This window comes from Klebsiella sp. GN_Kp190, from assembly GCF_040061795.1.
GTDB classification, from domain to species: domain Bacteria; phylum Pseudomonadota; class Gammaproteobacteria; order Enterobacterales; family Enterobacteriaceae; genus Klebsiella; species Klebsiella michiganensis.
Map to the genome: position 1 here is coordinate 1 of NZ_JBEAFN010000012.1, position 115,343 is coordinate 115,343.

The 115,343-nt window shown below is 56.1% G+C and carries 97 protein-coding genes, 1 tRNA gene and 1 pseudogene (1 of these 99 running past the window's edge); 48 read left to right on the top strand and 51 right to left on the bottom strand.

Features of this window, described 5'->3' with window-relative positions:
- Positions 1 to 545: 545 nt before the first annotated feature.
- From ABLU67_RS09475 to ABLU67_RS09485, 3 genes are all read right to left on the bottom strand, one after another.
- Entirely contained in the window at positions 546 to 3,638 is a 3,093-nt protein-coding gene (locus ABLU67_RS09475) for an efflux RND transporter permease subunit (RefSeq protein ID WP_088168785.1), read from the bottom strand.
- Between the two features lie 10 nt (positions 3,639 to 3,648).
- A complete protein-coding gene (locus tag ABLU67_RS09480; protein ID WP_224394519.1) occupies positions 3,649 to 4,731 on the bottom strand; it encodes an efflux RND transporter periplasmic adaptor subunit in 1,083 nt (360 codons plus the stop codon).
- Between the two features lie 70 nt (positions 4,732 to 4,801).
- The gene (locus ABLU67_RS09485) at positions 4,802 to 7,525 is read right to left on the bottom strand and encodes a cation-transporting P-type ATPase (protein ID WP_348852276.1); all 2,724 of its coding nucleotides are present in this window, start codon (positions 7,523 to 7,525) and stop codon (positions 4,802 to 4,804) included.
- Positions 7,526 to 8,018: 493 nt separating this feature from the next.
- Between ABLU67_RS09485 and ABLU67_RS09490 the strand changes: the two genes are divergently transcribed.
- On the top strand, positions 8,019 to 8,267 hold the full coding sequence (locus ABLU67_RS09490) for a DUF1158 domain-containing protein (RefSeq protein WP_025107071.1): 249 nt from the start codon (positions 8,019 to 8,021) through the stop codon (positions 8,265 to 8,267).
- Positions 8,268 to 8,625: 358 nt separating this feature from the next.
- On the opposite strand, the gene ABLU67_RS09495 is transcribed toward ABLU67_RS09490, so the two are convergent.
- The 7 genes from ABLU67_RS09495 to ABLU67_RS09525 form a co-directional block, all read right to left on the bottom strand.
- The gene (locus tag ABLU67_RS09495; protein WP_025107072.1) at positions 8,626 to 9,624 is read right to left on the bottom strand and encodes a LacI family DNA-binding transcriptional regulator; all 999 of its coding nucleotides are present in this window, start codon (positions 9,622 to 9,624) and stop codon (positions 8,626 to 8,628) included.
- A gap of 291 nt (positions 9,625 to 9,915) precedes the next feature.
- Positions 9,916 to 11,310: a glycoside-pentoside-hexuronide (GPH):cation symporter gene (locus ABLU67_RS09500; protein WP_032748591.1), complete on the bottom strand. Its 1,395-nt coding sequence runs from the start codon at positions 11,308 to 11,310 to the stop codon at positions 9,916 to 9,918.
- Positions 11,311 to 11,328: 18 nt separating this feature from the next.
- Positions 11,329 to 13,029, bottom strand: a complete 1,701-nt coding sequence (locus ABLU67_RS09505; RefSeq protein ID WP_049079263.1) for a glycoside hydrolase family 32 protein — start codon at positions 13,027 to 13,029, stop codon at positions 11,329 to 11,331.
- 59 nt (positions 13,030 to 13,088) lie between these two features.
- Positions 13,089 to 14,438, bottom strand: a complete 1,350-nt coding sequence (locus ABLU67_RS09510; protein ID WP_032694572.1) for a glycoside hydrolase family 172 protein — start codon at positions 14,436 to 14,438, stop codon at positions 13,089 to 13,091.
- Positions 14,439 to 14,798: 360 nt separating this feature from the next.
- Positions 14,799 to 16,091 (bottom strand): NosD domain-containing protein, encoded by a 1,293-nt coding sequence (locus ABLU67_RS09515; RefSeq protein ID WP_049082069.1) that lies wholly within the window; start codon positions 16,089 to 16,091, stop codon positions 14,799 to 14,801.
- A gap of 417 nt (positions 16,092 to 16,508) precedes the next feature.
- A complete protein-coding gene (locus ABLU67_RS09520; protein ID WP_004848570.1) occupies positions 16,509 to 16,850 on the bottom strand; it encodes a RamA family antibiotic efflux transcriptional regulator in 342 nt (113 codons plus the stop codon).
- A gap of 32 nt (positions 16,851 to 16,882) precedes the next feature.
- On the bottom strand, positions 16,883 to 17,983 hold the full coding sequence (locus ABLU67_RS09525; RefSeq protein ID WP_221841585.1) for an MBL fold metallo-hydrolase: 1,101 nt from the start codon (positions 17,981 to 17,983) through the stop codon (positions 16,883 to 16,885).
- Between the two features lie 190 nt (positions 17,984 to 18,173).
- Here ABLU67_RS09525 and ABLU67_RS09530 point away from each other — a divergent pair, with 190 nt between their 5' ends.
- From ABLU67_RS09530 to nfsB, 3 genes are all read left to right on the top strand, one after another.
- Positions 18,174 to 18,755, top strand: coding sequence for a TetR/AcrR family transcriptional regulator (locus tag ABLU67_RS09530; RefSeq protein ID WP_004848568.1), 582 nt, complete (start codon positions 18,174 to 18,176; stop codon positions 18,753 to 18,755).
- Positions 18,755 to 19,123 carry an MmcQ/YjbR family DNA-binding protein gene (locus ABLU67_RS09535; protein WP_014228308.1) on the top strand — a complete coding sequence of 123 codons (369 nt, stop codon included), beginning with the start codon at positions 18,755 to 18,757 and terminating at the stop codon, positions 19,121 to 19,123. Before ABLU67_RS09530 ends, ABLU67_RS09535 begins: the two co-directional genes overlap by 1 nt.
- A gap of 118 nt (positions 19,124 to 19,241) precedes the next feature.
- The gene (gene nfsB, locus ABLU67_RS09540) at positions 19,242 to 19,895 is read left to right on the top strand and encodes an oxygen-insensitive NAD(P)H nitroreductase (protein ID WP_316548872.1); all 654 of its coding nucleotides are present in this window, start codon (positions 19,242 to 19,244) and stop codon (positions 19,893 to 19,895) included.
- 260 nt (positions 19,896 to 20,155) lie between these two features.
- On the opposite strand, the gene ABLU67_RS09545 is transcribed toward nfsB, so the two are convergent.
- Positions 20,156 to 21,022 carry a helix-turn-helix transcriptional regulator gene (locus tag ABLU67_RS09545; protein WP_064378271.1) on the bottom strand — a complete coding sequence of 289 codons (867 nt, stop codon included), beginning with the start codon at positions 21,020 to 21,022 and terminating at the stop codon, positions 20,156 to 20,158.
- A gap of 109 nt (positions 21,023 to 21,131) precedes the next feature.
- Here ABLU67_RS09545 and ABLU67_RS09550 point away from each other — a divergent pair, with 109 nt between their 5' ends.
- Together ABLU67_RS09550 and ABLU67_RS09555 are read left to right on the top strand one after the other, a co-directional pair.
- Complete coding sequence (locus ABLU67_RS09550) at positions 21,132 to 22,559, top strand: MFS transporter (protein ID WP_200913795.1); 1,428 nt, start codon at positions 21,132 to 21,134, stop codon at positions 22,557 to 22,559.
- Between the two features lie 77 nt (positions 22,560 to 22,636).
- Positions 22,637 to 23,881, top strand: coding sequence for a mechanosensitive ion channel family protein (locus tag ABLU67_RS09555; protein ID WP_014837733.1), 1,245 nt, complete (start codon positions 22,637 to 22,639; stop codon positions 23,879 to 23,881).
- Positions 23,882 to 23,886: 5 nt separating this feature from the next.
- Here ABLU67_RS09555 and ABLU67_RS09560 read toward each other — a convergent pair whose 3' ends face one another.
- On the bottom strand, positions 23,887 to 24,867 hold the full coding sequence (locus tag ABLU67_RS09560; RefSeq protein ID WP_014228283.1) for a LacI family DNA-binding transcriptional regulator: 981 nt from the start codon (positions 24,865 to 24,867) through the stop codon (positions 23,887 to 23,889).
- 211 nt (positions 24,868 to 25,078) lie between these two features.
- Here ABLU67_RS09560 and ABLU67_RS09565 point away from each other — a divergent pair, with 211 nt between their 5' ends.
- The 7 genes from ABLU67_RS09565 to ABLU67_RS09595 all read left to right on the top strand — a co-directional run bounded on the left by ABLU67_RS09565 (position 25,079) and on the right by ABLU67_RS09595 (position 33,011).
- Entirely contained in the window at positions 25,079 to 25,477 is a 399-nt protein-coding gene (locus ABLU67_RS09565) for an NUDIX domain-containing protein (RefSeq protein WP_025107080.1), read from the top strand.
- Positions 25,478 to 26,152: 675 nt separating this feature from the next.
- Positions 26,153 to 26,770: a LuxR C-terminal-related transcriptional regulator gene (locus ABLU67_RS09570; RefSeq protein WP_025107081.1), complete on the top strand. Its 618-nt coding sequence runs from the start codon at positions 26,153 to 26,155 to the stop codon at positions 26,768 to 26,770.
- Between the two features lie 70 nt (positions 26,771 to 26,840).
- The gene (locus ABLU67_RS09575; protein WP_004111140.1) at positions 26,841 to 27,419 is read left to right on the top strand and encodes a common pilus major fimbrillin subunit EcpA; all 579 of its coding nucleotides are present in this window, start codon (positions 26,841 to 26,843) and stop codon (positions 27,417 to 27,419) included.
- A gap of 64 nt (positions 27,420 to 27,483) precedes the next feature.
- On the top strand, positions 27,484 to 28,161 hold the full coding sequence (locus ABLU67_RS09580) for a hypothetical protein (RefSeq protein ID WP_025107082.1): 678 nt from the start codon (positions 27,484 to 27,486) through the stop codon (positions 28,159 to 28,161).
- Positions 28,162 to 28,169: 8 nt separating this feature from the next.
- The gene (locus ABLU67_RS09585; RefSeq protein WP_025107083.1) at positions 28,170 to 30,707 is read left to right on the top strand and encodes a TcfC E-set like domain-containing protein; all 2,538 of its coding nucleotides are present in this window, start codon (positions 28,170 to 28,172) and stop codon (positions 30,705 to 30,707) included.
- A complete protein-coding gene (locus ABLU67_RS09590) occupies positions 30,697 to 32,331 on the top strand; it encodes a hypothetical protein (RefSeq protein WP_025107084.1) in 1,635 nt (544 codons plus the stop codon). The genes ABLU67_RS09585 and ABLU67_RS09590 overlap by 11 nt, the downstream gene beginning before the upstream one ends.
- Positions 32,328 to 33,011: a fimbria/pilus periplasmic chaperone gene (locus ABLU67_RS09595; protein ID WP_025107085.1), complete on the top strand. Its 684-nt coding sequence runs from the start codon at positions 32,328 to 32,330 to the stop codon at positions 33,009 to 33,011. The genes ABLU67_RS09590 and ABLU67_RS09595 overlap by 4 nt, the downstream gene beginning before the upstream one ends.
- On the opposite strand, the gene ABLU67_RS09600 is transcribed toward ABLU67_RS09595, so the two are convergent.
- A complete protein-coding gene (locus ABLU67_RS09600; protein ID WP_025107086.1) occupies positions 33,012 to 33,653 on the bottom strand; it encodes a LuxR C-terminal-related transcriptional regulator in 642 nt (213 codons plus the stop codon).
- 600 nt (positions 33,654 to 34,253) lie between these two features.
- Between ABLU67_RS09600 and ABLU67_RS09605 the strand changes: the two genes are divergently transcribed.
- Complete coding sequence (locus ABLU67_RS09605; RefSeq protein ID WP_014228272.1) at positions 34,254 to 34,670, top strand: Exc2 family lipoprotein; 417 nt, start codon at positions 34,254 to 34,256, stop codon at positions 34,668 to 34,670.
- 37 nt (positions 34,671 to 34,707) lie between these two features.
- On the opposite strand, the gene ABLU67_RS09610 is transcribed toward ABLU67_RS09605, so the two are convergent.
- The 10 genes from ABLU67_RS09610 to ABLU67_RS09655 all read right to left on the bottom strand — a co-directional run bounded on the left by ABLU67_RS09610 (position 34,708) and on the right by ABLU67_RS09655 (position 47,037).
- Positions 34,708 to 35,859: a Gfo/Idh/MocA family oxidoreductase gene (locus ABLU67_RS09610; RefSeq protein ID WP_025107087.1), complete on the bottom strand. Its 1,152-nt coding sequence runs from the start codon at positions 35,857 to 35,859 to the stop codon at positions 34,708 to 34,710.
- On the bottom strand, positions 35,859 to 36,884 hold the full coding sequence (locus tag ABLU67_RS09615; protein WP_064378339.1) for a sugar phosphate isomerase/epimerase: 1,026 nt from the start codon (positions 36,882 to 36,884) through the stop codon (positions 35,859 to 35,861). The genes ABLU67_RS09610 and ABLU67_RS09615 overlap by 1 nt, the downstream gene beginning before the upstream one ends.
- A 16-nt stretch (positions 36,885 to 36,900) precedes the next feature.
- Complete coding sequence (locus ABLU67_RS09620) at positions 36,901 to 38,142, bottom strand: MFS transporter (RefSeq protein ID WP_025107089.1); 1,242 nt, start codon at positions 38,140 to 38,142, stop codon at positions 36,901 to 36,903.
- Positions 38,143 to 38,292: 150 nt separating this feature from the next.
- Positions 38,293 to 39,669 (bottom strand): phenylalanine transporter, encoded by a 1,377-nt coding sequence (gene pheP, locus ABLU67_RS09625; RefSeq protein ID WP_048261542.1) that lies wholly within the window; start codon positions 39,667 to 39,669, stop codon positions 38,293 to 38,295.
- 105 nt (positions 39,670 to 39,774) lie between these two features.
- On the bottom strand, positions 39,775 to 42,012 hold the full coding sequence (locus ABLU67_RS09630) for a TonB-dependent siderophore receptor (RefSeq protein ID WP_163556892.1): 2,238 nt from the start codon (positions 42,010 to 42,012) through the stop codon (positions 39,775 to 39,777).
- 342 nt (positions 42,013 to 42,354) lie between these two features.
- Positions 42,355 to 43,308 (bottom strand): aldo/keto reductase, encoded by a 954-nt coding sequence (locus tag ABLU67_RS09635; protein ID WP_014228266.1) that lies wholly within the window; start codon positions 43,306 to 43,308, stop codon positions 42,355 to 42,357.
- 131 nt (positions 43,309 to 43,439) lie between these two features.
- On the bottom strand, positions 43,440 to 44,216 hold the full coding sequence (locus ABLU67_RS09640; RefSeq protein ID WP_064378340.1) for an ABC transporter substrate-binding protein: 777 nt from the start codon (positions 44,214 to 44,216) through the stop codon (positions 43,440 to 43,442).
- Between the two features lie 19 nt (positions 44,217 to 44,235).
- On the bottom strand, positions 44,236 to 45,414 hold the full coding sequence (locus ABLU67_RS09645) for a M20 aminoacylase family protein (RefSeq protein WP_064378341.1): 1,179 nt from the start codon (positions 45,412 to 45,414) through the stop codon (positions 44,236 to 44,238).
- 439 nt (positions 45,415 to 45,853) lie between these two features.
- Entirely contained in the window at positions 45,854 to 46,336 is a 483-nt protein-coding gene (locus tag ABLU67_RS09650) for an RcnB family protein (protein ID WP_025107092.1), read from the bottom strand.
- 308 nt (positions 46,337 to 46,644) lie between these two features.
- Positions 46,645 to 47,037, bottom strand: a complete 393-nt coding sequence (locus ABLU67_RS09655) for a hypothetical protein (RefSeq protein WP_004130158.1) — start codon at positions 47,035 to 47,037, stop codon at positions 46,645 to 46,647.
- 274 nt (positions 47,038 to 47,311) lie between these two features.
- On the opposite strand from ABLU67_RS09655, the gene ABLU67_RS09660 reads away from it, so the two are divergent.
- The 8 genes from ABLU67_RS09660 (at position 47,312) to ABLU67_RS09695 (ending at position 57,144) form a co-directional block, all read left to right on the top strand.
- Positions 47,312 to 48,430, top strand: a complete 1,119-nt coding sequence (locus ABLU67_RS09660; RefSeq protein ID WP_009654147.1) for an ABC transporter substrate-binding protein — start codon at positions 47,312 to 47,314, stop codon at positions 48,428 to 48,430.
- 6 nt (positions 48,431 to 48,436) lie between these two features.
- Entirely contained in the window at positions 48,437 to 49,519 is a 1,083-nt protein-coding gene (locus tag ABLU67_RS09665; protein ID WP_032748538.1) for an iron ABC transporter permease, read from the top strand.
- Positions 49,516 to 50,307 (top strand): ABC transporter ATP-binding protein, encoded by a 792-nt coding sequence (locus ABLU67_RS09670; RefSeq protein ID WP_025107094.1) that lies wholly within the window; start codon positions 49,516 to 49,518, stop codon positions 50,305 to 50,307. Before ABLU67_RS09665 ends, ABLU67_RS09670 begins: the two co-directional genes overlap by 4 nt.
- 288 nt (positions 50,308 to 50,595) lie before the next feature.
- The gene (locus ABLU67_RS09675; protein WP_064378342.1) at positions 50,596 to 51,519 is read left to right on the top strand and encodes an aminoimidazole riboside kinase; all 924 of its coding nucleotides are present in this window, start codon (positions 50,596 to 50,598) and stop codon (positions 51,517 to 51,519) included.
- Between the two features lie 164 nt (positions 51,520 to 51,683).
- Positions 51,684 to 53,201, top strand: coding sequence for a carbohydrate porin (locus ABLU67_RS09680; RefSeq protein ID WP_004848527.1), 1,518 nt, complete (start codon positions 51,684 to 51,686; stop codon positions 53,199 to 53,201).
- A 137-nt stretch (positions 53,202 to 53,338) separates the two neighbouring features.
- Positions 53,339 to 54,709 carry a sucrose-specific PTS transporter subunit IIBC gene (locus ABLU67_RS09685; protein WP_014837718.1) on the top strand — a complete coding sequence of 457 codons (1,371 nt, stop codon included), beginning with the start codon at positions 53,339 to 53,341 and terminating at the stop codon, positions 54,707 to 54,709.
- On the top strand, positions 54,709 to 56,109 hold the full coding sequence (locus tag ABLU67_RS09690; RefSeq protein ID WP_064378344.1) for a sucrose-6-phosphate hydrolase: 1,401 nt from the start codon (positions 54,709 to 54,711) through the stop codon (positions 56,107 to 56,109). Before ABLU67_RS09685 ends, ABLU67_RS09690 begins: the two co-directional genes overlap by 1 nt.
- Positions 56,110 to 56,139: 30 nt before the next feature.
- On the top strand, positions 56,140 to 57,144 hold the full coding sequence (locus ABLU67_RS09695; protein WP_049079246.1) for a LacI family DNA-binding transcriptional regulator: 1,005 nt from the start codon (positions 56,140 to 56,142) through the stop codon (positions 57,142 to 57,144).
- A gap of 107 nt (positions 57,145 to 57,251) precedes the next feature.
- Here the strand turns inward: ABLU67_RS09695 and ABLU67_RS09700 are convergent, their stop codons facing one another.
- The 6 genes from ABLU67_RS09700 to ABLU67_RS09725 all read right to left on the bottom strand — a co-directional run bounded on the left by ABLU67_RS09700 (position 57,252) and on the right by ABLU67_RS09725 (position 63,301).
- A complete protein-coding gene (locus ABLU67_RS09700) occupies positions 57,252 to 57,548 on the bottom strand; it encodes a hypothetical protein (protein WP_032748533.1) in 297 nt (98 codons plus the stop codon).
- Complete coding sequence (locus ABLU67_RS09705) at positions 57,535 to 57,873, bottom strand: helix-turn-helix transcriptional regulator (RefSeq protein WP_032694593.1); 339 nt, start codon at positions 57,871 to 57,873, stop codon at positions 57,535 to 57,537. The genes ABLU67_RS09700 and ABLU67_RS09705 overlap by 14 nt, the downstream gene beginning before the upstream one ends.
- A gap of 149 nt (positions 57,874 to 58,022) precedes the next feature.
- Positions 58,023 to 58,862, bottom strand: a complete 840-nt coding sequence (locus ABLU67_RS09710; protein WP_014228254.1) for a PRD domain-containing protein — start codon at positions 58,860 to 58,862, stop codon at positions 58,023 to 58,025.
- Entirely contained in the window at positions 58,859 to 60,283 is a 1,425-nt protein-coding gene (locus ABLU67_RS09715) for a glycoside hydrolase family 1 protein (protein ID WP_348852277.1), read from the bottom strand. Before ABLU67_RS09715 ends, ABLU67_RS09710 begins: the two co-directional genes overlap by 4 nt.
- Positions 60,280 to 62,160: a beta-glucoside-specific PTS transporter subunit IIABC gene (locus ABLU67_RS09720; RefSeq protein WP_049101522.1), complete on the bottom strand. Its 1,881-nt coding sequence runs from the start codon at positions 62,158 to 62,160 to the stop codon at positions 60,280 to 60,282. The genes ABLU67_RS09715 and ABLU67_RS09720 overlap by 4 nt, the downstream gene beginning before the upstream one ends.
- Before the next feature lie 211 nt (positions 62,161 to 62,371).
- A complete protein-coding gene (locus ABLU67_RS09725) occupies positions 62,372 to 63,301 on the bottom strand; it encodes a LysR substrate-binding domain-containing protein (RefSeq protein WP_025107100.1) in 930 nt (309 codons plus the stop codon).
- Positions 63,302 to 63,472: 171 nt separating this feature from the next.
- On the opposite strand from ABLU67_RS09725, the gene ABLU67_RS09730 reads away from it, so the two are divergent.
- Genes ABLU67_RS09730 through ABLU67_RS09760 form a run of 7 tightly spaced genes read left to right on the top strand, consistent with a single transcriptional unit; the run spans position 63,473 to position 69,939 of the window.
- Positions 63,473 to 64,423 carry a branched-chain amino acid ABC transporter permease gene (locus ABLU67_RS09730; RefSeq protein WP_134899212.1) on the top strand — a complete coding sequence of 317 codons (951 nt, stop codon included), beginning with the start codon at positions 63,473 to 63,475 and terminating at the stop codon, positions 64,421 to 64,423.
- Between the two features lie 10 nt (positions 64,424 to 64,433).
- Entirely contained in the window at positions 64,434 to 65,540 is a 1,107-nt protein-coding gene (locus ABLU67_RS09735; protein WP_046876915.1) for an ABC transporter ATP-binding protein, read from the top strand.
- Positions 65,537 to 66,304, top strand: a complete 768-nt coding sequence (locus ABLU67_RS09740; protein WP_064374588.1) for an ABC transporter ATP-binding protein — start codon at positions 65,537 to 65,539, stop codon at positions 66,302 to 66,304. The genes ABLU67_RS09735 and ABLU67_RS09740 overlap by 4 nt, the downstream gene beginning before the upstream one ends.
- Positions 66,297 to 67,016 (top strand): ABC transporter ATP-binding protein, encoded by a 720-nt coding sequence (locus ABLU67_RS09745; RefSeq protein ID WP_046876916.1) that lies wholly within the window; start codon positions 66,297 to 66,299, stop codon positions 67,014 to 67,016. Before ABLU67_RS09740 ends, ABLU67_RS09745 begins: the two co-directional genes overlap by 8 nt.
- 27 nt (positions 67,017 to 67,043) lie before the next feature.
- A complete protein-coding gene (locus ABLU67_RS09750; RefSeq protein WP_201993223.1) occupies positions 67,044 to 68,201 on the top strand; it encodes a branched-chain amino acid ABC transporter substrate-binding protein in 1,158 nt (385 codons plus the stop codon).
- A gap of 17 nt (positions 68,202 to 68,218) precedes the next feature.
- A complete protein-coding gene (locus ABLU67_RS09755) occupies positions 68,219 to 68,701 on the top strand; it encodes an L-2-amino-thiazoline-4-carboxylic acid hydrolase (protein WP_025107105.1) in 483 nt (160 codons plus the stop codon).
- Positions 68,698 to 69,939, top strand: a complete 1,242-nt coding sequence (locus ABLU67_RS09760) for a Zn-dependent hydrolase (protein ID WP_064378348.1) — start codon at positions 68,698 to 68,700, stop codon at positions 69,937 to 69,939. Before ABLU67_RS09755 ends, ABLU67_RS09760 begins: the two co-directional genes overlap by 4 nt.
- 45 nt (positions 69,940 to 69,984) lie before the next feature.
- Here ABLU67_RS09760 and ABLU67_RS09765 read toward each other — a convergent pair whose 3' ends face one another.
- From ABLU67_RS09765 to ABLU67_RS09780, 4 genes are all read right to left on the bottom strand, one after another.
- Entirely contained in the window at positions 69,985 to 71,007 is a 1,023-nt protein-coding gene (locus tag ABLU67_RS09765; protein ID WP_170873311.1) for an ABC transporter permease, read from the bottom strand.
- Positions 71,008 to 71,026: 19 nt separating this feature from the next.
- Entirely contained in the window at positions 71,027 to 72,511 is a 1,485-nt protein-coding gene (locus ABLU67_RS09770; RefSeq protein WP_004848509.1) for a sugar ABC transporter ATP-binding protein, read from the bottom strand.
- 24 nt (positions 72,512 to 72,535) lie between these two features.
- Complete coding sequence (locus ABLU67_RS09775) at positions 72,536 to 73,459, bottom strand: sugar ABC transporter substrate-binding protein (RefSeq protein WP_004848507.1); 924 nt, start codon at positions 73,457 to 73,459, stop codon at positions 72,536 to 72,538.
- A 449-nt stretch (positions 73,460 to 73,908) separates the two neighbouring features.
- A complete protein-coding gene (locus tag ABLU67_RS09780; RefSeq protein ID WP_046876920.1) occupies positions 73,909 to 74,928 on the bottom strand; it encodes a LacI family DNA-binding transcriptional regulator in 1,020 nt (339 codons plus the stop codon).
- A gap of 99 nt (positions 74,929 to 75,027) precedes the next feature.
- On the opposite strand from ABLU67_RS09780, the gene ABLU67_RS09785 reads away from it, so the two are divergent.
- Positions 75,028 to 76,035 carry a Gfo/Idh/MocA family oxidoreductase gene (locus ABLU67_RS09785; RefSeq protein ID WP_064381297.1) on the top strand — a complete coding sequence of 336 codons (1,008 nt, stop codon included), beginning with the start codon at positions 75,028 to 75,030 and terminating at the stop codon, positions 76,033 to 76,035.
- Positions 76,036 to 76,078: 43 nt separating this feature from the next.
- Here ABLU67_RS09785 and ABLU67_RS09790 read toward each other — a convergent pair whose 3' ends face one another.
- Complete coding sequence (locus ABLU67_RS09790) at positions 76,079 to 77,110, bottom strand: Gfo/Idh/MocA family oxidoreductase (protein ID WP_042944496.1); 1,032 nt, start codon at positions 77,108 to 77,110, stop codon at positions 76,079 to 76,081.
- 162 nt (positions 77,111 to 77,272) lie between these two features.
- Here ABLU67_RS09790 and ABLU67_RS09795 point away from each other — a divergent pair, with 162 nt between their 5' ends.
- A complete protein-coding gene (locus tag ABLU67_RS09795) occupies positions 77,273 to 78,148 on the top strand; it encodes an extended-spectrum class A beta-lactamase OXY-1-1 (protein ID WP_014228247.1) in 876 nt (291 codons plus the stop codon).
- A 153-nt stretch (positions 78,149 to 78,301) separates the two neighbouring features.
- Here ABLU67_RS09795 and ABLU67_RS09800 read toward each other — a convergent pair whose 3' ends face one another.
- From ABLU67_RS09800 to cadC, 6 genes are all read right to left on the bottom strand, one after another.
- Positions 78,302 to 78,715 (bottom strand): hypothetical protein, encoded by a 414-nt coding sequence (locus tag ABLU67_RS09800; protein ID WP_014228246.1) that lies wholly within the window; start codon positions 78,713 to 78,715, stop codon positions 78,302 to 78,304.
- A 152-nt stretch (positions 78,716 to 78,867) separates the two neighbouring features.
- A complete protein-coding gene (lysS, locus tag ABLU67_RS09805; protein ID WP_004848495.1) occupies positions 78,868 to 80,385 on the bottom strand; it encodes a lysine--tRNA ligase in 1,518 nt (505 codons plus the stop codon).
- A gap of 341 nt (positions 80,386 to 80,726) precedes the next feature.
- Positions 80,727 to 82,202 (bottom strand): dipeptide permease DtpD, encoded by a 1,476-nt coding sequence (gene dtpD / locus ABLU67_RS09810; RefSeq protein ID WP_348852278.1) that lies wholly within the window; start codon positions 82,200 to 82,202, stop codon positions 80,727 to 80,729.
- 59 nt (positions 82,203 to 82,261) lie between these two features.
- Positions 82,262 to 84,409, bottom strand: a complete 2,148-nt coding sequence (cadA, locus tag ABLU67_RS09815) for a lysine decarboxylase CadA (protein WP_004848492.1) — start codon at positions 84,407 to 84,409, stop codon at positions 82,262 to 82,264.
- Positions 84,410 to 84,490: 81 nt separating this feature from the next.
- A complete protein-coding gene (cadB, locus tag ABLU67_RS09820; protein ID WP_348852279.1) occupies positions 84,491 to 85,828 on the bottom strand; it encodes a cadaverine/lysine antiporter in 1,338 nt (445 codons plus the stop codon).
- A gap of 364 nt (positions 85,829 to 86,192) precedes the next feature.
- Positions 86,193 to 87,725: a lysine decarboxylation/transport transcriptional activator CadC gene (gene cadC, locus ABLU67_RS09825; RefSeq protein WP_064358039.1), complete on the bottom strand. Its 1,533-nt coding sequence runs from the start codon at positions 87,723 to 87,725 to the stop codon at positions 86,193 to 86,195.
- 352 nt (positions 87,726 to 88,077) lie between these two features.
- Between cadC and ABLU67_RS09830 the strand changes: the two genes are divergently transcribed.
- Positions 88,078 to 88,944 (top strand): GNAT family N-acetyltransferase, encoded by an 867-nt coding sequence (locus tag ABLU67_RS09830; protein ID WP_025107114.1) that lies wholly within the window; start codon positions 88,078 to 88,080, stop codon positions 88,942 to 88,944.
- A gap of 37 nt (positions 88,945 to 88,981) precedes the next feature.
- Here ABLU67_RS09830 and ABLU67_RS09835 read toward each other — a convergent pair whose 3' ends face one another.
- Positions 88,982 to 89,857, bottom strand: coding sequence for a LysR substrate-binding domain-containing protein (locus ABLU67_RS09835; RefSeq protein WP_025107115.1), 876 nt, complete (start codon positions 89,855 to 89,857; stop codon positions 88,982 to 88,984).
- A gap of 137 nt (positions 89,858 to 89,994) precedes the next feature.
- On the opposite strand from ABLU67_RS09835, the gene ABLU67_RS09840 reads away from it, so the two are divergent.
- The 3 genes from ABLU67_RS09840 (at position 89,995) to ABLU67_RS09850 (ending at position 93,537) form a co-directional block, all read left to right on the top strand.
- A complete protein-coding gene (locus ABLU67_RS09840; protein ID WP_102803083.1) occupies positions 89,995 to 90,537 on the top strand; it encodes a sugar ABC transporter in 543 nt (180 codons plus the stop codon).
- 9 nt (positions 90,538 to 90,546) lie between these two features.
- On the top strand, positions 90,547 to 91,374 hold the full coding sequence (locus ABLU67_RS09845; RefSeq protein ID WP_348852280.1) for an MBL fold metallo-hydrolase: 828 nt from the start codon (positions 90,547 to 90,549) through the stop codon (positions 91,372 to 91,374).
- Between the two features lie 186 nt (positions 91,375 to 91,560).
- Positions 91,561 to 93,537: a glycoside hydrolase family 28 protein gene (locus ABLU67_RS09850; RefSeq protein WP_348852281.1), complete on the top strand. Its 1,977-nt coding sequence runs from the start codon at positions 91,561 to 91,563 to the stop codon at positions 93,535 to 93,537.
- A gap of 161 nt (positions 93,538 to 93,698) precedes the next feature.
- Here ABLU67_RS09850 and ABLU67_RS09855 read toward each other — a convergent pair whose 3' ends face one another.
- From ABLU67_RS09855 to ABLU67_RS09865, 3 genes are read right to left on the bottom strand one after another with little or no spacing between them, the layout of a single operon-like run.
- Positions 93,699 to 94,412: an MgtC/SapB family protein gene (locus ABLU67_RS09855; protein WP_025107119.1), complete on the bottom strand. Its 714-nt coding sequence runs from the start codon at positions 94,410 to 94,412 to the stop codon at positions 93,699 to 93,701.
- Between the two features lie 31 nt (positions 94,413 to 94,443).
- Positions 94,444 to 95,679 (bottom strand): MFS transporter, encoded by a 1,236-nt coding sequence (locus tag ABLU67_RS09860; protein WP_064378357.1) that lies wholly within the window; start codon positions 95,677 to 95,679, stop codon positions 94,444 to 94,446.
- Between the two features lie 12 nt (positions 95,680 to 95,691).
- Entirely contained in the window at positions 95,692 to 96,516 is an 825-nt protein-coding gene (locus ABLU67_RS09865) for an MBL fold metallo-hydrolase (protein ID WP_032748501.1), read from the bottom strand.
- 333 nt (positions 96,517 to 96,849) lie between these two features.
- Between ABLU67_RS09865 and ABLU67_RS09870 the strand changes: the two genes are divergently transcribed.
- The gene (locus tag ABLU67_RS09870) at positions 96,850 to 99,024 is read left to right on the top strand and encodes an extracellular solute-binding protein (RefSeq protein ID WP_064378358.1); all 2,175 of its coding nucleotides are present in this window, start codon (positions 96,850 to 96,852) and stop codon (positions 99,022 to 99,024) included.
- Between the two features lie 115 nt (positions 99,025 to 99,139).
- On the opposite strand, the gene ABLU67_RS09875 is transcribed toward ABLU67_RS09870, so the two are convergent.
- The 3 genes from ABLU67_RS09875 to ABLU67_RS09885 form a co-directional block, all read right to left on the bottom strand.
- Positions 99,140 to 99,436 (bottom strand): hypothetical protein, encoded by a 297-nt coding sequence (locus ABLU67_RS09875; RefSeq protein WP_071846135.1) that lies wholly within the window; start codon positions 99,434 to 99,436, stop codon positions 99,140 to 99,142.
- Positions 99,437 to 99,646: 210 nt separating this feature from the next.
- Positions 99,647 to 100,129, bottom strand: coding sequence for a DNA-binding protein (locus ABLU67_RS09880; protein WP_224266308.1), 483 nt, complete (start codon positions 100,127 to 100,129; stop codon positions 99,647 to 99,649).
- A gap of 428 nt (positions 100,130 to 100,557) precedes the next feature.
- A tRNA-Arg gene (locus ABLU67_RS09885) sits at positions 100,558 to 100,634 on the bottom strand.
- 340 nt (positions 100,635 to 100,974) lie between these two features.
- Between ABLU67_RS09885 and folD the strand changes: the two genes are divergently transcribed.
- Positions 100,975 to 101,841: a bifunctional methylenetetrahydrofolate dehydrogenase/methenyltetrahydrofolate cyclohydrolase FolD gene (folD, locus tag ABLU67_RS09890; RefSeq protein ID WP_004099791.1), complete on the top strand. Its 867-nt coding sequence runs from the start codon at positions 100,975 to 100,977 to the stop codon at positions 101,839 to 101,841.
- A gap of 1 nt (position 101,842) precedes the next feature.
- Positions 101,843 to 102,055: a ribosome-associated protein YbcJ gene (gene ybcJ, locus ABLU67_RS09895; protein ID WP_025107125.1), complete on the top strand. Its 213-nt coding sequence runs from the start codon at positions 101,843 to 101,845 to the stop codon at positions 102,053 to 102,055.
- 294 nt (positions 102,056 to 102,349) lie between these two features.
- Here ybcJ and cysS read toward each other — a convergent pair whose 3' ends face one another.
- Positions 102,350 to 103,735, bottom strand: a complete 1,386-nt coding sequence (gene cysS / locus ABLU67_RS09900) for a cysteine--tRNA ligase (RefSeq protein WP_004848430.1) — start codon at positions 103,733 to 103,735, stop codon at positions 102,350 to 102,352.
- A 173-nt stretch (positions 103,736 to 103,908) separates the two neighbouring features.
- On the opposite strand from cysS, the gene ppiB reads away from it, so the two are divergent.
- From ppiB to mnmH, 6 genes and pseudogenes are all read left to right on the top strand, one after another.
- Entirely contained in the window at positions 103,909 to 104,403 is a 495-nt protein-coding gene (gene ppiB, locus ABLU67_RS09905; protein ID WP_004099775.1) for a peptidylprolyl isomerase B, read from the top strand.
- A gap of 3 nt (positions 104,404 to 104,406) precedes the next feature.
- On the top strand, positions 104,407 to 105,129 hold the full coding sequence (gene lpxH, locus ABLU67_RS09910) for a UDP-2,3-diacylglucosamine diphosphatase (RefSeq protein ID WP_025107126.1): 723 nt from the start codon (positions 104,407 to 104,409) through the stop codon (positions 105,127 to 105,129).
- 38 nt (positions 105,130 to 105,167) lie between these two features.
- Positions 105,168 to 105,257: pseudogene (locus ABLU67_RS09915) on the top strand (hypothetical protein); the annotation flags it as partial.
- A 153-nt stretch (positions 105,258 to 105,410) separates the two neighbouring features.
- On the top strand, positions 105,411 to 105,920 hold the full coding sequence (purE, locus tag ABLU67_RS09920) for a 5-(carboxyamino)imidazole ribonucleotide mutase (RefSeq protein ID WP_004130058.1): 510 nt from the start codon (positions 105,411 to 105,413) through the stop codon (positions 105,918 to 105,920).
- Positions 105,917 to 106,984 carry a 5-(carboxyamino)imidazole ribonucleotide synthase gene (gene purK / locus ABLU67_RS09925; RefSeq protein ID WP_014228235.1) on the top strand — a complete coding sequence of 356 codons (1,068 nt, stop codon included), beginning with the start codon at positions 105,917 to 105,919 and terminating at the stop codon, positions 106,982 to 106,984. The genes purE and purK overlap by 4 nt, the downstream gene beginning before the upstream one ends.
- Positions 106,985 to 107,189: 205 nt before the next feature.
- Positions 107,190 to 108,269 (top strand): tRNA 2-selenouridine(34) synthase MnmH, encoded by a 1,080-nt coding sequence (gene mnmH, locus ABLU67_RS09930; RefSeq protein ID WP_154919359.1) that lies wholly within the window; start codon positions 107,190 to 107,192, stop codon positions 108,267 to 108,269.
- A gap of 117 nt (positions 108,270 to 108,386) precedes the next feature.
- Here the strand turns inward: mnmH and ABLU67_RS09935 are convergent, their stop codons facing one another.
- Complete coding sequence (locus ABLU67_RS09935) at positions 108,387 to 109,532, bottom strand: porin (RefSeq protein ID WP_004130005.1); 1,146 nt, start codon at positions 109,530 to 109,532, stop codon at positions 108,387 to 108,389.
- A gap of 209 nt (positions 109,533 to 109,741) precedes the next feature.
- Here ABLU67_RS09935 and ABLU67_RS09940 point away from each other — a divergent pair, with 209 nt between their 5' ends.
- The gene (locus ABLU67_RS09940) at positions 109,742 to 110,050 is read left to right on the top strand and encodes a monooxygenase (protein WP_014228233.1); all 309 of its coding nucleotides are present in this window, start codon (positions 109,742 to 109,744) and stop codon (positions 110,048 to 110,050) included.
- 123 nt (positions 110,051 to 110,173) lie between these two features.
- On the opposite strand, the gene ybbP is transcribed toward ABLU67_RS09940, so the two are convergent.
- Both ybbP and ybbA read right to left on the bottom strand, forming a co-directional pair.
- A complete protein-coding gene (gene ybbP / locus ABLU67_RS09945; RefSeq protein WP_201993812.1) occupies positions 110,174 to 112,591 on the bottom strand; it encodes a putative ABC transporter permease subunit YbbP in 2,418 nt (805 codons plus the stop codon).
- Positions 112,588 to 113,274: a putative ABC transporter ATP-binding protein YbbA gene (ybbA, locus tag ABLU67_RS09950; RefSeq protein WP_004099723.1), complete on the bottom strand. Its 687-nt coding sequence runs from the start codon at positions 113,272 to 113,274 to the stop codon at positions 112,588 to 112,590. Before ybbA ends, ybbP begins: the two co-directional genes overlap by 4 nt.
- Between ybbA and tesA the strand changes: the two genes are divergently transcribed.
- The 3 genes from tesA to ABLU67_RS09965 all read left to right on the top strand — a co-directional run.
- Positions 113,245 to 113,868: a multifunctional acyl-CoA thioesterase I/protease I/lysophospholipase L1 gene (gene tesA, locus ABLU67_RS09955; RefSeq protein ID WP_014228230.1), complete on the top strand. Its 624-nt coding sequence runs from the start codon at positions 113,245 to 113,247 to the stop codon at positions 113,866 to 113,868. The two genes, ybbA and tesA, sit on opposite strands and share 30 nt — an antisense overlap.
- Positions 113,858 to 114,667 carry an SDR family oxidoreductase gene (locus tag ABLU67_RS09960; RefSeq protein WP_165795137.1) on the top strand — a complete coding sequence of 270 codons (810 nt, stop codon included), beginning with the start codon at positions 113,858 to 113,860 and terminating at the stop codon, positions 114,665 to 114,667. Before tesA ends, ABLU67_RS09960 begins: the two co-directional genes overlap by 11 nt.
- 61 nt (positions 114,668 to 114,728) lie before the next feature.
- On the top strand, positions 114,729 to 115,343 hold the 5' portion of the coding sequence (locus ABLU67_RS09965) for a co-chaperone YbbN (RefSeq protein ID WP_014228228.1). The gene runs 240 nt beyond the window's last position; the window shows 615 of its 855 coding nt (coding positions 1-615); it begins with the start codon at positions 114,729 to 114,731; its stop codon lies beyond the right edge, outside the window.

Below are 115,343 nucleotides of genomic sequence, written 5' to 3' on the forward strand. Positions count from 1 at the left end.
CGGGTAAAGGGGGAGAAAACCGTCTCCCCCTTTACAATCCCCGCGGTCCCGCAAATAAATCGGTGCTGCGCACTGCGCTCACCTCCCGGTCCTCAGCCCGAGGTCGGCTCAACTCGACCTTACTCGTCCCATCCCTGGGACTCGCCCCTACGGGGCCAGCGCAAGCGCTGTTCAAAATTGCTCCAGGCAATTTTGTCGTGTCTCGATTCGCCTCTGTCCGCCATCCCTGGCGGCCAGCCCTTGTCTTCGGTCCTCCGGTTCGCCGATTTCAGCGGGGGCCAGGGCATCGCTGCATAACACGTTGTTTCAGAGACATATCCGTAGCTGCATGAAACTCTCCCGGAGGCGGCGCTTACGCGCCTGTCCTGGCTACGGATTACCGGCAATCTGCGGCCCGGTAGCCCGGCTAAGCGCAGCGCAAGCCGGGAAGAAGCCACAGCAATACCACGTCGCGGCATATTCCCCGGGTTGCGGCGTAAACGCCTTACCCGGGCTACGGGTTATCGGCAATATGCAGTATTGTAGCCCGGACAGGTCCGGGCCACCTACATCCGGCGGTGGGCCCACTCGCGCAGCCGCTGGAACAGCACGTACAGCGAAGGAATAAATAAAATGCCGATTACCGTCGCCACCAGCATGCCGCTGAACACCGTGGTACCGATAATCCGCCGGCTCTGCGCCCCGGCGCCGGTGGCGAGCATCATCGGCACAATCCCGATGATAAAAGAGACCGCCGTCATCATTACCGCGCGGAAGCGGCGGGTCGCCCCTTCGCGGGCGGCATCGACGATCGACATCCCCTCTTCGCGCTTCGCCCGGGCAAACTCGACGATCAAAATCGCGTTTTTCGCCGCCAGCGCGATCAGCAGCACCAGGCCTATCTGCACGTACACATCGTTGGCGTAACCGGCCCACCAGAGCCACAGCAGCGACCCGCCGATGGCGAACAGCACCGACAGCATCACGCTCGCCGGCAGCGTCCAGCTCTCATACTGGGCGACGAGGAACAGCCACGCCATCGCTACCGCCGCCAGCACAATCCACACCGCCTGGTTACCGGTCTGCTGCTCCTGCCAGGAGATGCCGCTCCAGGCGTAATCATAACCGTGCGGCAGGTTCGCTTGTAAAATCTGCTCCATCACCGCCATTGCCGTCCGGCTGCTGACGCCTTCGGCCGCCGACCCGCTCACCGATACCGACGGGAACTGGTTATACTGCTGAATAAACGGCGCGCCCACCGTCGGCGTAATCGTCACCAGATTACTCAGGCGAACCCGCTCGCCGCTGTCGCTGCGCACGTACAGCTCGCTTATCTGCTCTGCCCGCTCGCGCCACTGCATCTCGTTTTGCATCACCACGTGGTAGACACGATTGTTGATGCTGAAATCGCCGGCGCGGGTGCCGCCAAACGCGGTTTGCAGGCTGCTGAAAATCCTCGCCACCGGTACGTTCAGCCGGGCCGCCTGGTCGCGATCGACGGTGAGCGTCAGCTGCGGCACGTTGCTGCTCCAGGTGGTAAATACCCGGCTCAGCTGCGGGTACTGGTTAGCCGTCCGCAGCACCTGATGCGTCACCTGCTCCAGCTCCGCCGGCGATTGTCCGGCCTGGGCCAGAATGCGTAAATTAAACCCGGAGGCGTTGCCCAGCCCCGGCAGCGTCGGCGGCGCAAAAGTCATGATCGTCGCCTCCGGTAGCCCCATCAGCTGGCCCTGCACCTTTTCCATCACCGCCTCCAGCGGCGGCCGCTGGTGCCAGTCCTTCAGCATCACCGAGATAAATCCGCCGTTTGAAGCGCTGGTACCGTTGAGAATATTAAAACCGGAGACCTGAATCACATCCTCAACCGCCGGATTCAACAACAGCAGCTCGCGCGCCTGGGCCATCACCGCTTCGGTACGCTCCAGCGAGGCGGCTTCAGGCAGCTGCACGCTGGCAAAGAAGTAGCCCTGATCTTCCTGCGGCAGAAAACCCTTTGGCATGGTGGTAAAGCTAAACACCACCACCCCGGCCGCCGCCATCGTCGCCGCCAGCGCCAGCCAGGGGCGACGATTCATCCTCCCGACCAGACGCCCGTAGCCATCGCGCACCGTATCCAGACCGCGGTTAAAACCGCGCCAGATAGCGGCTGGCTGCTGCGGCCGCGGACGCAGCAGCAGCGCGCACAGCGCGGGCGTCAGGGTCAGCGCCACCACGCTCGACAGCGTCACCGCCGTCGATAAGGTCACCGCAAACTGGCGATACAGCTCGCCGACGATCCCCGGCAGCATCGCTACCGGCACAAACACCGCCAGCAGCACCAGAGTTGTGGCGATCACCGGCCCGGCGATTTGCCGCAGCGCCTCGGCGGTCGCGGCGCCGCGATCCAGCCCCTCCGCCATTTTCGTTTCCACGCTCTCCACCACCACGATGGCGTCATCCACCACCATGGTCAGGGCGAGAATAATCGCGAACAGGCTCAGGGTATTGGCGCTGTAGCCCAGCGCATAAAGCACGGCAAAGGTGCCGATAAGCGACACCGGGATCGCCAGCGCGACAATCAGCGTTGCCCGCCAGCTCTGGAGGAACAGCGAAACCACCACCACCACCGCCATAAGGGTCAGCGCCAGCGACACGCCGATCTCTTTGATCGTCGCCGCCACAAAGCGGGTGGTATCAAACTTCACTTCCCAGGTGAGATCCGCCGGGAAACGCGCGTGCAGCCGGGTCAGCTCAGCGCGCACCGCGGTGGCGACCTGCAGGGCGTTGGCGGTGGGCGTCGGATAGATACCGAGATAGGCGGAATCTTTGCCGTTGAGCTGCGCGCCGGAGCTGTAGCTGCGCGCGCCCAGCTCAATGGTCGCCACGTCAGACAGGCGTACCAGCTGGCCGCGTTCGCCGCTGCGAACCACAATTTGCCCGAAGCCGGCGGCGTCGCTGAGTCGCCCGATACCGTTGATGGTCAGCGTCTGCTGCTGGCCGTTAAATACCGGCGGCGTCCCCACCTGCCCCGCCGCGCCCTGTACGTTCTGCTCGCGCAGCGCCTGGGCAATATCGTCGGTTGTGATATTCAGCGCGTTCATGCGGTCGGGGCGCAGCCAGATGCGCATGCTGTAGTCGCGCGCGCCGAACATCTGCACTTCCCCGACGCCGGGTAGACGCGCCAGCGCCTCGCGCACCTGAGTGCTGGCGTAGTTGCTGACAAACAGCGGCGATAGCGTGCCGAGCGGCGAATAGAGACTCACGCCCATCAGCAGGTTCGTCGCCCGCTTACGCACCTGCACGCCGTTCTGCTGCACGTCGGCAGGCAGCTGCGCCACCGCCTGCGACACGCGGTTCTGCACGTCGATCGCGGCTAAATCGGCATCGGTCCCGGCGGCAAAAGTCAGGCTCAGGCTGTAGGTCCCCTCATCGGAACTGGTGGACTCCATATAGAGCATATGATCGACGCCGTTGAGCTGGGTCTCCAGCGGCGCGGCAATGGCTTCCGCCACGTCCGCCGCGCTGGCGCCCGGCCAGCTGGCGCTAACGTTGATGACCGGCGGCGTAATCTGCGGATACTGCTCGACCGGGATCAGCTTCAGCGAGACCGCGCCGACAAAGGTCATCAGCAGCGCAATCACCATCGCAAAGCGCGGGCGACGGATAAAAAATGTGAGCATCGCCTCTCCCTTATTCACTCAGCAGCTGAACGGCCGCGCCGTCACGCAGGCGCTGAGCGCCTTCCGTCACTACGCGCTCCCCCGCTTTCAGACCATCGGCCACCACGAAGCTCTGGCCATGCTGACCGGCGGGCGCTAAACGGCGCATCGTCACGGTGTTATCCGCCGTCAGTACCCAGCAGTAAAAGCCCAGCGCATCCTGCTGTAGCGCAGAGGCCGGGATCATCGGGCTCTCCTTAAGCTGCTGCGGCCGGAAGAAAACCGTGACGTTGCCGCCCGGCAGCAGACGGTGCTGCGGGTTGGCAAACTCAGCGCGCAGCGCCACGCTGGCGGTGCGGCTATCAATACGGTTATCGACGGAGGTCAGGGCGCCGTCTTCACGCCGCCCATCGACATCCACCTGCGCCAGCCACGCCTGCTTCAGCGCGGCGATATCCGTGTGCTGTCCCGCTTTCGCGAAAAAGGCGGTTTCATCCAGCGAGAACGCCACGCGAATGGGATCAAGCTGGACCACATCGACCAGCACGCCGCTGGCGGGATTCACCAGCCCGCCGACGTGAAAAGGACTATGGCCGACGCGCCCGGTGACCGGCGAGGTAATGCGGGTATAGCCGAGCGTAATCTGCTGGGCGGCAATGCGCGCCCGGGCCTGCTCGACGGCGGCGGCGGCGACATCGCGCTGCATCTGAGCGGTGTCTACGTCGTTGCGGCTGATTGCGTGGTTATTTTTCAGCTGCTGGTAGCGGCTCAGCTGCTGCTGGGCCTGGCGTAGCGAAGCCTGCGCGCTTTTCAGTTCAGCCTGGGCCAGCGCCAGTGCGGCTTTCGGCTGGGCGTCATCCAGCGTAAACAGCGGATCGCCCTGGTTGACGTACTGCCCATCCTGGAAGTGGCGCTGCACAATCTTTCCTTCGGTGCGGGCGCGAATATCGACGGAGTGAATGGCCTCGACGCGGCCGGAGATTTGCCGTTCACCGGCATGCGGCGCGTGTTCCACGGTGGCGACGCGCACCGGAACGGCCGGCGCGGCGGCGGCAATAAGCGCGTAGCCTGCCAGGCCGCAGGCCAGCAGGGCGGAGCGGATAATCTTGTTCATGGGGAATTCCTTACGACGATGCGGCGTCCCTCCCCCCTCAGGAGAAGGGACGCCGGGCGGGTCAGACACGCTATGCGGCTTTGCGGAAACTACGGGTCAGGCGCTTCTCAACTTCCACCACCAGGAACATCGCGATACCGATGACCAGCGTGATGAACCAGTAGCGCAGCGGCAGCCCTTCGGTGCCAAACATCGTCTGCATCACCGGTACGTAGATGATGACCAGCTGCATCAGCAGCAGCACGCCGCTCACCAGCCAGATGCCTTTGTTGCGCAGCAGTCCCATGCTCAGCGAGAAGCTGTCGCTGCTGCGGCAGTTAATCATATAGACCCACTGCGCGGTGACCAGCATCTGCAGCAGGACGGTGCGGATAAACTCCGGACTGTGGCCGCGCGGCGCCAGCCAGGCTTCAAGCATAAAGGCGGCGACGGCGATCATGGTGCCGACGAAAGCGACGCGCCAGACGGCGAAGGCGTCCATAACGTGCTGGCCGGTTTTACGCGGCGGCCGGTTCATGGCGTTGCGCTCGGCGGCTTCAAACGCGAGGCCGAAGGAGAGCGTCGCGGAGGTGGCCATGTTCATCCACAGAATCAGCACCGGCGTCAGCGGAATGATGTTCCCCGCCAGCAGGGCGATGATAATCAGCAGCCCCTGCGCCAGGTTGGTCGGCATGATGAACAGAATGGTCTTCTTCAGGTTGTCGTAGACCCGACGCCCCTCTTTGACCGAACTGGCGATGGTGGCAAAGTTGTCGTCGGTCAGGACCATGTCGGCGGCCTCTTTGGTCACCTCGGTGCCCTTAATGCCCATGGCGATCCCGACGTCGGCCTGGCGCAGCGCCGGAGCGTCATTGACGCCATCGCCGGTCATGCCAACTACTTCGCCGTTATCCTGCAGCGCTTTTACCAGGCGCAGCTTGTGCTCCGGGCTGGTACGGGCAAAGATATCGTACTCAACGGCGGCTTTCGCCAGCTCGGCGTCGTCCATGTGCTCCAGCTGATAGCCGGTCATCGCCTGGCTGCTGTTGGTGATCCCCAGCATCTGGCCAATGCTCATCGCCGTCTGCGGGTGGTCGCCGGTAATCATCTTCACGCGGATCCCCGCGTTCTGGCAGGCGTGGATAGCGTCAATCGCTTCCGGACGCGGCGGGTCCATCATTCCGGCAATGCCGAGGAAGACCAGTCCTTCGCGCAGATCGTCGTGGGTCAGCGTGGTGCTGCCAACGTTCGCCGGTTTGTAGGCGGCGGCGACCATACGCAGGCCCTGGCGGGCAAAGCGCGCCATCTCCTCTTCCCAGTACTGCGGCTCGAACGGCACCGCCCCCTGCTTGCTCAACTGATGGCGGCACAGGGCAAAAATCACGTCCGGCGCGCCGGTAATCAGCACCTGCTCGACGTCGCCCATTTTCTGGTGGGTCGCCATGTACTTGTACTGCGAGTCGAACGGGATTTTCGCGACCAGGCGGGCATCGACTGGCGCAAGCTGCGCTTTCGCCGCCAGCACCTTCAGCGCGCCTTCGGTCGGCCCGCCGGTAATACCCCACAGGCCGCGCTCGTCCTGAATCATCTGGCTGTCGTTACACAGATCGATGGTGCGCAGATAGGTTTCCAGCACGCTGCCCGGTTTAATCTGCACCGGCTCGTTGCTGCCTTCCAGGCAGATGTTACCCTGTGGCTCGTAGCTGTCGCCTTCGACGCGGTAGCAGCAGTCGGCGGTGATGATCGCTTTGACGGTCATCTCGTTCATCGTCAGGGTGCCGGTTTTATCCGAGCACACCACGGTCATGGCGCCCAGGGTTTCCACCGTTGGCAGCTTGCGGATAATCGCCCGCTGGCGCGCCATCGCCTGTACGCCCAGAGAGAGAATAATCGAGATAATCGCCGGTAAGCCTTCCGGCACGGCGGCCACCGCCAGGCTAATCAGGGAGAGCAGCAGCTCGCCGAGAGGAATGTCGCGCAGCGCGAGGCTGAAGACGAACAGCGCGGCCATCATCGCCAGGATGATAACGAAAATCGCCTTACCGAGCTTATCCATCTGCACCAGCAGCGGCGTGCGGTGCTTCTCGATGCCCGCCATCATCTGGTTGATGTGGCCGAGCTCGGTCTCCTGACCGGTTGCGGTCACCACGCCAACGCCGCCGCCGGCGCTGATGGTGGTGCCGGAGAAGAGCATATTGATACGGTCGCCCAGCGGCAGTTCGCCTTCCAGCGCGTCGGTGGTTTTATCCACTACCGTCGACTCGCCGGTGAGAATCGCCTCTTCGACCCGCAGATTATGGCTCTCAATCAGGCGCATATCGGCAGGCACGCGGTCACCCGCGCGCAGAATCACGATATCGCCCGGCACCAGGTCGCGGGTCGGGATGGTTTCATGCTTGCCGCTGCGCTGCACGCGCGCGTCGCTGGAGAGCATATTGCGGATGCCCTGCAGCGATTTTTCGGCGTTGCTCTCCTGGATATGGCCGATCAGGGCGTTGATCACCGTGACGCCCAGGATGACGAGCGTATCGACCCAGTGGCCCATGACCGCGGTGAGCGCGGCGGCGGCCAGCAGGACAAAAATCAGGACGTCGTTAAAATGGGCAAGGAAGCGCAGCCAGGCCGGCTTGCCTTTTTTCTCCGGCAAGGCGTTGGGGCCGAAGGTCTTCAAACGCTCGGCGGCCTCGGCGGCGCTGAGGCCGTCGACGTGGCTTTTTTTCTGCGCCAGCACCGCATCAACCGTCTGCTGATATGCGCGGCGTGGCGCGACATCCCCTGAGGGGGTGGTATTATTAGTTTTGATCGTTTTGGTCAAAATATATCTCCCTTAAAATTCCGTGAGGCGGAAAGCCTGGAATCATTCCGGGCCAATGAGAAAAATTTCAAACAGGCGGGAGATAATTTGAGCTTGCGCAATATTTACTCTCTCGCCAATACAAAATTTATGGTAAGTTAATTCTATAAAACAACTATTGCAGAATATTAATAAACCAAAACTAAACGAGGTCTACTATGTTTGGAATCTATCGCGGACGCCGTCTGGTGCTGTACATCCTGCTGGCCATTATTATCGCTACACTGGTGGGATATAGCACCTATACTTTTGTAAAAGCGCTGGCTTAATAATGACGTTAATTTACATTTCGACGTCATTAATTTAATCACAAATTATGCCAAAATAATTAACATAAAAAGAAAGTGGATGTTTAAATATAATACTTAATGCGTATTTTAATAACGTACGAAACCATATTGCATTGATTCTCTTTTTACCGGACAATATGTTTTTAACTGATGATTAACAAATAATGAAACATCCGCTAGAAACGCTCATGAGCGCCGCCGGCATTCTCCTGCTGGCTTTACTCTCCTGCCTGCTGCTGCCGGCGCCCTCGCTGGGCCTGACCCTGGCGCAGAAGCTGGTGGCGACATTCCATCTGATGGATCTCAACCAGCTTTATACCCTGATCTTTTGCCTGTGGTTTTTAGCGCTGGGCGCCATCGAGTATCTGCTGCTGCGCTGGGTCTGGCGTCGCTGGTTTTCCCTTGAGCGCTAAGCCGGTCAGGTCGCGCATGCCGTTGACCTGGCCTTCTCACCAGGCGGCGTCATCGGGGCCGGTAAATTATCGCTTCACGCGTTTTCGCAATAGCCGCAGCGCAGTTAAGGGTAAGAGCCGCTGGCCGAAGAAGCCTGCGGTTTTCACAGACCCCTGACTATGAGGTGCACGTGCTTCAGGCTTCCCTGAGTCACCAGGTCAGTGCCTACAAAGAGAGATTCAGGATGGGCTCTGCAAGCAGAGTCCACGGAGCCGGTCTCTGCTTTGATCGGAATATACCCGTCACGCTTCAAGTTTTTAAGGTATAAATAGCTGAAGCGCCTGCGCAAGCCGCTTTATTTGTACTCATACCCGCCACCTACTTTAACGAACCCCGAATGATCGGATCACAACTAATCGCTACATTACAGATGGAGTGTGAATCTTCCGAAACGATTAAATCATAACCTTTTAATACCATATTTCGGTAAGGTAACTCTACCGTAGTAAGCTTAGGATAGACTCTCTGCGAAATAATACTCTGGTTATCAAAACCGATCACCGAAACGTCCTGGGGAATAGAAAACCCCAGCCGTTGCAAAGAAAAGTATACTTCCAGCGCAATTTCGTCACGACCGCAAAAGATGACATTAACGCCACGCTGAATAGCGCCAAGAATATCATTATCTAATACAGTGAAATCATAATCATAGCTAACTGGAACAACAAAATAATCATCAGCAGAAAACGCAATGTGATTATCATTAAGCGCCTTTATATATCCCTGTTTGCGCTTAACCGCGGCGTGATAACTTTCATCAAAATTAATAAAAAGGCTGCGGGTAAACCATGGGCGATGAAAGACCAGATTAGCAATATTATACAATCCCTGCTCGTTATCAGCCTGCACGCTAGAATAATTACCGCGCGCACAATGACAGTTAACAAACACGGTCTTGACCTCATCAAATATTGACTGATACTCAATTTCACAAGGATCAAGCGAAAGGTAAATAAGACCTGATATTCGTTTCTCTCTAAGAAAATTAAGGTCCAGTTCGGTGGGAGAGGAATCTTCAACATGGATAAAAATTAACTGATAGTTGGTTTCCTTAGCTTTTTCACTGATCGAACCCAGCATTTCACTACCATAGCTACTTCTTCCCATATTTAATGAGATAACGCCAATAACCGGTAGCCGGGATTTTTTCATGTCCCTTGCCGCCGCATTGGGGACATAGTGCAGCTCTTTGGCCTTGGCCAAAATCTTCTCTCTGGTTTTGGCTTGAACTTTTTCAGGGTTATTAAGCGCTCTTGATACGGTGACGTGTGAAATACCCAATGCCAACGCTATATCTTTGATTGTGACCATTTCCATCTACCCTCTCAATCAATAACGTGTGTCGTTAAATAAATCAGACATGGGTCACAACTATTCTCAAAAATACCAACCCGCACCTTTCTCTCCGATATTTTTCCAATCATCAACGGGGTCCTTATCTGCTTGCCACCGCTCAGCAGCAATCGGTGAGCCTTGAAGAGTACCGCGATCCTAATATTACTATACTCTTTAAGATGTTCGTTTTCCACTACGGAGATATCGGAACAATTGTTATCGGGGTACCAGATACGGCAAAATCTAGTACCTGAATGCTTAAGCAAAAAGTCATTAACAATCTACTATCCGATCTTTTTCACTAGATAGCTTATCAGTGGGTAATTTATTGCTAACGATCATCTCCCTGAAATATTCATTATCAATAAAATAGCGTTTAAATACAAAACTGGCTATCAAAAAGAAAATGGCAGGAATAAATGTTACCGCCATCGATAGCCCCAGCAATGTTTCCATAGATAATTTAGCTCCCGCTTCATATCCAATCCAGGTCAGGGTATAGCCCGTAATAGGGCCAGAAATACTCATTCCCAGCTTTTGGCTAAACGAGATAAAGCCAATCGATAAGCCTGAGGTATTCACCCCGGTTTTAATTTCACCATAAAAACCCACCTCAGCGATGGAGGCCCATAAAATAGGCGAGTTAATCTCCGAGACGGCGCAACACAGGAAATAGAAGAGGATTGCCAAATATAAATCACCGATACCGACGATAAAATACATGGCAACGGCCATTAACGCGGACAAATAAAGAGACCAGCGGAATACGGCCAGCTTATTATAGCGATCCGTTAACCATTTAGATATCAACGCACCAGCGATACCGCCGGCAGACCACATCCCCATGAAGATACCGATTTCCCATCCACCTGCGGCTTTTGCAAATTCAGTGCCATAAATGAAGGCAATGTTACCACGCGTGGCGAAAGCAATCAGTAGCAGGACCATAGTAATACAGAGAATCAACCATTGGTCATTTTTCATTAATGATAGAATTTGCTTCTTCGTTGAAACATTGTTGGGACTATTAATTTCAACCCGCTCTTTAACATAAAAAGCACAAAACATAAGAACAATGATGCTGGCAATCCCTAAGACCAAAAAGGCCAGGGCATAGGCATTTCCAGCCTCGGCAGCGCCTTTAGAAGTCACATAGTATGGTACAAAGGTGGTCACAATAATGGTGGCGGCTTTCGCCATCGGGAAACGAAACGTATTCGCCTTCAGGCGTTCAGCAGGGTCGTTGGTCATTACCCCGACAAGAGAAATATAGGGGATCGCAATCATGGTAAACATAATGCTATTTAAAATATATGCCCCTGTTGTCCACCCCAGCCTGGCACTGTAACTTTCACCAACCACGGTGAACAACATAAAGAGGGAAATACCAAAGGGAATTGAACAGATAGCGATCCAGTGACGATAGCGGCCCCAGCGAGTTTTCACCTTACCTGACAACCACCCCATCACAGGATCGGTAATGGCATCGATCAAACGCACGGCGAGGAGTACCCATCCCGCATCAATCGGTGTTAGCCCTACCACGCTGATCATAAAAGTATAAATAAGGAGAGAGGCGGAAATAATTGAAACACTTAAGGCCATATCTCCGGAGCCGTATGCCACGTGCTCACGCACGGACATCCGTTCTTGGCTTGTGGTATTCATTTTTCAATCCTCCAGGCTTTACCAGCTTGTATGTAAGGTTTCGATTCGTATGTTTTTTTCGCGAAGAGTATTCACTTTTAATTGCTTACAGTGTGATAGTTTATAGCTGCGTTTCGTTGCGCAGATTTCACCATCATTGATAAACAGCTCGACAATTCCCGCATCAAAAATAATCTCGAGATTTTTTATCTCTGCTGCGCGAGCCCGGTATTGCGCTTCACTCACGACGGTTTCTTCTATGCTCACATAGCCATCGCGGTATGAAATCGCCAGCCATTCCCCCTTATCTCCGGCCAATATGAGGTCTTCGTTCGGCTGTAAACCCTGCTCTAAGCGGATCCTTAATGATTTTCCCTTGTTGATACGATGGTCCTCACCGGCTTTCAATTTGACGTCACAATATTCGTCAACATATTTTTCAAGTTCGTTAACGGGGCGCATAGCGACTTTATTGTTGGCGTTAATGAAGATTTCTTTTGGAATAGACATTTCACCGTTATATGATGATTTAATTGGCTTTTTCATTGCCCAATTAAATAGCCATGCAATACCAACCTGGCGCTGGCCGTCCTTGAACGTTTGTAATGCATAATACTCCGTCGCGAAGTCCAGCACTTGCATCTCGCTTTCCGCAGTGAAAACGCCGTTGTCAAATGTGCCAATAATGGCGTACAGAAGATTGTGACGCTTTGTCTCTGGCTCCTGGTAACCGACAATACCGATAGTCAGTACCCATTTAGCGCCCAGCTGGAAAAAATCCGGACATTCAACGCAACGGCCTTTATTTTCAGCAAAATATCCCGGCGCCGTATACAGGACATTTTCAAACGCCCATTCCTCACTGTCCCGTGAGACAAATTGAAGCACGGACGGGTTCCCGTCATAAACGGAGCCGAGGATCATTCGATAGCACTGCGTTTCGCTATCAAACCAAACTTTAGGATCGCGAATATCACAGCCGACTAATTCTATTTTTTTCTCCAGAATAGTCTGGATATGCGTTGCTTTAATACCATAGCGATCAATTGCGGCCTTCTTCTGTACTTCAATATAATCCTTATAGAGATCGTAGGCCGGGAGACGTTCCGTATAGAAAATTTCCGCCTCGCCTTCGTTATTGATAAAGGTCGTACCGGAGAAAGCCCCACCGGTCGCCCCCAGAGAAGCCAGGGGATGTTCGGGATGGTTAAATACCGGCAAATGCGTCCAGGAAATCAAATCGTTACTGATGGCATGCCCCCAGTGCATCGGGCCCCACTCGGTACTGTTTGGATTGAACTGGTAGAACATATGATAAGTGTCATCTATCTTACACAAACCATTTGGATCATTCATCCATGCCTGAAAAGGTGAGAAATGCAGTTGAGGTCTGAATGTTTCTTGCGTATACCACTCTTTCAGCTTTGATTTTGGGTAGCATTGCAGACCGGTGCCATTATCAATAAGGTAAATAACGCCTTGATGATAGACGTTAGTTTTATCATAGTAATAAAAAAGGGATATCTCTGCCCTGTCTTCATCATAGCTTAAGGTTAACTCCCCCTTTTGATGGTGGGTATAATGATAATAATTAAAAAAACCAGCCCCTTCCTGGATTTTATATAGCAGTTGATTATCACTTTTAATAACTAATAGAGGTAGCGGTTCATTATTTTTCTTTTGGCGCAGCCAAAATTCAATCGTGATGCCTTCAGCAGAGGGTATTGAGAAACTTTTCATATTGATGACCTGTAGGTAAGCTCGGCCAGTTCAGCCACTGGCCGATACGAATTAATAAATTACTTCACCTTGCGTGCGATAAATTGCGCGTGCTTCTTATTGCCGGCTTCTTTTTCTCGGGTGGCTTTTAATTTGGCTTCGATTTCAATTTGTCGGGTTTTCATAAACTCTTCGAAGCGCCGTTTAGCCGTGTCCTTCTGCATTTGCTGCTCTGCGGTCAATTCGCACGTTGATTTACCAATACCCCGACGTTCAATATCGCCAGGGGTCGTAGGAATACGTTCATCTAAAGGCTGGATAGTGACAGCGCCTGGCTTTTTTTGATACCAGTAAGCCGTAGAGGCCCAGTCATCACAAAGATGGTTGGCGTGACCATGCTCAATTGTTACGCGAATGCGTTTCTTGAAATGTACAGGATCGGTAATATGAAATTTATAGCTTGTCTGGAAGCCGGGAACGATGCTTTCGTGTAATGCTGTTCCATTATATAAACCCGCGTTATCCTGCATCCCCCAGGCGTGATTAAAGTAATCTTCCGTGCCGGTACCGTGTATACTCGGCGGCCATGTATCATCATCGACAAATATCATGTCGTCACCCTCCCCCCACCAGCTTCCCTGGAAATGAGCGACCGATAAATTACAGCCGACATAATGCCCCTCGCCTTCAACATTAAGCACTTCATAGTTCCCTTCAGCGCTCAAAGTTGAGATATTGACTTCCGGGCTATTGGTTTGCAGCTCGGGTCCCCAGCCATTGCATGGGTTAGCGCGCTTCCAGTTAGCATGAAAATACGCGATATCATCCTTGTGCTCTTCAGCATACATTTCATAATCGATGTAAAAATACTGCCCATAGGGAATATCATTCTGATTTTCAATTTCGATGACGGCGCGCGTGTTAAACGGCATTGGAAAGAAACAGTTCAGTGCCGCGCTGCCGCCAAACTTATAGCGTTCTTCAGGCTTGGTAGAAATATTAATCGGGAGGGTATTAATATTACCGGGCATGGAGTGACCAATACAGAAAAAGTCCCCCAGGGGCACAACCACACTCGGTTCTTCAGCATTGTCCCAGTACATTTTAATTAGCACTTTGCGGTAATAATGGGGATCGGCCACTTCCCAACACACGCCCAACGCATTGTGAATTTCATTGACTGGCGCAATCCATTGGCCCATTTTGGGATCAATAACACTCGCCCCCAGCACGCGGCGACAAAATTGCGTCATCCAGATATGGGTGATACAGCCAGCCCCTTGAATATCTGCTAGCGTTACGCTTTCCCCGGGACCAATTAGCCAATAATCCTGATTCTTACCGCTTTGATCCCAGCTTGAAAGACGCCCCGTTTTTGCATCCCGAACCGTTGCCAGACTTTGTAAAAAACCACCGTATTGTTGAGCCATGATACCCTCCGATTGTCAGTTTAATTTAAATGTACACGTGTACATTTGCGTTGATTTGAATGTTAGTGACTAAACTCAGGCATAAATGTGATTAAAATCTCGTTTGACCGACGTTAAGGCAGTAAATTAAAGAGATGTGATCGATAACACAAAATGTACACGTGTACAATCCATAAAAAAGGCATTGAGGTCAGAAAAAAAACCGTATAAATAGGCAAATAAAACATATAGTTAACTAGAAAACCACAATGAAAATGCTTAGATTTTATTGGGAGATAAGGCTAATTGCGTCAGGCCCCTGAGGACCTGACTTTTGCGATGATGTGTTATTCAAAAGAATGTCTTCTTAAGGGCTAACTGTTATGCTGTTTGTGCCGGGATAATAACATTTCCATTCATGTCCTTACCATCGGAACCCAGGAAGATGTAAGTGGCGCCAGCAGACGGTAGAAACTCCTCATACAATGCAGTTTGAAAAACTCTCGAATTGCGCGAGGAAGAATCAAGGACAATCTTAACACTGATATTATCGCTGTAGGCAAGGTGGTTAGAAGAGAGAAGCGTATTGTCACTATCATCAGTAACGAGTATCGCTACGGGATCGGCTCCCGCGGGCCTAATGTTCGAGACATCCGAAAAAGTTATACTAAACATATTTGAAGTGATGCTGTTATTATTACCACTAATGTGAACGATTCCCATCAGGTCATCATAGATAGTACCTCCGACATCTGCACTGGCCGTTTCTGTATCAACACGAATGAACATGTTTGAAGATACCAGGTTTTCATCACATGGACTCAGCATTACAATCGTTCCCGGCCAGCTCCCTTGAAACTTATTAGCCGAAATATTGGTGTGATGAGTATTCAGGAGTACTATTTGAGGGTTCCAGAAAAACGTGTTGCCGGTAATCTGATGACGGTCTCCATTTTCAATAGAAATTGAATAGCCGCCAGGAGAGTTGCCAAAGAAGTTATTGGTTATTTTCGCAACAATGGAGCTGGATGTCATTGTAATACAATTAGCACATTCACCGATAAAATTATTAGTGATTGAAATAGAGTCAGCATTTCTGACCACCATAGCCTCCTCAAGAAGGCTGAACCCCATGCCTTCAATCCGTAATGAATCGCTATCGCTCGCGATATCGATCCCTTTTGTACCGCTTGTATTGTAGGGATTCGTGGCAACCACCAGACCGATACAAAAATCACGCAGCTCAACGCCTGATATTCGCCCAGTGGTAGCAAAATCATCTCGTTCAATTTTGATTGCCGTCAGAGTTGAACTGGTATCCAGCTCAATAAAGCTGGCTCCAGGGGCTGTTTCAAGCCATCCACTGCTATCTGTATCCGGAGCATCCCGACTTGCCTGGCTCATCCATCCATGGCCCGCCCCTTGTATTACCAGGTAGTTAATGGTGATAACAAAAGTGGTTTGTAACCGATAACGCCCTGCTGGAATAAAAATAGTTGCGCCAGGACGCAAACCTTTATCATCCTGATTTGTCTGTTGCTGTAATATAATGTCATCCTGGATCTCAGACATTATTTTTCCAATATCTTCATAAGGCGAAGTATTGCTGGGGGAAGCAAAGGTAGTGACATCATAAGACTTAATATACGATGTCTGGGAATTATAATCAGTCATAATATTGCACACCTATAAATAGTTAAACATTATTTGCCAGTACGTTGAAAATGAAAATATCACGACTTTCACTCAGTGATGCAAATGAAATTTAATCATTAATATAAATGATTAATTAATATTAAAGAATGATAATTAACATTAGAAATAAAAGATAAGTGAGTTGTCATCAATAGACAACAATTTCTTCAATAAGATAACCAGCTTAAGTACGACATTGTTCCACGCCGTCCTGAAGAACCGGGCGATTATTCGTACCGTTAACCCCTCATATTTCAGACTGTAAGGGCGTTATCTGCGCTCTTTAAACGCGTCATATCGAAATGCCAGCAGCGGTTGCTGAATTCTGTCTCTCTCGGCCTGACGACGTGAGCCTGGTAAAAAAGCGTCCGCCGGTCTTCCCCCGGCGGACGCTTTTCAGTGCGCGCGGCTGTGATTTTCTTTACGGTAGGCACCCGGCGGCTGATTAAACGTGCGGGTGAAGATGCGGGTAAAGGTTTGCTGCGAGTCAAAACCGTATTTCAGGCAAATATCGTAGACCCGCTGATCGGTATCGCGCAGATCGCGGGCCGCCAGCAGCAGCTTACGCTCGCGGATATAGCGCCCAAGACTCTCCCCTTTATACTGTAAAAACAGTCGTTGCAAATGCCACTTCGAATAACCGGCGTGGCGCGCAATATCGTCAATACGTAGCGGCTGATGCAAATTATCATCAATCCACTCGACGATAGTATCAATGACCTGAGCGGAAATAGTCATATGTCCTCTCTCCTCCTGAACCACTCTCATCGTTAGCGCCACCAGGCGTTAAATGATTGCGTTTTATCAGCGACCCAAACCGGCTCACCCAACATTGGCGTCAGCAGTCGCCACGGTCGCCCTGTGCTGGCCTCCGCCAGCCTTTTGTACGGATCGTCCCATGTGTGTTTTGCCAGCACGAAGCGCCCGGCGTGACCCGGCAGCACCGCGCGTGCATGAACATCGTCAGCGGCTTGCGCCGTCTCTTCCGGCATCATGTGGATGTACTTCCAGTCCTGGTCATACTGACCGTTTTCCATGATCGCCAAATCCACTTCGCCAAACTGTTCGCCGATGGCTTTAAAGTGCGGGCCGTAGCCGCTGTCGCCGCTGTAGTAAATTTTCTGCTGCGGGGTAACGAACATAAAGCTGGCCCACAGGGTCTGGTTGCGCTTGAGGCCGCGGCCGGAAAAGTGGCGCGCGGGCAGGACGTGTACCGTTAGCTCATCGCTCACCTGCACCGACTGATTCCAGTCCGCCTCGCTGATTATCGCGCTCTCCATTCCCCAGTAGCGCAGGTGCGACCCCACGCCCAGCGGCGTCACCACGCGCTTGACCTTCGGCATCAGAGCTTTGATGGTGGCGTAATCGAGGTGGTCGTAATGATCGTGCGAGATAATCAGCAGGTCGATATCCGGCATGCCCTCAGCGTGCCACGGGTAATCCCCGGCAAAGGCCTTATTAATAAACGAGAACGGCGCGGCATAGCTGCTAAATACGGGATCGATCAGGATGCGTTTGCCCGCCAGCTGCAGATACCAGGAGGAGTGACCGAGCCAGACCATCACGTCCTGCCCTGACGGTAAGCCCGCCAGATCGGTGTTCACCAGCGGCAGCGGCTGGGCCGGTCTGGCATTTTCACGTTTGGCGACCAGAAACTCCCACCACGCGGCCAGCATATTTTTTTGCCCGGTAAAGCCAGGCGTCGGAAGCTGATTGTGAAACTGACCGTCATGATAGTGCGGCGACTGCTCCACCAGGCTGAGCTGCGCGCCCTGCGGCGCCTGACCAAATCCGGCATTTAACACAAACGGCAAAGTTGTTGCTGACGCTAATAACATGATGGCGACCACGCTGAAAGTGACACGGTTCATATCCTGACCTGGCGAAATCCCCCTTCCTGGAGGTTTTTGTTATAAGGCTTGATTATGAGTGAGTAAGCACTCATTATTAGGAAGAAGCTGAAAGTCGTCAAGACGATTTTCAAATTTTGACAGACAGCGTTGCAGCGCCCATGCCGGGCGTGCTTAGATCGTGGTTTTATTATGAGTGAGGTAAAGTGTAGTGGCTCGTCCTAAGAGTGAAGATAAAAAGCAAGCGTTACTGGAGGCCGCAACCGCCGCCTTTGCCCAATCGGGAATCGCCGCCTCAACCTCCGCCATCGCCCGCAGCGCCGGGGTTGCCGAGGGTACGCTGTTTCGCTACTTTGCCACCAAGGACGATTTGCTCAACGAGCTTTATCTGACCATAAAAGCAGACCTGGTTCAGACAATGATAGCGGGTCTCAACCCGAACGAAACCCGGCCAAAAGAGAACACGCGCAATATCTGGAATAGCTATATCGGCTGGGGCGTACGTAACCCCATGGAGCATAAAGCGATTCGCCGGATGGCGCTGAGTGAACGGATCACCGACGAAACCCGCAACCGCGTCCAGGAGATGTTTCCCGAGCTCAATGAACTGTGCCAGCGCTCAATCAAACCCGTTTTTCAATCCGACGAGTACCGTACCTTCGGCGATGCGTTGTTTCTTTCGCTGGCCGAAACCACCATTGAATACGCCAGCCACGAGCCGGAGCGCGCCGTCCGTTTTGTCGAGCTGGGCTTTGAAGCCATGTGGCAGGCCCTTGCCGAGGACAATAGCTGATGGATCACCGCTCGCTGCATGACAACGCGCATCGTATCGCGCTGGAGCTCCCCTTTACCGAGCACTGCTGGCCATTTGGCCCGGAGTACGATGTGTTTAAAGTCGGCGGGAAGATTTTTATGCTCACCGCGACGGTACGCGGCCGCGCGCTGGTCAACCTGAAGTGCGATCCGCAAAAATCGCTGCTTCATCAGGCGATTTATCGCAGCATCGAGCCCGGCTATCACATGAACAAAAAGCACTGGATCACCGTAGTTCCCGGCGAGGACATCAGCGTGGATCTGCTGGCGGAGCTGATCGATGATTCGTGGAATCTGATCGTCGATAAACTCAGCAAAAAAGAGCAGCAGCGCCTACGTCCGGGTTGATTTTCAGCGCTGCGCGATAAGTGTTATCGCATTTTTGCCCCTTATCATTTGCCCGCCATCGCTGTACTCTTCCTTCACGAAACGCACCCGCAAGGGGTTGTAAACAGTGAGGAAGAGTATGGATATCGTATCGGTTGCCTTAAAGCGCTACTCCACCAAGGCATTTGACGCCACCAAAAAGCTAACTGCCGAGCAGGCGGAAAACCTGAAAACGCTGCTGCAGTACAGCCCGTCAAGCACCAACTCCCAGCCGTGGCACTTTATCGTTGCCAGCAGCGATGAAGGCAAAGCGCGCGTTGCCAAAGCGGCGAGCGGCACCTACGTGTTTAACGAACGTAAAATTCTCGATGCCTCCCACGTGGTGGTGTTCTGCGCCAAAACCGCAATGGACGACGCCTGGCTTGAGCGCGTGGTGAACCAGGAAGAGGCCGATGGCCGCTTCGCAAACGCCGACGCCAAAGCCGCGAACCATAAAGGCCGCACCTTCTTTGCCGATATGCACCGCAAAGAGCTGCACGACGACGATCGGTGGATGGCGAAGCAGGTTTATCTCAACGTCGGCAACTTCCTGCTGGGCGTGGCGGCAATGGGCCTGGACGCCGTGCCGATTGAAGGCGTCGATTTCGCGATTCTCGATGCCGAATTCGACCTGAAAGCCCAGGGCTACACCAGCCTGGTGGTGGTGCCGGTCGGCCATCATAGCGTCGAAGACTTCAACGCTACGCTGCCGAAATCACGCCTGCCGCAGGCGACGACCATTACCGAGATTTAATTCTCTGCTTTTCTTTTACGTCAGGATGATCCCCGGATTGCGGCTGTCGCCTTATCCGGGCTACAAAATTACACACTGTGGGAACCCGTAGCCCGGGTAAGGCGCGTCAAGCGCCGCCCCCGGGGATAGCCCGCAGTATTTTGCAGCCAGGATACCTCCACGTGCCAGATGCGCTCCGCATAGCGGCCAATGACCGCCAGGCGTTGAGCGTACGCTGAATAATGCGCTGCTCTTTTCGGGTCACGTTCATAAGCATTCCGTTAGTGTGTGTGCAGCCACGTCAGCGCCCGCTCGCCCGTTTCATCCATCGGCAAATAGACCAGCAGGCGCGAACCGTTGCGCGGGGCCGAGTACCAGTACATCTGCTGCAGGCTGAAGCGTCCGAGCTGCGGATGGTTAAAGTGTTTCACCTGATTTTCCACCCCGCGCACCTCATAGCGCTGATGCCATAGCGCCTCGAACTCCGCCGACGCGGCGAAAAAACGCGCCAGCTTATTCTCCCACAGCGGATCGCCGCGGTGCTCCGCCATCGCCGCGCGGAAATAGGAGACAAACGTCGCCAGCACGTCGCGATTCTCGATGCGGCTGCGCCAGGTTTCATTGGTCAGATACAGATAAATGCAGTTGCGATCCTCTTCCGGAATGGTGGCGAAATCGATGCCCATCAGGCGGCAGAAGCTGTCGTTCCAGGCCACAATATCGAAGCTCGGCTTCTGAATACTGGCGGGCTGCGGCATCAGGCTATCGAGCATCCGCCGGGTGCCCGGGCTGATGCCTTCGCATACCGTGACCTGCGCAGCTTCCGGCGGCGTCAGTCCGGCCAGGACAAACAGATGTCGGGTCTCCAGCGGGCTGCACTGCAGCGCGTTCGCCACCGACACCAGCACGGCCTCGGACGGATTCACTTCCCGCCCCTGCTCCAGCCAGGTGTACCAGGTGACGCCGACCTCCGCCAGCATCGCCACCTCTTCCCGCCGCAGGCCCGGCGTGCGCCGCCGGCCAACGCGCGGCAACCCCAGGCGCTGCGGATCGAGGCTCTCACGCCGGGCGCGCAGAAACGCACCCAGCTGTTTACGGCCGTCATCGGGCGCGGCGATCGTCGATTCACGTTGCGGCATGGTCGTCATAAAACCTCCAGCATGGTAGTGCCAATACCAGTATAAGCAGGAACTGGTACCCGTTTAATTTATCGGTGATGCTACGGCCATCCGCTGAATGACGCAATGGAGAGATCCGATGAATTCGTCTGCTGTTTCACCCGGCCGCGCCGGTTTATTCCTTCTGTTGACCGGCCAGATGCTGCCGTTGATCGACACCTCGATCGCCAACGTCGCGCTGGACTCCATCACCCAGTCGCTGAACGCCAGCGCCACCCAGCTGGAGCTGATCGTCGCGCTGTACGGCGTCGCCTTTGCCGTTTGCCTGGCGATGGGCAGCAAGCTTGGCGATAACTATGGCCGCCGCCGTCTGTTTATGTGGGGCGTGGCGATTTTTGGCGTCGCCTCCCTGCTGTGCGGGATGGCGAACTCCATCACCACGCTGCTGGCGGCGCGCGCGGTCCAGGGCGCCGGCGCGGCCCTGATCGTGCCGCAGATTCTCGCTACGCTGCATATCACCCTCAAAGGCACCGCCCACGCCCGGGCCATCAGCCTCTACGGCGGCATTGGCGGAATCGCCTTTATCGTCGGTCAGATGGGCGGCGGCTGGCTGGTCTCGGCGGATATCGCCGGTTTAGGCTGGCGAAATGCCTTCTTTATTAACGTGCCGATCTGCCTGCTGGTGCTGGCCTTCAGCCCGCGATACGTCCCGGAGACCCGGCGCGAAGCGCATTCGCGCATCGACTGGCAGGGCACCTTCAGCCTTGCGCTAATCCTCTGCTGCCTGCTGTTTCCGATGGCGCTGGGGCCGGAGCTGCACTGGCCGTGGACGCTGCAGCTGATGTTAGCTGCGGTGCTGCCGCTGCTGGTCTGGATGCGGGCCAGCGCGCTGAGCAAACAGCAGCGCGGCGAGCAGCCGCTATTGCCGCCTCGCCTGCTGAAGCTCACCAGCATTCGCTTTGGCATGGCCATCGCCCTGCTCTTTTTCAGCGCCTGGTCCGGGTTTATGTTCTGCATGGCGCTGACCATGCAGGCCGGTCTGGGGATGGCGCCGTGGCAGTCCGGCAACAGCTTTATCGCGCTCGGCGTGGCCTACTTCATCTCCGCGCTGTACGCGCCGAAGCTGATTGCCCGCTACAGCATGGGGCGCATTTTGCTGACCGGCCTGTCGGTGCAGATTGTCGGCCTGCTGCTGCTGAGCGCGACCTTTTATCGCCTTGGTATCCACACCACCACCCTGGCGCTGGTCCCCTCCACGGCGCTTATCGGCTACGGGCAGGCGCTGATCGTCAACAGCTTTTACCGTATCGGGATGCGCGATATCAGCGCCTGCGACGCCGGGGCCGGGAGCGCGATTCTCAGCACTCTGCAGCAGGCGACGCTGGGCCTGGGCCCGGCAATTCTCGGGTCGCTATTCTTAACCCTTGCCCAGCGCAGCGGCGGCGACTATCCGCGGGCACTGATCGATTTCCTGGCGGTGGAAGTGGTGATGATGCTGGTACTGGGCGCCATCGCGCTGTGGCTACGCCATCACCTTAACGTCCGTCCGGCGGTAGCGACCCCATAATTCACAACGGCGTAACCTGCGATTTGCATAATAGACATCCAGCGGTCATGATAACCGCTGGATGTAAAGGAGACGTTATGCAGGAATTCATATCGCAAATCGCCGCATTAGGCATCAAAATTACCCCCACCACCTCACTCATTATTATCTTCGGCATTATTTTTCTGACGGCGATTGTCGTTCATCTTATTCTGCACAAAGTGGTGCTGCGCACTTTCGAAAAGCGGGCGAAAGCCAGCAGCCACCTGTGGCTGCAAATTATTACCCAGAACAAACTGTTTCATCGTCTGGCCTTCACCCTGCAGGGGATTATCGTCAACGTGCAGGCGGTGTTGTGGCTGCAAAAAGGCAGCGAGGCCGCGGAAATACTCACCACCTGCGCGCAGCTGTGGGTGATGATCTACGCGATGCTGTCCTTCTTTTCGCTGCTGGACGTGGTGTTCAATTTATCGCAGAAATTCGCCACCGCTTCTCAGCTGCCGCTTAAAGGGATATTTCAGGGTATTAAGCTGGTCTGCGCGATTATTGTCGGCATTCTGGTTATCTCCTTACTGATTGGCCAGTCGCCGGCGATTCTGATTAGCGGACTCGGCGCGATGGCCGCGGTACTGATGCTGGTATTCAAAGATCCTATTCTTGGCCTGGTGGCGGGAATTCAGCTCTCCGCCAACGATATGCTCAAGCTCGGCGACTGGCTGGAGATGCCAAAATATGGCGCCGATGGCGCGGTGATTGACATCGGCCTGACCACGGTGAAGGTGCGCAACTGGGATAACACCATCACCACCATTCCAACCTGGTCGCTGGTTTCCGACTCGTTTAAAAACTGGAGCGGTATGTCGGCATCCGGCGGTCGCCGCATTAAGCGCAGCCTGAATATCGATACCACCAGCATTCATTTTCTTGATGAACAGGAGCAGCAGCGCTTAATTCAGGCCAGGCTGCTGAAGCCGTATATGGATTCACGTCATCAGGAAATCAGCCTGTGGAACCAGCAGAACGCCGCCGATCAATCGATATTGAATCAGCGCAGGATGACCAATATCGGTACCTTCCGCGCCTATTTGCAGGAGTATTTGCGTAATCATCCGCGCATCCGCAAAGATATGACGCTGATGGTGCGCCAGCTGGCGCCGGACGCCAGCGGCCTGCCGATTGAGATTTACTGCTTCACCAACACCGTGGTATGGGCGGAATATGAAAGCATTCAGGCGGATATATTCGATCACGTTTATGCCGTGGTTGACGAATTCGGCCTGCGGATCCATCAGTCCCCTACCGGTAACGACATTCGTTCGCTGGCGGGCGCGGTGTCTCAGTAATATCCTCAGGCACTGGCGCGGGAAATGACGCGCCAGTCCATCATCACCCGCTCGACCGCGGCGTCGGGATTGTCGATTCTTTTCATCAGCAGCGTGACCGCCGTACGGCCAATCTCGCGCGAAGGCTGTTCCACGGTGGTCAGCTGCGGCGATACCACTTCAGCCAGTTCGGTGCCATCAAAACCGACCACCGCAATATCTTCCGGCACCCGCATTCCGGCCTGAGCAATAGCCCGCAGCGCGCCCGCCGCCAGCGAATCAGAGACGGCAAACACCGCGTCCGGCTGCTCTTCCTGCGCCAGCAGCGTCTCCATCGCCTGTTTACCGGCCGCGGCGCTCAGATCGCTGGCGTAGATCACCTGTTGATACGCCAGTTCGCGAACGTGCAGAACGCTTTTATAGCCGCGCTCGCGCAGGCGCGAGTAGCGATAGCTGAGATCGTGGTTGATTAAAGCAATGCGTTTACGCCCGCCGTCAACCAGCCGGGAAACGGCGCCCTGCGCCGCGTCGACGTCGTTGATGCCGACGCAGGAGATGCTGCCGTTATCGGCATATTCCGCGCACTGAACCCAGGGCGCGTCGCCGATCATGGTGGTGAGTTCCGGCAGGCTGGAGAGCGCGTTCATGGTGATGATGCCGTCGACCATTTTGCCGGAGAGCAGCTGCAGCCCCGAGGTTGAACGGGCTAAATCCGAACCTGAATTACACAGCAGGATCCGGTAGCCGTTCTTTTCCGCCTCTTCTTCAATGCCCTTGACCACCTCGGCGCAAAAGGGGTTGGCGATATTAGAGACCATCACCAGAATCATATTGCTGCGGGCCGTTCGCAGCTGGCGGGCCAGCAGATTAGGCTGGTAGTTACTCTCTTTGATCGCCTGCAGCACACGTTCGCGATTCTTCGCTTTAACGGTATCGCTGTTATTCAATACCCGCGATACCGTCGCCACCGAGACGCCCGCCAGGCGAGCGATTTTCTGAATTGACATAGAGGCTGCACTTCCCGCATAGACGTTATATTTCGCAGGCTATCATAAATGAGCCCCGCCTGCGCCGTCAGCAGGTTTTGCGAGAATCGACGGGATTGATTAGCACGTTAAGGTCGCTATCATGATAGCGTCGGCGTTGTTTCGCGAGAGATGAAACGTACGCCGGCCGTTGAACATCATCGGCATATAACTGGGGTATCTCTTGAACACAATAAAAAATATTCATATCGCGGCGGCAGTGATCGCCGACGGTCAAGGACGCTGTCTTTTAGTACGCAAACGAGGGACTGAGTACTTTATGCAGCCCGGTGGAAAACCTGAAATCGGGGAAGCCCCGGAAGCGGCGCTGATCCGCGAGCTCGAAGAGGAGCTCAACTTCATCGTCTCACCTGAAGAACTGGTCCCGTTAGGCCGCTTCACCGATACGGCGGCAAACGAGCCGGGCCATACGGTCTCGGCGGATATCTTTCAGATAGCCACCAACAGAGCGAGCTTTACACCGACGGCAGAAATAGAAGAAGTTATCTGGTATACGCCGGGCCAGGATCGGCATATTAAGCTTGCTCCTCTTACCGAGAATCACCTGCTTCCTCTGCTGAAAGGGGCGTAAGCGCCCGGGGCGCATCGAAAGTATTGGCTCATTTGTCTGCACATTCACGCTGCCATCGTCCCGGTGGCGCTACGGCGGCCTGCAGGCAGAGCCCGTTCAGGCTGCAGCGCCCCGTCTCCCCGAGAAGCATTTGTCCGCTTCTTCCGGTTAAGATTTAGCACATCCTTCTGATTCGCTCCTTTTCAAGCGCCGACGCGTTTTAGTTCTTAAAAACGCCCTGTTTTGTACGCCAGATCATATTTCGCCAGACGGTCCTTTCCCCCATAATCCAAAATATCGCAACTTTCCCTTACAAAAAACAGGTGATTACAGAATAAACACCATAAAATAAAACAAAACAAGAACACAAAATTAACAAACAGCGATGAGATAGCATTTTTTTTGACTTATTGTGCTGTTTTTTTTTAACCAATTCTCCCCCATTCAGCGAGAAAATTCCTGGTCACCATGGATAATTCTTAAAGGGCTATCGACATAAAATCCTGCCACTTAAGATTTTTCTTATTCAGAATAGTAGGTTAGTATCAATCCAGTCAATTTCAGCCCTTAAGAATTTACACATTTTTCATCTATATAACTCTCCAGAAATTAAAGTTGTCACATTTATTAACTAGCCATAATATAGCCACATCATTGAACGATAGGGTAATACAATATAGGGAAATAAATCGACATATGGCTCCGCAGAAATATGAGAAGGTATACTGCATAAGCTGTCAGTATCAATGCGAAATCTATCCACGACCTACGATAAAATCGATTAACTGCATTGAAACCCGCTATTGCGTATGGCCCGATAAAAACATCTATTTAAAAAATGGTGTGCATTGTTTTTTAATTAACAAGCACTACAACTTCTCTAATTCCGGCTTTATATTTGTTGATTTTTCTCGCTACAACATCAGATTATTCACCAATGATAAATGGATTGAATATTTGATCAAAACAGGGTTGCGGATAGTGTTGATTGCCGACAGGTTAGCGCAGCCGCTGGCGCTGTTCTGGAAACACCGCTGTCAGCAGATAGTTTCGATTATCAACACCAGCGATACCCGAGACGAGATTGAAAAGAAAATACAGCTTTCGTTTCTCGGTCAAAGAGATGGTCGAGGTTACCGCCAAAAACTCAGCGACCAGGAAGTGCTGGTTCTCGATCTTTTACTCGCAGAAAAGTCGGTTAAGCAAATAGCCAACGAATTGCAGATGGCAGAAAAAAGGATCTACGCAATCAAGCTCAGCTTGCAGAATAAGATGGGAGGCAGAGGGAAGTTAAACATTATTCTATCTGGATAAAGTCATTATCAGTATTTGTAGCAATAACTCCATAAATGGAACTAACTTAATTATTCTCAGGAAATTTAAAATGAAAAAAATCGTATTAGCGGGTGTTGTGGCTGCGGCTCTTATCTCTTCCAACGCAATGGCTGACGTGACCACTTCCGCCACTGCAAGCTGGGATGCAAGCGCAACTAAAGACACCACCAGCGCGCTGGTTGTCACTCCGCTGAAATCCCTGAACTTCCAGTACGCTGAAGGGATTGAAGCGTTTAACGCCCAGAAAGGCGCTTTTGACATCACCATCCAGGGCCAGTCTGGCGCGACCGACTTCACGCTGACCTCTCAGATCGTCAGCAACACCCTGAGCCGTACCACTGATGCCTCTACTCTGGCGGTCGGTGTGAGCTGGAACGGCAACGCGCTGAACAAAACCACCCCGGTAACGATGATTGATACCGCCAACAACATCTCCGCGGGTCTGGATGCGCTGGCTGTCGCTACCGCCTTCGCAGGCGCCGATCGCGTCAGCACTCAGGGTTCCTTCGATTTCACTGTCGACTCCGCGACTTCTGACGGCAGCACCGCCGCTGAGTTCAAAGATTTAACCGACGGTTACTGGAGCGGCGACGTTCGCGTTCAGTTCAACGCGGTCTGGACTATCTAATCAGGTGTAGCCAACACCTGTCCGGTATGACAAGGAGGCTTCGGCCTCCTTATAAGGATGCGCCATGAAACTGAATCCATTATTACTCTCTCTCTTCTTATTCACCGTGACGCCCTCCTCCCATGCAATTAATGTCGGAGACGTCACCTCAATAATGGGGCCGGATGCCTCGACTCTGGCAAAAGAAATCATTAATACCACCGATACGGCGCGTTACGTTAGCGTCAGCGTGGAGCGTATTTCATCGCCTATGGCCGGCGGCACGGTTATCCCGATGGCGAGCAGATCGGAATTATTATCAACGCCAGCCAGCCTGATATTACCCGGAAATGCCAAAGAGAACTTTCGTTTTTTTTACAAAGGACCTCAGGACAACCAGGAACGTTATTACCGCATATCCTGGACCGATGAGCCTGTGACCGAGTTCGAAGCCAGTAAAAAGAAAAAACAGGGTGAGGCAACGACCTCTGCCATTATTGGTACCATTCTGGTGGTCGCGCCGCGTGAAGAAAGATTTGACTATCGTCGCGATAATGACACGGTGACCAATACCGGCAACGCTTCATTCCGCGTTATCTCCTACGGGCCCTGTCGTGATAAAGCGAAGGATGAGGGTCAAGGCTGCCGTGAACGCTATTATGTCATGCCTGGTGTCAGCGTAAAAATAAAGCATACCGATCTCACCAACAAAAAAACGCGAATTGGAATATGGCACGGTGAGCAATATATAAATGTAAACTGAGTAACATTATGGATAATCTTGGTTATGTCAAAGGGACGTTGTTCGCTGGGTTATTGCTTACGGTAAACCAGGGTTGGGCAGCTAATGCTACAGCGCCAGTTAAAGTCAGTAACTATGTTATTCCTTCGGTATTTGCTAACGCGTTATATCAGGGCATGTCGGTCCCTGTTTTTATTCGTTATGAAGGCGATAATAGTACCCAACGCAGCCAGCAAAAAATCGCTGATGCCATCCTTACCATCAAGGATAATGAGTTTCGCCTGAACCAGATCACCCTCAGCGATCTCCCTGAGCGAACTGAACTATCGCCGCAAATAAAATCGCTGATTAACGAGATGCAGGACAAAAGCATCGGCGACGGTCAGCGCGTTTATATCAACAAAGACGCCTCGTTATCACTCGATACGCGTTCATTTTATCTTGAATTGACGGTTAACCGGGAGGCCATGCAGGCCGCTATTTTGCCGCGTACCAACGTACTTGGAGAATCCACTGCGCAGGACCTCTCCAGCGTACTGAATTACTCCATGGGAAGCTATTACAACAAATATGAGAATACCGATAGCGCAAGTAGCTACCTGACGCTGGACAATACCTGGTCGCTGCGCGAGCACCATCTGAACTTCAACGGTTCTCTGTACGGTATTGGTACCAGCAACCAGCAGAGCAAACTGTATCGCTCGATGTACGAACGTGACTATCAGGGGCGCCGCCTGGCGATGGGGATGGTGGATACCTGGAATCTGCAATCGATCGCCAGCATGAGCGCCCTGAACTCCAGCCGCATTTACGGCATCAGCTATGGCAATAAAAGCAGTTCACAAACGCAAGATAACACGCTTGCTCTGGTGCCCGTAACGGTGTTCCTGCCGGCCGCCGGTGAAGTACACGTTTACCGTGACGGTAAACTGCTCAGCATTCAAAACTTCTCCATGGGCAGCTACGAACTGGATACGTCGCGCCTGCCGTTTGGCATCTACAACGTTGATATACAGGTGGTCGTTAACGGGCGCGTGGTCAGCAGCCGGACGGCGAACATCAATAAAACGTTCGCCCGAAAATCGAGCGTCACCGGCGATCTCTCATGGCAAACCTTCGCGGGCAGCCTCGAATACAACAAGATGGACTATCGCCACAACTACAACATCAATTATGGCACACGGAATACGTGGATTGCCGGGGTCGCCGCTGCAACCAACCAATCCTGGCTTTCCGGCGTGAATCTGAAAACCACGCTCTACGGTTTTGACAATAACGGCGTCAATGAAACGGAAGCGAACGTTATTTTCAACAACTCGTTCAGCTTTAACCAGCAGGGGCTGCTCGCTACCGACGGCAGCTGGCAGAGTACCTCCACCTTCAATATGAGTTTACCGGATGGGTACGGCAGCCTGTGGGGGTCGCGCCAGTATGGTTCTATCGGTAACGCGCTGCCCATGCAGCAGAACGACTACTTTACCGTAGGCGCTAACGCTAACCTGCGCAAAATAGCGCCGTTCCTCGGTACGCTGAGCGTCAGCCGAACCAATAATAAATATACCGGAAGCACCTATACCAACGTCGATTACGATCAATCGCTGTTAGCCAATCGCTATGCGACGATTTCTCTGCGCGCCGGTATTCAGAATTATCAGTACAACAACCACGAAAATCTGCGCGATAAGTACGTCAATATTGATATCTCTATCCCCTTCTCTACCTGGCTTAGCACCGGGGTGTCCAGCCAGAACGGTAATATGCTGGCTAACGCCACGCTGCGAAAGAGCTTCGACAACAGCGCCATTACCCAGGTGGGGGCATCGGTTTCGAAACAAATTAAACAGAATAAAAATGACGATAGCAGCTATCGCGCCGACGATTACGCAACCAATGGTTACGTCAGCTATGACACCAAATATAACGCCGGCACCGTCTCCGTCAGCCGCTCATCGCAGCACAGCTCAAACTACAGCCTGAGCTCACAGGGCAGCGTGGCCTGGACGCAAAAAAATATCTATGCCGGAAAAGGTACCCAAACCGCAGGCCTGGTGGTTAACACCAATTTCAGCGGCAAGGGCCGGATGATGGCGCAGATCAACGGTCAAAGCTATCCCCTCACCGGCAAAAGCAACTTCATCAGCCTTCCGCCTTACGCGGAATATAAGGTGGAGCTGATGAACGACAAAAACTCAGAAGACAGCGTCGACATCGTTACCGACCGCCGCAGCAAAGTCGTGCTCTATCCGGGCAACGTCAGCGTGATTAATCCGGAAGTCAAACAGCTGGTCACCGTATTTGGCCGGGTGAAAGACCGTCGCGGCGGTTACTACGCCAACGCCGATATTCATAACCACATTGGTAAAACCCGAACCGACGAACTCGGTGAGTTCGCCATGGACGTCGATAAGCGTTATCCAGTGATTACCCTGGTCGATAAATTCGGCGGCATTTGCGAAGTGGATCTGGATCTGAATGAAGCGAAAGGCGCCGTGTGGGTCGGGGAGATTCCTTGTGAGATCCAACAACAAACGGCATCAGTGACTGGAGATGTTAAGAATGTCTATTAAACCCCAGAGCATCATGCTGCTGGCCGGCTGGCTGCTGGCCGCGCCGGCTATGGCGCTCACCCCCAGCAACAGCGGAAGCGGCAGCAACTCCTATATGTTTATCGACAATGATGTCGATGACGAATATTTCATCACCACCAGCTCCCTCGACCCGCGCTTCACCGGAGCCAACGTCTGGACAAAATATCCGACTAACCAGCGTAGCCTGGGATATATAACCTACGTAGGCTGGGCTTACGCCAACCGCTACTTCGACCTGTGGATCGAGAATTCGCCCATTAACCAGCCGTTTCTCGGGATCCGCTGCATGTCTACGGGCGCAAACTGCCCGGCGTCTGGCTATATTTCTCCCGATGTCATCGATAAAGACGGCTACTATCACGCGATGTCCGGCAACACCGTAGCAAACGGTTATTACGGCGCCGGCGCGCTGAGCCAGTCGGCCTATGAGTATTTTCGCGATCGGCCGGTAGGGACCATCGATTCTTTGCAGCTTAATCTTTGCTACATGAATACCAATACCGATTATGACTTTGCCTCCGGCGTTCGCTGTAAAGATCTCCCCAGCGGGGGAACATGGCGCTACTACACGTTCAACCTCGAAAAGGTCTCGCATCTGAAGTTAAACAGTACCGGTGCTATGGCTGAAGTGTGGATTGCCAGCGATGGCACGCCAAGCGTTAACCTCGGCTCTGAATTATGCCAGATGGGCGAGGCCGGAAGCGGTTCGTCGAGAGCTTCGGGAATCATCTGTAAAATGGTGTCTTACAATTTACAGGAGACCAAAGTACTCACCTCCAGCCTTGATATCCGGATGCTCATTGATACGGCAATGTTGGGATTCTCTCCTTCCGCATCGGAAGTAAGGTTCAGCGGTGATGGGGCAACCTGGTACAACTACAGTAGCACTACCGTCGACTATAACCAGGTTTTCACACCGTCAGGTAACTACGTCTACGTGTTCCTGTCCAACGCCTTTTTCCAAAAAGTCCTCAAGGCGGGAACGGATTTAACCAACAAGGATTCTCTGTTTACCTTCTATTTTGATAACGCCGTCACCACACAATCGGGTTATTATCAGTTCACGCCATCAACATTAATTAACCTCATCCCGCGGGAATACGGCATCAGCATTGTCGCCAGCGACGGGCATTCGCATCCACAAGCATCCGGCAAGATCGGTAGCGAAGAGCCCATCACCTTTGAGTATAAAGTCACCACCTCCGCATCGCGTCAGGCCGATAGCATCACCGCCCAGGTCATCGGCGACTCCATCAACATGTATGGTCTGCCGTACTGCCTGTTTACCTCAGCGGACGAGACGCTAAAAGTGCCTGTCCCGGCCTACCTCGAATGGACGTCCGCTACCGGTAAAGCGGTAAAAGTCCGCAACAGCTGCGGCGAAGATCCTGTCGATATGACCAATGCCGCCTGGGTTCAGACGGCCTGGAACGCCAACGTTAACGATGGTTTCTTTTTTACCACCACGCTGAAACTGCTGTTTCCGATGGATGACCCGCATTCACAGTTCACCACCAATGGCCATGACTGGATGGGTGTCGTCAACGCTACCGGAGATGTGAAAGTGACCGCCACCTGGATTGGCGTCGATCGGGGGGTATGATGAAAAAAATCCTTGTCATCGGATTATGCGGGCTGTGGATGCCGCCCGCGTCTGCGGTGTACTTTGACTCTATTATCTATGATATGGATGCCAGTAAAGATTTTATCTCCCGGCCAATAGTCAATGATACAAAAAACAACAATTTGTATACCATATCGGCTTATAAAATCTCCCGACCGGGCAGCGGAGATGAAAGACCCGTTCCAGGCCAGGATAAAGATCTGGTCTGGTCGCCGCTGAAGTTCACGGTACAGGCGAATGGCCAGGAATATTTTAAACTCTATTATCGCGGGCCTAAAGATGCCGTTGAGAGATATTATCGGGTAATTTTTAAGGAAACCCCGGTTACGATTTTCCCCTGGCGTCAGGACCAGAAACAAATGGATGTCGTTCCCTCAGTGTCTATGAGCACCATACTCATCGTGCGCCCGCGTAAAACGCAGTTCAAGTATGAGATAAACGAAGAAACAGGCACTATTAAAAATACCGGTAACACCTTTTTTAGAGTTGTTATCCAGAAAGGATGCAATGGTGATGATGAAAGTTCGACGCAATTTTACATGCTGCCAGGGGAAAGCTGGAAAGATCCTAAGGCTCAATACGGTAATAAAAAATTTATTGTCGCACTGGGTAAATACCATCGCTTAGGAAGCAGCTGCTTTACCGATGCCTCTGACTAATCACTGCCGATCCAGAGCGGGTATGTTATGCCTGAAGCGCAGCTCGCGCAGGCGATTGAGTCCGCCGAACTTCTTGCATAAAGAGTATTGAAAGCGGTAGACGCTGCGGGTATCGCACGCCATGATGCGGGCGATATCCTGGCTGGAATGCCCGTCCGCCAGCAGGCGCAGCGTCTTCATTTCATGCTCCGTCAGCGACGGTGTGCGCCGGCAGCGAAGATTTCGCCCCAGCATGATGCGTTTTATTTTCTTGATTAAGCTGCTTAAGCTATCGTTGACTTCCACCACCGACCATAATAATCCGGAGCGCAGCATCCAAAAATTAGCCATGGGCAGCATGCTCTTATCCGCGAGTAAAATAACTTTCAGCCCGGTCTCCTGCAGTTTTTCAGCCCACTCCTCATGCAGAAAATACAAAATATTGTCGAGGGAGAAATCCACCACCACCATTCCTTCAGGCAAAAAACAGGTAATTTCACGAAAAACCAAATCATTCACCGCTCGCTTAAAAAAATAGTTTTTATCTGGCCATACAGAAAACTTCCTCTCTCCGCAAAGGGATCGCTCCATTTTATCTTCCGCTTCAATAGGGCAGTTTAAACCACACGCCATACATTTAATCTCATGGTTACCTGCCGGCATTACGCTTACCTCTTGAGTGGCTAAAAAATATTTTCAAAAAGATACATATGGAATATCAAACATACTATAAACAAAAATTATTGCCGCTATTATATTTACTATAACCATAGAAAACAAAAGACTAATTTATAATTCCAGACCTTCGGAAAAATAACGTTAACACCTTTCATTAAATATTTTAATAGAACCATCATATAATTTAACTATATCATATATAGCAAAACATCGCTGCCTGATTCCCTTACTCGAAGCGAGCATACAATTTTGTGACTTAATTTATCATCACGCGATGCATAATATTCGCAGGCAATCGTCATTCTCTGGCTCCGGTGGGCAGTGGCCCACTCGCCGCCGCCGGAAATGCCTCCGCCAGCCAGTCGATAAATACGCGCAGTCGATATTGCCGCTGATAAGGTCCGAGGGGCTGTCAGCAACCACCAGACTACGTTGATGGCGGGCTGGCGCAGAACTAAAAAATGCTGCCTGAAGACCCTTGGATTCATGGGTCTTCAGGTGCTACCGTATAGACATAATTAGCCGTTTTGTTCTGTAGCCGAATGATCGGTATACCTGTTCTAATAATTATGGATGATGATATCAATGAAACTAAAAATAGCGTTTATCGCGCTCGGCTGTTCGCTTGCCGCCCTTTCCGGCTGTACCTCCTCAAAATCGTCCCCGGAACGCCACGCTTACTATTTTGTCTCACACCGCAGCGATTTCGTCGGCGGTAACTTCGTTAGTAACCGTCAGGAAAACTACCGCTTAAATCTGCCGAACTTTACCGACATCTATGCCCGCGGCCAGCAGGACAGAAAGTCGGGGATGAGCGAAAGCGACGCCCGCCGTACCGCCGACGCAATCAGGCAGCAGGTGGCAGAGGGCACAAAAACCCAGCACGCATTTACCGGCAACGTCAGCGATAAATGGGATAACGAAATGGAAAATAAAGACGCCGTGCTGTTCGGTAATGAACTGGCCGGAACGTATCTCGACGGCTATTTTGGCGTGAAATAACCCAGCGGGTGCGCGAAATGCGCACCGCGCCTTCGGCTTATCTTTCCACCTTCACCCAGCGCTGCTGCTGATGGCTTTTCACTATCGCCGCAATGATGTACATCACATCCGCCCCCTCGTAGAACGAGGCGAAACGCCGTGACGATGCCGGCGGCATCTCACCGGTGCGCACCGCCTGATAAAAGCTCAGCATCATATTTTTAAACGCATCGGGCCAGCCTTCATTATGCCCGCCGGGGAAGTGGGCGCTGGCGGCGGCCTCGCCGAGCATCAGGCTCGGATCGTCGCTCAGCAGCTGGTTTGGCCCCTGGCGATGGCCAATCCACAGCCGCTGTGGCATTTCCTGATCCCAGGCCAGCGAACAGCGGCTGCCGCCGATCTCCACCGTCAGGCCGTTTTTTCTCCCGGCGCTGACCTGCGAAACGATAAAGCTCCCTTTGCTGCCATCGTCGAAGCGAAACAGGACCGACCCCAAATCTTCGGTATCGACGGGCCGCGCTTCATACGCGATATCATCGCGATGCTGGCTGAACGTCGCGTCGCCGGCCACGGGCGCCTGGCGCGTCGGCCAGACGATGGAGAGGTCCGCCATCACCTCCACAATGCGTCGGCCGGTCATAAACTGCACCGTATCGCACCAGTGGGAACCAATGTCGGCCATCGCCCGCGAGGCCCCGCCCTGCGCCGAATCCACCCGCCAGTTATAGTCGGTCTCCAGCAGCATCCAGTCCTGCAAATAGCTGCCGTGCACCGCAAACAGCCTCCCGACATCGCCGTTGCGCATCATCGCCGCCGCCTGCTGCACCATGGCAAACTGGCGATAAACAAAGCTGACGCCATGAATCACCCCGGCGCTTTCCGCCAGCGCCACCAGCTCACGGGCCTCCTCCGCGGTCATGCAGAGAGGCTTTTCTGAAAAGACGTGCAGTCCGGCGGAGAGGATCTGTCGGTTAATCCGCGCATGCAGATGGTTCGGCGTACAGTTATGCACCACCTGTAGCCCGGGATGCGCCAGCAGCGCCTCAACGCTACCGTAGGCGTGCGCCACGTTGAGCTGGCGCGCCTTCTGCTGCGCCATCTCCAGCGAACCGTCGCACAGCGCCACCACCTCGATGTCGCCCACCCGGCGCAGCGCTTCCAGATGCGCCGGCCCGATAAATCCGGAGCCAATAATGCCGACCTGAATCATTATTCCTCCTCCTTGCCTGCGGCGAAATCGTCAAACGCCCGCCCGGAGACCGGGATGATATGGCGGCGGATAAACTCGCTGCCTTCGCGCGCGCCGACCTCCGCGTCCTTCAGGCAGCACTCCCACTCCAGCACCGCCCAGCCGTCAAAATCATACTCGGTGAGCTTGCTGAAAATCGTTTTGAAATCGATCTGCCCATCGCCCAGCGAACGAAAACGCCCCGCCCGCTGCTGCCAGTTCTGATAGCCGCCGTAGACCCCGCTGCGCCCGTCGCGGCGGAATTCGGCATCTTTGACGTGAAACGCTTTGATTCGCGAATGATAGATATCGATATACGCCAGGTAGTCCATCTGCTGAAGATGAAGGTGGCTGGGGTCATAGAGCATATTGCAGCGCGGATGGTTATCGACCCGCTGCAAGAAACGCTCGAAGGTCACGCCGTCATGCAGGTCTTCGCCGGGATGGATTTCGTAGCAGACATCCACGCCCTGTTCGTCAAAAACGTCCAGCAGCGGTCGCCAGCGCCGGGCCAGTTCATCGAAGGCCTCATCGAGAAGCGGCTGATTATGCGGCGGCCACGGATAAAAATAAGGCCACGCCAGCGCCCCGGAAAAGGTGGCATGCGCCTTCAGCCCCAGACGCGCCGAGGCCACCGCCGCCTGGCGCACTTTCTCTACCGCCCACTGCTGGCGCGCCTGCGGGTTACCGCGCAGCGCGGCGGGCGCAAACGCGTCAAAGGCCGTATCATAAGCCGGATGAACGGCCACCAGCTGCCCCTCAAGATGGGTGGACAGCTCGCCGATCGCCAGGCCCTGTTCCGCCAGGATGCCGCTCACCTCATCGCAGTAGGTCTGGCTCGCGGCGGCGCGTTCAACGTCGAAAATCGCCGGATGGTTACAGGGGATCTGCAGTGCCTGATAGCCCAAACCGGCGGCCCACTGCGCCAGGCCCTCCAGGGTATTAAACGGCGCCTGCGCGCCGATAAACTGCGCCAGGAAAATGCCCGGTCCTTTGATTGTTTTCATACCACCTCCTGAAAAATTAACGCTGCTCTTTCTCGTTGTAATGGAAAGAGAAAAGGAAAATCAGCGCGATAACCGCAGCGGCCACCGCCGGGATCCACCAGAAGGTCACCCACGCCTGCGGTACGCTCTGGCCTGCCACCAGATGGTTGTACAGCGCGCCGGAGATCTGCGACCCCAGCAGCATGCCGATACCGTAGGTGAACATCACGATCATGCTTTGCGCCTGGCCCTTCACTTTTTCACCGGCCACGCGGTCGGTATAGATAAAGCCGACAACAAAGAAAAAGTCATAGCACACGCCGTGCAGCAGGATGCCGAGATAGAGCAGGAAGCGCCCCTCTTCGCTGACCCCCAGCGCAAAGAAGGCGTAGCGCACGAACCACGCCGCCATGCCGATCAGCAGCATGTATTTCACCCCGAGGCGGCGGAACAGCAGCGGGATCACCAGCATAAAGAAAATTTCTGACATCTGACCGAACGACATCGCGGTGCTGACGTCCGCGATGCCGGCATCCGCCAGATAAGAGGCGGTATAGGCGTAGTAGGTCCCCAGCGGAATCGAAATCAGCGTCGCGCAGAGGGAGAAAATCAGGAAGTGGCGCGTTTTCAGCAGCGCGAAAGCGTCGGCGCACAGCAGATCGCGAAACTGGACCGGCGTCCCTTTCGCCGGCGCCGGCGTGTGCGGTAGCGTCAGGCTATAAACGGCCAACGCCGCCGAGCAGAGCGCCGCCAGGGTAAAAATGCCGGTGGTATCGGAGATACCGGTGACGCCGATGAAGATACCGGCGATAATCCAGCCGATGGTGCCGAAGACGCGCACCACCGGAAAGGTTTTATCGACGTTCGCCAGGCTGTGGAAAGCGATGTTGTTGGTCAGCGCCAGCGTCGGCATATAGCACAGGGTGTAGCCGAACAGCAGGCCAATCAGCAGCGCGCCGTTTTGCGCCACCAGCGCCTGCGGGACAAACCACAGAATAACCGCTCCGGCCAGATGCATCACCGCCATCACCTTCTGCGAAGCGAAAAAGCGATCGACCAGCATTCCCAGCACAAACGGCGAGAGAATAGACGCAATCGGCCCGGCGGAGAAAGCATCGCCGATCAGCAGCGACATCTCATAGCGGGTCATCACCAGCCCCAGCGTCACCGACCAGCTACCCCAGATAAAGAACTGCATAAACATCATTAACGACAGCCGCGGCACCAGAAAACGGTGGGCTACGCGGGGACTTTCACGACCTTCGGTTGTTGTGACCATTTCGACCGCCCTCAAAAAGTAATCGATTACAAATACGCTCAAATAAAAAGTAATCGATTACAAAAAGAAGGTCGCGGGCAAAATACGCTAAGCGCGAAGAAGATCACAATAAAAAGAGATAATGCCCCGCCGGACGACGGGGCGATCGCGCTACGCCGAACGGCGCAGGGTTTTAAAGGCCACAAACAGGAACAGGATCCACACCGGCAGCAGAATCGCCGACAGGCGCATCCCGTCAATCGTGCACATCAGCACCAGGATCAGCCCCAGAAAGGCGATACAGATATAGTTTCCGGCGGGCGACAGCAGCGCTTTAAACTTCGACTCGCGCCCCTTGCGCCGCTGGGCGGCGCGAAACTTGAGGTGCGCCAGGCAGATCATAATCCAGTTCAGCAGCAGCGTTGCTACCACCAGCGCCATCAGCAGGCCGAGGGCTTTCTGCGGCAGCAGATAGTTAAGCAGCACCACCAGCGAGGTGATAATCCCCGAGAGCAGCAGGGAGTTAACCGGCACGCCGCGCTTGCTGACGCGGGCGAGAAACTTCGGCGCATTGCCCTGTACCGACAGACCGAACAGCATCCGGCTATTTGAGTAAACGCCGCTGTTATAAACCGACAGCGACGCTACCAGAATCACGAAGTTCAGCGCGGAAGCCACCACGTTGCTGTCGAGATTATGAAAGATCATCACGAACGGGCTGCTGTCGGATTTGATTTCCACCCACGGATAGAGCGCCAGCAGAACCACCAGCGAACCGATATAAAACAGCAGAATACGGTATACCACCTGGTTAACCGCTTTCGGGATGCTCTTTTCCGGGTTCTGCGCTTCCGCGGCGGTAATGCCGATAAGCTCCAGTCCGCCGAAGGAGAACATGATCACCGCCAGCGACACGATCAGGCCGTGCCAGCCGGTGGCGAAGAAACCACCGTGTTTCCACAGGTTATCGATTCCCGCCTTGCTGCCGCCGTGTCCGCCGAACAGCATCCACAGGCCAAAGCCGATCATGCCGATAATCGCCAGCACCTTAATCAGCGCGAACCAGAACTCCGCTTCGCCGTACAGGCGCACGTTCACCAGGTTTACGGCGTTGATAATGATGAAGAACGCGGCGGCCCAGATCCACGTCGGCACATCCGGCAGCCAGTACTGCATATAGATCCCGGCGGCGGTCAGCTCCGCCATCCCGACCAGCACGAACATCACCCAGTAGTTCCAGCCGGAAAGAAAACCGGCGAACGGGCCCCAGTATTTATAAGCAAAGTGGGCAAAGGAGCCTGAAACCGGTTCTTCGACGACCATTTCGCCCAGCTGGCGCATGATTAGAAAGGCAACTATCCCGGCGACGGCATAGCCGAGCAGTACGGCCGGTCCCGCCATTTGAATCGCCGGCCCGATGCCGAGAAACAGGCCAGTACCGATGGCGCCGCCAAGGGCGATAAGTTGAATATGTCGGTTCTGTAAACCGCGATGAAGCGTCGGGCCGCTTTCCTCTACGGCATCCGACGATGTTGACGCGTCTTTCACGTCGATCCCCTGTGTGTTTATATGAAGGGGCACCTTTTAACACTAAGCCGGGCCGGTCGCAACCCGCAGGAAACGAGCCGCCCTGCCCGCTCCTGCGGTTTTGCCTTAAAATTCGTAGCCGACCGAAACCTTGAACGTGCGCGGTTCGCCGCGGAACAGATAGGTTCCGCTGTCGTCCGCGCCGGACCAGTAGTTCTCATCCGTCACGTTATCGACGCCCGCGCGTACCGTCATCTGATTCTGGTTCTCGTTAAGCGCCAGACGATAGCGCACGCCGAGATCCAGGGTCGTGAAGCTATCAATCTTCTTGCTGTTCGCCTGGTCGGCATACTGCGAACCCGAGTGATTGAGGCGTGCGGTGGCGGTCAGGCCGTCGATAGGTTTGATGTCATACTCTGCGCCAAGCACCGCGTAGAAGCCCGGTACGCCGATGGCCGTTTTACCATCATTGACGCCATCCTTGGTTTTCGACAGTTCGGCTTTCAGCCAGGTCGCGCTGGCGTTAAGGCGCAGGCCGTACAGCGGTTCGCCGAAAACGTTAAATTCCACGCCGCGATTGCGCTGCTCGCCGTTAAGGCCATAGCGTTTCTGGCTATCCAGGAAGGCGGAAGGCATTTTAATTTCAAACAGCGCCAGCGAGCCGCCAATGCGGCCAAAATCCGCCTTCATCCCGACTTCGTTTTGTTTTGAGTGAATAATTCCGACGCTTTCCCCATAGTTAGCGGCGGAGGTTGGCGCATTGCTGCCCGGCTGCAGGGCTTCGGTATGGTTAGCGTATAAAGAGAGAACCTGCCACGGCTTATAGACCACGCCATAGGTCGGCATCCAGCGGCTATCGTCATACGCATCGCTTTGCAGGCCGGTGACTTTATCGTAGTTGCGCACCACCACTTTTTGATGACGGGCGCCGACGGTGAACAGCAGCGTATCGTCCAGCACGCCGAGGGTGTCGCTCAGCAGCCAGCCCTGGGAACGGGTGCGGCCGCTGGTGAGCGGATCGCCATAGTCGCCGCCGAATGATGCGTTCGCCGGGGGCGCAACCGGACGGGTATCGTAGATATTCACCAGCGGATTATCCGCCGCCTTCGACATCCGCCACGCGGTTTTGTCGTTCTGGGTTTTCGCCGAATAGCCGACGTTGACCTTGTGCGACACAAAACCGGTGGCGAATTCGCCGCGTATCCCGGCCATGCCGCTGGCGGTATCCATATAGCGGTTGGTGTCCAGGCGCCCCGCCGTGGCGTTGCCCGCCCGGTCAATCAGCTTCGAGGCGCTATAGAGACCGATTTCATGGGCATGCTGCGCCCCCAGAGCGGCGTAGGCGGTCCATTTATCGACAATGTCGTATTCCATTCTCAGCATACCGAACTCATTTTCGATATCGCTGTAAGCCCATTTTTGCGTGTAGTTGTGGGTGTTATCCGGCAGGCGCGGAATAAAATCGACGCCCGAAATGTTGATGCCCATCGGGCTACCGTGGAAGGTTTTTTTCTGATAGCCAAAGTCAAACGAGCTGCGCATCCGTTCGCCGCGATAATCGAGCCCTATGGAGGCCAGCGTGGTTCTGCGCTTATCACTCTCCACCGCCGCCTCGCCTTCGCGGTGCACCAGATTCACCCGCGCGCCGAACTGGTTGTCGTCGCCAAAGCGGCGGCCCAAATCCAGCGTACCGCCGACCTGAGAATCCGAGGTATAGTCGACGCCCACGCGGGCGGTCGGGGTATCTTCCGCGCGCTTAGGCTCCAGGTTGATCATCCCGCCGACGCCGGAGCTGGCCGCACCGTTAAGCAGAGCGTTGGCGCCTTTAAAAATTTCGACCCGCTCAAGCATGGCGGTATCCACCACCTGACGCGGCACCACGCCCGCCAGCCCGCTCAGGGTCATATCATCGCCGTCAAATTTAAGGCCGCGAATGCGGTAGGTCTCGGCGTAGTTACCGTAGCCCTGCACCGGCTGAACCCCGGCATCGTTGCTGACCACATCGGCGATGGTTTTCGCCTGCTGATCCTCGATAAGCTTCGAGGTATAGCCGATGATGCTAAACGGAACGTCCATCGCGTTTTGTTCGCCGAGCATCCCTAGACGGCCGCCGTTGGCTATCTGACCATCGAGATAGGCGGGCACTATCAAATCGCCGCCGGCTTTAAAATCGCTGGCGGATGCGGCCTGAACGACCATCGTTTCTTCGCTTTTCTGGCGTTCGGCGACGTTTTCCGCCGCCGTTGCCGAATGGGAGATTGCGCCAATGGTTAACGCCAGCAGCGTTTTCCGCAGCGGGAAAGCCGGTGCGGCGCAGCCGCTTAAGTTGGCAGAGACGGCCAGCGCCGGGAGAGTGCGTTTCATAAGATCAGTCCTGAACAAAATCAACGATCCGATAGTGACTCCGCCGCCGAAATTCGCGTTTCCGGTCTTGCGCCTGTGAGCCCCATCCAGTGCCTTCGCCGTTTCCCTGTGAGCCCGCGACGTACGCAGGTTATCTCCTGATAAAACCGCAAACAAGAAGAAGAATGAGAACTATACGCATTATCTTATCGTAATCAAGCCTGGCTTTTGCCGTCTGGAAAAACGTTTCATTTTTCGCTGAAAGGGATGCGCCGCAGAGGTTTGGGCGGAAGGTGAGGAAGCATGCGCAACAAAACGCGGAGAGACAAAAGGCCGGAACCCGACAGGCTCCGGCCTCAATCACTACGCGCTGGCGGTATCCAGACGCGCCAGCTGCCCGGCGCTCAGGCTCAGCGCGGCGGCGCGAGCAAAGCTCTCCACCTGAGCGAGGCTGGTGGCGCTGGCGATGGGCGCCGTCACGCCGTCGCGGCTCATCAGCCAGGCCAGCGCGACTTCGGCAGGTTTAGCGCCGCTTTGCTCCGCCACTTCAACCAGGGTATCGACAATACGCAGCCCGCGAGGATTGAGATATTTGCCGATACCGCCCCCGCGCTGGCTTTGCGCCAGGTCGGACTGCTGGCGGTATTTGCCGGTCAGGAAGCCGGACGCCAGGCTGTAGTAGGTCACCACGCCGATATCGCGGCTGATGCACAGGTCGCAGAGCGCGCCCTCAAAAGCCGAGCGATGATAAAGATTGTATTCCGGCTGCAGCACCTGCCAGGCCGGCAGGCCGCTTTTACGCGACACCTCCAGCGCGCCTGAAAGCTGCTGCGCATCGAGGTTCGAGGCGCCCATGGCGCGGATTTTCCCCGCCTGCTGTAGGGCGTGGAAGGCGTCGAGGGTTTCGGCGACCGGCGTTTCCGGGTCCGGCCAGTGGGCGAAATAGAGGTCAATATAATCGGTATTCAGGCGTCGCAGGGAGTCGTCCACCGCCTGCTGGATCCAGGCTTTTTTCAACCCTTTATGACCGGGAAGGCCTAAATCGGAACCCACTTTGGTGAAGAGCTTTACCTTATCGCGCATGCCTGGCCGCGCCTGTAGCCAGCGGCCGATAATGGTTTCAGACTCGCCGCCCTGGTTGCCATCCGCCCAGCGGGAGTAAACATCCGCCGTGTCGATAGCATCGAAGCCGTGGTCTATAAACGCATCAAGAATGGCAAAACTGGTTTTTTCATCGATGGTCCAGCCAAAAACGTTACCGCCAAACACCAGCGGGGCGATGGAAAATCCGGTTTTGCCCAGGGGACGTGTCATCATGCCGTTCACTCCTTATCGCTTATATTCAGTATCCTTCGGAACGCCGTGAGGGCCAGAAAAGGACAATTACGGGATAGTAAGAAAAGGAAGCTTGAAGCGGGCTATCCGTGCCCGCTGAATGCATAACAACATTATGTCCCGGAATAGACGTCAAAGCTAAAATATTTCCCGGCTAACTTTTTATAGGTGCCGTCGGCGAGAATAGTGGCAATCGCGCCGTTTATCTCCTGGCGCAGGGCATCGTCTTCCTTGCGCAGGCCAATCGCCGCGCCGGCGCCGAACAGCTTGTCGTCCTTCAGGTGGCCGCCAACGAAGGCAAAATCTTTACCCTGCGGCTGCCGCAGGAAGCTGTAGTCGGCCATCATCCCGGAAAGCACCGCGCCGTCAATACGCCCGGACTCCAGATCCTGAACCACGCGATCCGCCCCCTGATAGGCGACGATATTGATCCCCGCCGTGCGCCAGTGCTGGTTAACGTAAGTCTCCTGCGCCGAGCCCTGCTCTACGCCGATGGTTTTGCCCTTCAGCTGCTCGACGGTATTCCCGGCCAGGGTGTTTTTACGCGCCACGAGGAACACCGGGCCGTTGTACAGCTTGTCGCTAAAGCCGATCTGCTCTTTGCGCTTCTCGGTCATATACATGCCGGAGAGGATCGCGTCGAACTTACGCGCCTTCAGCGCCGGAATAATGCCGTCGAAGTTGCTTTCCACCCACACGCACTTCGCCTGCAGCTGGGCGCAAATCGCGTTGCCGAGGTCAATATCAAAACCCGCCAGCTTACCCTGCGGATCTTTCCATTCAAACGGCGCGAAAGTCGGATCGACGCCAAAGCGAATTTCCTTATTTTCTGCGGCCAGGGCTGAAGTTGAGGCCATCAGCGCGACCCACAGCAGAAGAGATTTTTTCATTATTTACGGACTCCAGAGATCAACGGCAGTGTGTTTCAACTAACCGGGCGAACAGCGTCGCGCCGGTAGAAATAATGTCATCATTAAAGTCATAGCCGGGGTTGTGCACCATACAGCTGCCCTTCCCGCCTTTCTCGCCATTGCCCAGCAGGAAGTAGCAGCCGGGGCGCTGCTGGAGCATAAAGGCGAAATCTTCGCTGGCGTTCATCGGCGAAATGGATTCCAGCACGCCCTCCTCGCCAAAGACGTCCAGCGCCAGCGCTTTGGCGAATTCGGTCTCTTCGACGCTGTTGGTCAGTACCGGATAGGAGTCAAAAACCGCTACCTCGCTGCTGGCGCCGTAGCTTTTGGCGGTAAAATCAGCGAGCTCCTTGATCCGCTTAATCAGCAGGTCGCGAATTTCCGGCTTCATCGCCCGCACGCTCAGCTCCATCACCACGTTCTCAGGGATGACGTTGGAGGCGATACCCGCCTGGAAGGTGCCAACGCTCACCACCGCGGTTTCGCCCGGCGGTACGTTACGCGCAATGATGCTTTGCAGATTCATCACCAGCGCCGCGCCGGTAACAATGGGATCGACGGTGCGCTCGGGATGCGCGCCGTGGCCGCCGTAGCCGGTAATGGTGATTTTTACCGTATCCGCCGAGGCCATAAAATTCCCGGCGTAAAAGCCGATTTTCCCCACCGGCAGGCCCGGCATATTATGCAGGCCGAAGATGCGCTCGCAGGGAAAGCGCTCAAACAGGCCGTCTTTGATCATTAAATCCGCGCCGCCGATCGCTTCTTCCGCGGGCTGGAAAATCAGGTGTACCGTGCCGTTGAACTGGCAGGCCGGCGAGGCGATATATTTCGCCGCCGCCAGCAGAATGGTGGTGTGGCCGTCGTGGCCGCAGGCGTGCATTTTTCCGGCCACGGTGCTGGCCCAGGGGAGATCGGTCGCTTCGAAAATCGGCAGCGCGTCCATGTCGGCGCGCAGGCCGATAGTACGCGGCGAATCGCCCTTGCTTAACGTTCCTACCACCCCGGTTTTCGCCAGCCCGCGGGTCACCGTATAGCCCCACTCGGTCAGTTTTCCGGCCACCAGCTCGCTGGTATTAAACTCTTCCAGGCTTAATTCCGGATGGGCGTGCAAATAATGACGGATCGCAATCATTTCATCTTCGGTAGCTTTAATTTCAGGAATTACACAGTCGGTCATGCCGGTCTCCGGGATATAGAATCAAGTGCTAAGCTTTAATAACTTAACGTGCTAAGGGTTTATTGCAAGCAGGATTTCTTATTCCGCGCGGGGTTTTCATCTGATTTATTCATAGCGATTTAACGGCGAAGCGGACGAGTTTTACTATCACCTGAACCAGGAAACGTCTTACATTCTCTGCCTTTTATTAATCATGAAGCACAATACTCATTTATAAAGCCTAAATAAGCAGATAAAACATCAAAGAAGAGGCGCAAGGATGATATTTTCAACTTTGCGGTTTTTAAGCGGATTTGATGTGAGAACAGGGGCAGGTGGGCATCGCCCGATAGCGCCAGGCTGGCCGGACTACCGTCCCGCAGACGCGGAAATCGGTAGCGCGAACAGGTGCACAGCACCGCCTCCGGAGGAGGCGGTTGCGAGGTTAAAGCAGAAAAGGTTAGTGGCTCAGCGCGCCGTTAATCAGGATCGACGTAATAATCCCGGTCGCGGCGGCAATCAGCACATAGTTACCGTCAATATAGGACCAGTGCTGCCCGTGCGGCGGTGCCGGTAATCCGCGATCGTTCCAGTCGTTTATCCGGTAATCATTGCCGCGATAACGTTCCGGAGCCGGCTGACCTTTGCGAAAATCATGGCCGTTCCACGCGAAATGGTCCCGCTCATGGCGCTCCTGATGAGGGTTACCCTGCGGCCCCTTATCACCGCGCGACGGGCCACGGTTATCGTCGTTACCCTGATGATTGTTGGCCTGCGGCCCCTTGCCCGGCCCCTGCTGACGGTTGCCGTCCGGGCCGCCGCGGCCGGCGTCTTGCTGCCAGACCTGCTGCTGACCGCGGTTGTTGCCGCCAGGGCCATCCGCCCAGGAGACGGAAGTCAAAGCACAAGATAGAATAATCGCCAGTGAAAGAATCTTTTTCATAATACACCTCCTGATATATTTCCTTTGTACCGGGAAAATGTGGAGGAATAGTGAGTAACAATATAACCAGGACAATTCCTGGCTTATACCTTTCATCTTTTAAGGCGCATGTCCTGGCTGCATGCATTCCCCCCGTTCACCTGGCGACCGGTGCTCCCGGGGACTTATAAATTCGCCGCCGCTGTGCGGCTAAAAATCCAGGGAGAGAGCATGATAACGTTTTTAAAATATTATCCCGACGCTGAACAAAGCGCACCAAATAACAAAAAAGGCCGCTTTCGCGACCTTTTTTAGAAAATAGCCAGAGATTACTCAGTGACTTTGGTTTTTAGCTCTTCGGCACCCTGCTTGGTTTTATCCCAGCCTTCTTTGCTGACCTCTTTGGTCTTATTCCAGCCTTTTTCGGTGCCTTCTTTAGTCGCGTTCCAGCCCTTCTCAGTCCCTTCTTTGGTCTTATTCCAGGTTTTCTGCGCGCCTTCGCTAACTTCGCTGCCTACGCTGTCGCTTTTGCCTTCTGCCGCGTGTTTGGCTTTCAGCTGCTGCTCTTCACCCTGGTGCTGGGCCTCGTGCAGTTTTTCTTTCGCGGTGTTCGCCCCTTCATGGGCCGCCGCGACGGTATCGTCGGTTGCGTGTGTCGTTGTTGCAGCAAAAACAGGAGCTGCTACCAGAATCGCAGATAACGCAATCATTGCTTTTTTCATAATGTCCTCTCTCGCTAACGAACTTAATGTTATGAGTCGCATTTAGCATGGCACAAGATTTTACCGCCTGGCTTTAGGGATTGTTCTTAAAACTGATTTCGGACTTTTCTATCGACTTTTGGTCTGCCGCGTCCCGCTTCTGAATGCGCGAATAAATTCCAACAAATTTGTTACATTTTAAGTCATTTGCCGTTGATATACTTGCCGTTTATGTTTACACGAGAATAATTCTCAGAATCATTATATTTATAAATTAGCAAACGGAACGCATATTATGGCAAGAAAATCAGTAGGTTCGTTCATCCTTACTGCCCTGATTTCCACTCCTCTCTGTAGCTTTGCCGCGCAATATCCGCTCACCGTCACCGATCTCGACGGCCGCGCGATTACGCTCCAGCATGAGCCACAGCGCATTATCCTGCAGGATGGTCGCGATATTATGGCCATGGCCCTGCTCGACCGCGACAACCCCTTCAGGCGCGTCGTGGCATGGAATAACCTGGCCAGAAAACAGGACATCAATACCTGGAAAATGCTGCAAGAGAAGTGGCCGCAATCCGCTCAGATCCTCGATATGGGCTTTAGCGATAAGGGCAACGTTGACCTTGAGAGCGTCATTTCCCGCCAGCCGGACCTGATGATCGCCCAGCTTCGCGCGAAGCCCGCGCTGGAGGAGAGCGGTGTCATCAGCAAGCTCAGCGCGCTGAATATTCCCGTGCTGTTCGTCGATTATGAAATCAACCCCGGCAAAGACACCGCCCCGAGTATCGATCTGCTGGGGAAAGTTCTTAACCGTGAAGAAAACGCCAAAGCCTATACCGACTATTACCGTCAGCAGCTGGACGCCATCCGCCAGAAAACCGCGAACATCACGCCGAAGGCTAACGTTTTTGTCGAGGCGCTGGCGGGTAATAGCGATGCCTGCTGCTTTACCCACGGCCACAACGGCTGGGGTGGTCTGGTCGAAGCCGTCGGCGCGAACAATATCGGCTCGCAGCTGCTGCCGGGCGCTTCCGGCTTTGTGTCGCTGGAAAAAGTGATTAGCATGAAGCCGGATGCCTATATTATGACCGGTTCAAAACGCGGGAATAGCCAGGTGCTGCCGCTCGGTTTACAGGCCGATCCCCAGGAGGTCAATCGTCAGGCGGAGCGGCTGCTGTCGCGCACCGGCGTGAGCAACATCCCGACGATTGAAGCAAAACGCGCTTACGGCATTTACCACCACTTCTACAACCATCCGTGGAATATCGTCGGTATGGCGTATCTGGCGAAGGATATCTATCCCCAGACCTTCAGCGACCTCAACCCTGACGATAGCTGGCACTACATTGTCCGTCATTTCACCACCCTTCCCGATCTGCCGTTTGTTTTTTCCTGGCAACAAGGTGAGTAATTAGCCATGAGTCTCTCTCCTGAATCCGATATCGTCGCGTTCGGCGTCGATAGCCGTGACGTAATGGCAAACTACCGTCACATTGTGCGCCGCCGCGCCATCATGCTGCTGCTGCTGACGCTGTTGATTGTCGCCTCGCTGCTGCTCGACTTCGTGATGGGACCATCCGGCCTGTCGCTGCAGGCGCTTTGGCAAACCCTTACCGACCCGGCCAGCGCCAGCGCCGGGACGCGGGCGATCGTCTGGGATATCCGCATGCCCTATGCGCTGATGGCGATCGTCGTCGGCCTGGCTCTCGGCCTCGCCGGGGCGGAAATGCAGACCATCCTTAACAATCCGCTGGCGAGCCCGTTTACGCTCGGCGTCTCCTCGGCGGCGGCATTCGGCGCGGCGCTGGCTATCGTGCTGGGGATAGGGATTCCCGGCATTCCCGGCCAGTGGTTTGTCTCGGCCAACGCTTTTATCTTCGCTCTGCTGGCGGCGCTGCTGCTGGACGGCATTACGCGCTGGACCCAGGTCGCCACCTCCGGCGTCATTCTGTTCGGGATCGCGCTGGTGTTTACCTTCAATGCGCTGGTATCGATGCTGCAGTTTGTCGCCAATGAAGATACCCTCCAGGGGCTGGTGTTCTGGACGATGGGCAGCATTGACCGCGCCTCATGGCAAAAGGTGGGGATCCTGCTTGCGATACTGGCGGTCGTCATGCCGCTATCAATGCGCAGCGCGTGGAAGCTGACCGCGCTGCGCCTCGGCGAGGACCGGGCCGTCAGCTTCGGCATCAACGTGCGCCGCCTGCGCCTGACCACCCTGCTGCGCATCAGCGTTCTGTCGGCGATTTCGGTGGCGTTCGTTGGCCCAATCGGTTTTATCGGCCTGGTGGCGCCGCATATCGCCAGGCTGGTTTTCGGCGAAGATCACCGCTTTTACCTGCCGGCCAGCGCGTTAATCGGCGCCCTCGTCCTGTCGCTGGCTTCGGTTGCGGCAAAAAACCTGATTCCCGGCGCAGTGATTCCGGTGGGCATCGTCACCTCGCTGGTGGGGGTGCCTTTTTTCCTGAGCATCATTTTGCGCCATCGGGGGCACGTATGAGCCATGTTGTATCCGGACTGGCGCTGACCCATTTCAGCGCCGGTTATCCCAGACGTCAGGTGATTCGCGACCTGACGGTACCGCGGCTGCAGCGCGGTAAAATCACCGCGCTGCTCGGCCCCAACGGCAGCGGGAAATCCACCCTGATGCGGGCGATGGCCGGGCTGGGGCCGTCCGCGGGCGAGTTGTCGCTGGACGGTGAGAATCTGCTTGCCCTCCCCTTTGCCCGGCGTGCGGAAAAAGTGGTCTACCTGCCGCAGACGCTGCCCGCCGGCGTGCACTTGCGGGTGCTGGAGTCGATTATTGTCGCTCAACGCGCCGCCGGAGGAGCGCACAGCCCGGAAAATCAGGCGCAGGTGATGTCGCTGCTGCGCCAGCTAGGCATTGAACATCTGGCGCTGAGCTACCTCGACCGGCTATCCGGCGGGCAGAAGCAGCTCGTCGGCCTGGCGCAATCGCTTATCCGTCAGCCAGCCCTGCTGCTGCTGGATGAGCCCCTTAGCGCGCTGGATTTAAACTATCAGTTCCACGTGATGGATCTGGTGCGTGAGGAGACGCAGAGGCGCAACATCATCACGCTGGTGGTGGTTCACGACATCAATATCGCCCTGCGCCACGCGGATCACGTGCTGATGTTGAAAGAGGGACAACTGCTGGGGGACGGCGCGCCGGCCGAGGTGATTACCCCGCAGGCTCTGGCGGCGGTTTACGGCGTGCGCGGGCGCATCGAGCCCTGTTCTCAGGGGGTGATGCAGGTGATTATCGACGGTCTGGCGGCGGGGGCTTAGGGCTTAAGCGGCTGCGGCGTTGAACATCAAGCCCTGAGATCCCCTCTCTCCAGGGCTTTGCCGGAGGCGGCGCGCTGCGCCTCTCCGGCCTACCGCGTTATGCCGCCATCTCGCCCGCCGCCACCGGAAGCCCCTCCCGCCTGGCCGAATCATCGCTCTTTTGCTAACCAGCTCACGTTTTTATGCCCTGATTGGCACTTTTCCGCCCGTGACGTTCCCCTCATTCTGTCGCTATGCTTTAATGTGCTAAACCGGTTTAATTAAGTTTAGCTATGGAGAATTTTCAACATGAATGCAAAAGTTTGGGTTCTGGGAGACGCGGTAGTGGACCTGCTGCCGGAGAGCGAAGGCCGCCTGCTGCGCTGCCCCGGCGGCGCCCCGGCTAACGTGGCGGTCGGTATCGCCCGCCTTGGCGGCGACAGCGGATTTATCGGCCGCGTCGGCGACGATCCGTTTGGCCGCTTTATGCGCCATATCCTGCAACAGGAGCAGGTCGACGTCAGCCATATGCGCCTCGACGGCCAGCACCGTACCTCCACCGTGGTGGTCGACCTGGACGATCAGGGGGAACGTACCTTTACCTTTATGGTGCGCCCCAGCGCGGACCTGTTCCTGGCGGAAGAAGACCTGCCGCAGTTTACCGCCAACCAGTGGCTGCACGTCTGCTCCATCGCGCTCAGCGCCGAGCCCAGCCGCAGCACCACCTTCTCGGCGATGGAAAGCATCAAACATGCCGGCGGCCGGGTCAGCTTTGACCCCAATATCCGCCCGGACCTCTGGCAGGATCAGGAGCTGCTGCACGCCTGCCTCGATCGCGCCCTGCGCATGGCCAACGTGGTGAAGCTGTCGGAAGAGGAGCTGGTATTCATCAGCGGCAGTGATGATTTAGCCTACGGAATCGCCAGCGTGACCGAACGCTATCAGCCTGAACTGCTGCTGGTGACCCAGGGCAAAGCCGGCGTACTTGCCGCCTTTCAGCAGCAGTTTACCCATTTCAGCGCCAAGCCCGTTGTCAGCGTGGACACCACCGGCGCGGGCGACGCATTTGTCGCCGGACTGCTCGCAAGCCTTGCTGCCAACGGGATGCCGACGGATATCGCTGCGCTGGAACCGACGCTCACGCTGGCGCAAACCTGCGGCGCCCTGGCGACAACGGCGAAAGGCGCCATGACCGCCCTGCCATACCAGCGCGATCTTAATCGCCAGTTTTGATCCTTCAGGCCGCCGCGCGCGGCCCACTTTGTTGCATCCATCACATTTATTAAACCGGTTTAGCAAAATCCATTTCAAAATGTTAAGGGTCATGCTTAACATAGCGCCTAAACCGGTTTAGCAAAAAATGACATTTTACATTTTCCTTTCGGGATGCAACCAGCATGTATAAAAAAAGCACACTCGCCGTCCTTATCGCTTTGCTAACCGGCGCCGCCTCAGCCCACGCGCAAACGGATCTCAGCACGATCGAAGCCCGTTTGATCGCCCTGGAAAAACGCCTGCAGGAGGCGGAAAACCGGGCGCAAACTGCGGAAAACCGCGCCGAGTCGGCGGAGAAACAGGTCCAGCAGCTCACCGCGCAGCAGCAGAAAAATCAGGACACGACGCAGGAAGTGGTTCAACGTACCGCCAAACTCGAGAAGAAGGCCGATGAGAAAAGCGGCTTTGAGTTTCACGGCTACGCCCGCTCCGGCGTGATAATGAATGATTCCGCCGCCAGCACCAAATCCGGCGCCTACATGACGCCAGCGGGGGAAACCGGCGGGGCTATCGGTCGTCTGGGAAACCAGGCCGATACCTATGTTGAAATGAACCTTGAACACAAGCAGACCCTGGATAATGGCGCGACGACCCGTTTCAAAGTGATGGTCGCCGACGGACAAACCACTTATAACGACTGGACGGCAAGCAGCAGCGATTTGAACGTTCGTCAGGCCTTTGTCGAACTGGGCAACTTGCCCACCTTCACAGGGGCGTTTAAAGGCTCCACCCTGTGGGCCGGGAAACGCTTCGACCGCGACAACTTTGATATTCACTGGATTGACTCTGACGTTGTGTTCCTCGCCGGTACCGGCGGCGGTATTTACGACGTCAGGTGGAACGACAGCATCCGCAGCAACCTCTCGCTTTACGGGCGCAATTTCGGCGATATTGCTGACTCGAGCAACAGCGTGCAGAACTATATCCTCAGCATGAACAACTTCATCGGTCCGGTGCAGGTGATGGTCAGCGGGATGCGGGCAAAAGACAACGACGACCGTCAGGATACCAACGGTAACCCGGTCAAAGGCGATGCGGCAAATACCGGGGTACATACGCTGCTCGGCCTGCACAACGACAGTTTTTACGGTCTGCGTGAAGGCACCAGCAAAACCGCCCTGCTCTACGGTCACGGCCTGGGCGCGGAAGTTAAAGGTATCGGCTCTGACGGCGCGCTACGGTCGGGAGCCAACACCTGGCGCTTCGCCAGCTATGGCACCACCCCGCTCAGCGAAAACTGGTCTATCGCCCCGGCGATCCTGGCGCAAAGCAGTAAAGGCCGTTATGCCGATGGCGACAGCTATCAGTGGGCCACGCTCAACATGCGCCTGATCCAGGAGATCAACCAGAACTTCGCTCTCGCTTACGAAGGCAGCTACCAGTATATGGATCTCAAACCCGAAGGTTATAACGATCGTCATGCGGTAAACGGTAGCTTCTACAAGCTCACCTTCGCCCCGACATTTAAGGTCGGCAGCATCGGTGATTTCTTCAGCCGCCCTGAAATCCGCCTTTACACCTCGTGGATGGACTGGAGCAAAAAACTGAATAATTACGCCAGCGATGACGCGCTGGGCAGCAATGGTTTTACCTCGGGCGGCGAATGGTCGTTCGGTATGCAGATGGAAACCTGGTTCTGACGGTGAATGCCTGACGACAGGCCCCTCCGGGGCGACGACGCGCCTTTCATCGCCCCGGACACAATAACGACGCAGAGACTGCGCCCCCGTTAACGCGGGACGACAACACGAATTTTTTTACGCATTCAGAGGGTACTATGGATTTTGAACAGATTTCCCGCTCGCTGCTTCCGCTTCTGGGAGGCAAGGAAAATATCGCCAGCGCCGCGCACTGCGCCACACGCCTGCGCCTGGTGCTGGTCGATGACGCGCTGGCCGACCAGCAGGCTATCGGTAAAATTGAAGGGGTTAAGGGCTGTTTCCGCAATGCCGGGCAGATGCAGATTATTTTCGGCACAGGGGTGGTGAATAAAGTCTACGCCGCCTTTATTCAGGCGGCAGGTATAAGCGAATCCAGCAAATCGGAGGCCGCCGACATCGCGGCGAAAAAGCTTAATCCTTTCCAGCGCATCGCGCGCCTGCTGTCGAACATCTTCGTACCGATTATCCCGGCTATCGTCGCCTCCGGCCTGCTGATGGGCCTGCTGGGGATGGTCAAAACCTACGGCTGGGTTGACCCGAGCAACGCCCTCTACATCATGCTGGATATGTGCAGTTCGGCGGCGTTTATCATTCTGCCGATCCTGATTGGCTTTACCGCGGCCCGCGAATTCGGCGGTAACCCCTATCTCGGCGCGACGCTCGGCGGCATTCTGACCCACCCGGCGCTGACTAACGCCTGGGGCGTGGCCGCCGGTTTCCATACCATGAACTTCTTCGGCCTCGAAATCGCCATGATCGGCTATCAGGGGACGGTGTTCCCGGTGCTGCTGGCGGTATGGTTTATGAGCATCGTTGAGAAGCAGCTGCGCCGCGCGATCCCCGATGCCCTGGACCTGATCCTGACGCCGTTCCTGACGGTGATTATTTCCGGTTTTATCGCCCTGCTGATTATCGGCCCGGCCGGTCGCGCGCTCGGCGACGGCATTTCGTTTGTCCTCAGCACTCTGATTAGCCACGCCGGCTGGCTGGCCGGGCTGCTGTTTGGCGGTCTCTATTCGGTTATCGTCATTACCGGTATTCACCACAGCTTCCACGCCATCGAAGCCGGGCTGCTGGGCAACCCGTCCATCGGGGTCAACTTCCTGCTGCCGATCTGGTCCATGGCCAACGTCGCCCAGGGCGGCGCCTGCCTGGCGGTATGGTTTAAAACCAAAGACGTCAAAATCAAAGCCATCGCGCTGCCCTCGGCGTTTTCCGCTATGCTGGGCATCACCGAGGCGGCGATTTTTGGTATCAACTTACGCTTCATGAAGCCGTTTATCGCGGCGCTGATCGGCGGCGCGGCGGGCGGCGCGTGGGTCGTGTCAGTGCACGTCTATATGACCGCAGTCGGCCTGACGGCGATTCCCGGCATGGCCATCGTGCAGGCCAGCTCGCTGCTGAACTACATTATCGGCATGGTCATCGCCTTTGGCGTCGCTTTCGTCGTCTCTCTGCTGCTGAAATACAAAACGGACGCTGAATAATGTCACTACCATCACGTCTGCCTGCGATTTTGCAGGCCGTTATGCAGGGCCAGCCGCGCGCGCTGGCCGATAGCCATTATCCACGCTGGCACCATGCGCCGGTGACCGGGCTGATGAACGACCCCAACGGCTTTGTCGAGTTTGCCGGGCGCTATCATCTGTTCTACCAGTGGAACCCGCTCGCCTGCGATCATAAGTTCAAGTGCTGGGCGCACTGGAGTTCAGAGGATCTGCTGCGCTGGCGGCATGAGCCTATTGCGCTGATGCCGGATGAAGAGTACGACCGCAACGGCTGCTACTCCGGCAGCGCGGTGGATAACAACGGTACGCTCACCCTGTGCTATACCGGCAACGTGAAGTTTGACGACGGCGGCCGAACCGCGTGGCAGTGCCTGGCGACGGAAAACGCCGACGGTACCTTCCGCAAAATCGGTCCGGTCCTGCCGCTGCCGGAGGGCTATACCGGCCACGTGCGCGACCCGAAGGTCTGGCGGCATAAAGACCGCTGGTACATGGTACTGGGTGCGCAGGATCGGCAAAAGCGCGGTAAGGTGCTGCTGTTCAGCTCCCCGGACCTTCATCAGTGGCGCAGCGAGGGCGAAATCGCCGGCTACGGCCTCAATGGCCTCGACGACGCCGGCTATATGTGGGAGTGTCCGGATCTGTTTCCGCTCGGCGACCAGCATATTCTGATCTGCTGCCCGCAGGGGATTGCCCGCGAAGAAGAGCGCTTCCTCAATACCTATCCGGCGGTGTGGATGGCCGGTAGTTTCGACGACCATCGCGCCGCGTTCAAACACGGCGAGCTGCACGAGCTGGACGCAGGGTTTGAGTTTTATGCCCCGCAAACCATGCACACCAGCGATGGCCGCCGCCTGCTGGTCGGCTGGATGGGCGTCCCGGACGGCGAAGAGATGCTTCAGCCGACGCTTGCCAGCGGCTGGATCCACCAGATGACCTGCCTGCGCGAGCTGGAATTTATCGACGGCCGGCTCTACCAGCATCCGCTGCGCGAGCTGACCGCCCTGCGCGGGGAGGCGCACGGCTGGCAGGGGAACGCACTGCCGCTGGCGCCGATGGAAATCGCGCTGCAAACCGCCGGCGACGACGCGCTAAGCCTTGATTTCGGCGGCGCGTTAACCCTGGAGCGCGACGCCAGCGGTATCCGTCTGGCGCGACGCAGCCTCGCCAGCGACGAAATGCACTATCGCTACTGGCGCGGCGAGGTGCGCTCGCTGCGGATTTTCATCGATCGGTCGAGCGTGGAGATTTTCATCAACGACGGCGAGGGGGTGATGAGCAGCCGCTGCTTCCCGGATTATCCGGCGCAGCTGATTTTCTCCGGCAGCGCGCCGGATGCATTCTGCTACTGGCCGCTGCGAACATGCATGATAGAATAAGCGTTTTGCTTTCAGGCTCATGGCGTCGTAATGAAAACCAAACGCGTAACCATTAAAGATATCGCCGAACTGGCGGGCGTTTCCAAAGCGACCGCCAGCCTGGTGCTGAACGGTCGTGGCAAGGAGCTGCGCGTGGCGCAGGAAACGCGCGAGCGCGTGCTGGCGATTGCCCGCGAGCAGCACTATCAGCCGAGCATTCACGCCCGCTCGCTGCGCGATAACCGCAGCCACACCATCGGCCTGGTGGTGCCGGAGATCACCAACTACGGCTTTGCGGTCTTTTCCCATGAGCTGGAGATGCTGTGCCGCGAAGCGGGCGTCCAGCTGCTGATCTCCTGTACCGATGAAAACCCCGGTCAGGAGAGCATGGTGGTCAATAACATGATTGCCCGCCAGGTCGACGGCCTGATCGTCGCCTCCTGTATGCACAGCGATGCCGACTACCTGAAGCTCAGCGAACAGCTGCCGGTGGTGCTGTTTGACCGCTGTCCTACTGAAAGCGCGCTGCCGCTGGTGATGACCGATTCGATTACCCCGACGGCGGAGCTGATTTCCCGCATCGCGCCTCAGCATCACGATGAGTTCTGGTTTTTAGGCGGCCAGCCGCGTCTGTCGCCCTCCCGCGATCGCCTGGCCGGGTTTACGCAGGGTCTGACTCAGGCGGGCATTGCGCTGCGCCCGGAGTGGGTGATCAACGGCAACTATCACCCCAGCTCCGGCTATGAGATGTTCGCCGCCCTCTGCGCGCGCCTGGGCCGGCCGCCAAAGGCGCTGTTTACCGCCGCCTGTGGTCTGCTGGAAGGGGTGCTGCGCTATATGAGCCAGCACCATTTACTGGATTCAGACATCCACCTGGCAAGTTTTGACGATCACTATCTCTACGATTCGCTGTCGCTGCGTATTGATACCGTCCAGCAGGACAACCGCCAGCTGGCCTGGCACTGCTACGATTTAATCAGCCAGCTGATTGACGGCAATGCGCCTGAGCCGCTACAGCGCTACCTGCCGGCGACGCTGCAGTTTCGGCATCGGTGATACTACGGAGGTTTAAAAGGTTATCGAAACGCGTTAACGGACTATTTGTCTTGCCGCGTTGAAAATGCAGTGGCACCGGACGCATTAAAGCCACGACTTACGTAGTCTCAAAATCTCTTCTGGCGCGCCTTCAAATATGAAAGGATTAAAAAACATCCTTCCCCAGAAGAGTTTTCTGTCCACTTCACTTGCAAACCAGGGGCAGGTACAATTGCGCCTCTGACTAAAGGAAGCTCCGGCACATAAACCGCTATCGCCTCTTTCCGCTCCAGATAACTGCGGCCGTAGTTGAAAATAAACCGACCGTTGTCTCTGCTTAACACTCCGGCGACAACGGGTTCTGTTGCTCCAGGCAGCCAGATCCAGACATACACTTGCTCAAGGCTATTCTCAGAAGTCATCATTTATCACCTTCCTTGAGTGATGAACCGCACGCGGCATTAATGACAGCGTTTTCTCTGCATTAGCAATATGTAACGCCAGAGCAGAACGATCTGGCGTAAACAGCGGCACGCCCACTATTGTCGCCAGTTCAAATACCGCGCCAATCGCACATCCCATATCGCCTTCCTCAGCACGATAAACCAGCCCACGCGACACGCCAGCACGTTCTGCCAGCTCCTCGATAGTGAGTCTGGATTCTATGCGTGCGGTGCGGATCATCATTCCCAGCAACCGTGCTGCATCGCGACTGTAACGAGAGTAGGTTCGGGTTGACGGCTTTGCCATAATGCTTCTCTTGTCTTATTAATAGAACGTAGTTAGCGATTATAACCTGTTTATAGAACACTACAAATGAGCCAACTCAGTCATTCCAAAGAGCTCATGTCCCATAAAAAAAACAGAAATAGCTATTACGCCCCATTAAAAGAACACAATCACGCATCCAGTCCCGCGATCCGCACCAGATGAACGGTGAGCCACAGCAGCTCGTTGCCGCCGAGGGTGATATCGAGCTGGGCTTTGACGTAATCGCGGATTAGCAGCGCGCAGCGGTATGCGTCCGGATACGCCTTAATCACCTGCACCAGCAGAAAACTGTCCCGCGCGCCGTCCAGCTCCCCCTCCTGTAAACGCTGGAGGAAAAACTGCATATGGACCAGAAAGCGCGAGTAGTTTATCGATTCGGTGTCTATCTGCTGCTTAAAGTGGTACTGCACGAGATTAAAAATATCCTTCAGCATTTTCACCGACTGCATGGTCTGCGCCACGTCGTCGCCCTCGCTCTGGCCGTTTACCAGATGAAAGGCGATATTCCCGGCTTCCTCCTCCGGCAGTTCAATCCCGTACTGCTGGCGAATAATCGTCACCGCCTCGCTGGCGACGCGGAACTGCTGCGGATAAAAACGCCTGACTTCCGGCAGCAGGCGATTTTGAATGGCGATCCCTTTACGGCTGCGCTCGATGGCAAAGGTCAGGTGGTCGGCGAGGGTAAAGAAAATCTGCTCGCGAACCTTGCCGGCGAGCTGCAGATTGGCGCGGGAAATAATCATCGCCGCCATTTCGATGACCTCATCCGGAATGGCGGAGAGCGCCTCAAGATAGCCGCTGCGCGCGCCGAGCGTCTGGGTCACGAACAGCTTCTCTATCTTCTCCGGGGCGATCTCGTCCCCGGGTCTGCTATTGAAACCAATGCCTTTCCCCATGACGATAACCTCCCTGTTATCGTCGTCCATAGAGAGCACGAGGCTATTATTGAGCACCTTCTGAACAATCATCTCTGCGACTCGTCGTGGTTGCCGTTCTGCGCGATGACATCCTTATACCACCAGAAGCTGCGTTTGCGGATCCTTTGCAGGCGCTTCAGGTCATCCTCGCCGCGATCGACATAAATAAAACCGTAGCGCTTGGCGTATCCCTGGTGAGTGCTGACCACGTCAATCGCCGCCCACGGGCAGTAGCCCATCAGCTCAACGCCGTCGGCTATCGCCAGCCGCATTTGCTCGATATGCGCCTGTAAGAAGGCGATGCGATAGTCGTCATTTACCGTCCCGTCATGCTCCAGTTTGTCCGGCGCGCCCATCCCGTTTTCGCTAATCAGAATCGGCAGTCCGTAGCGCTCGCACACTTTACGCAGCGTCAGGCGCAGCCCCACCGGGTCAACAACCCAGCCGTAAGGGGTTTTGCCAACCCACGGATTTTCCGCCGGACGATAAACCCCCTCTTCGCCCAGCATAATTTGCTGATCGCCCGCGCGGGGCGCAACGTCGCCGCCGTCGCCCCGGCTGGCGGCAATGGTGGCGGTCGAGTAGTAGTTAATGGCGATAAAGTCCGGCCTCCCCTGCTGCAAAATCAGCGCATCTTCCGGCTGCACCTCCGGCGCAAGGCCGCGATCCTGCATATAGGCCCACGCCAGGGCGTTGTAGCGCCCATGCACCGCAACATCCAAAAAGCTCCAGCAGCGCAGCGTCTCCCAGTTATGCGCGGCGATGGCGTCCTCCGGCTTACAGCTTTCGGCGTACATCGACGTGGTGTTTATCGCCGGGCCGATGCGAAGCCCGGGGAACTCACGGTGGCACAGGGCGAAGATCTGCGCCTGGGCCAGCATCATCTGGTGATTCTGCTGGTACAGCGCCTTCTTATCCGGCAGTTCACGATCGGCGGGCACGCCAATCGCGCCGGGATGCAGGATCATGGTGTTCTGTTCGTTGATGGTCAGCCAGAGCGGAACTTTGGCGGCAAATTCGCTGAACAGCAGCCTGGCATAGCGCACGAATGCCTCCCCGGTTTTGCGGTTCAGCCAGCCGCCTTTTAGCTCCAGCGCCCACGGCAGGTCGAAGTGGTAGAGCGTCACGATGGGGGTGATCCCGTGGCGCGTCAGGGCGTCGATCAGGCGGTGATAAAAGGCCAGCCCATCCGGATTCACCGGGCCATCGCCGTCAGGTATCACTCGCGACCAGGCCACCGAAAAACGGTAGGCCTTCAGCCCCATCTGCGCCATCAGCGCGACGTCCTCCTCTACGCGATGATAGTGGTCGCTGGCGATGCGGAAGTCCGCCGTTCCCGGCGGATGGCTAAGCATGTCGACTACCGACGGCCCTTTACCGTCTTCATTCCACGCGCCCTCAACCTGATAGGCCGAGGTGGAGGCGCCCCACAGAAAACCGTCCGGGAACCGGGCCTGCTGTTGATAAATCATACCTGCGCCTCCTTAGCGGATTGCACCATCAGGGGTTCGCCGTAATCCACCTGCGCGGCGGCGGTGAGGCGCAGAGCGCGCTGCGCGTCGCCGTTGACCACAATCACCGGGGTAATCAGGTCGTATCCGGCCTGTTCGATGGCGGGAATATCAAAGCGGATCAGCGCCTGTCCCGCTTCCACCCTATCACCCACCTTCAGCGTAGAGCTAAAGTGCTGGCCGTTAAGATTGACGGTGTCGATACCGATATGGATCAGCAGCTCAAGACCGCTGTCGCTCTGCAGGCCAACGGCGTGGCAGGAGGGCAGAAACATCATTACCGTGCCGCTAAACGGCGCGCGCAGTACCCCTTCTTCGGGACGAATCGCCAGCCCCTCGCCCAGCAGGCCGCCGGAAAAGACGTCGTCGTTCACGTCGCTGAGCGCCACCACCTGGCCGCGCAGCGGGCTGAATACTTCGGTCTCCCCCTCGCTTGTCGGGCTGACCGCAGGCTGCGGCGTCTCGCTCACCGCGTCTTGTTCCTCAGGAACGTCTTTAAAAGCGATAAACCAGGTCAGGGTAAAGGTCACCACGATGGAAATCGCGCAGGTCACCAGCGCATGGACGATGTTCATCGGGTTTTCGCCGATAAACGCCGGCAGCGCAGCGAGGCCTGGCGAGACAAACGCGTAGCGCACCAGCCCGCTCACCCCGGCGTAGACCCCGGCGCAGCCGCCGCCGATCATCGCGGCAATCAGCACCCGGCGGAACTTGAGCAGCACCCCGTACAGCGCCGGTTCGGTGATCCCCAGCAGCGCGGTAAAGCCCGACGAAGAGGCCAGCTGGCGCAGGTTGCTATTTTTGGTTTTCAGCGCCACGCACAGCGTCGCCGCTCCCATCGCCACGTTGGATGCCAGCATCCCCGGGCCGTTAATCATCTCGTAACCGCTTTTACTCAGCTGACCCGTGGCGATCGGCGTCATCGCCCAGGCGGTGCCGGTAATGATCAGGAAGGGCTGCAGGGTGCCCATCAGCATCGGGATTAACCAGCTGGCGTGGCGGTCGATAGCGCCCGCCCCGGCGGCGACCAGATCGTTAAGCAAAATGCCCGCCGGGCCGACCACCACCAGCGCCAGCGGCGCGGTAATCAGCAGGATCAGCATCGGCTTAACGAAAAACTTGATAATCGATGGCGACACTTTTTCGGCGAAGCGCTCCACCCACGACATCAGCCACACGGTCAGAATAATCGGCAGCACCGAACCGGCGTAATCGGAAAGCAGGACGTTGATGCCGACAAAATCGACCGCTTTACCGGCCGCCAGCATCTGGCCGATGCCCGGATGCAGCAGCACGCCCGCGAGGGTCATCGCCAGAATCGGATTGCATTCAAACTTCAGCGACGCGCCGTAGGCCAGCAGCACCGGCAGGAAGAAGAAGGCGGCGTCGGCAATAATATTCAGCAGCTGATACGTCGAGCTGGTTTCGCTAATCACCCCCGTGAGCTTGAGAATGGCCAGCAGCGCTTTAATCATCCCCGCGCCGGTAATCGCCGGGATCACCGGGGTAAAGGTGGTCGAAATGACGCTGATAATCCGGGCGACGATGCCGGCCGGCTTCGCGTTTTTATCGCCGCCTGCCGGGCCTTTCTTCTCCGGCAGCGCCTTATTGAGCCGTCGGTAAACCTGCTGCACCTCGTTGCCGATCACAATCTGGAACTGGCCGCCCTTCTCCACCACGCTGATCACGCCGGGGAGGGAGCCAATCTGCGCATCGTTAACCTTTGCGCGGTCATTGAACTCCATGCGCAGCCGGGTCGCGCAATGGGTGAGCATGCGGATATTTTCCGCACCGCCCACCGCGTGGAGGATTTTGTCTGCTGTTTCGTTATAGTTCATAGTGTTCCCTGGTGTTGGGGCAAAAAAAAAGACCAAAACAGAGACGCTCCCCTTGGCGGGAGAGCATTTCTATTTTGGTCTTGCCTGCTTTCGCAGTAGCACGCCATCATAAAAATGGGTTATTTCGGCGGATTATCTAAGCGCCCCTGCGTAATGACAATGGCGACCGAACAAAAGTGTGAACTGGATTAAGTAAATTCTTAAGTAAATATCAACCGAGGGCCTGCTGGCGTAGCCAGCTCTGCAATAGCTTACCGTTGGGGGTCATCTCGCTATCCTGACGCACGCAGAGATAATAATCCCGGCCATCATCAATTGCCGCATCGAAGATTTTCACCAGCTCACCGCGCTTCAGATAGGGAGCGATCAGCGGCTCGCGCATGAGCGCGCAGCCCAGCCCTGCCTGTACGCCAGCCAGGGTCAACAGGCCATCCTCAAACAGCGGCCCGGTCGAGCGCGGCGGGCGCTTCACGCCCTGCTGCACAAACCACTGATTCCAGGTCGTGCGCTCCTCATCGTGCAGTAGCGGCATCTGCAACAGCTGTTCCGGGGTATCAATATGCCCGTGCAGGCGCAAAAAGGCCTGGCTGCATACCGGCACCATTTTGCCGGAAATCAGCTTTTCGCTTTGATAGCCCACCCAGTGACCGTTGCCAAAGCGGATCGACATATCGGAAGCGTCGCTAAGATAGTTGCGGTGGTTAGCATAAACCACGTTGATTTCGGTATGCGGGTTCGCGTGCACGAACGACGGCAGGCGGGGAATAAACCAGCCCATGCCAAACAGCGGGATCAGGCTGATCGTCACCTGCTGGGTTTGCACCTGCTCGACCAGATGCTCGGTGGCCTGACGCAGCACGTTAAACGCCGCGCGGATCGAGCGATAATACTCCCGCCCCTGCTGGCTGAGAGTCAGCCGCCGCCCCTGCCGTTCGGTGAGCGGGATCTGCAAATAGCCCTCCAGCACCTTAAGCTGATGACTGACCGCCGAAGGCGATATCGCCAGCTCCTGCGCCGCCAGGGTCACGCTGCCCAGGCGTGCGATCGCCTCGAAGGCGCGCACCGCCCGCAGCGGCGGATCGTTGGCCAACGTACTCTCCGACCAGCTAACCGGCGCTTCTGATTGTTCTGTTTTTTTCATATGTTGATTTTCTTAGCGCATTACGCTATCCGGCGAGTTATTAAATTATATTTAAAATCATAATGATAGTTAACCACACATTTATAATAAGAAAGAATATATGCGTATTTTACAATTTAATTCATTTGTTGGATGGTAGCTATTATTTGAGCATCTTGTCGGAACAATCAGTTGGACACACTCATACAACAAATCATCAACGGGGTCATGCTCGGCAGCATCTACGCCCTGATCGCGCTTGGCTATACCATGGTGTACGGCATCCTGCGCATTATTAACTTTGCCCACGGCGACATTCTGATGGTCGGCGCGTTGACCACCCTTTCCGGGATGCACGCCCTGAACGCGCATTTCCCTACTCTGCCACCGCTGGCGCAGCTCGGGCTGGCGCTGCTGCTGGCCATGACGGTCTGCGCCCTGCTGGCGATGGCGGTCGAACGCTTTGCCTACCGCCGCCTGCGCAACGCCCCGCGCCTGGCGCCGCTGATCTCCGGGATCGGCGTCTCGGTGCTGCTGCAAACCGTGGCGATGATCGTCTGGTCGCGCAATCCGCTGATGTTCCCGCAGATCCTGCCAATGGATGCGATCGCCGTGACCCACGGCAGCGCAGCGCATCCACCGGCTCTCGTTACCGTCACCGGAATCGTCACCGTCGCGCTGGCCTTCACGGTGATGCTTGGCCTGTGGCTGCTGGTGGAGTACACCCGTTTAGGTCGCGGTATGCGCGCGGTAGCGGAAAATCCGCGCATCGCCACGCTAATGGGCGTTAACCCTAACGCAATTATCGCCCTCACTTTCGCCATCGGCGGCATATTCGCCGCGCTGGCTGGCGTCATGATGGCCAGCAACTACGGTAATGCCAGCTTCTCCATGGGCTTTCTGCCCGGCATTAAAGCCTTTACCGCCGCGGTGCTCGGCGGCATCGGCAATATTCGTGGCGCGATGATCGGTGGCCTGCTGCTGGGCCTTATCGAATCCCTTGGCGCAGGCTATCTCGGCGACCTGACCCACGGCGTCTTCGGCAGCAACTACCAGGATATTTTCGCCTTTATGGTGCTGATCCTGGTGCTGGTCTTCCGCCCTGCCGGTTTGCTCGGCGAACGCGTCGCGCACCGGGCTTAGGAGAAAAATCATGACAACGGCACAACTCGATACGCCTGTCGTCTCCCGCCGCTTCTGGTCCGGGATGACCCTGTTGGTCTGCGCGCTGCTGGTGGCGCCGATGGTCGCCAGCCAGCTCGGCGGCAACTACTGGGTGCGGGTCATCGACTTCGCCCTGCTCTACGTTATGCTGGCGCTGGGGCTGAATATTGTGGTCGGCTATACCGGCCTGCTGGATATGGGCTTTATCGCCTTTTACGCCGTCGGCGCGTATCTGGCGGCGCTGCTGGCCTCACCGCATCTACTGGACGTCTTCCCGATTTTAAATAGTTGGTTTCCGGACGGCCTGCACACCTCCTGGCTGGTGATTATTCCGCTCGCCGCGCTGGTGGCGGCAGGCTGCGGTATCGTGCTGGGCGCGCCGACGCTGAAGCTGCGCGGCGACTATCTGGCCATCGTCACCCTCGGGTTCGGCGAAATTATCCGCATCCTGATGCGCAACCTCGACCGTCCGGTCAACATCACCAACGGCGCAAAAGGCATTTCCGGGGTCGATTCGCTGAATCTGTTCGGCCTCAAGTTTAGCGGCGTTTATCACTGGTTTGGCTTTAAAGTCCCGGCGCTGTGGCTGTGGTACTACCTGCTGATGCTGGTGATTGTGGCGATTATTTTCGTCTGCCTGCGGCTGCAGCATTCGCGCATTGGCCGGGCCTGGCACGCCATCCGCGAGGATGAAGACGTCGCCCGCGCGATGGGCATCAACCTGCGGAACTACAAACTGCTGGCTTTCGCTATCGGCGCCTCATTCGGCGGCGTGGCGGGCGCGCTGTTCGGCGCATTTCAGGGCTTCGTGTCACCGGAATCCTTTACCCTGCAGGAGTCGATTGCGGTCCTGGCGATGGTAGTGCTGGGCGGGATGGGGCATATCCCCGGCGTGATCCTCGGCGCGGTGCTGCTGACCGCGCTGCCGGAGCTGCTGCGCAGCCAGGCGGCGCCGGTACAGCAGGCGCTGTTTGGCGAAGTGCTGATTGACCCGGAAGTGCTGCGCCAGCTGTTCTACGGCCTGGCGCTGGTGCTGGTCATGCTGCTGCGCCCTCAGGGCATCTGGCCCGCGCGACATCAAGGAGCAAAAGCATGAGCCTGTTAAGCGTACGCCATATGACGAAGCGTTTCGGCGGTCTGACGGCGGTCGACAACGTATCGCTGAGCATTAATCAGAGTGAAATCTACGGCCTGATCGGCCCCAACGGCGCGGGGAAAACCACCTGTTTTAATCTGATTACCGGGCTTTACCCGGCGGACAGCGGCGAGTTCGCTATCGGCGGCGAAGCCTATTCTCCGAACAATATTGAGAAAGTGACCGCCGCGGGCATCGCCCGCACCTTCCAGAACGTGCGGCTGTTTAACGACATGTCGGTACTGGAGAACGTCATGGTGGGCCGCCATGTCCGCACCCGCAACGGCCTGTGGGCCGCGATCTCCCGTCATAAACGCGCCCGCGCCGAGGAGACGCAAACCCGCGAGCTGGCCTGGCACCTGCTGGACTATACCGGCATCGCGCAGTTCGCCCACTATCGCGCCTGCGACCTCGCCTACGGCCACCAGCGGCGGCTGGAGATTGCCCGCGCGCTGGCCACCGAACCGCGCCTGCTGGCGCTGGATGAACCGGCGGCCGGGATGAACGCCGCCGAGAAGATGGCCCTTGGCGAACTGCTGCTGCGCATTCGCGACGACGGCAAAACGCTGCTGATGATCGAGCATGACGTCAAGCTGGTGATGGGGATCTGCGATCGCCTGATGGTGCTGGATTACGGCAAAACGTTAACCAGCGGCACGCCGGATACCGTACGCCGCGATCCGGCGGTGATCGCCGCCTGGCTGGGAGGCAATGTCCATGTCTGATTTATTAACCGTTAACCAGCTTAGCGTCCACTACGGCGGCATCCAGGCGGTGCGCGACGTCTCATTCAGCGTGAAAGAGGGCGAGCAGACCACGCTTATCGGCGCCAACGGCGCGGGCAAAAGCTCCACCGTCCGCGCCATTACCGGGCTGGAACCCTTTCGCGGCGAAATTCTGTTTAACGGCAAGCCGATCCGCAAACGTCGGGCCGAATCCCTGTTGCGCGAAGGACTCGTGATGGTGCCGGAAGGACGCGGCATCTTTGCGCGCATGACGGTGCTGGAAAACCTGCAAATGGGCGCCTGGCTCCGACGCGACGCGGCGGCGGTAAAGCAGGAGATGGGCGCCATCTTCGCTAATTTCCCGCGCCTCGCCGAACGCCAGCATCAGCTGGCGGGGCTGCTCTCCGGCGGTGAACAGCAGCTGCTGGCGCTCAACCGCGCCCTGCTCAGCCAGCCGCGCCTGCTGATCCTCGACGAGCCGTCAATGGGTCTGGCGCCGCTGATGGTCGAGAACATTTTTCGCGTTATCGCCACCCTGCGCCAGCGCGGCGTCGCGCTGCTGCTGATCGAGCAGAACGCACGTCTGGCGCTGGAGGCGACCGACAGCGCCTGGGTGATGGATAGCGGCAGCATCGTCGAGCGCGGTCCGTCGCAGACGCTGCTGGCCGACGATCGTATTGCACAGATTTATTTGGGCGAAATGCCCGTTTAACACACCAACCAGCATCAGGGAAAAACAATGAAAACCGTAAAAATCAGCGCGCTCAGCGCCGCTATTCTGCTCAGTGGTTTTGCCTCATCCGCCGCGTGGTCCGCGGCCAGCGAAACCGTTATTATCGGCCTGGCTGGCCCGCTCACCGGCCCTTCCGCGCGTATCGGCAAGGATCTGGAAAACGGCGCGCAGCTGGCGATTGACGATATCAACAAGCAGCACCCGACCATCGGCGGCAAGTCGGTAACCTTCAAGCTGCAATCGGAAGACGATCAGTCCGACCCACGCACCGCCGTTGCCGTCGCCCAGCGTCTGGTGGATAGCGGCGTCGCGGGCGTCGTCGGCCACTGGAACACCGGCACCAGCATTCCCGCTGCGCGGGTTTATCACGATGCGGGCATCGCCCAGGTCGCGCCGGTCGCCACCGGGCACGCCTACACCAAACAGGGCTTCGACACCAGCTTCCGCGTGATGGGCCACGACGATGACGGCGGGCAGTTTGCCGGACAGTACGCGGTACAAACCCTGAAGGCCAAACGCATCGCGGTCATTGATGACCGTACCGCCTTCGGCCAGGGGCTGGCGGATGAGTTTATTAAGTCGCTGGAAGCGCAGGGAATCAACATCGTCGACCGCCAGTACGTCGATGACAAAACCGTCGACTTCAGCGCCGTGCTGACCGCGATCCGCAGCAAAAACGCCGACCTGATTTTCTTTGGCGGCGTCGATAGCCAGGCCGCCCCGCTGGCGCGCCGCATCAAACAGCTGGGTATGAACGCCACCCTGATGGGCGCAGGCGGCTTCGTTAGCCAGACCTTCCTCCAGCTGGCGCAAAAAGAGGGCGACGGCGTGGTGGCGCTGGAGCCGGGGCTGCCGGTCGAGCAGATGCCGGGCGGTAAAGCCTTCGAGCAGGCCTACCAGTCGCGCTATCACACCCATATCGAACTGCACGCGCCGTTCGCCTATGACGCTACCCGCGTGCTGGTCGCGGCGATGGAAAAAGCCGACTCCGTCGACCCTGCCGACTATCTGCCCGCCCTGCGCGCCATTAACTACGCCGGCGTGACCGGACAAATCGCCTTTGATAAAGAGGGCAACCTGAAATCGCCAACCTTTACCGTTTATAAAGTCGTCGACGGAAAATGGCAGCCGCAAACCGTACTCGGCGGCGCAACAACGAAGTAACGCAGTGAGGCAATGTGATGAGTGATAATAACGAGCTGGGCATTCTCGCCCGCCGCAAAATTGAAGCAGAAATAATCAAGCCGATTTACGCCATCCTGGTGCGCGAGATAGGGAAAGCTCGCGCCCAGGCGGTCATCGGCGAAGCGATTGAAAACGCCGCCATTGAGGCGGGAAAAGCGTTTGCCCGCCAGGAGCCGAACGGTGCGGATATCCAGAGCTTTGTCGCGCTGCAGTATCTGTGGGAGAAAGATAACGCCCTGGAAGTCACGGTGCTGGACGCCGACGACCAGCAGTATAACTACAACGTAAACCGCTGCCGCTACGCCGAGATGTACCACGAAATGGGCCTCGGCGAGATTGGCCACCTGCTCTCCTGCGCCCGCGACGATAAATTTATCGTCGGCTACGCCCCGGACGTGGAGCTGACCCGCACCACCACCATCATGCAGGGCGGTAAATGCTGCGACTTCCGCTATCGCGTGCAAAAGGACAAGTCATGATAACCGTCAACGGCGCACGTCTGTGGTCGACGCTCAACGAGATGGCGCTGCTCGGCGCCACGCCGGCGGGCGGCGTGACCCGGCTGGCGCTCAGCGAAGAGGATCGTCTGGCGCGCGACCTGCTACGCCAGTGGGCGCGGGAAGCCGGCTTTCCCTGCGACGTCGACAGCATGGGCAATATGTTTATTCGCCGCGCCGGTAAAAATTCGCAGTTAGCCCCGGTGCTGACCGGTTCCCACGTCGACTCCCAGCCGCTCGGCGGCCGCTATGACGGCATTTACGGCGTTCTCGCCGGGCTGGAAGCGCTGCGCACGCTGAACGATCGCGGCATTGAGACCGAACGCGATATCGTGCTGGTGAACTGGACCAACGAAGAAGGCGCGCGCTTTGCCCCGGCGATGCTGGCGTCCGGCGTGTGGGCCGGGCAGTTTAGCGAAGCTTTCGCCCTCGCCCGCGAAGATCGCGACGGCATCAGCGTTGGCGCGGCGCTGGAGGCTATCGGCTATCGCGGGGAGCGTCCTGCCGCCGCCTTCCCGCTCCACGCCTGCTACGAAGTGCATATCGAACAAGGGCCGATTCTGGAAGAAGAAGGCGTTGATATCGGCCTCGTTCACGCGGCAATGGGCCAGCGCTGGTTCAACGTCACTCTGGAGGGCTTTTCCGCCCACGCAGGAACCACGCCGATGGGCAGCCGCCGCGACGCGCTGACCGCCTTCGCCGAACTGGCGCTGGCGGTGGAGCAAATCGGTATCGCCCATAATCCAGACGGGCGCGCGACTATCGGCATGGCGCAGGTCATTCCGGGATCGCGCAACGTGGTGCCGGGAGGCGTGGCGTGCAGCGTCGAGTTTCGTCATCCGCAATCCCCGGCGCTGGAAGCGATGGAACTCGCCCTGCATCGCGCCGCTGAAGCGCTGGCGGCGCGCGGCGTGACGGCAAACGTCGAGCGTATTTTTGATTACGCGCCCATTGCCTTTGATACCGGATGTCTGGCGCGCAGCCAGCGGGCGGCGGACGAACTGGGCTATAGCGCGCGAACCATGGTTTCCGGCGCCGGGCACGATACCTGCTATATCAGCAAGGTCGCGCCCGCCAGCATGATTTTCATTCCCTGCGAGAAGGGAATTAGCCATAACGAAGCGGAGAACATTCTGCCGGAATGGGCGGAGAAAGGGGCGAACGTGCTGCTCAACAGTTTACGTCTTGCCGCGGATGAGCCCGCTTGCGGCGCGACGTAAAACGCGATACAGCCCACGCCAGCCAAGGCCGTGGGCTATTGCCGATCAATGCTTTTTGCGGTTGCGGCGCATATCTATAGTCACCGCCGCGACGATAATGATGCCTTTGATAATATCCTGCACGTAGGCGTCGACGCCGACAAAGGTAAACCCGCTTTTAATCAGGCCAAGGATCATCGCGCCGATTAAGGTCCCGGTGATGCGCCCCACCCCGCCCATCAGGCTGCTGCCGCCGATAACCGCCGCGGCGATAGCATCCAGTTCGTAGGACATGCCCATGCTCGACTGCCCGCTGCTGACGCGCGCCGCCAGCACCACGCCCGCCAGGCCGGAGAGCGCCCCGGCGATGGCATAGACGATCACCAGGTATTTATTCACGTTGATACCGGAGACCTTGGCCGACGTCATGTTACCGCCGATAGCGTAAACGTATTTACCGTAGCGGGTATGCTTCAGGGCGATATGGAAGACCGCGGCGACGACGAAGAAAATAATCACCGGCATCGCCCCCTGGCCGATGGCGGTAAAGCTGTCGGATAAGAAGCTGATTGGGTTGCCCTGGGTGTAGTACTGCGCCAGACCGCGCGCCGACACCATCATTCCAAGCGTCGCGATAAACGGCGGGATGCCGGTGCGGGTCACCAGAAAGCCGTTGGTTAAGCCGCACAGAAGACCGACGCCGATGCCGGCGCCAATCGGGATAATCGCCGGCATATTGACCAGCGACGGGAACATCGGCGACAGGCTATCGGAGGTTTGCGCGAGGCTTGCCGCCACCACGGCGGCGAGAGCGATCACCGAGCCGGAGGAGAGGTCAATGCCGGTGGTAATAATGACCTGGGTGACCCCGACGGCGATAATACCGATAATCGCTACCTGCAAAACAATTAATATCAGGCGATTGGTGTTTAATAAAAAGGACTGGTCGCGGACGTACCAGCCGGCAATTTCAAACGTCAGGGCAATCACCAGCATGACGATAAATATCCCGGTATCTTTCGGCAGCCGGTGGCGTAATTGCCCAAAGAAAGAGGGTTTCTCAGTGATCGGGGTCGCCGTTATTTTCATATTGCTCATTCTCTGTGCCTCAATGGGATGCCAACGACAAAATGGTTTCCTGGTCGGCGTCCTCTTTATTGAGGATGCCGGTAATACGCCCTTCATGCATGACCATCACCCGATCGCTCATCCCGAGAATCTCCGGCAATTCTGAAGAGACCATAATCACCGCCACGCCGCGGTTGGCCAGCTCGCTGATCAGATGGTAAATTTCCGCTTTCGCCCCGACGTCGATTCCGCGCGTCGGCTCATCGAGAATCAGTATTTTCGGCTGGGCCAGCAGCCAGCGGGCAATCAGTACCTTCTGCTGATTACCGCCGCTGAGGTTATTAATAATCTGATCCATGGTGGGGGTTTTAATATTCAGGCGGCGGATCTGCTCCATGCAGTCTTCGGCCATTTTGAGGTGCTGAACAAAGCCGGTTTTACCGATATATTCCGGCATTTTGACGATGCTCATATTCTCCAGCACCGACAGCACGAGAAACAGTCCGGACTTTTTGCGGTCTTCCGTCAGCAGCGCCATCCCTTTTTCAATCGCCGTCGAAGGCGAGTCAATCGTGACCGGCACTCCCTCAATCAGCACTTCGCCGCTATCGGCTTTATCCATGCCGAACAGGCTCTCCATCACTTCGCTACGCCCGGCCCCCACCAGCCCCGCCACGCCGAGGATTTCGCCGCGGCGTACGCTAAAGTTGATATCGTGAAAGACCCCCTTGCGCGACAGATTGCGGACGGTCAGCACCTCTTCGCCAATGGCGTTATTGAACTTGGGAAAGAGCTGGGTGAGCTCCCGGCCGACCATCTGGGTGATCAGCGACTGACGGGTAAACTCGGTGGTATGTTTACTGCCGACCCAGGTGCCATCGCGAAATACGCTGATCTCATCGGTAATCGCGAAAATCTCATCCATTTTATGGCTGATATAAATAATGGCTTTTCCCTGCTGGCGTAAATCGCGAATAATGGTAAACAGATGCGCCACTTCGCTTTCGGTTAACGCCGAGGTCGGCTCATCCATAATCACAATATCCGCGTTCCACGAAACCGCTTTGGCAATTTCCACCATCTGCTGGGAGGCGATACTTAACTCCCCCACCAGCCGGTCGGCGGATAGCCGGATATTGAGTTTATCCAGCAGATCCTGCGTCTGGCGGGCAAGCTGGCGATGATCGACAAAACCGTATTTCATCGGCTCGCGGCCGAGCCAGATATTTTCCGCCACCGTCATATGCGGCACCAGATTCAGCTCCTGGTGGATCATCGAGATCCCGGCGCGCAGCGCGTCCATCGTATCCTGAAACTGGACCGGCTCCCCTTTAACGCGGATCGCGCCCTTATCGGGACGGTAGATCCCGATCAGGCATTTCATCAGCGTGGATTTTCCGGCGCCGTTTTCGCCCATCAGCGCGTGCACCGTCCCCGGGCGCACGCGTAATGAGACGTTGTCGAGCGCCTTCACGCCGGGGAAGAATTTGCTGATCCCTTCGGCTTCAAGTGCAAAAGCGTTCATACTTCACCTCCGTACCCTGAGCGACTATTTCTGGTTGCGATTAACGAACTCAGCCATGTTGTCTTTGGTGATCAGCTGGTAAGGGACATCGATGATCTTTTCCACTTTCTCGCCGTTGGCCAGCTTAATGGCGGCATCCACCGCGCCTTCGCCCTGCCCTTTGGCATCCTGGAAAATCGTGGCGATCATCTTGCCGTTTTTGAGCATTTGCAGGGCATCCGGCGTCCCGTCCACCCCGGCTATCAGGATATGGTTCGGGTTTTTACCCAGCGCCTGCAGCGCGCCGATGGCCATTTCATCGTTGTTGGAGGCGATGGCCTGAATGTCTTCGCCGCTGGTCATCCAGTTGCTGACCACGTCAACGGCATCGTTGCGGGTAAATTTCGCGGTCTGCTTCTGCACGATTTTGATATCCGGGTACTTCGCCACCACCTCTTCGACGCCTTTGGTGCGGTCACGGGTCGATTCATTCGCCAGGTCGCCGAGCAGAATGGCGACGTTCCCTTTGCCGTTCATCGCTTTGGCTAACGCTTCCATCTGTAAGCGCCCCGCCAGCACCGAGTCGGAGCCAACGTAGGCCATTTTGTCGGTCAGCTGCGCCTGCGGGCGGCGGTTAACAAAGATCAGCGGAATGCCCGCTTTGGTCGCCTGGTCCATAATCGGTTTGACCGCGTTGGTGTCGACCGGGTTGACGATAATCGCGTCGACGCCCTGGCCAATAAAGTTCTGCACCTGCTGTAGCTGCTGGGAGACGTCGCCTTTGGCATCTTCCACCTGCGCCTTAACGCCATCTTTTTGCATCTCTTTTTGCATTGCGGTGCGCAGAATCGTCAGGAAGTTGTCATCGAATAGCGCCATGGAAACACCGACCGAAATATCTTTCGCCATCACGACCGCTGGCAGCATGCAGGCTATCAAAGAGGCAACAACCGTTTTCTTAATATTCATCGTTGATCCTTTATTTTCAGGTACATCGGTTAGGTAAGGTAAAATGAAAAAATAGTTTCATTAATTGTGCGTTAAGCGCCTGCTTTTCCAGCTTTTTGAAAAAACAGCCCGCGCGCTGGTGCATTTTTTGTTGTTGATCGAAATCACAAAATTCAGTTGTTTTAAAATGGTTTTTTGAAACATTAGTCCATTTATAGCGGAAGAAAAATTCCAGACCATTTATTTCATTAACAACACATATGAAACTTTTATAAGTAAATAACTGAAATGAAAATTTTAAAACTGCGTGTTAACAGAACTTTGACACACATCTAACATTGACGCATAAATGCGCAAAAAATGAGAGGCAGGCGACGGTTTGCCGCGCGGCGCGCCGATAGCGGCAGCGGTTTAAAACGAGACAGGATATAGGGTGTAAAAGGGGATGTCGCCCCGCGGGCGGCGGGCGCTCAGTCGACGTTTTCAGCGCTGTAAAGGATAAATTCGACCTTGCCGTCGCTGAAAAGATGCGGCTGATAGCCGGTTTCCAGATGGCGCAGGGCCAGCTCCACCGCCAGACGGGCATGCTGGCGCGGGTTTTGATCGATCGTCAGCGCCATTCCCCCCAGGGCCAGCTGTTCACGGGTGGTGCTGTAGCGTTCATGGGTCATCCAGCAGCACTCGCCGTAGCGGCGATGGCGAGCCAGCGCCTGCGCCACCTGCGTGTTGCCCAGCCCGGTATTGTAGATGCCCACCACGTCGCGGTTGCGGCGCAGGGCCTCTTCCAGCACGCGGTCGATTCGCTGTCGGTTGTCCTCCCCCGCCAAAACCTCGCCCAGCAGCAGATGCGGAAAGCGCTGGCTAATCACCTCGCGAAATCCCTGAATCCGTAAGCGATGAGCGCTGAAGTCCTGGCGCCCGCTGAGCATCAGCACTTCTCCAGGACGGTGCGCCATTAACCCCATCATCCTGCCCGCGGTGCGGCCGGCCTGCTGCTGATCGATCCCGACGTGACAAAGCCTCTGCGCGCCGGGGAGATCGGTGACCAGCGTAATCACCGGCACGTTCGCCTCGCGACACTGGCGCAAGGCGTCATAGACCCGCGGATGTTCGTTGCCAAAGACAATTATCGCATGGCGCTTTTTGCTGCTGCGGATAAGGCTTTTCGCCAGCTTTTCCGGCGCGGACTCCGCCACCAGCGTGCGGTGCAGCGTCAGTCGGCGATAGCCAAGGCTATCCGCCACGTCGGCGAAATCCTGCGTCAGACGGGAGAAAAAGCGCGAATCGTTATCGCTGAGAAACACTTCTATTTGCCACGGGAGACGGCGCTCTTCCGGCAGAATGCGCTTCAGCCCGGCCTCCCGCGCGGCCTCCAGCACCCTGCGCGTGGTTTCCGGCGACACGCCGCCGCGTTCGTTAAGCACCCGGTCAACGGTCGCGACGCCCACGCCAATCCGTTTAGCCAGCGCCTCCAGCGAAATGCTTTTCATCGTCTCCCCCATGATGGAAATCCATCAAAACGCGTGTGTCGGTCAGTGTAGCAAACGGATTACTTTGGCAACGCTAAATCCCTCTTTCTGGAGAAAAAAATGACCTGCATTCGTTTTGCATTGTTGGGCAGCGGTTTTATTGGCCAGGTTCACGCCGCCAGCCTCGCTCGGCATGAGCGGACCGTTCTGGCCATGGTGGCCGACGCCGATCCCGAGCGGGCGAAAGCGCTGGCTTCCCGCTACGGCGCGCGGGCGGTAACCGTCGCCGAAGCCATCAATAGCGACGCCATTGACGCGGTACTGATCGCCAGCTCGACGCCTTCACACGCGGCGCTGCTGGAAGCCGCCGCGCGCGCGGGAAAAGCGGTCTACTGCGAAAAACCGATCGATCTTTCGCTGGCCCGCGCCCGCCAGGTCGTCGAGAAAGTGCTGCCGCTCGGGGTACCGGTGACCGTTGGCTTTAACCGCCGTTTCGACGCCAGCCACCAGCAGCTGCGCCGGGAGATCGAGGCGGGCGCGATTGGCCAAATCGAACTGGTTCAGATGGTGTGTCGGGCATCGGTTATGCCGCCGCTGGAATATCTGCGCAGCTCAGGCGGCCAGATGCGCGACCAGGCGATTCACTTCTTTGACCTGCTGCGCTTTCTTACCGGTGATGAAGTGACGACCGTCGCCGCGCTGGGGGCTGCGCTGGCGCTGGCGGAAATTGCCGAATTCGACGATGTCGATACCTCTATTGTCATGCTGCGGATGCGCGGCGGCGCGCTGGCGCAGCTGGACAACACCCGGCGCACCGGCCACGGCTACGATGAGCGCATTAGCCTGCTTGGCCCGCAGGGGGTGATAGAGTCCGGCAGTCAGGCAGCGCGCGGCGTCACGCTGTGGCAGGGAGCGCGCTGCATTCAGCCCGGACTCTATCCGGACTGGTTCAGTCGCGTCGAGGGGTCGTACTACGCGCATCTGGATGCTTTTGTCCGCTCGCTAGGCGGAGAAGCGGTGCCGGACCTGCCGGGGCTGCTGGACGGGCTGCGGGCGCAGGCTATCGCCGAAGCCGCCGTGCTTTCCCTGCGGCAAGGGCAGTTTGTCAGCGTCGAACCGCTGGCGTAAAAAAGCCCCGTATGCGGTCGGCATACGGGGCAACGGCGCGCCGTTAACGCTCCTCGTTAAATATCACGCCAATCTGCCGCCGCACTTCGTCCATCACGCTCAGGTTTTCCAGCACCCTGGCCAGCGGGCGGATCGGCGAGTCCGTAAGCCCTTGCCCCACGCACCAGGCAAAATGTTCGGCCTGATAAAACAGCTGGTCGTAGCGGTTGCGCGGCTCCTCCCAGCGCAGCACCTGCCCGCCCTGGCTGGCGGCGAGGGTAAAATTCCCCGGCGCGTAGAACTGCCCGTCGAGGGTAAGGGTCGCATCGCGCCCGGCCACCACCGCGCCGCCCGGCGTGTTGCTGAACAGGGTGGTATTGAGCAATCCCTGTAAGCCGTTTTCCCAGTTAAACAGCATCGAAATCTGCCCGTTGACGCCTCTTTGGGCGGGACGCCCGCGCGCGATAATGTCCTGCGGCACGCCGCCGACCATCACGCAGAATGAGGTCAGATAGCTGCCGAGATCCATCATCGGCCCGCCGGCGAGATCGGCATTAAAAATGCGATGATCCGGGGTAAAAAACTCGCCGTGATCGGCGAGCAGCGTGTGCAGATCGCCCAGCACGCCGTCCTCCAGCAGCTGGCGAATCACGTCATACTTCGGCGCGTAGTCGCACCACATCGCCTCCATCGCCAGCGTCCCCTGCTTCATGGCCTCCGCTTTCAGCGCCGCGCCTTCCCGCCGGTTCAGCGCAAACGGCTTTTCAATCAGCACATGTTTGCCCGCCTGCAGCACCCGCAGCCCGTCGGGAAAGTGGTGGTTATGCGGCGTGGCAACGTAAACCGCATCAATATCCGGTCGCGCCAGCATCTCATCCACCTGAGCATAAGCCTGCGGGATCCCCCAGCGGGCGGCGAAATCGTCGGCTTTTTGCTGCGTGCGCGAGGAGACGGCAACCACCCGCTGGTGGCTGAGCTCTTTTAACGATTTCACAAAGCGCTCGGCAATCCAGCCGGGGCCAATAATGGCCCAACGCAGCGAGGGGATCGCCGAGGCGGCGGGATGGCGCGGTTTGGGTAACTGTGACGGGAACATAGCGGCTCCTGATTTTATTTTGCCGGGGAGAGACACTATAAGCAGGCGCAGAGGAGGACGAATAACGAATTTATGATGGGATTCCATCATCGACATAGTGCTTGTCAAAAGCGCGGGAGTCGCGGATAGTCCGGGCAGCTCATCACTATCAAGGAGTCTGAGATGTTGAAAAGTTCGTGGCGTAAAACCGCCCTGATGGCCGCCGCCGCCGTTCCGCTGCTGCTGGCGAGCGGTTCATTATGGGCCAGTGCCGATGCTATCCAGCAAAAGCTGGCTGATTTAGAAAAACGTTCCGGCGGTCGGCTGGGCGTAGCGCTGATTAACACGGCAGATGATTCGCAAACCCTCTATCGCGGCGATGAACGTTTTGCCATGTGCAGCACCGGTAAAGTGATGGCCGCCGCCGCGGTGTTAAAACAGAGCGAAAGCAATCCAGAGGTGGTGAATAAAAGGCTGGAGATTAAAAAATCGGATTTAGTGGTCTGGAGCCCGATCACCGAAAAACATCTGCAAAGCGGAATGACCCTGGCGGAACTCAGCGCGGCGGCGCTGCAGTACAGCGACAATACCGCGATGAATAAGATGATTAGCTACCTTGGCGGACCGGAAAAGGTGACCGCATTCGCCCAGAGTATCGGGGATGTCACTTTTCGTCTCGATCGTACGGAGCCGGCGCTGAACAGCGCGATTCCCGGCGATAAGCGCGATACCACCACCCCGTTGGCGATGGCCGAAAGCCTGCGCAAGCTGACGCTGGGCAATGCGCTGGGCGAACAGCAGCGCGCCCAGTTAGTGACGTGGCTAAAAGGCAATACTACCGGCGGGCAAAGCATTCGCGCAGGCCTGCCCGCAAGCTGGGCGGTCGGGGATAAAACCGGCGCCGGAGATTACGGCACCACCAACGATATTGCGGTGATCTGGCCGGAAAATCATGCCCCGCTGGTGCTGGTGACCTATTTTACCCAGCCGCAGCAGGATGCGAAAAGCCGCAAAGAGGTGTTAGCCGCGGCGGCAAAAATCGTCACCGAAGGGCTTTAACCCGGGAACAGGCCCCTCTGCAACACTCTGCGCTTTGTTTCCCGGTGGCGCTGCGCTGACCGGGCTACGGGTCCACCGCCGTCTGCGGGCCGGTAGCCCGGACAGGCGCAGCGCGCCGCCTCCGGGACAGCCTGAATAGACAGCCGCCAAATATTAGTCGGTAATTTTAAACGTCAGCGCGTAAGCGCTGGTTTTCCTTTCATCGCGCGCTCCGCCCATCTGATAAACCCGCACCGTATATTTACCGCTGCTCATCAGACGTTGCTCAAAGGTATCACCGCTCAGAGAACCGTTAAAAATCGAATTATTATCAGGAGCGATAACATTAAAATAAGGATGCGGCCGCTGGCTGTTCATATTGATATGCATCATCTGGCCCGCTTTCGCCTCCAGCGTATAGTCGTTAACACCGTCACCGGTCACGGTGCTTTTTATTATCGTGCCGTTGCTGCCTTTATCAAAATGAACGGTATGGTTGTTGATATTATCACTTGCCATTGATAACACTGACGTAAATAAATAACTTGCACAGATCACGCCACCAACAATTAATTTTATTTTTTTCATTTAATTAACACCTTATGTTTTTTATGCGCGCTGTTATAGCACATAAGGTGTCCGGAGTAAGCTGATTCGCAATTATTACTCGTCGGAATTAAACACGTCGAAATAAAGGCCCCCCGGTTCAGGGAAACGAGGGGACCTGGTTTTAGCGGGATTTACTTCTGCGGACGCATTGCCGGGAACAGAATCACGTCGCGAATGGTATGGCTGTTGGTAAACAGCATCACCATGCGGTCGATACCGATGCCCAGGCCGGCCGTCGGCGGCAGGCCATACTCCAGCGCGGTGACGTAGTCTTCGTCGTAGAACATCGCTTCATCATCCCCCGCCGCTTTGGCGTTGACCTGATCCTGGAAACGCTGGGCCTGGTCTTCCGCGTCGTTCAGCTCGCTAAAGCCGTTGCCGATTTCACGCCCGCCGATAAAGAACTCAAAGCGATCGGTGATTTCCGGGTTCACGTCGTTACGGCGCGCCAGCGGCGAAACCTCCGCCGGATACTCGGTGATAAAGGTTGGCTGGATCAGATGGGCTTCCGCTACTTCGTCGAAAATCTCGGTGACGATACGCCCCAGCCCCCAGCTCTTCTCAACGTGAATACCGATGGATTCCGCCAGCGCTTTTGCCGCCTCGAAGTTATCCAGATCCGCCATCTCGGTTTCCGGACGGTATTTCTTGATCGCTTCGCGCATGGTCAGTTTTTCAAACGGCTTGCCGAAGTCGAACACCTGGTCGCCGTATGGGACTTCGGTTTTCCCCAGCACGGTCTGCGCCAGCGTGCGGAACAGAGATTCGGTCAGTTCGATCAGATCTTTGTAATCCGCATACGCCATATAGAGTTCCATCATGGTGAACTCAGGGTTGTGGCGCACGGAGATCCCTTCGTTACGGAAGTTGCGGTTGATTTCGAACACCCGTTCGAAGCCGCCGACCACCAGCCGTTTCAGATACAGCTCCGGCGCGATGCGCAGATACATATCCAGATCGAGCGCGTTGTGATGGGTGATAAACGGACGCGCGGAGGCGCCGCCGGGGATCACCTGCATCATCGGAGTCTCGACTTCCATAAAGCCGCGCGCGACCATGAACTGACGCATGGTGGCGAGGATCTGCGAACGCACCTTGAAGGTGTGGCGCGACTCTTCGTTGGAGATCAGATCCAGATAGCGCTGACGATAGCGCGCCTCCTGATCCTGCAGGCCGTGAAACTTGTCCGGCAGCGGGCGCAATGCCTTGGTCAGCAGGCGCAGCTCGGTGCAGTGAATGGAGAGTTCGCCGGTCTGGGTTTTAAACAGCTTACCGCGGGCGGCGATGATGTCGCCAAGATCCCATTTCTTAAACTGTTCGTTGTAGACGCCTTCCGCCAGATCGTCGCGCGCGACGTACAGCTGAATGCGGCCGCCGACGTCCTGTAAGGTGACGAAAGAGGCTTTCCCCATAATCCGGCGGGTCATCATGCGGCCAGCCACGGCGACCTCGACGTTCAGAGAGGTGAGCTCGTCGTTTTCCTTACCATCAAATTCCGCATGGAGCTGGTCAGAAGTGTGGTCACGGCGAAAATCGTTCGGGAACGCCACGCCCTGCTCACGCAGCGCGGCCAGTTTTTCACGACGGGTTTTCAGTTCATTATTAAGGTCAATTGCCTCATCGGCACCTTGTGCTTGTTGTTCAGACATGTTGGTTCCTCATAACCCTGCTTGCAAACTTGCTTCGATAATTGAACCAGGTCACTCTCCAGCGCGGCCTGTTCCGGCGTCGACGCCAAAGAACAATCTTAAGGAGCCTGGCTTCAATTCCGGCTGATTTCGCTCAGCCATCGCTTCAGTAACAGTTTTTTATCTTCGGCTTCCGCGCCTGCCAGAATATCCTCCTCCTGTTCAGTAAACGGTGCAAGGAGCGGCTTGCCGCTCCACTGTTGGGGTTACCGATCCCCGGCTCGCGGCGTAAACGCCTTAGCCGGGCTACCAGGCAGCACGATTTTGTAGCCCCGGTAAGCCGGACCTGTCGCCAGACGGGGCTAGGCGCCGCCGCCGGGAAGTTCACCGGCGGCCGCGCGACGTTTGCCGACGCTAAACGCGGCGGCGAAGGCGACGACGACAATCACCGCCACGCAGCCCAGCGTCCATTCGCCCATCTGGGCAAAGAAGTGCTGATACGCGGCAATCGCCGTATCGCTGATCTGCGACTCGGTGGTCTGCTGCGCCACCACTCCCGCCAGCCAGTTGGCTACCGCGCCGGTCGCCAGCATATAAATCCCGGTCAGCACCCCGGTGACGCCGGGCATATTGAGGCGGGTGATCTGCGCCATCGCTACCGGGTCGATAAACAGTTCGGCAAAGCCCATCAGCGCCAGGCCGGCCACCATCATGCCCATTGATGCCTGCCCTTCCGCCGCGCCGTGGCGCGCGTTAAGCGCCAGCAGCATAAAGCCGCAGCCCATCAGCACCAGGCCAAAGGCGAACTTCAGCCACACGCGCAGCGCCGAGCGGGTCGCGCCTTCCGGCCGCATCAGCCACGCCAGCACGACGCCAGCCGCCATCACCGCCACGGCGTTAACCGACTGGAACAGCGCGGTCGGCACCTCAATATTCAGCAGACGACGGTTAACAAAGTGGTCGATGAACAGGCTGATCGAACTCCCGCCCTGCTGCGCCAGAACCCAGAACAGAGTCCCGGTCAGCATCAGCAGAACGATCTGCCACAGCGCGCGGCGATGCTCCGGCGATTTGACCATAATGCGCGCCACCATCTGGGCGGCGAACACGCACACGATCGCCAGCAGATAGCCGGACCAGTTATTCTCCAGCAGCAGCGTGAAAAACACCGGCGCAACGCAGAGCATCGCCACCAGCCAGCCCCAGGTCGGCAGCACAAACTTTACCGCCCGCAGCGCCTGTTTATCGACGCCGCGCGCGTGGCGGAAGTAGCGGCTACCGCTGAGGAAAATCATCAGGCCGACAAACATGCCGATTCCCGCCAGCGCAAAGCCGATATGCCAGCCGTACCACTGCGCCGCCAGCCCACAGGCGATAGGCGCGGCGATGGAGCCGACGTTACCGGCGGCGTACAGCAGCGAAAAACCGCCGTCGCGGCGAGGGTCGTCAACGGCGTAGAGCTCGCCCAGCAGGCAGCTGATGTTGGATTTGAACAGGCCGTAGCCGCAGATAATGATCGCCAGCGCGAGGTACAGGCTCCAGGTGGAATCGGATTCCACGCCCAGCACCACGTGGCCAAGCGTCATTAACAGCGCGCCGGCAATCACCGCCGTGCGGTTGCCGAGCAGGCGGTCGGCAAGCCAGCCGCCGAGAATAGGAGTGACGTACACGAGGGAAGCGTAAGCGCTGAACAGGCTGATAGCGTGGCTGTCATCAAAGCCGAGCTGATGGGTGAGGTAGAGGATGAGTAAGGCACGCATGCCGTAAAAGCTGAAATATTCCCAGATTTGGATCGCAACGATGTAATAAATCGCGCGCGGCTGTGAGGGTGTTTTCATGTGTTCTCCTTGCAGCGTGAAAAAGGGAAGTGGCAAGCCACTTCCCTGTTGTGCATCGATTATTTGTTATTTTCTTCTTTCAGCACTTTAACGGTGTAACGACCATCCGCCTGACGATAGGCGCCGTGGATATCGGTTTCGAAGCCCGGATAGTGGGCGCCGATTTCGCACAGCATCTGCAGGAACTCCAGCACCGGACGGCTCTCTTCGGTGATCATTTCACCCGGCATGACCAGCGGCACTCCCGGAGGATACGGCAGGATCATATTGGCGTTGACGCGGCCCACCATCTCTTCGAGATACACCTCTTCGGTCTGACCGTGCAGCTCTTTCTGGAACGCGGCGTACGGCGTGATCATCATGGTCGGCAGCACTTCGAACGCGCGGAACATCAGATCCGGCAGGTTGTGGTGCTCAATCAGTTTATGAATGTTCTGCGCCAGTTCCTGAACGCGCATGTTTTCGTAGAATTCCGGATCTTCACGATACAGCGACGGCAGCATGTTTTTCACCCGCAGGTTCAGGTCGAACGCGCGTTTGAAATCGGTCAGCGCACGCAGCAGGCTCAGCGCTTTGGTTTTGTCGATACCGATACTGAACAGGAACAGCAGGTTGTACGGACCGGTTTTTTCGACCACGATACCGTGCTCGTCGAGATACTTCGCCACGATGCTCGCCGGAATACCGAACTCATCCATGGTGCCGTCTTTCTTCATCCCCGGAGTCAGCAGCGTGACTTTAATCGGGTCGAGATACATGTGCTCGTTATCGATGTTTTTGAAACCGTGCCACGCGCTGTCGGAGCGCAGCGGCCAGCATTCAGCGCCATCGATATGTTCCGGCTGCCAGACGTCGAAGAACCAGCCGTCGGACTCGCCTTTCAGACGTTTGATCTCTTTACGGAACTTGATTGAACGTTCGATAGAGCCGTCAATCAGGCGCTTACCGGCGTTGCCTTTCATCATCGCCGCCGCGGTTTCCGTCGAGGCCACCACGCCGTAGTGCGGAGAAGTGGTGGTGTGCATCATGTAGGCTTCGTTAAAGGTTTCTTCGTTCACGTCGCCTTTAACGTGAATCATCGAGGCCTGAGAGAACGCCGCCAGCAGTTTGTGCGTGGACTGGGTTTCGTAAATCACTTTCCCTTCGACGCGGCCGCCGCTCATCCCGCATTTGCCTTCATAAATCGGCGAGAAGTTGGTGTAAGGCACCCACGCGGAGTCAAAGTGGATGGATTTCACATCCAGGGTTTTCTTGATGTAGTCCGTGTTGTACAGCAGACCGTCATAGGTGGAGTTGGTGATAACCGCGTGCACCGGCCAGGTCGCGTTCGGGGTTTCTTTCACGCGCTTCGCGATGGTCGCATGCTGGAATTCGCTCTGCGGGATACCGCCGAGGATACCGTAGGCGTTGCGGGTCGGGCGGAAGTAGATTGGCGTAATGTCGCTCATCATCATCAGATGGGTCAGCGATTTATGGCAGTTACGGTCAATCAGCACGGTGCTACCGGCCGGGGCGGAATACATGCCGACAATTTTGTTGGCGGTAGAGGTCCCGTTGGTCACCATGTAGCTGCGTTCCGCGTTGAAGACGCGGGCGATGTACTCTTCCGCTTCTTTGTGCGGGCCGCTGTGGTCCAGCAGAGAACCGAGTTCAGAAACCGAAATCGAGATATCGGATTTCATGGTATTGGAACCAAAGAAATCGTAGAAGATGCTGCCGACCGGGCTTTTCTGGAACGCGGTACCGCCCATATGGCCTGGGGTACAGAAGGTGTATTTGCCTTCACGCACGTATTTAAACAGCGCTTTGGTCAGCGGCGGCAGAATGGTGTCGATATACTCGTCGGTATTCTGTTTGATTTTGTTGGCAATATCTTCCGCTGCGCCCAGCGCATATTCGAAGAAGCGAACCTGCATCCGCAGATCGTTGAGGCTCACGTCCAGCGTTGAGTAAGTGTTCGCAAAGGCGTACAGCGGCATGTATTCGTTCATTTTGCTGATGTCTTCGCACAGTTCGAGATTGTATTTATCCCAGTCGAAGATCACGCCGCACAGACGCGCATTGTTTTCGATAAGTTTTAATAAGTCTTCACGGTCGTTCGGGTAGACAATACGGAAGTCCAGGCGTTCGAGGGCGCGATGCAGTTCACGGATGGGTTCTTCTTTGAAGTAGACACCCATGTGATTCATGATTGCGATAACGTTCATAGTCAAATCTCCAGATAAAGAAAGCCCCTCCCGCCACGTCGTGACAGGTGATGGAAGGAGCCTCAGGAATAGGGTTGCTGATTAATGCGCGCTGGCGGTGCTGCTATCAGCGGAGCTGTCGTTGTTCTGACGCTGGTGCATTTTGCGACCGTAGAACATCAGGATAATCAGGCTGACGATAAAGGTACCGGCCAGTTCGAAGGAGCTTGCCCCCATCAGGGCGATGAAGCAGAACGCGCAGCCGAGTACGGAGCAAATCAGGCTGACGAAGTTGCGTACATTGATGCCTTCGAAGCGAATCAGGTCAACGCAGGAGTAGAAGTAAGGCAGCATGGTCAGCAGTACCGCGATACCGGTCAGCTCACCGAACAGGTCAGACGCTTTGCCGCCGGTAGAGTTCATCAGGGTAATCAGCACCATCAGCGCGGTCATTTTCACCGCGGCCAGCAGCAGGCCTTTTTTCGGAATACCGTTGCTGTCGAGTTCGCCATACACTTTCGGGAAGTTACCGTCATTGGCGGCACGTACGCCGGCCTGACCCACCAGCATCATCCACGAGCCCAGCGAAGTCAGGCAGGCAAAGGCGGTGAAGGCGGAAACCATCGGCGCAGCCCAGCCGCCGAGAATGGTGGAGGCGCTCACTGCAAACGGCGCACCGGATGCGGCCATCTGAGAGGCAGGATACATACCCGCAATCACCTGGGTCGCGGCGATGTAGACGATACCGGCCATCGCGGTGCCCAGCATGGTGGCCAGCGGCACGGTGCGTTTCGGGTTTTTCACCATCCCGGTACTCACGGCGGCAGATTCTACCCCGACAAAGGCCCACAGGCAGAGCAGGATACTTTTGATTACCGCGTGGCTGTCAGTGGTGCTGGAGGTGTTCCAGTTTGCCTGATAGGTTGCGGCATCAAACCAGTGCCAGCCGACCACCGCGGTCATGACCACCGGAATAAGTACCAGTACCAGGCCAATTGTTGTCAGGCGGCTCACCCAGGTCCCGCCGAGCATATTCACGAAGGTGAATATCCATACGATGGCGATACAGGCAATACCTGCCGGCACCGGGTTATTTAAAATTGGGAAGAATGTTGATAAATAAGAGACGGCGGTAATACCGATTGCCAGGTTACCGATCCAGTTGGCGTGATAATAAAGCACGCCGGTCTGGAAACCGAACGCTGGGGATATTTCACCGGCGTAGGCAATTGGGCCACCCTGCTGCGGATTCTTGGTCGCCAGCCGGGCATAAACATAAGCCAGAGACATCGCGCCAATAATAGAAATTACCCAACCCCAGATGGCAATACCACCGATGCTAGCGAGGTTTGCAGGTAATAATGCAATACCGCTCCCCATCATATTACCGGCGACTACGCCGGTACAGGCAAATAGCCCGATCTTCTTGGCAGAACTCATGTTTGCTTTTCTCCTAAGTTTATTTGGGAGGTACAGATCATGATGATGAACCTTTTATTGACCCGACCAACTGCCAACAAGATTACGGATTAGTACGAGATAAGTCCTAAAGATAAAGTGAAATAACTGCAAACATCAGACAAATGATATTTTGACCTTTTTCGCGCAACATATCAGGATGACATGTTGATATCAGGAAAAGGTAAATTCAGATATTTTTCAGAAGGTTATAAGGTCAACTTCGTGTTGGAAAAGTGTTGCGTGCGGGACCAGATTGGTTATAAAAAATAACAACCTTGTGGCTCATGAGAAACATAATTTTAACCTCACCACGACCAAAACCATGACCATGATGAGGGTTTACTTATTCTGAAGCGAGGAAGTTATCGAGATACGGAACCACGCGGGTCACGGAGGTCTGGAATACGGCGTTTTCAATCCAGTAAAATGTATTCTCACCCGGGCGTAAATTAAACGCCGTCAGGTAGGCATCGGCAGCTTCCCGGTTCTGCCCTTTCATTTCGTAGACTTTGCCCAGCAGCACGTAATTCATCCACGACATTTCCAGATCAATCCCGGCATTAATCGCGTCATAGGCTTCATCCACTTTTCCTTTGCCCAGCATATCCACCGTTTTAATCTGATAAAATATTGCCATATCTTTAATCCCCGGCATATTACCCACCCGGGTTATTTCGCTGTAAAGATCGGCGAGCTGTTTCTCATCCAGCGGCTGCTGAGAATGGCGCAATACGTCAACCAGCGCCTTTTCCGCCCACGCATAGGTAAAGTCCGGCGACTGCTTATTCACGTCGGCAAGCAGGCTACTGGCTTTGCCCAGCGAATCAACGTCTCCGTTCATTAATAGCTGATGCGCCTGATAGAAATGGGTAAGCGCGATACTTTGCGACGGCTGATACTGCTTTAACATCTCCTGCATCCGCGCCGGCCACGGCTGCTTCAGCGCCTCAGAGAGGCTGCTCAGCAGGTCGTTCTGAATCGAAAGCTGATTGTCGCTGGTGACAAAGTAACGCTTATCCATCATGGTCGAGCCGTCGGCGTTATCCACCACCTTCACCGACATGAAGCACTGCTGTGCGCGATAGTGCCGCTGGTTGACGAACTCAATGGTCAGGGTTTTACCGGAACTGCTCGGCTCATTGATGTTGTAGTTGGTTTTGTCGTGCACCATAAAGGTGGAGAAGGTGTTCAGCGAGGTGGTAATCAGGCTCCCCAGACCGATGGCATAGGAGTGCTGCGATGACCAGTTGTTGCAGGTGTTGCCGCTGAGCAGGTGAATATCGACATCACGCGGGTTAAGCAGCAGCCGGGTTTTCGTGACCGGCGGGCGCGACTGCAGGGTTGACAGGGCCACCAGCGCCACGCAGCTCGCGAGGGCCAGCAGGAACAGACCCCAGACGATAAACGTGCTCAGCCGCTTGCGTTTTTCCGGCTTCGCCACCGGTGTGCTGTCTGGCGCAGACGCATCGGGCTGCGGGGAGGTCAACGGCGCCTCAAACCCGACCGTCGGCGTTTCTGCGGGAATAACCGGCGTCGGCTCCTCCCCCTCTTCGGTACACCAGATCACCGGCACCGTCAGCTTATAGCCGCGTTTGGGTACGGTAGCGATATATTCAAGGCTGCCATCGTCGCCATCTTTCAGCGACTTACGTAGCTCGGAAACGCTTTGCGTGACGACGTGACTGGTGACAACGTTGCGGGTCCAGACATTATCGATGAGCTCATCCCGACTGAGTACTTCGCCGGGATGACGGGCAAAGAAAACCAGAAGATCGATTAAGCGCGGTTCGAGAGTTAGCTGACGCCCCTTGCGGCTAATTTGGTTAACAGAGGGAGTAACCAGCCATTCTCCAACGCGAACAACAGGTTGTTGCATAAAAAAGAGCCCCAGGACGAAAAGGGAAAGGCGCGATGATACCACATTTACCCTACCTATTAATGATAGGGGTCATGACCATGAACGCAATATATTCCTCTTCGTTTTTGATGACTGGCAAACTTTCATTTGCTAAAGGCGTCTTTTGCCTGAGGGCGATGTTCCCTGGGGCGACGAAAGCGCGCCATTTTTAGCCCTATTTTCCCCGAATGTGTGACCTGAGCAAAGCTTAGGCGCGACAATCGTCGCCCATCCGTGGGGATATGCTATTTTTAGCTCGCCCGACAGAGATCGGACCGCCGAACAGATGGCCGAAAACAGTGCCTCACCCGCAGCGTAAGGAATGTCGACGATGAACTACAAATTAGATAAGCAAATTGTGCACAATGACGTGTTAAGAAATAGCTTCATTGACCTGGCGATTAAAACCTTCGATCTCTCCTTTAAAGAGTGGTACCGCAAAGGGTACTGGACCGACGCCTATATTCCCTACGCCCTGGTGAGCAACAATAAAGTGATTGCTAACGCCTCCGCCAATATTATCGATCTGATCTGGCAGGGCGAACCCCGCCGCTATATTCAAATCGGCACCGTGATGACCGATATCGATCATCGTGATAAGGGCCTGGCCGGGCAGCTCGTCAGGGAGATTCTGACGGACTGGCAGGATAAGGCCGACGCCTTTTTCCTGTTTGCTAACCCGACAACCGTTGATTTTTATCCGAAATTTGGCTTCGAGCGCACCGCCGAACATCAATATATTATGCCGGTGGTACCGGCAGCGGGCGACTTCCGCAAGCTCGATATGGACCAGCCGGAAGAGGTTGCGCGATTACAGCGGTACTATCAAAAATCGAATCCGTTTTCACAGCTGCGGGTACAGGATAACTTCGGTTTATTGATGTTCTACTGCTCCGCCTTTATGAAGCACTTCGTCTATTATTCCGACAAAAACCAGGCCATCGCGATTGCGATGCAAAACGGTCCGGCGCTGATCTGTTTTGATATTTTCTGCGACAGCGGACGCTCCCTGTCGGCCATTATTAACGAGCTCGCCGATGAAAATACGTACCAGGCTATTCTCGGCTTTACCCCCAAAGAGAATCGGACCGGCGAGTATGAAAAAATCGAAGGCGAAGATATTCTGTTTATCTACGGACAAAAAGAAAATATCTTCAAAGAGAATAAGCTGATGTTCCCGCTTTTATCCCACGCCTGAGGCTGCGCTTAACGCGTCTACGGCCCGCGACCGGGCCTTATTGCGCCAATAACCACTGTTCAAACGCCTGTAGCGCCGATTCGTTGACGCCGTTTTCCAGCGGCCTCACCAGGCAAAAGCGCTTGCTCAGGCTGCGGGCCTGCGGCCAGGGCGCAGCCAGCGTCCCGTTTTCGAGCGCTTTTTCAACGTACACGTGCGGTACCAGCGCAACGCCCTGCCCGGCCAGCGCGGCGGCTATCGCCATCTCATGCAGATCGTAGCGCACGCCCCGCGCCGGATTATCCAGCGCGATCCCGCACTCTTCAGCATAGCGCTGCCAGGCGTCAGGATTCTGCCGTCGATGAATACGCGGCAGCGCGTTCAGCTGGCTGGCGAGATCTTCTCCCGTAAGTAGCCCGGCGTGGCATACCGGCACCAGTCTCTCTTCAAACAGAAACCGCAAGCGCATTCCTGCCCATGCGGGATGCTCGAAATGAACCGCCGCGTCAAAACCGCTGCCGGTGAGGATAAACGGGTCGGTTCTGACCGCGATATTCAGCGTGATATCCGGATTCCGGCGCTGAAAATCCCCCAGTCGGGGAATGAGCCAGCGGCTGGCAAAGGTCGGCGGCGCGGCGATTTCCAGGCTTCGGCTGCCGTCCGCAGCCCCCATCAGATACTGCGTATCTCGCTCAAGACGCTCCAGCGTCTCGCGGACATGGTGCGCATAGCGCGCGCCGTTGGGGTTCAGCCGCACCCGACTCCCCGTCCGCTCAAACAGCTTACAGTTTAACAGCGATTCCAGGCGGGCGATTTGCCGGCTGATCGCGCCTTCGGTAAGCGACAGCTCTTCCGCCGCGCGGGCAAAGTTACCGTGCCTGGCGGCAGCCTCAAAGGCCTGCAGCGAGGTACTGCTGGGGAGTTTTTTTCGCACGAACGCCGCCTCTGCTGAAGGTTTATCAATGACGAAATGTCATTGAGTGGTGAAATAATATCGTTTTATAGCGCTTAGTGCCCAACGTAGCATGATCAAACGTCAATAACATCATTCCATCATGCAGAGGGCAGCCCATGTTATATATCGTTGAGTGCAGCTACGCCGACCCGCAAAGCGAAGCCGGCTGGAACAGGTTTTACAGCGAGGACAAGCTGCCTGCGCTGGTGTCCGTCAGCGGATTCCGCGCCTCGCAGCGCTTCAGGGCGCTCTCCTCCGGCTGCCCGGTCTATCTTGCTATTCATACCATCGAGCATGGCGATACGCTCGCCAGTGAAGCGTATCGCCAGAAAGGCGGCGGCAGCTTTTCCCGCTGGCAGGCGCATATTCGCGACTGGCGGCGAAACCTGTATCGCTACGGCGGCGTCTTTCCTGCCGTCGCTGAGGGGGATGTTTTGCTGCTGAGCCCCGAGCCGCTGGACGTCGTTGAGTCGGAACTGGGATATCCGCCGACAAACCTTTCGGCCGCCGGGCTGGATAACAACCCGCCGCAGCGCGTGGCGTACGTTCTGCCGCGCCGGGAAGCCATGCTGCTGGCGGGACGGGAAAACGTCTCGATGTATGAGCCCATGGCCGGTCAGATGCAAAGCCCGACTGAAATACCGCCCCCATCACGCTAAGAGGTTGATATGCACAAACCCGCTTTTCTCTCCCGCCAGATTGGCGATTTTCAGGTGACGCCCCTCAGCGACGGCAGCATGGCCGCTGGCCTGGCGCTGCTATCCGGTATTAATATCGACGATGCCGCAGACATTCAGCGTAGCGCGGGCGTCATTGACCCCGGCAATATCGACATTAGTGGCTATCTTATTCGCGGTCGGGGAAGGACGATTCTGGTCGACGCGGGTACGGGAGGCGGCGTGCTGGAAACCAGTCTGCGAGCGGCGGGGAGTGCGCCAGACGACGTGGATACTGTCCTGCTGACCCACGCTCACCCGGATCATATCGGCGGCCTGCTGGATGCCAACGGCGCGCCGCGCTATCGCCACGCCCGTCTTTATCTGCACCCTCTGGAAGCCGAGTACTGGCAGGACGACGCCATGCTAAACCGGGCCAATGCGCGGGGGCAGCGCAACTTCACGCTCGCCCGCCGCGCCCTGGACGCCTATTCCCGCAGCCTCGGTTTTCTGGATGAGCGCGAGGCCGTCGCGGGTATCCGCCCGCTATGGCTACCCGGGCACACGCCGGGCCATAGCGGGTTTCGCATCGACGCCGCGGCGCAAAGCCTGCTGATTTGGGGCGACATCGTCCATTTTCCGCATGTTCAGACCGCCCGACCCGCCGCCGCCGTTGCTTTTGATTGCGATCCCGCGCAGGCCAGAGCGACGCGGGAAGCGATCCTCGCCCAGGCCGTCAGCGAAAACCTGCTGATTGCCGGTATGCACCTTGGCGGGTCGGGATTTGCGCATATCGTACCGACCTCGCACGGCTATCGTATTCAATATTCCGCGCCGTAAAGAGAAAGCGGGCCGGAGGTTAACGCCCTGGCCGCCTTTTCTTATCCAACAACGCTTTATTTTTCACCTGCTGAAAGATTGAACTGACTCGCGTTTATTTTTTGCCATAAATATAAAATGTCATTTTATTTTAAATGAATATGCATTTTGTTTTTTTTACAAGCGATATGACATTAAGGGAAATTTATGCGCAATACCTTTGGACCTTCACGCAGTATGCTGGCGCTGGCTATCGCGCTGGCTGGCCTCGCGGGCGGCTGTAATGACAGCGGCGCCCCACGCGACAATCAGCAGGATGCGCCCGCCTCCGCGCCGCAGAATGTCTTCGTTCCCGCGCTTTCTGCCGATGAAAATAGCCTGGTGCTGGTTTGGGAAAAGCCGGAATCAGAGACGCAGCAGGTGGTGGACTACGCGATTTACCGTCAGGGCGAGCGGCTGGGTCTGGCGCGCGAAAATCAAAACCATTTTTCACCGGCCAAACCCTATATTGATAACTTCTATCAGCGGGTCGCCAGCGACGGCTGGCAGCAGCCAATCGACTTGCGTACCTTTACGGTCACCCACCTGGAGCCGGATACGGAATACGCATTTACGGTACGTGCGGTCTACGCCAATGGCAAAGAGTCGCCGGATAGCGCGGTGATTAAAGCGCGGACCAGCAAAACGCCGCACATCATCGAAGCCAGAACCTTTGGCGCGAAGGGTGACGGCACCACGCTGAATACCCAGGCGCTGCAGCAGGCGATCGATAGCTGCACCGTCGCGCACTATCCTCAGGGCTGTAAGGTGCTGATTTCCGACGGCGAATTCAAAACCGGCGCGCTGTTTCTGCACAGCGATATGACCCTGGAGATTGCCGCTGGCGCCACCCTGCTGGGTTCGGACGATCCGGCCCAGTATCCGCTGGAAAAAGGCTATTACCTCTATCCCTACAGCGATCATCCGCAGCCCCGCCGCCCGCCGTCATTAATTAACGTGCTGGAAGCGGACGATAAGGGCGAGTCTCCGGCCGGAACGTTTCGCAATATTCGCATCGTCGGTCAAGGCACGATTGACGGCAACGGCTGGACCCGGGGCGTCAAAAGCGGCGGCGAGGCCACCATCATCGACGAAATGGGGAACGCGCTGCCGCAATACCGGGCCAGCAGTGCGGCAAAAGTCAGCGCGGACGGCATTCTGGCAAAGCATCAGACCGAAGCGGCTATTGCGGAAGGCATCGAAAGCAATAGCGCCTATAAAAATCGCCGCTCCATCCTGATGACCCTGCGCGGTGTGCAGAACCTCTATCTTGCCGGGCTGACAATCCGCAACCCCGCGTTCCACGGGGTAATGGCGCTGGAGTCAAAAAATATCACCCTGAATGGCCTGGTCCACCAGACCTTTGACGGCAATAACGCCGACGGCGTCGAGTTCGGCAATAGCCAGAATGCGCTGGTCTTCAACAACTTCTTCGATACCGGAGATGATTGCGTCAATTTCGCCGCCGGGTTTGGTAAAGGCGCGGAAACTTTTCATCAACAGCCGCAAAGCGGGGCGTGGATCTTTAATAACTATTTCCGCAAAGGCCACGGCGCCGTGGTGACCGGTAGCCACACCGGCGCGTGGATCGAAAACGTCCGCGCCGAGGATAACGTCATGTATATGACCGATGTCGGCCTGCGCATGAAAAGCCGCCCCTACTATGGCGGTGGGGTGCGGAATGTGTTGTTCCGTCATAATGCGATGAAAGATATCGCCAAAGAGCCGTTCGTTTTTACTATCAAATACAGCGCCGACGTGAATGATACGACCCCTGCCGACGAGCCCGCTCAGTTCCGCGACGTTCAGGTGCAGGACGTCACCGTCGATGGTACTTCGGCTAAGCACAGCATCCTGATTGACGGCATGACGGTAGCCGAAATGGCGGAGTCATTTGGGCTGACCTATTCTCGCGATGCCTATCACCAGAATCTGCGTTTTTCCAACGTCAGCTTCCGTAACACCAAAGCGACCAGTATCTCCTTCCTGCACGACAGTCAGTTTGATGAGGTGACGTTCGCCAATACGCCGCAGGCCTGGGCTTTTTTCGCCGTCAATGACGTGACGCTCGCTGACAGCCTGCATCAGCAGAGCATCACCCGCGGAGAAAAGGACAAACTTATCCTTGAGGGGGCAATGAAGTAATGGCGTTCCCGGCGGCGTAAGGCGCCGGGTTTTATCAGCGCTTCTGGCCTCGACAGATATCTGTCGCTCAGTGGTCCAAAGTAAAGACGCAGGTCATAACCGGCGTATTCAGCGTTCCCCGGACGATATAATTCCATTACATCCCAAATGTGCTCGCCAGCTTAGTGTTCAAGAGCGAGCGCGCAGACATGATCAACATGAGACAGATCGTGGTATAAGTCAGGTAAGGTCATTTTCTGGCGAATAACCATTTTCAAATTAACCTCAATCTTTCCCTTTTTAAGATCTCTAATCGTAATATTCTCAATAATATTTTTTTGCTGATGAATACGGCTTATCAGCTTTTCAAGGGCCCCTCGTTCATCAAGAACCACCCGTACTTTCACTTTTCCGGGGAACTGATTTTTAGTTTGCAGGAATATAATGAACGGGCTTAATTTTATCGCCAATAAGAACAAACCCGTGGCGAAAAAAGCATGAAAATAAAAACCGGCGCCGCAGGTAATTCCAACCCCGGCAGATGCCCAGACAATGGCCGCCGTCGTCAGGCCTGAAATAGCATCGTCGTGTCGATGCAGAATCACTCCCGCCCCCAGAAAACCGACGCCGCTGATAATCTGGGCCGCCAGGCGCATCGGATCGCTACGAATGTTCATCGAAATTTCAGCATAGTATTCCGCCGACTGTATTGAAACGATGGTTAACACACAGCTGGCGACAGACAAAATGACGCAGGTTTTGAATCCGACAGGTTTCCCTTTCGATTCTCTTTCCAGGCCAATGATGCCTCCCAGAATAAACGCAATGCTGATTTTGACGATGGTCAATAACGGAAACCATCCGTGATCGACGATCGTGGCGGCCAGATTATTCATATTATTACCTTAATGAAAGATCCGTTATCAATCAGGAATTCGCTTTCTTAAATGCGAGATCCGTTTTGCGTTTTGACAGATCGTCGCGGAAGAAAATCAGGAAGAAGACGCTCACTACCGCGGCCACACCGGCTGAAACTAACCAGAATGTTTCCCATTGCGGTAATGCTTCCGGCCCTTGCTCTGTCACGGTATTGTTAAAAATCTGCCCGCAAACGGTAGAAGCAAACAGCAGCCCGACGCCGTTGGAGACGATAAACCTCAAGCTTTGCGCCTGCGCTTTGATCTCTGGCGCGGCTTTGCGGTCGACATAAATATCGCCGACGGTAAAGAAAAAGTCCCAGCAGAATCCCTGTAACATCAGGCCAATCAGCACAAACATCATGTTGGCATCCAGCGAGGCATGAGCAAACAATAGCGTGCGGATGATCCAGCAAACGGCCCCCAGCATCAGCGTGATTTTAAAGCCGGCTTTTAGTAAGAAGAACGACAGCAGGAACATGAAAATCACTTCGCAGGCAATCCCGATCTGCATCATTGATGCGGCATTATCGAACCCCAGCGCTTTCAAAAAGACCGGAATATAGGCGGAATATGCGGTTTTGGGGATCATTAAGACAAAGATACTCAGCATCAGCACGCTGAAGCTACGATCTTTGAAGAGTGCCAGAGCATCGAGACATAACAGATCGCGCAGCGCAAAAGCGTTTCCTTTTGCTTTTGGCGGCGTATTCGGCAATGTGAAGCAATATAAGCCCAGGACGACGCCGGAAGCTGCCGCAATATACCAGGTAACCGTGTTGCCGGAATATCCCATTTCACCAATGATAAAGCCGATTGCCATAAAGCCGAAGGTGCCAAAAACGCGGATGAATGGGAAATATTTAACCCCATTGATATGGCTAAAACTGATACTGTTAGCCAGCGCAGTTGTCGGATAAAACAGCAGACCAACGAGGAAAATCATGGTCAGCGTCATGCCGGTATTTTGTGCTTCAATAAATTGCGGAACAAACAGCAGAACGCCAGCATTGATTAAGTGCAGGATCGCCATGACCTTTTGTGATGCAAAGAAGCGATCGGCCACCATACCAATAAATAACGGTGAAATAATTGTCGCTAATCCGAGCAAGGCATAGGATGAGCCGATTATGGTCGCCATTCCATAGGTACTTAATACCAGCCCCATGGTCATATTCCAGGCACCCTGCATAAAGTACTGTATGAACATCATAATTAACAGGCGTGGTGTTTTATTAAGGTCCATATTGCATATCCTTTATTGGTTAATGCTCAGGTTAAGCCCGTCCCAGGCAACAAGAATGTTCTCTTTATCGCATGCTGCTACTAGCTCATCGTGCAGAAGACCGCCGCTGTGTGAAATATGCGAGACGACAAGCTGACTTGTTTTCTTCAGGCAGCCCAGTTCCGCCAGTCTGTCTCTGGCAGCGAACACCGTTTCCAGACTCATATGGTTATTGGTACGATTTTCTCCATTAAAGCCGTAGGTACACTCCAGAACGGCCAGATCGATTTTTTTCCCTTCCAGCCACTGCCAGGTGAGCTCAGGAAACCAGCCAGAGTCATGACCGTAAAATATTGACTGGCCCTCTTTTTCGATAAACCAGGTATAACAAAGCTCCCATTTAGCATGGTTAGCCAGCAGCGGAGTTATCCGATAACCACGGGTTTCTACGGTGACGAAGGGCACCAGGCAATGAAAGGCAAAGCGCTCTGCGCTATAGCCCGGCAAAACCTCTGCCGCACCGTTAATCGCACGATCGTTCCCAAAGATATTCAGCGGATGGGTAATCTCAAATCCGTAACCCTCCATTCGGCTGAAAAGATCGCCGACGTTGAAATGATCGGGATGAGTATGGGTAAACAGAAGCGACCTGATTTCAGTTGCGTCCATGCCGTCGCGCAGCAGCTGCTGGCTAAATTCCGGTGCGACGTCAATCAACAGTTCATCATCAATAATCGCGGAAGAGTGTGTACGAATGTCTTTTCCCTTACGTATACGGGCTTGCTGACAGTGCTCGCAGCGGCAAAACGGGTTAGGTATCCCTTCAGACGCTGCCGTTCCCAGAAAATGGATCTTCATGATTTCCTCTTATCACTAACAGGTTGCTGTTTTTATCATCAGAAATGTAATCAAAAGTAATTGGAACGTGTCAATTATGGTTCTGCCGTTTAACAGGAACAATGATCTTTTATCCCAGAAGTGATCACCTTCAAAAACTTATTGTATTTATCTTAAATTTCAACAAATTGTAATTTTTACTACATGGTTACTCATCTCAAGCCGGAAAAGATTAATATTTTTAATGTCTATAAATCACACAAATTTATTTTGTAACGTTCAAATAACACCGGCAACGATAGTTTTCAGAGGTAGGCCGTGCTAGCATCAACGCATGAGGGTAAGGATTAAAATATGCCGACAATCAAAGACATAGCAAAGCTAGCCGGTGTGTCACACGGCACCGTCTCGAACGTACTTAATGGCAGAGGTAATGTCAGCGTTGAGAAGATTGAAGCGGTTCAACGAGCGGCTAAGGAAGTGGGCTATCAGTTAAATGCGCAGGCGCAATCGTTAAGAGCCAGTAAAAGCCAGGGAGTGGCGCTACTGCTGCCAGACATTAATGCGGAGCAGTATTACCAGCTTTACCGGGGCTTACATCAGGTCTGTCAGCCATCATTAAGCGAACCGCTGGATCTTTACCTGACCAACGATCTGCCCAGCCTGGAGCTGGAGATTCTGCAAACGCTGGCGGCAAAATCTTACCAGACCATTGTTACCGTCAGCTGCCTGAGCAATAGCCAACCTTATTATGAAATGCTTAAGCTGCCCGCGGAACAGATCCTTTTTGCGTACCGGCAACCTGCCGGAGCTGACAACTATTTCAGCCTCGATTACGTCACTGCGGGTGAACACCTTGCGAGAAGAGCGCTCGCGCAGCGGCCGGGCCATATCGGTATCTTCTGCGAACCACTTGAATATGCTCATAGCGCATGTTTTATTCAGGCGATACAGGAGACCTGCCGGACAGTAAGTCCGCAGACTAAGCTCACCGTTTTATCCTCGCAGGCGGGCGAGTCTAACACCGTAGCGTTTGATTTTTTCCGCGGCGTTCCCCCCGATATTTTCATCACTCAGGATAGTGATAAAACGCGAGCCGTGACGCAGGCAGCCTGGTTTGGTAGCGCGCACTCCTGTCCGCAGATACTGCAGTTGAGTGATAATCTTCCGGCAGCCTTCGACGGCGTCACAAACTACCAGATGGACTATGGTCGCCTGGGTACCGCCATCGCTTCCCATATTCGCCAGCCTAAAAAACAGGTAACGCAGCGAATTCTGACAAATAGCGGATTTTCATTAGATGGCCAATCCGTCCAGCCGCCTGAGACTGAGGCGACGCTGAATATGTTAATTTTGCCCAGCCCCTCAACCGATGCGCTGAAAAAACTGTTACCTCACTTTTATCGTCAGACCGGTATCAAGGTAAATCTTGCGGTTTATCCTTATGATGAAGTGTTTGAAATTCTTTCCCATCTTCATCTGCATCCCTATTACGATCTCCTGCGCATCGATATGGCCTGTTTTCCCTGGTTTGCAGAAAAAGCGTTATTGCCGCTGGAGTCGATTTCCCCTGCGCTGCCGCAGCTGCTGACTCATTTTTCTGACCAGATTCAACAGCACTTCAGCATGGTGAATGGCACCGCGTGGGCCATCCCCTTTGATGCCAGTATGCAGCTCCTGTTTTACCGACGCGATCTCTTTGAAGATGCGACGATAAAACGGATGTTCTACGAAACGACAGGCAAAGAGTTAACCCTACCCGAAAACTTTGCGCAATTTGATGAGTTAGCGGCTTTCTTCAGTCGCCAGCATCAGCCGGATAACAGGCTGCGCCCGATGGGCACGGCGGTGACCTTAGGCAGCTCAGGGCTTATCGCCACGGAATATCTGCTGCGTTACTACGCGCTCGGCGGACGTCTGGTTCGCGAAGGCGAACCAGTTCAACTGGAGACTTCGCTTGCCGCTACGGCGCTTGAACAATACCTGCAACAGCTCTCCGTCGCCGTGAATCTCTCAGGAGAATGGTGGAGTGACGCCGTTAAGCAGTTTGAGCGCGGCAACCTCGCCATGTTGATCATGTATCTCAATTTGTTCAACGACGTCGCGCATAGCCCTATCGCCCCCACTATCGGCTATGCTTCAGTCCCGGGACAGCTTCCACAGTTGGGAGGGGGATCCATTGGGATGTCCCGCTACAGCAAAAAGAAAAAGCAGGTTGAGCAGTTCTTCAACTGGCTTTATTCCGATGAAATTGCGCGTCATCTGGTTCTGCTCGGAGGAAACTGCGCCTGGTCAGGGGTTTGTCACGATCAGAACGTCCTGAACCTCTATCCATGGTTTAATTTATTGAATGAAAAGGGCATGGTCGGGATAAGAGAGTCGCAGGGTACGCAGGGTAAGCCCTTCAACCTGCGCCAGGCAGAAATTATTATCGGCCAGGGCGTGACGAACGCGATAAATGGGATTATGGATGTCTCTCAGGCCGTGGAATACATTAACAGGCGAATAAAAAATGAAACCGGCGCCTGAGGCCAGGAAAACGAGCGTGCCTCTGCCCTTTTTCCAGAGAGTCTGCGTGTTGCTGGACTCTCTGAAACCAGGTTCCAGCGCAAACTATCGTTGAGTTTCCAGCGGAGATAAATATTTATATTTGTTGAGATTGACGCCAGCGTTTAATCATCTCTTGAGTGACTTCTTTCTTATAACAAACTGGCGCATAGCCTCCTGCTTTACTCCAGGCACTGCGCCTGCCGCAGGCACTGCCGTTTCTCGCCCGATTAAACGGACAAGCGCAAACGCCGGGGTAAGAAGCGATAGAAGCCTCAATAATTTGCTGCTTAACTTGATCATCAGTTAATTGCGGTGTTTTAGCAGCAGCAGCGCCGACGATAAAAGTGCACAGCAACACTAACACGGCGGTAACGGGTCGTTTAACGGCCATAATGATTGCTCTTGTGAGAGAGGACAACTCAAATTACGCGGCAGCAAGAAACAGCATATTGATCTTTCTCAATAGTGCCGAATATCTCTGAAAATATTTTTTGGTAACGTCACAAGAAATCGTTATACAGTCGATCTGCCTGCAGCTTGCACGCAGATCCTGTACTAAAAAGTGCCTCAAAGCCATGTGGGCTCGAATCTTATTCCGCGCCTATTCATGGCCTTTAGCTTGAATATATTCGCTAATCGTCATTTTCGAATCGCGAATCCGATAGGAAATTTTACGGAAGCTATCTTTCCAATCTGCAGGTAATTTTTTTATCTGAGCTATCTTACAAGCTACGCTATAAGGAGTGCGCCCAAGCTTTTCAGCCAGCCAGAAGAGATGCTCTCCTATCTCCTCCTCCGGAATAGGCTCTAATACTTCCCGTAGCATGGACTCATCATTATCATTCCAGGGTATGCCAGCGTTTGGAAACCGTGGATCGATAACCTTTTCTTTCTTTTCTCCACTCTTTTTTACCGACGAAGATTTTTGTGAAGACAGTATAGCAACACGTGCTTTCATCGCCCCGATGGCGGCAACAGCCCGGACCAAATCAAGGCGTTCCGTGCGTGTTAACAAATTTTCATCGCAAATTAAATCATTCAGCAAATCAATTGTTTCATTGAGATTATCTTCAGTTATATTCATATACTGTCCTTAGCGGCATGTTCCATGATTGAATGCTATAGCATCCTCATAGTTTCATATATTTCATCCGACCCGGCATATTATTTGATTCAATGGCGAATATACTAACTCAAATATTTTAGACTGTATCTGCCTATATTACTACGCATCCCTCAATCAACGAAAGACCTACTGCTGTAACCAACCGATGCAATTCGCCACCATTAATGAGTTGGTATTATCTCTCATTTGGCTCTGCCGTTCCTTTTATTGGTGGATTGAGGGCGCCCCTATTCGCCTGAATGAAATAAGCCCGTAAAAGTCTTCTGCGCCGCCCTGATTCGTTTACACCTGCGTAGGCTTCGATAAAGCCAGTCATAGAAAAAGACTCATTCCAGGGAGTAAAAGGTAAGGGAAGAGGATTTGGCAGAGGATTCTTAACAAAAAAATGGTACGCCCTACAGGGTTCGAACCTGTGACCTACGGCTTAGAAGGCCGTTGCTCTATCCAGCTGAGCTAAGGGCGCATTGAGAAGCGAGCTTCATGATGTGCAATCGCCGGAATTATACGGTCCACGCCTGATGAGTCAATGTATTTTGCCGCGAAACTGCGCTTGCCTGTGCAGGCTGGCGGCTTATGCCGCAAAAGCAGTATAAAGTTTATCCAACCTTATGTTTCTGCACGTTAACCTTTCTTCGGCTCCCGGGCTCCTTTTTGCGCCATTCGCAGCGCGGTCAGGCCCGTTTTTCAGCCTCTGCAACGCCTAAGAAAGATAAAATCTTAAACGAAGACTGACAGCGGGGCTGGCTTCTGACAAAATATCGCCATCCCCCTTTCGTAAAGATACAGATGGAATCCTCTCTCTGATGGCAGCAAAAATTATTGACGGTAAAACGATTGCGCAGCAGGTACGCTCTGAGGTTGCGGAAAAAGTGAAGGCGCGCGTTGCGGCCGGATTTCGTGCTCCAGGGTTAGCCGTCGTGCTGGTCGGCAGCAACCCGGCATCGCAGATTTATGTCGGCAGCAAGCGCAAAGCGTGTGAAGAGGTAGGCTTCGTCTCCCGCTCGTACGATCTCCCGGAAACCACCAGCGAAGCGGAGCTGCTGGAACTCATCGACACCCTGAATGCGGATAGCGCCATCGACGGCATTCTGGTCCAGCTGCCGCTGCCCGCCGGCATTGATAATGTCAAAGTGCTGGAGCGCATTTCGCCGGACAAAGACGTTGACGGTTTCCACCCGTATAACGTGGGCCGTCTGTGCCAGCGCGCGCCGCGTCTGCGTCCGTGCACGCCGCGTGGGATCGTCACGCTGCTTGAGCGTTACAACATTGATACCTACGGCCTGAACGCGGTGGTCATTGGCGCCTCCAATATTGTCGGACGCCCGATGAGCATGGAGCTGCTGCTGGCAGGCTGCACCACCACCGTCACCCACCGTTTTACCAAAAACCTGCGTCATCACGTCGAAAATGCCGACCTGCTGATCGTGGCTGTCGGTAAACCGGGCTTTATTCCGGGCGAATGGATTAAAGAAGGCGCGATCGTGATCGATGTCGGGATTAACCGCCTGGAAAGCGGCAAAGTGGTTGGCGATGTGGTCTATGAAGATGCCGCCGCGCGCGCGTCGTACATCACGCCGGTTCCCGGCGGCGTCGGCCCGATGACCGTAGCCACCCTCATTCAGAACACGCTGCAGGCGTGCGAAGAGTATCACGACATTCAGGAGGCCTGAGATGGCGAATTTTTCTTTAGGCAAACACCCGCACGTTGAACTGTGCGACCTGCTGAAGCTGGAAGGCTGGAGCGAAAGCGGCGCGCAGGCGAAAATCGCTATTGCCGACGGCCTGGTCAACGTTGACGGCGTGGTGGAAACCCGCAAGCGCTGCAAAATCGTCGCCGGTCAAACGGTGAGCTTTGAAGGTCAGAGCGTTACCGTTACCGAGTAAAACGTTCAGGCGCCGCAACCGGCGCCTGTCCCCCCACCCCGACAGATGATCTCTCGTTTTTCTGCACTTCAGTCAGCGCCGCCATCTTCCGATATCACGTCCTGTGTAGCACAGCCGCTCCCCTGGCTGCCTCCGGCAACCTGCACTTCCGCCTGATACCTCTTCTCCCCGACGAACGCTGCAGCCGCTGGCCGGGAACGTACGAAGGCGAAATCAGGACCGCGCTTCGTTTCTTAGCCTGAGTCGGGGCAAAAAAATGCCGGGGATGGCCCCGGCTAAAAAGAGAGAATGAGACTACTTACGGCGCCAGGTGGTGCCCTGCGGGCCATCTTCCAGCACGATGCCCATCTCGTTGAGACGGTCACGCGCGGCATCCGCCGCCGCCCAGTCTTTCGCTTTACGCGCGTCCAGACGCTGCTGGATCAACGACTCAATTTCCGCCACTTCCCCGTCGTCCGCCTGCGCGCCGCTCTGCAGGAAGGCATCCGGCTCCTGTTCCAGCAGCCCCAGCACCGAAGAGAGCTTGCGCATATGCGCCGCCATCGCGTTGGCCGCGGCGGCATCTTCGGTTTTCAGGCGGTTAACCTCACGCGCCATATCGAACAGCACGGAATAGGCTTCCGGAGTATTAAAATCGTCGTCCATCGCTTCGATAAAGCGCGCCTCAAACGCCTCGCCGCCGGCCGGCTCTGCGGTTTTGTCGGTTCCGCGCAGCGCGGTATACAGACGCTCCAGCGCGGAACGCGCCTGCTTTAAGTTCTCTTCGCTGTAGTTCAGCTGGCTGCGATAGTGGCCGGACATCAGGAAGTAGCGAATGGTTTCCGCGTCGTAGAACTTCAGCACGTCGCGCACGGTAAAGAAGTTGCCCAGCGATTTTGACATCTTCTCGCGGTCAACCATCACCATCCCGGAGTGCATCCAGTAATTGACGTACTCGCCGTCGTGGGCGCAGGTGGACTGGGCGATTTCGTTTTCATGGTGCGGGAACATCAGATCCGAACCGCCGCCGTGAATATCAAAATGGTTGCCCAGCTGTTTGCAGTTCATCGCTGAACACTCAATGTGCCAGCCTGGACGGCCCGCGCCCCACGGCGACGGCCAGCTTGGCTCGCCCTCTTTCGACATCTTCCACAGCACAAAGTCCATCGGGTTATGCTTGACGTCAACGACATCAACCCGCGCGCCGGCCTGCAGCTGATCGAGATCCTGACGCGACAGCTGACCGTAGTTCGGGTCGGTCGGCACATCGAACATCACGTCGCCGTTGTCGGCGACATACGCGTGGCCTTTGGCGATCAGCTGCTCGGTAATCTCAATGATTTCCGCGATATGGTGGGTGGCCCGCGGCTCCATATCCGGGCGCAGGATATTCAGCGCGTCGAAGTCTTTGTGCATCTCGGCAATCATGCGATCCACCAGCGCAACAAAGCTTTCGCCGTTTTCATTAGCACGCTTAATGATTTTGTCGTCGATATCGGTGATATTGCGCACGTACTTTAGCTTATAGCCCAGGAAACGCAGGTAGCGCGCGACCACATCGAATGAGACGAAGGTACGGCCATGGCCGATGTGACAGAGGTCATAAACGGTAATACCACACACGTACATGCCAACTTCCCCGGCATGGATAGGTTTAAATTCTTCTTTTTGGCGCGTCAGTGTATTAAAAATTTTTAACATCGAAGATTCCGTGTAGACGTGTGTGGATATAAGTCGCGTATTCTAACCTTAATTCAACCCCGAAGCAGCACACATTGCAAGGTGATCCAACCCCGCGGTTATGCTATAACAGCCCCCTATATCTCACCCGACTCCGGGTGCAGGCACCACAATCATCGGAACAGGATGCAAAAATGGTTACTTTCCACACCAATCATGGCGATATCGTAATCAAGACGTTTGACGACAAAGCGCCGGAAACAGTTAAAAACTTCCTGGACTACTGTCGTGAAGGTTTCTACGACAACACTATTTTCCACCGTGTAATCAACGGCTTTATGATTCAGGGCGGCGGTTTTGAGCCGGGCATGAATCAGAAAACCACCAAATCTCCTATTCAGAACGAAGCGAACAACGGTCTGAAAAACACCCGCGGTACGCTGGCGATGGCCCGTACTCAGGCGCCCCACTCCGCCACCGCGCAGTTCTTCATCAACGTCGCCGATAACGACTTCCTGAACTTCTCCGGCGAAAGCCTGCAGGGTTGGGGCTACTGCGTATTCGCAGAAGTCGTTGAAGGGATGGACGTGGTCGACAAAATCAAAGCGGTCGCCACCGGCCGCAGCGGCATGCATCAGGATGTGCCGAAAGAAGATGTTGTGATCAAAAGCGTCACCGTTAGCGAATAATTCGTGGCGACACTTTTTATTGCGGATTTGCATCTGCAAACGGAAGAACCGGCGATTACCGCCGGTTTTCTGCGCTTTTTACAGGGGGAAGCCCGCAGGGCGGACGCCCTGTATATCCTCGGCGATCTCTTTGAAGCCTGGATCGGCGATGACGATCCTAACCCGCTGCATCGGCAAATCGCCTCAGCGCTCAAAGCGCTGGCCGATTCCGGCGTCCCCTGCTACTTCCTTCACGGCAACCGCGACTTTCTCGTCGGCAAGCGCTTTGCCCGCGAAAGCGCGATGACCCTGCTGCCGGAAGAGAAGCTTCTCGACCTCTACGGGCGCAAGGTGCTGATTATGCACGGCGACACCCTCTGCACCGACGATGCAGGCTATCTGGCGTTTCGCGCGAAAGTTCACAATCCCTGGATCCAGCGCCTGTTTCTGGCCCTGCCGCTGTTTATCCGCCGCCGTATCGCCGCCAGAATGCGCGCCGACAGCAAAGCGGCCAACAGCAGCAAGTCGATGGAAATTATGGATGTGAATCCCCAGGCGGTCGTTGACGTCATGGAGAAACATCGCGTTCAGTGGCTGATTCACGGGCATACGCACCGCCCCGCCGTCCACCCGCTAGAAGCCAACGGCCAGACCGCGTACCGCGTGGTGCTCGGCGCCTGGCATAGCCAGGGCTCTATGGTCAAAGTGACGCCAGAAGACGTTGAGCTGATTCATTTTCCTTTCTAGCCCCCGGCAAGGGCTGATTCTTTATTTTCCGCGATTTATCCGGGCCGCACGATGAGCGCGTTGTGCAAATCTACCTGCTGGTGATGGGCATTCTTATGCTGACCCGGGGACGGGGGCTGGTTTTACTTTTTGCCCGCTCATAACCGGAGCGTTTCATCGAATACCGACAACACAAAGGCGGCTGGCCATGCGCACGCAACCGTTTTCCTTGCCGGGAGTTCATGCTATTCTCTGTGGCCTCTAAAGCAGTGTGAAACACACCCACAGGAGTTTTAAGACGCATGTCTTCCCGCAATAATTCGGCGCGTATCGCCATCGTGATGGGGTCCAAAAGCGACTGGGCTACCATGCAGTTTACCGCAGAAATCCTTGATGCCCTGAACGTTCCGTACCATGTCGAAGTGGTCTCCGCCCACCGCACGCCCGATAAACTGTTCAGCTTCGCCGAAGGCGCGGAAGAAAACGGTTTTCAGGTGATTATTGCCGGTGCCGGCGGCGCGGCGCACCTGCCGGGCATGATTGCGGCGAAAACGCTGGTGCCGGTGTTAGGCGTGCCGGTTCAGAGCGCGGCACTGAGCGGCGTAGACAGCCTCTACTCCATCGTCCAGATGCCGCGCGGCATCCCGGTGGGTACGCTGGCCATCGGCAAAGCCGGGGCCGCCAACGCCGCCCTGCTGGCGGCGCAGATCCTCGCCCAGCACGATGCGGAACTGCACCAGCGCCTCAGCGCCTGGCGTCAGGCGCAAACCGATGACGTGCTGGATAACCCGGATCCGCGGGGTGCGGCATGAAGCAGGTTTGCGTTCTCGGCAACGGTCAGCTAGGCCGGATGCTGCGCCAGGCCGGCGAGCCGCTGGGTATTGCGGTCTGGCCGGTCGGTCTGGAAGCCGACCCGGAAGCGGTGCCGGTACAGCAAAGCGTGATTACCGCAGAGATTGAACGCTGGCCGGAAACAGCGCTGACCCGCGAGCTGGCGCGTCATTCCGCCTTCGTTAACCGCGACGTTTTCCCGATAATCGCCGACCGCCTGACGCAAAAGCAGCTGTTCGATAAGCTAGCGCTCGCCACCGCGCCGTGGCAGCTTCTGGCGGATAAAAGCGAATGGCCTGCGGTATTCGCCCGCCTCGGGGAGCTGGCTATCGTTAAGCGCCGCGTCGGCGGCTACGATGGCCGCGGCCAGTGGCGTTTGCGGGAAAATGAAACCGCGCAGCTGCCGGAGGATAACTACGGCGAGTGTATCGTTGAGCAGGGGATTAACTTCTCCGGCGAGGTGTCGCTGGTCGGCGCTCGCGCCCGGGACGGCAGCACGGTCTTCTATCCACTGACCCGCAACCTGCATCAGGACGGTATTTTACGCGCCAGCGTCGCTTTTCCGCAGGCCAACGCCCGCCAGCAGGCGCAGGCGGAGCAGATGCTGTCGGCGATCATGCATGAGCTGGGCTACGTTGGCGTGATGGCGATGGAGTGTTTCGTCACCGCTGATGGCCTGCTGATTAACGAACTGGCACCTCGCGTGCACAACAGCGGCCACTGGACGCAAAACGGCGCCTCCATTAGCCAGTTCGAGCTGCATCTGCGGGCGATTACCGATCTGCCGCTGCCGCCGCCGGTGGTGAACAGCCCGTCGGTGATGATCAACCTGATCGGTACCGATCTGAACTATGACTGGCTGAAGCTGCCGCTGGTGCATCTGCACTGGTACGACAAAGAGGTACGTCCGGGTCGTAAAGTCGGCCACCTGAACCTGACCGACAGCGATACCGACCGCCTGAGCGCGACGCTGGAAGCGCTGAAGCCGCTGCTGCCGCCGGAATATGCCAGCGGTATCTTCTGGGCGCAGGCGCAGCTGGCGTAATCCTCTCTCCTTTATCCCGGCTTGCGGCGCGCTGCGCCTTAGCCGGGCTACCCAACTTGCCAGCCCCACGGATGCTTAAATCCAGCCATTCCTGACGCTATTCAGCGATACACCGTGAAAAATCAATTCAGCAGGGCGCTCACCGCGTACAATAGAGGAATTATCGCGTCGAGCGACGCGTCTGAATGGCTTAACGGTTTAAATGATGGAATTAGTACCACAGAATATTCGGCAGATTCTCGCCAGCGATACGCCGCTGATTGACGTACGCGCCCCGGTTGAATTCAGGCAAAGCGCCATGCCCGCGGCGATCAACCTGCCGCTGATGAACGATGACGAGCGCGCCGCCGTCGGCACCTGCTATAAGCGTCAGGGGCCGGACGCCGCCCTCGCGCTGGGCCATCAGCTGGTCAACGGCGAGATTCGCGCCCGCCGCCTCGCCGCCTGGAAAGAGGCCTGCGCGCGCTATCCCGAGGGCTACCTGTGCTGCGCTCGCGGCGGCCAGCGTTCACATATCGTCCAGCAGTGGCTGAAGGAAGCGGGCGTGGATTACCCGCTGATCGTCGGCGGCTACAAAGCGCTGCGCCAGGCGGCGATACAGCTTACCGAAGAGCTGGTGCAGCGCCCTATCGTGCTGATCGGCGGCTGTACCGGTAACGGTAAAACCCAGCTGGTCGGCGCTCAACCGGACGGTATCGATCTCGAAGGGCTCGCCCATCACCGCGGCTCTTCATTTGGCCGAACCCTGCAGGAGCAGCATCAGCAGGCAACCTTTGAAAATCACCTGGCCGTGGCAATGCTCAAAAAGTCAGGGCAGCAGACGCGCTGGGTGCTGGAGGATGAAGGGCATATGATTGGCGCCAATCACCTGCCGGAGTGCATGCGCCTTCGCATGGCGCAGTCGCCGCTGGCGGTGGTGGAAGATCCGTTCGCTGTCCGTCTTGAACGGCTGCGGGAAGAGTATTTTGCGCGCATGCATCATGATTTCCTGGCGGCCTACGGCGAAGACCAAGGCTGGCAGGCGTATAGCGAATATCTGCATCATGGTCTGTTCGCAATCCGCCGCCGCCTCGGGTTACAGCGTTTTGCCCAGCTCACCGCCCGGCTTGATGAAGCCCTGCTTGAGCAGCAGCGAACCGCCAGCACCGAAGCCCACTTCAGCTGGCTGGTTCCCCTGCTGAACGAGTATTACGATCCGATGTACCGCTACCAGCTCGGCAAAAAAGCGGAGAAGATTATTTTTCGCGGCAGCTGGCAGGACGTCGCCGCCTGGCTGGCGGAGTAATCACATCCTCTCTTGTCCCGGCTTGCGGCGTAAATGCCTTAGCCGGGCTACGGGTCCGCAGACGGCGGTGAACCTGTAGCCCCGCTAAGCGCAGCGTCACCGGGGAAGTGTCAGCGCTTAGAAGTCGTAGCGCAGACGCACCAGGTTCATATCGCCCAGGTTGTCGGTGCTCGACGTGAAGACGTGTTCATAGTCAACGCGGAAACCATAATCCAGCTGGAAGCTCACGCCGACGCCGTTATCAATCCGCTGATAGTTGCGGCCGTTCACGTACTGCAGGCGGTCGCCCATAAAGTACGGCTGAATGGATTTCACCGCATACTGACCAATCGGGAATTTATAACCGGCAAAGTACTCAATACCCCAGGCATCGCCCGCGAAGTAGTTATGAACATCGGTTTTTTTGGTGGTCAGGAAGTTCTGATACCAGCCGCCGCCGAAGGAGAAGGTCCAGTTATCCGGCGTCCAGCTTAGCGCGGTACCGACGATATTCTGATCGTATGATTTGCTGTCTGAACTGGAGGGGTTACGCATATCGGCGCGGGTATAGTTCCACGCTGCGCCCCAGGTCAAATCCTTCATGATGTGGTAATCGGCGCCGATGGAGCCGCCGCCTTTACGCTTGTAGCGCAGGCCGTTGCCCGGCAGATATTCGCTGTCCTCAAACAGATAAGAGGCGTAAAGATCGACATCGCCAACGGTTTTCTTATATTTCAGCATATTGCGTGAGCGATAGGAGCCATCGTAGTCGCCGTTGATGCCGTTACCCGGCGCCTGGCCTATCATGTCGTAATCCCAGATATCGGTTTTTACCCCAACCACGTCGTAATAAACGCTGTTCTGCTGACCGTAGGTTAACGTCCCCCAGGTATCGCTTTTCAGGCCGGTATAGAGCATACGGCGGCTGGTGTTATTCGCGCCTTCGGCGTAGTGGTTATCCCAGTCGAAAAGCGCCGGAATATTGACGCCCAGCTCGTAGTAGCTGATCCAGCTAATATCATCGAACAGATAGTAGTCGGCGGCGAAGCGGAAACGGGTACCGCCATCGAAACCGTTACGTTTATAAGAGCCTTTGTCTCCGTCGCCGGACATCATGTTGAACTGGGGACGGATACTCCCGCCGACGGTGAAATTAAGCCGGCTTAACGGATCGCCCGCCTGCGGATCTTGTTTTAAAAGCGTAATTTCCGCCTGGGATGCAAAAGAGGTTAACGCCAGGGCTGCGCCGATCGTTATCGCCAGCGCTTTTATTTTATGTGCCATACTTTTTCCTTGATTAATAAGCAACCTTATATTTGCCAGTTGAATATTAACTGCGATCGAGTATGGCGTGTTGTTGAGTTTTTAATGTTTCGTGCGGTTAAAAATCAGTGACTTACCATTTTGTGCCGTTAAAAAAACTGTGGTTATCTTTTCATCGTCATGTCATTAAAATGGTCTATTACCGCGCAAACATCATCCATGGAGGAAGTATGTCGAAAAAACTACTGCAGCTGCACTTTGCCTTTAACGGTCCCTTCGGCAGCGAGATGTCCCGTCAGCTCGTGGAGCTGGCCGAGTCCATCAATCAGGAGCCGGGGTTTATCTGGAAGGTCTGGACGGAAAGCGAAAAAAATCAGGAGGCGGGCGGGATCTATCTTTTTGCGAATGAAGAAACCGCGCTCGCTTATCTCAACAAGCACACCGCGCGCCTGAAATCTCTCGGCGTAAACGAGGTTATCTGCAAAATTTTCGATGTTAATGAGCCGCTCACCGCGCTAAACCACGGTCATCTGCAATAGCAACGCGCATCCGTACCGGGTAACCCCCCGGGTTGCGGCTGACGCCTTACCCGGGCTACTTTCCCGCATACAGTGAAACCCCCGGGTGGCGGATAACGCCTTACCCGGGCTACATAGCTAACCCTATCCCTGACTAAACTGGCGGAACAGCGCCTTACCTTTCAGCAGACGCAGCCCCAGCCAGCCGCCGCACAGCGACAGCAGTATCGCCCCGCACAGCGGCAGCATCACCCACAGCCGCCAGTCCGGAGACCACGGGAAGTCAAAGATTTTGCTTTGCAGCAGCGCCAGCGCCACCTCAGCGCCAATCGCCGCCACGACGCCGGACACCACGCCCAGCAGCGCGAACTCCGCCCACAGCGTGGTGCGCAGCAGAGACTTCCCGGCCCCCAGCGTGCGCCAGACCACCAGCTCCTGATAACGCTGACGCATCCCGACCTGTACCTGCGCCAGCAGCAGCAAAACGCCGCAGGCGGTGACCAGAATCACCATTACCTCAAGCGCGCGGCTTACCTGGGTCAGCACCTGGCCAATCTGCTGCAAAATCGCGCCGATATCCAGCAGGCTGACGGTGGGGAATTCGCGGTTGAGCTGCGTCAGCATCCCGTTGCCGTTATCCCAGCGGAAGCTGGTCAGCCAGCTTTGCGGCTGGCCGTCGAGCGCCCCCTGCGGGAAGATAAAGAAGAAGTTCGGCCGCAGGCTCTCCCAGTCGACTTTACGCACGCTGGACACCTTCGCGCTAAAGTCCTGAGTATCCCCGGTAAAGGTCACGCTATCGCCGAGCTTGACGCCCAGACGCTGCGCCAGCCCCTCTTCAATCGACACCTCGCCCGACTTCGGCGGCCAGCTACCGGCAACCAGCGGATTATGATCCGGACGCTCGCGGCTCCAGGTGAGGTTAAGCTCCCGGTTCAGGGCTTCATCTTTATTGCCCTCCGTCACCTGACCGTTAATTTGCGTCAGGCGGGCGCGCACGATGGGGTAGAACTCGGTGGCGCGGGTCTGATGTTCGGTGAGGAAGGTTTTCACCGGCACCACCTGCTCCGGCGCAATGTTAATCAGGAAATAGTTAGGACTTTCCGGCGGCAGCTGCTGCTGCCAGCGGTCAAGCAGATCGCCGCGCAGCACCAGCAGCAGCGCCAGCAGCATAAACGACAGCGAAAAGGCCGCCAGCTGGCTCAGGGTCGACCACGGCTGACGCAGCAGACGGTTCACCGCCAGGCGCAGCGGCAGCGCTTTTAACGTCAAACGCTTCAGTAGCCACAGAACGCCCCATCCCGCCAGGCCGCACAGCAGCGCCAGCACCACGGCGCCCGCCAGCACCGCCCATAGCAGGGGGCTGCCGCCCATCAGCAGCGCCAGCAGGGCTACCACCACCGCGCACACCACTGGAATATAGATCGTCAGCGGCCAGACGTTGGCGACGACATCCTGGCGCAGCACCCGCAGCGGCAGCGTCGCCAGCAGCAGTCTATAAGGACGCAGCCCGACCAGCAGGGAAATCACCACCATCGCGCCGATCGCCCACAGCCACGGCCAGCCGCTCGCCGCCGGCAGCGCCGCCGGGAGCACCGGCTTAAGCATCAGCAGCAGAATATGCTCCAGCCCGACGCCCATCGCCCCGCCGGCAACCACCGCCAGCGCCAGCAGCATCAGCCACTGGCCGACAATCAGCTTGCGCAGCTGCGCCCGCCCGGCGCCGAGGGTTTTAAGGATCGCCACCAGATCGTAACGACTGCGGCAGTAATGACTCATCGCCACCGCCACCGCGGCGACCGCCAGCAGCAGCGTTAACAGCGCCGACAGCAGCAAAAACTGCTGCGAGCGCTCCAGCGATTTACCCAGCGCGCTGTCATCCTGCTCCAGGCCGATCCAGCGATGTTCAGGCCCCAGCTTCGGCAGCAGCCACTTTTCGTAGTCCGCCAGCTGCTGCGGGGTTCCGGCATACTTATAGCGCCAGGAGACGCGGCTCCCGGGCTGCACCGCGCCGGTTTTCGCCACGTCTGCGGTATTCATCATCAGCCGCGGCGCCATCTGGAAGGGGTTAAATCCGGCATCCGGCTCCTGTATCACCTCGCCGGCAATGCGCAGCGTGGCGTCGCCCACGTCGATGGTGTCGCCGGTTTTCAGATTCAGCAGCGCCATTAATCGCGGCGCCAGCAGCACGGTGCCGGCGTGCGGCTTCAGCCCCGGCGGCTGGGTCTGCAGCTGACCATATAGCGGATAGGTGTCGTCAACCGCTTTGACGTCCGCCAGCTGCGGCGTATCGCCGGAAAACGTCATAGTGGCGAAGCTCAGCTGTTCGCCGACGGTTAAACCAAGGCGACGCGCTTCGTCAATCCATGCGCCTGGGACTTCGCGCGAGCTGCGCAGCGTGCGGTCGCCGGCCATAAATTCCCGGCTCTGCTGGCTGAGTCCTTTCTCCATGCGGTCGCTTATCGAGCCCAGCGCCAGCACGCAGGCCACCGCCAGGCTCAGCGCCAGCCAGACGATCAGCAGCGACGGCGAGCGCCATTCGCGCCAGAACCAGCGGGCGATCATGCTTCCTCCCGCAGCTGGCCATCCACCAGCCTCAGCCGTCGGTCGCAGCGCGCCGCCAGCAGCGGGTCGTGGGTGACGAGGATCAGCGTGGTGCCGTGCTCGCGGTTCAGCGAGAACAGCAGGTCGGCGATTTTATCCCCGGTGTGACGGTCGAGGTTGCCGGTGGGTTCATCGGCGAACAGCAGCTCCGGGCGGCCGTTAAACGCGCGCGCCAGCGCGACCCGCTGCTGCTCGCCGCCGGAAAGCTGTACCGGCAGATGGTGCAGGCGCTTACCCAGCCCCAGTTGCTCCAGCAGTGCCCGGGCGCTGCCGCGGCTCTGGCTATCGCTTTCGCCGCGCAGCAGCGCCGGAAGCTCGACGTTTTCCAGCGCATTGAGGGTGGGTATCAGCATAAAGGATTGAAACACAAAGCCGACGTGCTTTGCGCGCAGCTTCGCCCGCGCCTCTTCGTCCATCTGATGCAGCGGTTGTCCGAGCAGCGAGACCTCCCCGCTGCTGCCATCGTCCAGCCCGGCGAGGATCGCCAGCAGCGTTGATTTACCGGACCCCGACTCGCCAATCAGGGCGATGGTCTGCCCCTGTTTGACAACCAGCTCAACTCCGGTAAGGATGGAAAGCTGATGCTCACCCTGACCGACGGATTTCTTAAGATGATGAACTTCAAGTATGTTTTCCGCTGGCATTTGCCTTTCCTGTTTCTGGTCCTGTTTACCTGCCGCGCGATGGCGGCCGACACGCTGTTGGTTCTCGGCGACAGTCTGAGCGCCGGTTATCGCATGGCGGGCAATACCGCCTGGCCTGCGCTGCTTAACGATAAGTGGCAGACCAAAACGCCGGTGGTTAACGCCAGCATCAGCGGCGATACCTCGCAGCAGGGGCTGGCAAGGCTGCCGGCTCTGCTTAAGCAGCATCAGCCGCGCTGGGTGCTGGTAGAGCTGGGCGGTAACGACGGGCTGCGCGGTTTCCCGCCGCAGCAGACGGAGCAGACGCTGCGTACCATTATTGAGCATATCAAAGCGGCGAACGCCCAGCCGCTGCTGATGCAAATTCGCCTGCCCGCCAACTATGGCCGCCGTTATAATGAAGCCTTTAGCGCAATTTATCCGGCACTGGCCAAAGAGTTTGATATTCCTCTGCTGCCCTTTTTTATGGAAGAGGTTTATCTGAAACCGCAGTGGATGCAGGACGATGGAATTCACCCTAATCGCGACGCCCAGCCGTTTATCGCCGACTGGATGGCGACGCGTTTGGCTCCCTTAGTTAATCATGACTCCTGATAACAGCGAGTCATTTGCAGGTAAAGTTATGCAAAAATCGGTTTTAGTTACAGGATGTTCCAGCGGAATTGGTCTTGAAAGCGCCCTTGATTTAAAGCGCCAGGACTTTAACGTGCTGGCCGCCTGCCGCAAAGCGGAAGATGTCGCACGGATGCAGGAGCTGGGGCTGACCGGTGTGTTGCTGGATCTTGACGATCCGCAGAGCGTTGAACGCGCCGCCGCCGAGGTGATTGCCCTGACCGACAACCGCCTGTACGGCCTGTTTAACAACGCGGGCTACGGCGTCTACGGCCCGCTGCCGACCATCAGCCGCCAGCAGATGGAGCAGCAGTTTTCCGCCAACTTTTTCGGCGTCCATCAGCTAACGATGCTGCTGCTTCCGGCAATGGAGCCGCACGGCGAAGGGCGTATTGTGATGACCTCATCGGTGATGGGAATTATCTCCAGCCCCGGCCGCGGCGCCTATGCCGCCAGCAAATTCGCGCTGGAAGCCTGGTCAGACGCGCTGCGCATGGAGCTGCGCCACAGCGGAATTAAGGTCATCCTGATTGAGCCGGGCCCGATCCACACCCGCTTCACCAACAACGTCAACCAGACCCAGACCGATAAGCCGGTGGAAAACCCCGGCATCGCCGCCCGCTTTACTCTCGGGCCGGAAGCGGTGGTGGAAAAAGTGCGCCATGCTTTTGTCAGCGATAAACCGAAGCTGCGCTACCGGGTCACTCTGGTGGCGCATGCGGTCGCCCTGCTGAAACGCCTGCTGCCGACCCGCGCGATGGACAAAATTATCCAGGGCTAAGTTGAAGCGCCTGCCGTCGCCCCCATATATCTATACAAATATCGATTAAAGAGACTTGCTCATGTCCGCACAGAATATTGTCAATATTACCGAAGCTAACCTACACCAGACGCTACAGCAGTCCGCGACAACGCCGGTGCTGTTCTATTTCTGGTCCGCGCGCAGCCAACATTGCGAGCAGTTGACGCCGGTACTGGAGAGCCTCGCCGCCCAGTACAACGGCCTGTTTACCCTCGCTAAAGTTGACTGCGATGCCGAACAAATGCTGGCTTCGCAGTTTGGCCTGCGCGCAATCCCTACGGTTTACCTGTTCCAGAACGGTCAGCCGGTCGACGGCTTCGAAGGCCCGCAGCCGGAAGAAGCGGTGCGCGCGCTGCTGGATAAGTTCCTGCCGCGCGAAGAGGAGCTCAAAGCGCAGCAGGCGCTGGCGCTGATGGAGGAAGAGAACTACGCCGAAGCGCTGCCGCTGCTGAAAGACGCCTGGCAACTGTCGAACCAGGAGAGCCAGATTGGCCTGCTGCTGGCGGAAACGCTGATTGCCCTCCACCGTTCCGATGAAGCGGAAACGGTGCTGAAAACCGTGCCGCTGCAGGATCAGGATACCCGCTATCAGGGACTGGTGGCGCAGATCGAGCTGCTGAAAAAAGCCGCCGACACGCCGGAAATTCAGCAGCTG

Coding starts and splice junctions, on each gene's coding strand:
- ABLU67_RS09620 (WP_025107089.1), bottom strand. CDS start 38,142: ATGGTCACAACAACCGAAGGTCGTGAAAGTCCCCGCGTAGCCCACCGT.
- cysS (WP_004848430.1), bottom strand. CDS start 103,735: ATGTTAAAAATTTTTAATACACTGACGCGCCAAAAAGAAGAATTTAAA.
- ABLU67_RS09675 (WP_064378342.1), top strand. CDS start 50,596: ATGAATGCAAAAGTTTGGGTTCTGGGAGACGCGGTAGTGGACCTGCTG.
- ybcJ (WP_025107125.1), top strand. CDS start 101,843: ATGGCGAATTTTTCTTTAGGCAAACACCCGCACGTTGAACTGTGCGAC.
- ppiB (WP_004099775.1), top strand. CDS start 103,909: ATGGTTACTTTCCACACCAATCATGGCGATATCGTAATCAAGACGTTT.
- ABLU67_RS09785 (WP_064381297.1), top strand. CDS start 75,028: ATGACCTGCATTCGTTTTGCATTGTTGGGCAGCGGTTTTATTGGCCAG.
- ABLU67_RS09595 (WP_025107085.1), top strand. CDS start 32,328: ATGATGAAAAAAATCCTTGTCATCGGATTATGCGGGCTGTGGATGCCG.
- ABLU67_RS09635 (WP_014228266.1), bottom strand. CDS start 43,308: ATGATGACACGTCCCCTGGGCAAAACCGGATTTTCCATCGCCCCGCTG.
- ABLU67_RS09630 (WP_163556892.1), bottom strand. CDS start 42,012: ATGAAACGCACTCTCCCGGCGCTGGCCGTCTCTGCCAACTTAAGCGGC.
- ABLU67_RS09535 (WP_014228308.1), top strand. CDS start 18,755: ATGGATCACCGCTCGCTGCATGACAACGCGCATCGTATCGCGCTGGAG.
- cadC (WP_064358039.1), bottom strand. CDS start 87,725: ATGCAACAACCTGTTGTTCGCGTTGGAGAATGGCTGGTTACTCCCTCT.
- ABLU67_RS09735 (WP_046876915.1), top strand. CDS start 64,434: ATGACAACGGCACAACTCGATACGCCTGTCGTCTCCCGCCGCTTCTGG.
- ABLU67_RS09690 (WP_064378344.1), top strand. CDS start 54,709: ATGTCACTACCATCACGTCTGCCTGCGATTTTGCAGGCCGTTATGCAG.
- ABLU67_RS09880 (WP_224266308.1), bottom strand. CDS start 100,129: ATGAATATAACTGAAGATAATCTCAATGAAACAATTGATTTGCTGAAT.
- ABLU67_RS09765 (WP_170873311.1), bottom strand. CDS start 71,007: ATGAAAATAACGGCGACCCCGATCACTGAGAAACCCTCTTTCTTTGGG.
- ABLU67_RS09610 (WP_025107087.1), bottom strand. CDS start 35,859: ATGATTCAGGTCGGCATTATTGGCTCCGGATTTATCGGGCCGGCGCAT.
- ABLU67_RS09695 (WP_049079246.1), top strand. CDS start 56,140: ATGAAAACCAAACGCGTAACCATTAAAGATATCGCCGAACTGGCGGGC.
- ABLU67_RS09575 (WP_004111140.1), top strand. CDS start 26,841: ATGAAAAAAATCGTATTAGCGGGTGTTGTGGCTGCGGCTCTTATCTCT.
- ABLU67_RS09515 (WP_049082069.1), bottom strand. CDS start 16,091: ATGACTGATTATAATTCCCAGACATCGTATATTAAGTCTTATGATGTC.
- nfsB (WP_316548872.1), top strand. CDS start 19,242: ATGGATATCGTATCGGTTGCCTTAAAGCGCTACTCCACCAAGGCATTT.
- ABLU67_RS09940 (WP_014228233.1), top strand. CDS start 109,742: ATGTCGAAAAAACTACTGCAGCTGCACTTTGCCTTTAACGGTCCCTTC.
- ABLU67_RS09795 (WP_014228247.1), top strand. CDS start 77,273: ATGTTGAAAAGTTCGTGGCGTAAAACCGCCCTGATGGCCGCCGCCGCC.
- ABLU67_RS09490 (WP_025107071.1), top strand. CDS start 8,019: ATGAAACATCCGCTAGAAACGCTCATGAGCGCCGCCGGCATTCTCCTG.
- ABLU67_RS09660 (WP_009654147.1), top strand. CDS start 47,312: ATGGCAAGAAAATCAGTAGGTTCGTTCATCCTTACTGCCCTGATTTCC.
- ABLU67_RS09640 (WP_064378340.1), bottom strand. CDS start 44,216: ATGAAAAAATCTCTTCTGCTGTGGGTCGCGCTGATGGCCTCAACTTCA.
- dtpD (WP_348852278.1), bottom strand. CDS start 82,202: ATGAAAACACCCTCACAGCCGCGCGCGATTTATTACATCGTTGCGATC.
- ABLU67_RS09705 (WP_032694593.1), bottom strand. CDS start 57,873: ATGGCAAAGCCGTCAACCCGAACCTACTCTCGTTACAGTCGCGATGCA.
- ABLU67_RS09845 (WP_348852280.1), top strand. CDS start 90,547: ATGCACAAACCCGCTTTTCTCTCCCGCCAGATTGGCGATTTTCAGGTG.
- ABLU67_RS09760 (WP_064378348.1), top strand. CDS start 68,698: ATGATAACCGTCAACGGCGCACGTCTGTGGTCGACGCTCAACGAGATG.
- ABLU67_RS09650 (WP_025107092.1), bottom strand. CDS start 46,336: ATGAAAAAGATTCTTTCACTGGCGATTATTCTATCTTGTGCTTTGACT.
- ABLU67_RS09790 (WP_042944496.1), bottom strand. CDS start 77,110: ATGTTCCCGTCACAGTTACCCAAACCGCGCCATCCCGCCGCCTCGGCG.
- ABLU67_RS09560 (WP_014228283.1), bottom strand. CDS start 24,867: ATGTCAATTCAGAAAATCGCTCGCCTGGCGGGCGTCTCGGTGGCGACG.
- ABLU67_RS09750 (WP_201993223.1), top strand. CDS start 67,044: ATGAAAACCGTAAAAATCAGCGCGCTCAGCGCCGCTATTCTGCTCAGT.
- ABLU67_RS09715 (WP_348852277.1), bottom strand. CDS start 60,283: ATGATTTATCAACAGCAGGCCCGGTTCCCGGACGGTTTTCTGTGGGGC.
- ABLU67_RS09585 (WP_025107083.1), top strand. CDS start 28,170: ATGGATAATCTTGGTTATGTCAAAGGGACGTTGTTCGCTGGGTTATTG.
- ABLU67_RS09600 (WP_025107086.1), bottom strand. CDS start 33,653: ATGCCGGCAGGTAACCATGAGATTAAATGTATGGCGTGTGGTTTAAAC.
- ABLU67_RS09645 (WP_064378341.1), bottom strand. CDS start 45,414: ATGACCGACTGTGTAATTCCTGAAATTAAAGCTACCGAAGATGAAATG.
- ABLU67_RS09755 (WP_025107105.1), top strand. CDS start 68,219: ATGAGTGATAATAACGAGCTGGGCATTCTCGCCCGCCGCAAAATTGAA.
- purE (WP_004130058.1), top strand. CDS start 105,411: ATGTCTTCCCGCAATAATTCGGCGCGTATCGCCATCGTGATGGGGTCC.
- ABLU67_RS09570 (WP_025107081.1), top strand. CDS start 26,153: ATGGCTCCGCAGAAATATGAGAAGGTATACTGCATAAGCTGTCAGTAT.
- ABLU67_RS09865 (WP_032748501.1), bottom strand. CDS start 96,516: ATGAAGATCCATTTTCTGGGAACGGCAGCGTCTGAAGGGATACCTAAC.
- cadB (WP_348852279.1), bottom strand. CDS start 85,828: ATGAGTTCTGCCAAGAAGATCGGGCTATTTGCCTGTACCGGCGTAGTC.
- ABLU67_RS09545 (WP_064378271.1), bottom strand. CDS start 21,022: ATGACGACCATGCCGCAACGTGAATCGACGATCGCCGCGCCCGATGAC.
- tesA (WP_014228230.1), top strand. CDS start 113,245: ATGAACTTCAAGTATGTTTTCCGCTGGCATTTGCCTTTCCTGTTTCTG.
- ABLU67_RS09615 (WP_064378339.1), bottom strand. CDS start 36,884: ATGAAAACAATCAAAGGACCGGGCATTTTCCTGGCGCAGTTTATCGGC.
- ABLU67_RS09655 (WP_004130158.1), bottom strand. CDS start 47,037: ATGAAAAAAGCAATGATTGCGTTATCTGCGATTCTGGTAGCAGCTCCT.
- ABLU67_RS09870 (WP_064378358.1), top strand. CDS start 96,850: ATGCCGACAATCAAAGACATAGCAAAGCTAGCCGGTGTGTCACACGGC.
- ABLU67_RS09480 (WP_224394519.1), bottom strand. CDS start 4,731: ATGAACAAGATTATCCGCTCCGCCCTGCTGGCCTGCGGCCTGGCAGGC.
- ABLU67_RS09590 (WP_025107084.1), top strand. CDS start 30,697: ATGTCTATTAAACCCCAGAGCATCATGCTGCTGGCCGGCTGGCTGCTG.
- ybbA (WP_004099723.1), bottom strand. CDS start 113,274: ATGCCAGCGGAAAACATACTTGAAGTTCATCATCTTAAGAAATCCGTC.
- ABLU67_RS09495 (WP_025107072.1), bottom strand. CDS start 9,624: ATGGAAATGGTCACAATCAAAGATATAGCGTTGGCATTGGGTATTTCA.
- ABLU67_RS09780 (WP_046876920.1), bottom strand. CDS start 74,928: ATGAAAAGCATTTCGCTGGAGGCGCTGGCTAAACGGATTGGCGTGGGC.
- ABLU67_RS09500 (WP_032748591.1), bottom strand. CDS start 11,310: ATGAATACCACAAGCCAAGAACGGATGTCCGTGCGTGAGCACGTGGCA.
- mnmH (WP_154919359.1), top strand. CDS start 107,190: ATGGAATTAGTACCACAGAATATTCGGCAGATTCTCGCCAGCGATACG.
- ABLU67_RS09665 (WP_032748538.1), top strand. CDS start 48,437: ATGAGTCTCTCTCCTGAATCCGATATCGTCGCGTTCGGCGTCGATAGC.
- ABLU67_RS09775 (WP_004848507.1), bottom strand. CDS start 73,459: ATGAATATTAAGAAAACGGTTGTTGCCTCTTTGATAGCCTGCATGCTG.
- ABLU67_RS09960 (WP_165795137.1), top strand. CDS start 113,858: ATGACTCCTGATAACAGCGAGTCATTTGCAGGTAAAGTTATGCAAAAA.
- ABLU67_RS09855 (WP_025107119.1), bottom strand. CDS start 94,412: ATGAATAATCTGGCCGCCACGATCGTCGATCACGGATGGTTTCCGTTA.
- ABLU67_RS09720 (WP_049101522.1), bottom strand. CDS start 62,160: ATGAACTATAACGAAACAGCAGACAAAATCCTCCACGCGGTGGGCGGT.
- ABLU67_RS09520 (WP_004848570.1), bottom strand. CDS start 16,850: ATGACTATTTCCGCTCAGGTCATTGATACTATCGTCGAGTGGATTGAT.
- ABLU67_RS09875 (WP_071846135.1), bottom strand. CDS start 99,436: ATGGCCGTTAAACGACCCGTTACCGCCGTGTTAGTGTTGCTGTGCACT.
- ABLU67_RS09830 (WP_025107114.1), top strand. CDS start 88,078: ATGAACTACAAATTAGATAAGCAAATTGTGCACAATGACGTGTTAAGA.
- ABLU67_RS09700 (WP_032748533.1), bottom strand. CDS start 57,548: ATGATGACTTCTGAGAATAGCCTTGAGCAAGTGTATGTCTGGATCTGG.
- ABLU67_RS09475 (WP_088168785.1), bottom strand. CDS start 3,638: ATGCTCACATTTTTTATCCGTCGCCCGCGCTTTGCGATGGTGATTGCG.
- ybbP (WP_201993812.1), bottom strand. CDS start 112,591: ATGATCGCCCGCTGGTTCTGGCGCGAATGGCGCTCGCCGTCGCTGCTG.
- purK (WP_014228235.1), top strand. CDS start 105,917: ATGAAGCAGGTTTGCGTTCTCGGCAACGGTCAGCTAGGCCGGATGCTG.
- ABLU67_RS09680 (WP_004848527.1), top strand. CDS start 51,684: ATGTATAAAAAAAGCACACTCGCCGTCCTTATCGCTTTGCTAACCGGC.
- ABLU67_RS09525 (WP_221841585.1), bottom strand. CDS start 17,983: ATGAACCGTGTCACTTTCAGCGTGGTCGCCATCATGTTATTAGCGTCA.
- ABLU67_RS09935 (WP_004130005.1), bottom strand. CDS start 109,532: ATGGCACATAAAATAAAAGCGCTGGCGATAACGATCGGCGCAGCCCTG.
- ABLU67_RS09800 (WP_014228246.1), bottom strand. CDS start 78,715: ATGAAAAAAATAAAATTAATTGTTGGTGGCGTGATCTGTGCAAGTTAT.
- ABLU67_RS09740 (WP_064374588.1), top strand. CDS start 65,537: ATGAGCCTGTTAAGCGTACGCCATATGACGAAGCGTTTCGGCGGTCTG.
- ABLU67_RS09685 (WP_014837718.1), top strand. CDS start 53,339: ATGGATTTTGAACAGATTTCCCGCTCGCTGCTTCCGCTTCTGGGAGGC.
- cadA (WP_004848492.1), bottom strand. CDS start 84,409: ATGAACGTTATCGCAATCATGAATCACATGGGTGTCTACTTCAAAGAA.
- ABLU67_RS09860 (WP_064378357.1), bottom strand. CDS start 95,679: ATGGACCTTAATAAAACACCACGCCTGTTAATTATGATGTTCATACAG.
- ABLU67_RS09850 (WP_348852281.1), top strand. CDS start 91,561: ATGCGCAATACCTTTGGACCTTCACGCAGTATGCTGGCGCTGGCTATC.
- ABLU67_RS09710 (WP_014228254.1), bottom strand. CDS start 58,862: ATGATTGTTCAGAAGGTGCTCAATAATAGCCTCGTGCTCTCTATGGAC.
- ABLU67_RS09770 (WP_004848509.1), bottom strand. CDS start 72,511: ATGAACGCTTTTGCACTTGAAGCCGAAGGGATCAGCAAATTCTTCCCC.
- ABLU67_RS09580 (WP_025107082.1), top strand. CDS start 27,484: ATGAAACTGAATCCATTATTACTCTCTCTCTTCTTATTCACCGTGACG.
- ABLU67_RS09745 (WP_046876916.1), top strand. CDS start 66,297: ATGTCTGATTTATTAACCGTTAACCAGCTTAGCGTCCACTACGGCGGC.
- ABLU67_RS09725 (WP_025107100.1), bottom strand. CDS start 63,301: ATGAAAAAAACAGAACAATCAGAAGCGCCGGTTAGCTGGTCGGAGAGT.
- ABLU67_RS09555 (WP_014837733.1), top strand. CDS start 22,637: ATGCAGGAATTCATATCGCAAATCGCCGCATTAGGCATCAAAATTACC.
- ABLU67_RS09670 (WP_025107094.1), top strand. CDS start 49,516: ATGAGCCATGTTGTATCCGGACTGGCGCTGACCCATTTCAGCGCCGGT.
- ABLU67_RS09840 (WP_102803083.1), top strand. CDS start 89,995: ATGTTATATATCGTTGAGTGCAGCTACGCCGACCCGCAAAGCGAAGCC.
- ABLU67_RS09510 (WP_032694572.1), bottom strand. CDS start 14,438: ATGGCTCAACAATACGGTGGTTTTTTACAAAGTCTGGCAACGGTTCGG.
- ABLU67_RS09505 (WP_049079263.1), bottom strand. CDS start 13,029: ATGAAAAGTTTCTCAATACCCTCTGCTGAAGGCATCACGATTGAATTT.
- folD (WP_004099791.1), top strand. CDS start 100,975: ATGGCAGCAAAAATTATTGACGGTAAAACGATTGCGCAGCAGGTACGC.
- lysS (WP_004848495.1), bottom strand. CDS start 80,385: ATGTCTGAACAACAAGCACAAGGTGCCGATGAGGCAATTGACCTTAAT.
- ABLU67_RS09550 (WP_200913795.1), top strand. CDS start 21,132: ATGAATTCGTCTGCTGTTTCACCCGGCCGCGCCGGTTTATTCCTTCTG.
- ABLU67_RS09605 (WP_014228272.1), top strand. CDS start 34,254: ATGAAACTAAAAATAGCGTTTATCGCGCTCGGCTGTTCGCTTGCCGCC.